This is a genomic window from Janthinobacterium sp. NFX145 (genome assembly GCF_049810325.1).
Taxonomy (GTDB): Bacteria; Pseudomonadota; Gammaproteobacteria; order Burkholderiales; family Burkholderiaceae_D; genus Janthinobacterium; species Janthinobacterium rivuli.
Window position 1 is genome coordinate 1,478,344 of the sequence record NZ_CP187360.1, and the last position, 115,343, is coordinate 1,593,686.

A 115,343-nucleotide genomic window follows, 5' to 3' on the forward strand; every position below is an offset into this window, starting at 1 on the left:
GCGCCGAACCATACGGACGTATTCGCTTCCAGGGTCACCTTGCCGATCACATTGGCCGTGTCGGCAACAAAAGCGGAAGCATCAATCTGCGGCGCATCGGCGCCCAATTGGTAGAGTGTCATCGTTAGCCTGTGGCGGTGGTGGAAGCGCCGGGCACGGCCGGACGCGGAAGTTTTGCGCTATTTTACGCTGTTGCAGGGCAAGTCCGAGCGCCGGGCGTCAATCCGGTATAATTATCGAACGGTCGTACTTTTATGTCCGCACTATCTACAGACACAGCATGTGGCGCCATTCGCGCCACTTTCAAGGCAGGCAATGAGATGAAAACCATGAAACTTTCCCGTTCCGAATTCATCAACATCCGCGGCGCCCGCACGCATGTGCGGCACTGGGGCCGAGAAGGCGCGCCCATCCTGTTCATGGTGCATGGCTGGATGGACGTGGCCGCCTCGTTCCAGTTCGTCGTCGACGAGTTGCAGGGCGACTGGCACGTGATCGCCCCCGACTGGCGCGGCTTCGGCCTCAGCGACTATACGCAATCGGACACTTACTGGTTCCCCGACTACCTGGCGGACCTGGACGCCATGCTGCTGCATTACTCGCCGGACGCGCCCGTCAACCTGCTGGGCCACAGCATGGGCGCCAACGTGGCCGGCCTGTACGCGGGCGTGCGGCCCGAGCGCATCAGCCGCTTCATCAACCTGGAAGGCTTCGGCATGATGGCAAGCAAGCCGGAGCAGGCGCCGGGCCGCTACGCCAAGTGGCTGGACGAATTGCGCGAGCCGCCCGCCATGCGTAGCTATCCCACGCAAAAGGCCGTGGCCGAGCGCCTGCAAAAGACCAATCCGCGCCTGCCGGACGAGCGCGCGGCTTTCCTGGCCGAGCACTGGTCGGCGCAGAACGAGGCGGGCGAGTGGGACATCATGGGCGACCCGCAGCACAAGCGGGTCAATCCCATCCTGTACCAGGTGGAAGAAGTGATGGCGTGCTGGCGCCGCATCACGGCGCCCGTGCTGTGGGTGGAAGCCGACGATACAAATATGTGGCAATGGATGGGGCCAAAGGAACAAGCGCGCATTGAAATCGACCGGCGTTTGGCCTGCATCAAGGATGTGCGCTGCGAGATGATGGCGGACGCGGGCCACATGCTGCATCATGACCAGCCGGCGGCACTGGCTCGCCTGGTGGAAGCCTTTTTGGCCTGATGTGTGACGGGAACGCCGCAGCGCTATTTGACAAGCAGCGTACAATGAAAACTTCTTCCATGCTGAGCCCGTGCAGGGTATTGTTTTCACATGCTTAAAGTCGACCTGCATTGTCATTCGAATATCTCCGACGGCGTGCTGTCTCCCGCCGCCGTGGCCGCGCACGCACGCAAGGCGGGCGTCGATGTCTGGGCGCTGACGGATCACGATGAAGTGTCGGGCGTTGCCGCCGCGCGCACGGCCGCGCTGGATCTGGGCATGCGCTTCGTGGCTGGCGTGGAAATTTCCATTACCTGGGCTGGCGAAACCGTGCACATCGTCGGTTTGCAAGTCGATGAAAACAATCCGGGTCTGGTGCAGGGCTTGCACCAGACGCGTTCCGGGCGCGATGCGCGTGGCCGCGAAATCGCCCGCCAGCTCGATCTGGCCGGCATCCCCGACGCCTATGAAGGGGCCTTGAAATTCGTTGGCAACCCGGACCTGATGTCGCGCACGCACTTTGCCCGCTACATCGTGGAAATGGGCAAATGCGCGAACATCCCCGACGTGTTCAAGAAATACCTGTCGGAAGGCAAGCCCGGCTACGTCGAACACCGCTGGGCCACCCTGGCCGAAGCGGTGGGCTGGATACGCGGCGCGGGCGGCGTGGCCATCATCGCCCATCCGGGCCGCTACCGCTTCAGCGACATGGCGCAAGGCGTGCTGTTCGATGAGTTCAAGCAGCTCGGCGGCGTGGCCATTGAAGTCGTCACGGGCAGCCACAGCCCGGACCAGTATCCGGAATACGCGCAACTGGCCAACGCCTACGGCTTCCTCGCTTCGCGCGGCACGGATTTCCATGCGCCAGGCGAGTCGCGCGTGGATTTTGCCATGCTGCCTCCGCTGCCTGCCAACGTGACCCCGATCTGGCACGACTGGTTCTAGGGCGCGGCTGGCCTGCGCCTGCGGCGCGGGCTTGAAAAGTCGCGGCCGCATACTTATCTTTTAGTCATTCTTGTTTTTCCGGAGCCATCGCCCATGAAACGTATCGTCCTGTTTATTGCAACCAATCTGGCCGTGATGCTGGTGCTGTCGCTCGTACTCAGTTTGCTGGGCGTGGGCAATCCGGCGCGCGGCAGCACCCTGAACCTGGGCAGCCTGCTGGTGTTTTCGCTGGTGGTCGGCTTCACGGGCTCGATCTTTTCCCTGTTGATCAGCAAACCGATGGCCAAGTGGAGCACGGGCGCGCGCGTGATCGACAACCCGACCTCGTCGACGGAATTGTGGCTGGTCAATACCGTGCGCGCGCTGTCCGAGCGGGCCGGCATCGGCATGCCGGAAGTGGCCGTGTACGAAGGCGACGCGAATGCGTTCGCCACGGGCGCCTTTAAAAATTCGGCGCTGGTGGCCGTCTCCACTGGCTTGCTGCAAAGCATGAACCGCGATGAAGTCGAAGCCGTGCTGGGCCATGAAATCGCCCACGTGGCCAATGGCGACATGGTCACCTTGACCCTGATCCAGGGCGTGGTGAATACCTTCGTCGTCTTCATGGCCCGCGTCGTGGGCTTCTTCGTCGACAATGTGCTGCTGAAAAATAACAACCGCGAAGGCGGCGGGCGCGGCATCGGCTACTTTGTGACCGTGATGGTGTGCGAAGTGATCTTCGGCTTGCTCGCTTCCATCATCGTGGCCTGGTTCTCGCGCCAGCGCGAATTTCGCGCCGACGCCGGTTCGGCCAAGCTGCTGGGCAGCCCGACGCCGATGATGCATGCGCTGGCTCGCCTGGGCGGCGTGCCGCCGGGCGAGCTGCCGCAATCGATGCAGGCGCTGGGCATCAGCGGCGGCAATGGCGGCTGGGGCGCACTGTTCGCCACCCATCCGCCACTCGAACAACGCATCGCCGCGCTGCGCGGCGTACAATAATGCTAACTTAACAAGCTGGTTCGCCAGAACGCTTACACATGAGTCAATTTTTTCATATTCACCCTGACAATCCGCAATTGCGCCTGATCAAGCAGGCGGCGCAAATCATCCAGTCCGGCGGCGTCGTGGCCCTGCCGACCGATTCCTGCTACGCGCTGGTATGCCAGCTCGACGACAAGGGCGCCGTCGAGCGCCTGCGCCGCATCCGTGGCGTGGATGAAAAGCACCATCTGACCTTGCTGTGCCGCGACTTGAGCGAGCTGGGCGTGTACGCCCGCGTGGACAATCGCCAGTTCCGCCTGCTCAAGGCGGCCACGCCGGGCGCCTATACCTTCATCCTGGAAGCGACGAAGGAAGTGCCGCGCCGCCTCAGCCATCCTTCGCGCAAGACCATCGGCCTGCGCGTGCCGCAACACCGTATTGTGCAATGCCTGCTGGAAGAGCTGGGCCAGCCCTTGCTGGGCGCCACCCTGACCCTGCCCGGCGACGAAGACAGCCTGACGGATGCCGACACCATCCGCGAGCGGCTGGAAAAACTGGTCGACCTGATCATCGATGGCGGTGTCTGCGCGCATGGCCCCAGTACCGTGATCGACCTGACGGGGCCGGAGCCGGAAGTGGTGCGTGTGGGACGCGGCGACCCGGCCGTGCTGGGTTTGTAGAGGGGCAGGGCGCGTCCTTTGCCGGGCTGGTCTTCACCTGTTCTTAATGACAACGTAAGAAAGGGCATAGTTCGCCTCTGGTAGAATCGCGGTCATGAGCGATTTCAATACGATAGTCCAGACCGTTGCGGTGTACCTGGTGCCGGTGCTGTTTGCCATTTCCCTGCATGAGGCGGCGCACGGCTACGCGGCCCGCTATTTCGGCGACCCCACGGCCTCGAACGAGGGCAGGCTGAGCCTCAATCCCATCCGGCATATCGATCCTTTCGGCACGATCCTGCTGCCCTTGATGCTGTATTTCACGATCCAGGTGCCGTTCGGCTATGCCAAGCCGGTGCCCGTCGATTTCAGCCGCCTGCGCAATCCGAAGAAGCAGATGGCCTGGGTGGCGTTTGCCGGTCCTGGCGCCAATTTCGTTATGGGCTTCGGCTGGATGATCGCCTTTGTCGTGCTCAGCGTTATGCCGCCGACGGAAATGGGCATGTTTTTCCGCAAGATGGCGGGCGCCGGCATCAGCGTGAATGCGGCCATGTTCGTGTTTAACCTGATCCCCGTGCCACCGCTCGATGGCGGACGCATCATGACGGGCTTGCTGCCGATGCAGCTGGCGCGCCCTTACGCCAGCATCGAGCGCTACAGCCTGTATGTGTTTGGCGCCCTGGTGCTGCTGATGTACACGGGCGTATTGAACCGCGCCTTGCTGGCGGCGATCGAATTTGTCATCGGCATTTTTGTCACCCTGGTCACGCCCCTGACGGCGCTATTGACTTGATGCCAACAACCGGATGCACGCAAATAATTGATGGAAGTACCGATGCAAGTAACTGAACCAACAATAGAAACCGAAGCGATTTCCGGCTGGCTGCGCCGCTGGGCGCCCCTGATCCCGGGCGGCGAAGTGCTGGACCTGGCCTGCGGCGCCGGCCGCCATGCGCGCCACCTGGTGAGCCTGGGCCACCCCGTGATCGCGCTCGACCATGATCCGGAAATGCTGGAAAAGGCGGCCGGCACGGGCATCACCACCTCGCTGGTGGACCTGGAAGCGCCAGGCGCCGTCTGGCCCTTCGCGCCCGGCCGTTTTGCCGGCATCGTCGTCACCAATTATCTGCACCGGCCGCTGCTGGAGGCCATGATTGCCAGCCTGGCGCCCGATGGCGTGCTGCTGTATGAAACGTTTGCCGAGGGTAATGAGCAGTTCGGCAAGCCGTCGAATCCGAAATTCCTGCTGAAGGAAGGCGAAATGCTGACCTGGGCGGTGCAGCAGGGCTTGCGTGTGGTAGCGTATGAGGATGGGCGCGTGGAACAGCCAAAAGCTGCTCTGGTGCAACGAATTTGCGCCGTCCGGCCGGATTTTCCACGGTTGGCAGCGCTGCTGCCGACGTTTTGAGCGGCCATACTATGTCAGAATGCACCACAGGCGCGGGCTATCCGCTACAATCGTTGTTTTATTTATCGGCGCTATAAACTTACTATGATCAAGGGCAGCATTGTAGCAATCGTCACCCCGATGCACGCTGACGGCAGTCTGGACTTTCCAGGTCTGCGCAAGCTGATCGACTGGCATATCGCCGAGGGTACGGACAGCATCGTCATCGTTGGCACGACGGGCGAATCGGCAACAGTCAGCGTGGAAGAACACTGCGAACTGATCAAGTTGACCGTCGAACATGCCAAGGGACGCATTCCTATCATCGCCGGCGCCGGTGGCAACTCCACGGCCGAGGCCATCAAACTGACGCGCTATGCGAAAGAAGCGGGCGCCGATGCTGTCTTGCAAGTGGTGCCGTACTACAACCGTCCTACCCAGGAAGGCATGTACCAGCACTTCAAGGCCATCGCCGAAGCCGTCGACATCCCCGTCATCCTGTACAACGTGCCGGGCCGCACGGTTGCCGACATGAGCAACGAAACCATCGTGCGCCTGTCCGCCATCCCGAATATCGTTGGCGTGAAAGATGCGACCGGCAATATCGGCCGCGGCATCGACCTGCTGCGTTTGGTTCCAGCGGACTTCGCCGTGTACTCGGGCGATGATCCGACGGCCATGGCGCTGATGTTCTGCGGCGGCCACGGCAACATTTCCGTGACGGCCAACGTCGCGCCGCGCGCCATGCACGAACTGTGCGTCGCAGCGATGGCGGGCGAGCGCGCCACGGCGATCGCCATCAATAACAAAGTTTTCCCCCTGCACCAGAAATTGTTTGTCGAGCCCAACCCGGTGCCCGTCAAATGGGCGCTGGCCGAAATGGGCCTGATGCCAGCCGGCATACGCTTGCCGCTGGTGCCGCTGGCTGAAAATTGCCATGCCACCGTGCGCGATGCCTTGCGCGATGCGGGCATCCTGTCTTAAGCCGAACTTCAAGCCCGGACTTGACCAGTCCGGACCTTCCCTGATTCCAGCTGCTACTTAGCTTCTTATCCAGTTACGACATGACTAATTGCAAGAAAACCCCATCGGCGCCTGCCACCATCGCCGTCCGCGGCATCGTCATCGGCGCCGTCGCAGCCAGCCTCGCGGGCTGTGGCATGATCAGTTCGGTAGTCGGCGGCGACAAGGTCGATTACAAATCGGTCAAGAAAGCCAGCACCCTGGACGTGCCGCCTGACCTGACGCAATTGCAGCAGGACAACCGTTACTCCTTGCCAGATTCGAAAAACGGCGTGGCCACGGCTTCCGGCTACAACGCGCAGCGCAACGCCACGGCCGGCACGCCCGTCATCATGGGTGCCGACGGCGTGGTCGGTGTCGTGCCCGTCACGGCCGGCGGCGTGAAGGTCGAGCGCGCGGGCAACCAGCGTTGGCTGGTCGTCAAGCAGTCGCCTGAAGTGCTGTGGCCGCAGCTCAAGCAATTCTGGGAAGATTCCGGCTTTACCGTCGCCATCGACCAGCCAACGGCTGGCATCATGGAAACCGAGTGGAACGAAAACCGCGCCAAGCTGCCGCAAGACTTTATCCGCAACACCATCGGCAAGGCTTTCGATTCGATGTACTCGACCGGTGAAAAAGACAAGTTCCGCACCCGCGTGGAACGCCTGGCCGATGGCTCGACCGAGATCTACATCAGCCACCGCGGCGTGGAAGAGGTTGTCACGGGCCGCGACAAGGAAACCACCACCTGGACCGCGCGTCCCAACGATCCGGGCCTGGAAGCGCAATTCCTGGCCAAGCTGATGACGCGCCTGGGCGCGGCCAGCGACGAAGCGCAAGCGAAGACAGCCGTCGACGGCGCCATCGTGCAGCCGCTGCACGCCAAGCTGGTGGGCGACGCCGCCACGCCGGCGCGCGCCATCGAAGTCGATGAAGGTTTCGACCGCGCCTGGCGCCGTGTCGGCCTGGCGCTGGACCGCGTTGGCTTCACCGTGGAAGACCGCGACCGCGCGCAAGGCACGTATTTCGTGCGTTACGTCGATCCGGACGCGGTCAAGAAAGATGGTTTCTTCTCGAAACTGTTCAGCTGGGGCTCGTCCTCCGACAAGGACAAGGAAGCGCAGCGCTACCGCGTCCTCGTCAAGGCCGGCAATGGCTCGACCAGCCTGGTCAGCATCCTCAGCAACGAAGGCCAGCCGGACGTCTCGCCAGTGGCCGAGAAGATCCTGGGTCTGCTGAACGACCAGTTGAAATAAGTGGTGTGACAGCGGCAGGTTTGAAAACCTGCCGCGCATTAAAAAGGCTGGCTCGGTGCAAACCGGGTCAGCCTTTTTAATTGCCTGCGTCCGGCGTCATATCCTGCGGACAAAACGCCAGACGCAAAAAAGCCGACCCGAGGGTCGGCTTTTCCTAGTGCAGGGTGCTAAATTACTTAGCAGCCGATGCAGCAGCCGAAGCAGCCGAAGCAGCGTCGGTAGCGGCCGAAGCGGCAGCCGAAGCAGCAGCAGCAGCGTCGGTAGCGGCCGAAGCAGCAGCGTCAGCAGCAGCAGCTGGAGCAGCTTCAACTGCTGGTGCTGGTGCTGGGGTTTCAACTACTGGTGCTGGTGCAGGAGCTTCTTCTTTTTTGCTGCAAGCAGCCAGAGCAACAACCATCAGGGAGGCGATCAGCAGGGATTTTTTCATTTGTTTTCCTTAATTATTTCAAAAAATAAATCAATATTGTTGCGATGAATAATTACCGGTAATTATCGCTCGTTAGGTCGTCTTCGAAGGCTTTTCGTACCAGGTGGTGCCTGCCAGACAACGGAAACTTCCTAACCGAATATTATAGCGATTTTTGGTGCGTCGCAATAGGAGCAAGAGGCAAATTCGCAACTATTTTGTGATATCGCAATATTTGCCGAAGCAAATTGCAAGCAAGTGTAAGCGATTTGCGAAAGCGCGACAAAACGATATAAAAATAATATGTTTTATTGCGCTAGCTCAGATGCTGATATTCCACCTGCTGTAATACCACTTTTGCTACACCGCACCCATTCAAGCCAGTTCGATCCAGCCATCCTGATACCACGTATATAAGGCATCCATCACGTCATCGGAAGCCTGGGCCACGGCGGCGCCATCGAGGGCGCGTTCGTTGGCCAGGGTTTCCAGGGCCGTTTTATCGGCCTTGCCAATGGCAAACGATTCGCCATTGATGAAGACATTCTTGCCACGATACAGCATCAGCGTCTTGCGCGACAACACGACACCCTTTTTCTGTGCGGCGTCCGCGAAGCGGCCCACCGTCAGCGGCTTGGACAGCGGCGTGAAAAACACATTGTGCTTGGGTTCCGACAGGTGTTCGCCGAGGAAAATGGTCACATCTTCTTCCGTGAAGCGCACCTTGTTCATTTCTTCCGCGATGGTGCTGAGCATTTCACGGGGGATTTCCGCCGGTTTGCCCGACGCTTTCAGGTCCGGATCGCTATAGATACCCGGCAAGTCGATCGAGTCGGCCATGAATTGCAGGAAAGCTTCGCCCAGTTCCTGGAACGTCGGCGAGCGGAAGCCGATCGAATACGTCTGGCAATCGCCGATGGCCACGCCGTCGTGCGCGTAGTGGGGCGGCAAATACAGCATGTCGCCCGGTTCCAGCGTGAATTCTTCGTCGGGCGTGAAGTTGCTGAGGATTTTCAGCGGCAAGCCGTCGATCAGGCTCAGGTCTTTCTGCGCGCCGATGCGCCAGTGGCGCTTGCCCTGGCCTTGCAGCAGGAACACGTCATAGGAATCGAAATGCGGACCCACGCCGCCGCCATCGGTGGCGAAGCTGACCATCAGGTCGTCCAGGCGCGCGTCCGGCAGGAAACGGAACTGGCGCAGCAGGGCGTCGGCCTTGGCGCTGTGCAGGTTGGCGCCCTGCACCAGCAGGGTCCATTCCTTCTGTTTCAGCGAGGGCAGGCTGGTCAGTGGACCTTGCTGCATGTTCCAGTGGCCATCCGCATGGCTGACCAGGCGCGATTCGACGTGGTCGAGGGTAGCCAGCTCGGCCAGGGCCTTGAAGTCGAACAGCGCCTTGAAGCCAGGCACGGCTTGACGGATCAACAGGGGCTTTTTATGCCAGTAGTCGCGCAGGAATTGCGCCGGCGTGATATCGCCGAGGAGAGTTAATGTTTTCATGCGCCCATTATAACAACCGGAAATGCAGGAATGCGCCTGCCGTTGGCGGCGTGAAGGTATAATTTGCCAGCTTATACAATGAAAGGAAGCATAATGAAGATTGCCAAAAATACGGTCGTGACTGTCAACTACAAACTGTCAGACGCGCAAGACAATCTGATCGAAGACGGCCGCCAGCCGATGGTCTACCTGCACGGTGATTATGAAAACACCCTGCCAAAGATCGAAGAAGAGCTCGACGGCAAGGAAGTTGGCTATTCCAACACGATCCAGATCGAACCGGATGATGCTTTCGGTGAATACGATCCAGCCCTGGTGAAGGTCGAGCCACGCAATCGCCTGCCTGAGCCGCTGGAAGTGGGCATGCAGTTCGAAGGCATGCCGGAAAGCGATTCGCCGGACGAAGAAGCGATGATCTTCACGGTCACCGACATCGCCGACGACAAGGTCGTGCTGGATGGTAACCATCCTCTGGCCGGCATCGCGCTGCGCTTCTCGCTGACCGTCGCTGACGTGCGCGAAGCCACCGAAGAAGAAATCGCCCATGGCCACGTGCATGGCGCACACGGCCATGACCATGGCGATGAAGATGATGAAGGCGAAGGCGAAGAGGGCGACCACTTCCGTACGCATCCGATTCATTAATACCGCTTGTTCCAGGCCGGCTATATGCCGGCCTGTTCGTTTGTGCCGCTGTTATTAGCGGCGCAGCGTCGACGCCTTGGCGCGCGCCTGCGCAGACGGGCGGGTGGCGCGTTGACGCACCTCAAAGAATGGCGTCTTGCCGGGCCGTACGGCGATGGCGGACCAGTCGTTGTTGATGCTGACGTGGCCCAGGTTGCCTTTCCAGCTGATCTTCGGCCCGCCGGCCTTGGCTGCGGCCTTTTTACTTTTGCCTTCCTTGCCATCCGCGTCGCCATCGCGCTGCGTATCGACCAATAACACCTTGCCGCTGAATTTTTTCGCCAGGGTGCGGATCTGCTTGCGCGGTCCGGCAAAGCCATCCTGTTTCGAGCTGAAGCTGGGCAGCAACGAATTGTCGTCTTCATCGAGCGCGCCCACGTCGCCATCGGAAAACAGCACGATGCCGTCGAGCTGCTTGCGTTGCGCCATGGCGAACAGGCGCTGCAGCCAGGAACGGTTGGCGACCAGGCGGTCTTCGAATTCGCTGTTGCGTCCCGCTTCCGGCAAGAAATGGTTGTTATTCGCGGGCAGGTTGACGGTGGCAAACAGCACGCCGCCGTATTCCCAGTGGGCGTTTTCCGCATAGCTGCGGAACTTCGCCGTCGATGACAGCCGTGACAGGGTCAGCTTGCGCTGGCCCAGGCTCTGGTCGTCGGCAAAATACACATCGCGCAGGCGGTTCAGGCGTTCGATGGCGTTGACCCTGCCGCGCGAATTGCGGCAGTTGGCCCAGTCGCTGGCCGACAGCGAGACGATCAGCGGCGGGCCGCTGGCGTCCAGCAAATCCTTGCGCTGGCCATACAGTTTGTCGCTGCACGATTCGCTGGCGGCCTTGATGCCGGTGGCCACGACGAACGAGGCATTGAAGGCGCTGGTGTCGGCGATGGCTTTTTTCAGGGGACCATCGTCCGGCCCCGCGTTGAAGGAATGGCCCAGCACGGCAAACTCGAAGCCGGCCTGATCGCTTTGGGCGGCCAACGCCGCTTGCCACGGCAGGCTGGCAGCCAACAAGCCGGCGGCCAGCAGGCGTATCGCGCTGCGCCGGCAGGTCATGCGGCGGCCAGCCGTTTCAACTGGTACAACTGCTCCAGCGCATCGCGCGGCGTCAGCGCATCGGGATCGAGGTCGGCGATGGCGTCGAGCAAGGATTGTTGCGCCGCGTTCAGCGCGGCCAGCGGCGCCGCCGCTTCCTCTTCTTCCTCTTGCGCATATGGATCGGTTGCCGGCGCGGCGAACAGGTCGCGTTGCGGCGTGGCGTCGAGCGCCTGCGCTTCCAGGCGCGCCAGGTGCTTGCGCGCGGCCTTGATCACCGGCTGCGGCACGCCAGCCAGTTGCGCCACCTGCAAACCATAGCTTTGCGAGGCGGGGCCCGCTTGCACGGCGTGCAGGAAGACGATGCTGTCCTTGTGCTCGACTGCCGACAGATGCACGTTGGCGGCGCTCGGATGGCTGTCCGGCAGTTGCGTCAGCTCAAAGTAATGCGTGGCGAACAGGGTGAAGCTGCGGCTGGTATCGATCAGATGGCGCGCGATGGCCCAGGCCAGGGCCAGGCCGTCGAAGGTCGAGGTGCCGCGGCCCACTTCATCCATCAGCACCAGCGAGTGCTCGGTGGCGCCGTTCAAAATCGCCGCCGACTCCGTCATTTCCACCATGAAGGTCGAGCGTCCGCCCGCCAGGTCGTCGGTGGCGCCGATGCGCGTGAAGATGCGGTCGATGGGGCCGATGGTGGCGGACGCGGCCGGCACGTAGCTGCCCACGTAGGCCAGCAGCGTAATGAGTGCCACCTGGCGCATGAAAGTCGATTTACCGCCCATGTTCGGACCGGTGATCAACAGCAGCCGGCGCTCGTTGACGAAGCGGCAATCGTTGGCGATGAAGCGTTCGATCTGTTTTTCCACCACGGGGTGGCGGCCTTCGACGATGTTGATGCAAGGCTCGTCGACCAGTTGCGGCGCGGCCCAGTTATGCTGCTGCGCGTGTTCCGTCAGCGCATTCAGGGTGTCAAGCTGGGCCAGGCCCTGCGAAATCGTCTGCAAGGTGCCGATGTGCGGCGCCAAGTCGGCCAGCAGCAGGTCGTACAGCATCTTTTCGCGCACCAGTGCCTTGTCCTGCGCCGACAGGGCCTTGTCTTCGAACACCTTCAATTCCGGCGTGATGTAGCGCTCGGCGTTTTTCAGGGTCTGGCGGCGGCGGTAGTCGTCCGGCACCTTGTCCGTCTGGCCGTGCGTGACTTCAATATAGAAGCCGTGCACCTTGTTGTATTCGACGCGCAGGTTGGCGATGCCCGTGCGTGCCCGTTCGCGTGTTTCCAGGTCGAGCAGGAACTGGCCCGCGTTTTCCGACAGTGCGCGCAATTCATCGAGTTCCGCATCGAAGCCGGTGGCAAACACGCCGCCGTCGCGCACCATCGCGGCCGGTTCCTGCGCCACGGCGCGCACCAGCAATTCCAGGCAGGCCGTTGGCGTGGCCAGGGCCGCGTGGATGGCGGCCAGCAAACCGGTTTCGCCGCCCTGGCCAGGTCCGTAGCAGCGCACGACGTCGCCGCGCAGGGCCGGCAGTTGCAGCAGGCCGTCACGCAGGGCGGCCAGGTCGCGCGGACGCGCCGACAGCAGCGCGATGCGCGTGGTGATGCGTTCGATATCGGGCACTTGCGCCAGGGTGGCGGCGAGCGGACCGGCCGCTTCGCTTTGCGCCAGCGCGGCGATGGCTTTATGACGCGCGCGCGCCACGTTCTGGTCGCGCCGCGCATGGTGCAGCCAGTGGCGCAGCATGCGCGAACCCATGGCCGTGCGGCAATGATCCAGCAGGGAAAATAAAGTCGGCGATTCCTGGCCGCGGATGGTTTCCGTCAGCTCCAGGTTGCGCCGCGTGGCCGCGTCCAGGCCGATGAATTCGCTTTCCGTTTCTGTCGTCAGGGAGCGCACATGCTGCAAGCCGCGGCCCTGCGTCGATTGCGCATAGCGCAGCAGCGCGCCGGCCGCGCCGAACGCGGCGCCGAGGCCATCGGCGCCAAAGCCCGTCAAGGTCGCCACGCCCAATTGATCCAGCAGGGCCTTGTGGCCGCCGACCACGTCGAAATGCCAGTCCGGCACGCGGTTGATGTGCGTGCCCGCGTAGTCGTCGAACAGGTTGCCATTGTCGCCGCTCAAGATTTCAGCCGGCACGATGCGCTCGAGCTCCTGCTGCAGGCGCACGGCCACGGTGCTGCTGTCGCCGGAAAACTCCATCAGCTTCAAGGCGCCGCTGGCCAGCGACAGCCAGGCCAGGCCCGTGGTGACCGTTTTGCGCTGCGTGATGCTGCACATGGCCAGCAGCGGGCGCTCAGCCTTCTCTGGCAGCAAGTCCGCATCCGTCAGGGTGCCGGGCGTGACGACGCGCATGACCTTGCGCTCGACGGGACCCTTGCTGGTGGCCGGGTCGCCGATCTGTTCGCAAATGGCCACCGATTCCCCCAGCTTGACCAGCTTGGCCAGATAGCCGTCGAGCGAATGAAACGGCACGCCGCACATCTTGATGGGATTGCCACTGGCCACGCCGCGCGCCGTCAGGGTAATGCCCAGCAGGCGCGACGCTTTCTCCGCGTCCTCGAAAAACAGCTCGTAGAAATCGCCCATGCGATAGAAGACCAACATCGTCGGGTGGTTTTCCTTGATGCCTAAATATTGCTGCATCATTGGCGTAAGCTTTTCAGCCGAATTTTTCTTTGCCGCGGCGGCGTTGATTTCTTTTGGGACGGTGGTCATGTGTTCTTTGTCGTTGGTCCGGCGGCAGGGAAATGCGTGCCTGCCGGGCTGTGTGTGGTGCTGTGTGCAGTCAAGGCCGCGCCAGGGGGCGGAGCTTGGGTTCAAGGCCGTCATTTTACCGCTTTCGGCGGGCGGGGCGGCGTATTGCGTGCGGATGTGAAAAAGCCAATCGCGCCATGGTGGCGATTTCGTTGACGGGCCAGGCGCGATGAATTGTCTCGGCCGATGCCAGCGAACTAGTGCAAGGGCCTATGCTTCAACGAGGGTTGTGCTTCGGATACAGGTCGCCGGTATGTCGGCAGCAGCAGGTGTAGGCGACGCCGTGATGGAAAATCTGTGGGTGAATCGATCACACCGTCCGTACGCGCATCAAATAGACGTCATATAAGCATCCCGGCCGCAGTCTGATTGCGGTGCTGTCCTGCCACACCGGGATGCCTGCGGAGATTACCAGCTGCTGCTGCCGCCCACCGAGCTTTCCGGGTCGAAGGAGAAAACGCGCAGTTCTGGCTGGACGTCTTCGCCGCGCATGATGCGTACGGTCATGACGAACGACAATTCCCAGCGGCCGCTTGCATAGCCCACGTCCAAATTGTGCTTCCATTCCTGGCGGATGCGGTGCAATGCCGGCGGTTCTGGTTCACCCAGTAGTTGTTGGATTTCGAAGTCCAGCGGCAGCTGATAGGTGGCACCCACTGCTTGTAAAAATGGTGATGGCGGTGAGTAAATTGTTGGTACTTTCGGACCAATCTGCGTCAGTTGCGGTACGCTGATGATGCAACAGTCGACGATCTGGAATGAGGTGAAGCCACTGTCCTTGGAGCCGCAGCAAGTAATGTCGAGATATACATGTTGGCCCTTCTGGAAGTGTACGCCACCCATGTAGGGGCCGTGGCGCGGATCGGCCGTGCCGTCGCACGAGGTGAAACTGTAATCAAGCTGGTTGGTAATTTGATCTGCATCAAAATGCACGGATAACTTCATCCAAGGGCTTACAGGCGTCATTTTTTACTGTCTCTTTCCAGGTTGATGAGAAATTGTTGGTAGCGGCCGTCGCGCCGCAGGTTCAATAGATCAGGTGTGGACTCGATCAGATTGAGGGGGTAGCCAAGCTTGCTGGCTTTAAATAACGCATCAAGGGCTTCGCTGCGGTTTCCGATGAGCTCGTGAGTGAGGGCGGCGCGAAACTGCACATCCGCTACTTGCGGCCCCAAGCTGAGAGCATGCATGACCCTGCTAAGTGCCTGCTTCTTTTGCTGCGCATAGGCTTGGTAGAGTGCCATGCGCGAATTGATGGTGGTATCGTTGGGCATGCGGTCGAGTAACGGTTGCAACAGGGCAATGGCTCGTTGATACGATTGTTTTGAAGCCTGAACCTGACTTGGTACCCAGCGCTGCGCGTCGGCTAGGTTTGCCCACAGTAAATAGATACCCGGGCCGCCTTTTTTCTCGGAGACAGCGTTTTCAAATGCCTTGACTGCACCCAAGTAATCACCCTTGGCAAAGAGGGATGTGCCCAAATTGGTGTACAGCTCCCAATGGGGGCTGATCTGTAATCCCTGCTGCAAGACTTGCAGAGCCTCGTCACTACGATTCTGTCGCAACAGGGCAGCGTTCAAATACGCATAAGTAATGGGTGACTGAGGGCGCATACGTATGCTTTTGCGGAATGCTTGCTCCGCACTGATGTAGTCATCTTTCTTGTAATACATGTATCCGAGGAGGGAGACGAGCACGTGTTCCTGTGGATAGACAGTCATGGCTTGGTCTAAGACGGACTTCGCCAGTTCGAACTTGTGGTCGACAATGTATAGCCTGGCTTTGCCATACATGGCCAGAAAATTTTTCGGTTCCAGATTCAGCGCAATGCTTGCCTCGCGCAGCGCCTCCTCCTTTTTTCCCTGGAATTCATAAGCCCAGCTCTGCGCGACATGGGCAAGCGCCAATTGGTCATCTGTTGCCAGCGCTTGTTTTGCGCTGACATTGGCGCGTTGTAGCCAGGTGTCGTCACGGCCCTCGCCAATATAGCGTAGGCTTGATGCCAGAGACAGGCCTGCTGCCGCGGCTGCATTGCTAGGATTATGTTGCAGCACGGCCGTAAATTGCGCTAAGGGAAGTTTTTGGCTGGTGTCAAGGTCGAATGTCCGCAGGGCATCCATGCCTGCTTTCATGGCAGCCATCTCGGAGAAGACCAACGTTGCTTGCCGCTCCCGTAGCTTGTCCAACATGTTCGGCCCTTGCCATGCTGCCAGCGCCAGTCCGACAAGCGCGCTGGCAAGCAGTACGGTGCGCTTTACGGGTAGCTGTAACCGGATGGCAATCGACACCGGTGGCTTGGCTGGCTCTACTTCAGCGGCTTGCATATCCGCCGGCGCTGAAGATGCCGGCTGCGCCCCGATCGCCTCGCGCACGTCGCGCATGGTGCGTGGCCGTTCGGCCGGGTCGTGCGCCGTCATCGCGCGCACGAGGGCGTTGATGGTGGGCGGGACGGTTTCCGGCAGGTCGGGCCAGGCTTCCGTCGCCTGCATGTGGGCGGCGGCCAGGGCCAGGCCGTTCAGGTGGGCGAAGTGGCGCTGGCCGGCCAGCATTTCGTACAGCATGGCGCCCAAGGCATACACGTCGCCGCGCGTGTCGGGCAGGCGGCCCATCAGGCGCTCGGGCGCCATGTAGGCAATCGTACCCTGCAAGTCGCACAGGGTGGTCGTTTGCGTGGCTTGCGGGTCGATGTGACGGGCCAGGCCGAAGTCGAGGATGCGCACCTTGCCATCCGCTTCCAGCATCAGGTTCGACGGTTTCAGGTCGCCGTGCACGAGATCCATGGCGTGCGCCTCGTCCATGGCGTCGGCGATCTGGTAGGCGATGTCGAGCGCGGCTTGCAGGTCAGCCTTGCCGCTGTGCATGAACTGGCCCAGGGTTTGGCCTTCGACCAGTTCCATGACGATGGACTGGCTCGTGCCCTGGCCTTCGATGGCAAAGATGCGCACGAAGGCCGCATGCTTGAGCGAGGCGGCCAGGCGCGCTTCATTGATGAGTTTTTCCGGATGCAGCACGTCGGCTTGCGGTTTCAGCCGTTTCAGCGCCACGCTACGGCACAGCTTGGCATCCCAGGCTTCGAATACATGGCCGAAACCGCCTTCGCCCAGCAAGCGGCGCACTTCATAGTGCCCGCTGATCGTATCGTCTTGCGGTGGGGTCTGACGCAGCGAGTCGAGCAGTTCCATATACCTTGGCTTCAGAGTGCATCAACGTGGGCGTCCAGCATCGAAAAAGGGTAATGCGATGTTTGAATGCTCAAGATGATTGATTTTGAGTAACTTCCTGATTTAAAACGATTGTTTCGAATAAGTCAATTAATATTGACAAGGAGTGAACAAAAGTTGCCAATGCAGGCGATTGCCATTTTGGCGGCGGGCAAGCCGTCAATGTGCTCGAACGCAATGACGACTGTGTCGTCGCGCCCGATAATGCAGATGGGAGCGGCACCGTATGGACCGGTGCCGCGGTATGCGCTGGACAGGAACAGGAGGCAGTATGCGTGGCGTGATCCGTTTGAATGACCCCACCAACCATGGCGGCAAGGTGGTGGGGGCGGCGCCGAACAGTACGGTGCTGGGCGTGGCCGTGGCGCGCAAGGGCGACCCTTGCGTGTGCCCGATCAAGGGTCACGTGCGCTGCGTGATCGCCGAGGGCGATCCGCAGGTGCTGATCGATGGCGTGCCCGTGGCCTTTGACGGTCACAAGACCAGCTGCGGCGCCAGTCTTATGTCCACCGTGGGCAACAGCGGGCGGGGCTAGACGACGCAAGCGTCGATGGCCGCGCCCAGCTTGCCGACGAGCTCATCGACGTGGCTGGCGGCTATGATGTAGGGCGGCGCCAGCAGGATGTGGTCGCCGTGCAGGCCGTCGATGGTGCCACCCATGGGGTAGCACATCAGTCCGTTTTGCATGGCGTGCGCCTTGATGCGCGCGTGCAGGCGGCGTGCCGGGTCGAACGGTTGCTTGGTATCGCGGTCCTGCACCAGTTCCAGGCCCAGGAACAGGCCGCGGCCGCGGATGTCGCCCACGTGCGCGTGGCTGTCGAAACGCTGGTGCAGCCGCTCTTGCAGCAAGCCGCCCATGGCGCGCACGTTGGCCAACAAATCGCGTTCCTCGATCTGCCGCTGCACGGCCAGGGCGGCGGCGCAGGCCGTGGCGTGGCCGATATACGTGTGGCCGTGCTGGAAGAAGCCCGTGCCAGCGCGGATGGTGTCGCGGATGTTGCTGGACACCATCACGGCGCCGATGGGTTGGTAGCCGGCGCCCAGGCCCTTGGCGATGCAGATCAGGTCGGCCGTGACGCCTTCCTGCTCGCAGGCGAACAGGCTGCCCGTGCGCCCCATGCCGCACATGACTTCGTCGAGGATCAAGAGGATGCCGTGGCGCTGGCAGACGTCGCGCATGCGCGCAAAATAGCCGGCGACGGCGGGCAGGGCGCCGGCCGTGGCGCCGACGACGGGTTCGGCGATGAAGGCCATGACGTTGTCCGCGCCCAGTGCGGCGATATGGTCTTCCAGCTCCTGGCCCAGGCGCGCCACGTAGTCGCCGTCCGTTTCATAGGCTGGCTGGTCGCGCCAGGCGTAGCAGGGAGAGACATGGGTCACGCCAATGAGCAGCGGCTCGAACTGCTGCCGGCGCCAGGCATTGCCGCCCGTGGCCAGCGCGCCCAAGGTGTTGCCGTGATAGCTCTGGCGGCGCGCGATGACGTGGCGGCGCTGCGGCTGGCCCCGTTCGACGAAGTACTGGCGCGCCATCTTGAGCGCGCTTTCCACGGCTTCCGAACCGCCCGAGACGAAATACACGCTGTCGATGCCGGCAGGCGCGCGGGCGACGAGGAAATCGGCCAGTTGCTCCATCGGCTCGCTGGTAAAAAACGCGCTGTGCGCGTAGGCCATGCTGGCGATCTGCCGCTGCACGGCGGCAATCACGGCCCCATCGGAATGGCCGAGGCAGGAGACGGCCGCGCCGCCGCAGGCGTCCAGGTAGCGCTTGCCATCTGCATCGATCAGGTAAGGGCCATCGCCGCCCGTGGCGACAGGATAGCTGGCGGTCAGGCTGCGGTGGAAGACGTGGCTCATGGCATCGCTTTCTTATCGGCAAGGTAGATGGCCGATTATAGGAGGCGCCGCGCCGCAATGCAACGTTCGATGTATTTGTTTTTAATTTACATCATTTGATGTTTTTGCATAGGCGCCCAGCGTCCGCAGCTGGCTTTCCGCCGCACCGATGGCGTGTACGCCGTCCGGCCCCGCGCGCGCCACCAGCAATTCCACCAGGCTCTCCACGGCCGCGACGCCGGCCACGATGGAGGGGAAGAACGACGGGCTGTCGACGGCGATGACGATGCTGGCGTCAGCCTGCAGGGCCAGCGGCGACATGGCGCTGTCGCTGATGGCGACCACCTGGCAGCCGGCCTGGCGCGCCGCCTGCGCCACCAGCAGCGCTTCGCTGGAATACGGCGCGAAACTGATGACGACGACGGCTTCGTCCGCCTGCAGGGCGCGCAAATCCATTTCCAGCGTGCCGCCCTGGCCGCTCAGCAGCTGCACGCTGGGGCGCAGCAAGCGGTACAGATAGTGCAGGGTGTAGGCGATCGGGTGGGCGGCGCGAAAGCCGGCCACGTGCACGCGGGGCGCCGCCTGCAGCAGGCCGGCGGCCGCATCCAGAGCGGCGTGGTTGGCGCTTTCCGTGGCGGCCAGGTTGCGCTGCTGCGCCGTGAAGACTTCGGTGACCAGATTGCCTTCCTTGCCAGCCAGCGCGCCGGCTTTTTCAGCATACCCGGCCGGCCCGACGCGCAGGCGTTCGACGAAGATGGCTTTGAGTTCCGGCCAGCCGGCAAAGCCCAGTTGCTGCGCCAGGCGCACGAGGGCGGCCGATTGCACTTGCGCGCGCGCGGCGATGCTGCGCATCGACGACACGGCCACTTCGTCAGGGTGGTCGGCCAGGTAGCGCGCGCCGGCCTGGAATTGCGGGCTCAGTGCCGCATGGCGCGCCTTGATCAGGTCCATCAGTGCCGCATAGGAATCGTGGGGTGTCGCTGCCTGCATCGCCGTGCCTCATTGAATAGGTTGCGGCGATGGTACAGGATTCGTCAGCGCGCCGGTAGCGGCGCGCCTTGCGCCAGGGCGGCCGTGCGCGGACGCAGGCGGGCAAACAGGTGCGGCCCGGCCGGCTGGCGGCGCGGTCCCGTCGTCAGCACGCGCAGGGCGGTGGGCAGCGGCACGTCGTGGCAATGCAAAAACAGGGCGGCGGCGCCCGTGCCGGCCATTTCCTGCAAGGCCAGCGCATGCTCGACCAGCGCCGCCGTGCGCATGTCGAGCCGCACCGGGATGTCGGGTTGAAATAGCTGTGTGTCGACGTGCCGTGCATCGCGCATGCTGTCCCCGCCGGGTTCGATGGTCAGACTGCCAGCATAAAAGCGCCCCGGAGCCGCCACTTTGCGTTAAATCAATTCCTGTGTCGGATAGATTCCACAAGGCAAAAAAACGCCAACCGTTGCCGGCTGGCGCTGAAAACCCTCGCAGGAAGAAAGGGGGGATATGAGTTAGTAGCTCCAGCGTACCGATACGCCGACGACCTTGTCATAGCGCCGCACGTCGCGCACATAGTCCGGCGTGTCGTGATAGTCGCGGTAGGTCGAGTCGAGCAGATTGTTGGCGTCCAGGGTCACCGTGGTGTTCGGATTGAGCTTGTACGACACCGACGCGTCCAGAGTTTTGGTGGGCGCCACGGTCAGGTGGATGCCCTTGCCGCGGTAGTTGTAGTCGTCGACGTACTTGTCGCGCCAGCTGTAGGCCAGGCGCGCCGACCACGCTCCCTGTTCGTACAGGCCGACGATGTTGGCCGACCACTTCGACATGCCCGTGAACGGATGCGCGCTGCCATTCAATTCTTCCAGCTCGCCCGTCATGTAGGTGGCGTTCGCCTGCAGGCCCAGGCCGCTCATCCAGCCGGGCAGCTTGTCGTAGAACTGCTGATAAGCCATTTCCACGCCTTGCAGATGGCCCTTCGAGGTGTTGCGCGGACGCGTGATGTCGTACTCGATGCCGCCATACGTTTCCTTGGCCGAACCGGACAGGATGTAATTCTTGAAGTTGTGGCGGAACACGGTGGCCGTGACGGAGCCCGTCTGCGCGAAATACCATTCCAGCGCCACGTCGAGATTCTTGCCTTCCACGGGTTTGAGGTCGGGATTGCCGCCGCCGCCCGTCGGGCGCACCATTTCCAGGCTCTGGCCCAGGCTCACGCCGGGGTTGAAATCGGCGAAGTTCGGGCGCTGCACGGCCTTGCCGGCCGTCAGGCGGGCGACCAGGTCCTGGCGCAGCATGGCTTTCAGGGTCATGCTGGGCAGCACGTCCGTATCCGAGGTTTTTACGCGCACGGGCGTGATGATGCCGTTTTGCGCGGAATTGCCCTGCAAGTCCTGCTTGGTCTGCACCACGCGCACACCCAGGGTGCCATCGACCGGCACTTGCGCCAGGTCAAAGCCGATGCGTGCCTTGCCGTAGACGGCATTGGTTTTTTCCACATCCTTGAAGTGGGTCATCGGATCGTCGGGACTGCGTTCGCTGCTGCCCGTAAACAGCTGGCGCAGCGCGGCCGTGTTGTTGAGCATGAAGTCGCGGCACGGCGTGAGCCAGCTTTGCAGGCCGAAGTTGCCCGTGTTGTCGTGCGAGGTGCAGGCCAGGCCGGGAATCGCGTCCGCAGTCATGATCGACGTCAGCCCGCCCTGGCCATTTTTTTCGCGGATCGATTCGGCCTTGCGCTTGGCCAGGCGCACGCCGCCCGAGAATTCGCGGAAGAAGCCCGTGCTGTCCATGTCGTAGGTAACGTCGCCGCGCCAGTCGGTCGAGCTGCCTTCGTCGTGGTTGTGATTGTCGTAGAAACCGAGCAAGGTGTAGTTCTTCGGGTCCGTCATGTTGTAGCCGGGGTAGCTGATCTGCGCGCCGCCGTTGACGTTCGTGCTGCCGATCACGCTGGTCGGATGGGCGAGGAAGTCGAGGATGGGGAATTCGCGCTCGAAGTTGCTGACCGTGCGCGCCAGTTCCGTCGTGGCGCGCAGCTGCGGCGTAATGTCCCAGCGCGCGCCGATGGCGCCTTGCGAACCGATCGAGCGGTCGCGCCGCGCCTGGGTCGAGCCCAGCGTGAACGGCGACCATGGGCCGTCGATCTTGCCCACCGTGGCCGCCTGATTGGTGCCGGGGATCAGGGTGATGTCCGGGTTCTGGCCCCAGGGCAGCGAACCGACGAAGAACTGGCTGTCGAACGCGTGCTTGATCAGGGTCGACATGCCTTCCGCATACACTTCCACCTGCGAGTTCGGGCGCCACTGGAAGGCGGCATTGGCCGCGTAGCGCTTGCGGTCGCCCACGGTGGGGATCATGCCGACGGAATCGGGGCCCGTGATGTTGCCCGCTTCGGGGCGCTTGACGGGTTCGGCGTTCCAGATCGTCTCGTCATAGTATCTGCCGCGCTGGTAGGACAGGCCGAGCAGGGCGCCGAATTCGCCGTATTGGGTCTTCCAGCGGTTCGAGACCATGCCGCCGACGTTCGGGTCCGTCGAGCCGGACTTGTCGCGGTGCTCGGCGCGCACGTTGCCCGATGCCGTAAAGCCCTTGAAGTCGAACGGTCGGTTGGTGCGCACGTCGATCACGCCGGCCGTGCCGCCTTCGACCATGTCGGCGCCCTGCGATTTGTACACGTCCACGCGCTGCAGCATGGCTGTCGGAATGTCGGCCAGGTACAGGCTGCGGCCCACGGAGGTGAACATTTCCCGGCCGTTGAGCAGGGTCACCACGCCGGGCAAGCCGCGGATGATGACGGTGCCCGCCTCGCCGCCCTCGCGGCGGATCTGCACGCCCGTCACGCGGCCGAGGATTTCGGCCACGTTCTTGTCGGGGAATTTGCCGATTTCATCGGCGACGATGGAGTCGACCACCTGGTCGTTGTTTTTCTTGATCGTCTGCGCGCTCTGTGCGGCTCTGCGCACGCCCGTGACGGCGACGACGGCGATGCCGCCATTGTCGGCTGCCGCCGGTGCTGCTGCCGGTGCCGTTTCTTCCACCGGTGTGTCCACGGCGGGCGCCTGTTGCGCCCAGACGGAAGCGCTGCTCAGCAAGCCGGCGCTGGCCAGCGCGGCCACCGTTGCCTTCAAGGCCAAGCGCGTGTTTTGTGCGGACGTGCGGGTGCCCGTTGCCATCAATTGCTTCATCTTGTCTCCACCTGTATTTTAGTTATGTTGAGAACGCTGCGGCAGTCGCCGCCAGAGCTGGAACCTGCTCAGAAACATGGTAGGTGGGAATGACTTTGCCCCACAAATGACTTCTTTTGCGATGTCAATACCGATTCCGGTATCCCTGCTGCATTCATGCGCCCTGGCGGTGCGCCGCGCATTGCCGAACCTGGCGCGTGCGCGTTGCTGACGCTCCACAGGCAGTGTCAGGCGGCGCAGGGCGCGGCGCTGTGCGCCAGCCAGGCCATGAAGTGCGCCTGCGGCATGGGACGGGCAAAGTAAAAGCCCTGCAATTCATCGCAGCCGGCGTGGCGCAGCACGTCGGCATCGGCCGCGCTTTCCACGCCCTCGGCGGTGACCGTCAAGCCCAGCGTATGGCCAAGGCCGATGATGGTTTTCGTCACCGCCAGATTCTGCGGCGAACCGTGGATGTCCTGCACGAAGCTCATGTCGATTTTCAGCTTGTCGAGCGGGAAGCGGCACAGGTAGTTCAGGCTCGAATAGCCGGTGCCGAAATCGTCGATCGACAGCGCAAAACCGAGCGCCTTGATGGCGTGCAGGGTGGCGATGGTGTCGTCCACGTTGTCCATCAGGATCGATTCGGTCAGTTCGAATTCGATCTGTCCCGGCGTGACGGGAAACTCGCGCAGCACCTCGCGCAAGGTGGCCACCAGGCCGCCGTTTTTCAGCTGGATGGCCGACAGGTTGATCGACACGGCGATGTCGCCCGCGCCCGCCTCGCGCCAGGCCAGTTGCTGGCGGCATGCTTCGCGGATGACCCACGCGCCGATGGAGACGATCAGGCCCGATTCCTCGGCGGCGGGAATGAAGCTGTCGGGCGCGATCAGGCCGTGCTGCGGATGCTGCCAGCGGATCAGGCTTTCCACGCCATTCAGGCGGCTGCTTTTCGCATCGATGCGCGGCTGGTAGTACAGCACCAGTTCCTGCCGCTCGATGGCGTGGCGCAGATCGCTTTCCAGGTGCAGCTGCTGCAACTGCTGCTCCTGCATCTGCGGCGTGAACATGCGCGCGTGATCGCGCCCGCCGCTCTTGGCCTGGTACATGGCCGCATCGGCGTGGCGCATCAGGGTATCCATGTCGTCGCCGTGGTCCGGGTAGACGGCGACGCCCACGCTGCACGAGACATACAGCGCGTTGCCTTCCACCTGGTGCGGCTCGCGCATGGCCGGTATCAGCCGCGTGTCGAGCAGGACGGCGATGGCTGCGGCGTCGCCGACGCCGTTGAGGATGACGACGAATTCATCGCCGCCTAGGCGGCTGACGGTGTCGCCTTCGCGCACCAGTTGCAACAGGCGCTTTGAGACCGATTGCAGCAGCGCGTCGCCCACATGGTGGCCCAGCGCGTCATTGACGTGCTTGAAGCGGTCCAGGTCGACGAACAGCACGCCCACCTTTTCGCCGCTGCGGCGCGCCTGCGCGATGGCGGCCGCCAGGCGCAGTTTCGACACGTGGCGGTTCGCCAGTCCCGTCAGCGCGTCGTGGTGGGCCATGTGCTCGATCTGCCGCTCGCTGGCCTTGCGTTCGCTGATGTCGAGCGAGCTGGCGATGAAATGCGTGGTGACGCCATCGAGGCCGCGCACGGCGTTCATCACCAGCCAGGCGGGATAGCTTTCCAGCGACTTGCGCTGCACCCGGATTTCGCCCTGCCAGTAGCCGCGCCGCGCCAGGGTCCGGCGCAGGCTGTCGAGCTGTTCGGGACTGTTGTCGGGCGCGAGCAAAAAGGCCGGGCGCTTGCCGATCAGCTCCACCATGTCGTACAGCGAATGGCGGCGGAAGGCCTGGTTGACGGTGATGATGCGCATGCCGGCGTCCATCACGATCAGGCTTTCGGCCGACGCCTCGAAGACCTTGGCCCACAGTTCCAGGCGCGACTCCATCAGCTTCATCTTGTTGATCGGCGTGAAGGTCGACAGCACGGCGCGCTGGCCCTGGTAGTCGATCAGGCGCGCGGAAATCAGGGCCCACGTGGGCGTGCCGCCGCCGCTCCAGCACACCTCGAATTCATCGACGGCGCCCAGGTCGCTCAAGCGCTGGAAGAAGCGCGAACGGGCTTGCGGACTCATGCCGCCCACCCATGGATCGAGTTCCAGGCCGCCCTGCCACGCGTGCGCGGCCTGGTTCGCGTGCAGCACCTGGTGATGCGGGATCGAGGTGACCATCAGCGGAATGGGAATGGAATCGACCAGCTGGCGCTGCGCATCGGCCGCGCTGGCGCGCGCCACCAGTTCCTGCTGCGCCATGCGCTGGAAGTCGAGCTGCTGCAGCATGGTATTGAAGGCGCGCACCAGGCGTCCCGTTTCATCTTCGCTGTCCCAGACGGCGCGCAGGCTATGGTCGCCCGTTTCGCGCACTTCCTGCGCCACGCGGGCCAGGCGGCGGATGGGCAGGGCGATCTGGCGCGCGACGAAAAACACCAGGCCCAGTATCATCACCAGCAGCAGCACGGCCGTGCCCAGGTGCAGCCACATGCGCGTAAAAAAGCCGTCCACGCGCCGCTGGATCAGGCGCTGCAATTCATTCGCCGTGTCGCGCCATGCCAGGCGCAGGGCGGCGAGCGCCACGTCGTCGTGCCGCCGCAGTGCCTGCGTGCCGGCGGGGGGGACTTGCGCGCCGGCCAGCGCCTGGGTGCTGGCGCGGAAGCGCGCCACGGCTTGCTGCAGGGCCGCGCGCGAGGCTTCCAGGTGCTGGCGCAGCAGCGGCGTGCTGGCCGCGAACGCTTCCGTATAGTCGCTGCCGATGCCGCCCATGGTGGCGTCCATGCGCCCTTCCAGGATCAGGAACTGGGTCTGCAGGCGCTGGCGCTGCGCGCCTTCGGCCGTCGCCAGTTGCAGGGCCAGGGCGCGCGTGCTGTTGATCACTTCCAGCAGCTCGGGAAAGCGCAGGATCACCAGCGACATCGTGTAATAACTATCCAGGTCCGGGTCGAGGATCAGGTTCGACTGGTTGCCCACGCGCGTGAGCAGTGCGCGTCCGGCGACAAAGGCGGGCGAGGGCGCGATGCCGTCGTCGGCTGGGGCGGTAGTGCTGCCGGCCTGGCGCAGCAGGGCGGCAAATTGCGCATTCAGTTCGGCGCTGCGCATGCCTGCGCCGAAGCGGCTTTCTGCCTGCTCCACGGCCGCGGCCTGCGCGCCCGCTTGCGCCGTGCCGCGTGCCAGGGGCAGCAGGGCATCGCGGATCGCGGCGATGTAGTCATTGCCCGCCATCTCCTTGCGCGAGAAATCGATGGCCAGGTATTTTTCGTTGATGAGGATGCCGGAAATGAAGATCACGGCGGACAGGTCGAGCAAATAGATCAGCGCCAGTTTGCGCCCCACCGTCAGTTTTCCGATCATGCGCGAGATTCTGCCCAGCATGCGTGCCCCACCTTCTTGTCAGCCCCTATATGTTTTCTTATGTGCAATTTTCATGCCTGAATTTACAAGCTTGCAAGGGGGCTTTTGCACCATGCGGGTGCGCGCAGAGAGGTGGCGGGCGCCAATAAAAAGGGCGGCCCGCAGGCCGCCCTTGTGTGCGATGCGACTACGCTCAGGCTTCGGCGACGCGCTTGGCGATGTGCGCCAGCGCTTCTTCCACCTGGTCGATCAGGATCAGGCACAGATCGCCTTCACCGAGGCGCGCCAGGGCCTTGTCGATGGCGACGAATTCACCGTTGATTTCATCGATATGCGTGGTGCGCTTGGCGCCGTTCAAGCCCTGGCGCAGCAAGGCCACCACTTCGCCATCGGCGCGGCCGCGCTGGCATTGATCCTGGTACAGCAGCACGTCGTCGAAGGCGGCGCCGAGGATTTCCGTCTGCTGGCGGATATCTTCGTCGCGGCGGTCGCCGGCGCCGCTGATGACCACCGAGCGGCGCTTGGCCGGCATGCTTTCCACGGCCTGCACCAGGGCCAGGATGGCGTCCGGATTGTGGCCATAGTCGGCGATCAGGGTGGCGCCCTTGTAGTCAAAGACGTTGAAGCGGCCCGGCGCATTGTCGGCTTCATTGGCGAAGGTTTTCAGGCCCAGCGCGATGGTTTTCCAGTCCAGGCCCACGGCCCAGGCGGCGGCCAGCGATGCCATGACGTTGTCGACCTGGAAGCCGATGGCGCCGTTGCGCGTGATCGGCACCTGCGACAGGGCGATTTCGTGGCGTTCCTTGCCCTGCGCCGCGACCAGCTTGCCGTCTTCCACGTATACGACGCGGTTGCCTTGCGCGCGGTGCGTGGCCATCACGGGATGCGTCTTGTCGGCGGCGAAGAAGGTCACCGTGCCGCTGCAATTTTTGGCCATGCGGGCCACGGCCGGGTCGGTGGCGTTCAGCACGGCCACGCCGCTGTCGGCCACGTTCTGCACGATCACGCGCTTCAGGACGGCCAGGTCTTCCACGGTGGTGATGTAGTTCAGGCCCAGGTGGTCGCCGGCGCCGATATTCGTCACCACGGCGACCTGGCAGCGATCAAAAGCCAGGCCTTCGCGCAGCATGCCGCCACGCGCCGTTTCAAATACGGCCGCATCCACGTCCGGGTGCAGCAGCACGTTGCGCGCGCTGCGCGGGCCGCTGCAGTCGCCGCTGTCGATCTGGCGTCCTTCGATGTACACGCCATCCGTGTTGGTCATGCCCGTGCGCAGGCCGGAGGTGGTGAGCAGGTGGGCGATCAGGCGCACGGTGGTGGTCTTGCCGTTGGTGCCCGTGACGGCGACGACGGGAATGCGGCCGTCGTCGCCCTCGGCGAACATGGCGGCGATGATGGCTTCACCGACGGGGCGCGGCTTGCCGAACGACGGCGCCAAATGCATGCGCAGGCCCGGCGCGGCGTTCACTTCGACGATGCCGGCGTTCTGTTCTTCCAGCGGTTTCAGAATGCTTTCGGAAACGACGTCCACGCCGCAGATGTCCAGGCCCACCATGTGCGCGGCCGCGACGGCGCGCGCCGCCACTTCCGGATGCACGTCGACGGTGACGTCGGTGGCCGAGCCGCCCGTCGACAGGTTGGCGTTATTGCGCAGGATCACGCGCTGGCCGACTGGCGGCACGGATTCGGCCACATAGCCCTGCTTGGCCAGGCTGGCCAGGGCGATGTCGTCGAAGCGGATCTTCGTCAGCGAGGTGGCGTGGCCGCTGCCGCGGCGCGGATCGAGGTTGACCTGGTCGACCAGTTCGCGCACCGTGTGCTGGCCGTCGCCCACCACCTGCGGCGGGTCGCGGCGGGCTGCGGCCACCATCTTGTTGCCGATGACGAGCAAGCGGAAATCGTGACCCGGCAGATAGCGTTCGACGAGGATATCGTCGCGGAATTCCTGCGCCGCGAGGAAGCCGGCCGTCAGCTGTTCGCGCGTGGTGACGTTGACGGTGACGCCCTTGCCCTGGTTGCCATCTTTTGGTTTCACGACGACGGGCAGGCCGATCTCGCAGGCGGCGGCCCAGGCGTCGTCCGCATCGATGGCGACGCGGCCATGCGGCACCGGCACGCCGGCCGAGTCCAGCAACTTCTTGGTCAGTTCCTTGTCTTGCGCGATGGCTTCGGCAATGGCGCTGGTGCCATCCATTTCGGCGGCCTGGATCTTGCGCTGCTTGCTGCCCCAGCCGAACGTCACCAGGCTGCCTTCGGTCAGGCGGCGGAACGGAATGTTGCGCGCCACGGCGGCGTTGACGATGGCGCCCGTCGATGGACCGAGGCGCACGTCTTCATCGAGTTCCTGCAACTGGTGCAGGGCGCCGGCCAGGTCGAACGGCGCATCGTCGAGCGCGGCCTGGCACAGCTTCTGCGCCAGGGCCAAAGCCAGGCGGCCGACGGCTTCTTCCGAGTATTCGACGACGACCTGGAAGATGCCCGTTTCCAGGGTCGGCGTGGTGCGGCTGAAGGTGACGGGGCAGCCGGCTTGCGCCTGCAGGCCCAGCGCCGCCAGTTCCAGCACCTGCGCCATCGGCGCGGCGTTGTAATTGCCCAGCGGTTGCAGCGGGCTCAGTTGCGGAAAGAGTGCGCGCAGGCGGGCTTCGAAGCCGGGCAGCTGGGCGATGTCGAGTTCCTGCGTGGTGCAGGAAACAATGGCTTCCACGGCGGTGTCGTGGCTCCAGAGGTTAGGGCCCCGCAAGGCCCGTACGCGAGATACTTCCATAATTAAACCGTAATCCTGTTGTGTTCTTGTGGGCCCGGCCATCCTGGCCGGGCTTGAGTGCTGCTTTGCCTGTTGCCGATTAGTTGCCGATGCAGCCAGGGGCCGCGTCAAACGTGCGCAAGCCTGCGCAGATCAAATCGACGGGCAGGTTCAGGGCCCAGGCGGCGGCCGCGACGGCCAGCACGCTGTCGACATTGCCGGCCGTGGCCGGTTTCAGCAGGTCCAGGCACAGCAAGACCGTTTCGATGCCGCCTTCGGCCAGCACGATATGGTTGCCGCGCACGAAGACGGCGCGCTGGCCGGCGGCCAGTTGCGCCGCGATGGCTGGCAAGCCGCCGTCCTGCGCATACAGGGTCACGGTGCCGTCGCACAGCTCGGCCAGTTCCAGCACGTGGGCGTTGGCGGCGTTGAGCACGGCCACACCCGTCGGCACCACCACGTCGACCTGGCTGCGCACGGCCTTGTACAGGCCCGCTTCGTCCAGTACGTCGAAATCCTTGACGCTGTCGAGGCTGCCCATGTCCGTGACGACGCCGATCTGGCATTTGTCGTAGGCCAGGCCTTCGGCCAGGATCATGCGCGGATTGCTCTCGAACAGGGCCGTCTGCACGGTGCGGTTGAGCAGCAAACGCTGGCCCGCGTCCCAGTTCACGCAATCGCTGCTGACGACGCGGCGCTGGTCCAGGTACATGCCTTCGCTGCAGACGGCGCCCGTGTGCAGGCCCGACAGGTTGAGCAGCTTGCACAGCATGCGCACGATCAGGCTGGCGCCGCGCGTGCCCGTCACGCCGATCAGCGGAATGCGGCCCGTTTCCTCGGGTGCGAACAGATGGTCGACGATGGCCGCACCGACAGGGCGGCTCTGGCCCACGCCCGGCTTGATGTGCGCCAGCAGGCCAGGGCTGGCATTGACTTCGATGATGGCGCCGCGCTGCTCTTCCAGCGGACGCGTGATGTCGGTGGTGACCAGGTCGATGCCGGCGATGTCCAGGCCCACCACGCGCGCGGCAAGCAAGGCCGCATGCACGACGGACGGGTGCACGTCGTCCGTGACGTCGATGGCCACGTTGCCGTTCGGCTGGATCAGCACTTTCTGGCCTGCCTGCGGCACGGACAGGGCGGTCATGCCCTGGCGCTGCAGTTCCAGCACGATTTCACCCGATTCGTGCGGCTTGACGGTACCCAATGGGAAATCTTCGCCTTCGCCGCGGCGCGGGTCGGTATTGATCTGCGTGTTGACCAGTTCCAGCACGGTCGAGACGCCGTCGCCGTCGACCCACAGCGATTCACCCTTGGCGGCCGCGATCAGCTTGTTGCCGACCACGAGCAGACGGTGTTCGTCGCCCGTGATGAAGCTTTCCACCAGCACGGCCGAGCTGTCGCCCTTGCGCGCGGCCAGTTCGTAGGCGGCCTTCACGTCCGCTTCCGTCATCAGGTTGAGCGACACGCCGCGGCCATGGTTGCCGTCATACGGCTTGACGACGACGGGCACGCCGATGTCCTGCGCTTCTTCCCAGGCCGCTTCGGCGCTGCGCACCAGGCTGCCTTCGGGCACGCGCACGCCGCACGATTTGAGCAGGAATTTGGTCAGATCCTTGTCGCTGGCGATGCCTTCGGCGATCGCGCTGGTGCGGTCCGTTTCGGCCGTCCAGATGCGGCGCTGCGCGGCGCCGTGGCCCAGTTGCACCAGGTTGCCGTCGTTCAGGCGCAGGGAAGGGATGCGGCGCTCGGTGGCGGCATCAACGATGCTGGCCGTGCTCGGGCCCAAGCAGCGCGCATCGACCATGTCGCGCAGGGGCGCCAGGGCCGCTTCCAGATCGTAGGCTTCATCGTTGATGGCGGCCATCAGCAGTGTGCGCGCGGCGGCCAGGGCGGCGCGGCCCACGTGCTCTTCACGCGTGCGGAAGGCCATCTTGTAGACGCCGCGCTGGCTGGTCGAGCGCGTCTGGCCGAAGCCGGTGCGCATGCCTGCCAGGTTTTGCAGTTCCAATACGACGTGTTCGAGGATGTGGGCCGACCACGTGCCTTCGCGCAGGCGCTCGAAAAAGCCGCCCCGTTCGCCCACGCCGCAGCGGTGCTCGATCATGCCGGGCAGCCACGCCACCAGGCGCTCGTACAGGCCGGGCAGGGTATTGGATGGATAGTCTTCCAGTTCGCCGATGTCGACCCAGGCTTCAATCACCGGGCGGTAAGTCCAGATGTTGGGGCCGCGCAAGTGGGTGACGCGGGCAAATTCGATGTTCTTCTTCTTGATCATGTAAGTGGTTTCTTGATAACAAGCCAGGCGTCTGGGCGCCAGATACTTTATGTTGGCTCTACAGAGACTTTTCAGGCTCGTGCTTGGTTCTTTATCCCGGGTATGCGCAGTGTGCCACTTTTAGCGGCCTCTTGTCGCGTTTGCTGCCCTTATTCTGCTGGTGTTGTCATTCTAATTGTTACTAATTGTTGCCATACTTGTTATAAAGATACCGACTCTGGGCTAAGCTGGAGCATTTGCGCAACAGCGGGCTGTTGTATACTTGCTCCCGTACGACGGACGCCCATTTTTTTGCGCCGTTTCGCCATCATTCCTTACCGGCAGGCATCCATTCGATACAATACAGGAAATTGCCACTGGTGCATCCACCTCGCCATCGCGCAGTACACAAACATTGATCGGGCGTCTGCCCCATCCCCCAAATCCCGCCCTGAAGGGCTTGGCCTCGAGCCGGAGTATGCTTTACGATGACAACTGAACTGAGTGTTCCTGCAACAACTATTCCCCTCACATCGCTGCCTGAACACTGGCTGGCGGAAGTGGAGAGCAACCTTTCTCCAGGGGAGAACGTTTTAAGTAGCGTTGAGGTTGACCTCGATGCGCGATTACGTTTCACAAAAGGCATAATAGTTGTCACTGAGAAGCGTTTGCTGGCCCGTTCGCCGGGCGATACCACCTGGAAAAGTTGGTCTTTCCGCCACGGATTGCGCCTGACGCACCACGATCACGCCGGTGTCGGCCACCTGGAATTGTTCGATGACCACGGCCGCCTGGCGTCGTGGCGCTTTACCCTGGGCCAGAACCTGCATGCGATCCGCGTGCTGGAACAGTTCGTCGAGCGCCTCGATAGCCACCTGACGGGCCAGCCCGTGCTGGAAGCGGAGCAGGAAGTCTGTCCTAGCTGCAAGGCGCCTTTGGAGCCGGAGCAGGAAGAGTGCCCGATCTGCGCCAAGGTGCTGCACACGCCGCCATCGACCTGGACTCTGTTCCGCCTGTGGCGCTTCGCCCATCCCTACCGTGGCCAGCTGGCCCTGGGCTTCATGCTGATGCTGCTGAGCACGGCCGCGCACATGATTCCGCCCTACCTGACGGCGCCGTTGATGGACAATGTGCTGATCCCGTATCAGAACGGCAAGCATATCGACCCATGGCTGGTGGTGTACTACATGAGTGGCTTGCTCGGTTCGGCCCTGCTGGCCTGGCTGCTGGGCTGGGGCAAGACGTATGTGCTGGCCCTGGTGTCCGAACGCATGGGCGCCGACTTGCGCTCGGCCACGTATGAACACCTGATGAAGCTGTCGCTGGAATTTTTCGGCGGCAAGCGCACGGGCGACCTGATGGCGCGCATCGGCAGCGGCAGCGACCGCATCTGCGTCTTCCTCTCGCTGCATTTGCTCGATTTCGCTTCCGACGTGCTGATGATCATCATGACGGGTGTGATCCTGTGGTCGATGAACCCGTGGCTGGCCATCATGACCCTGGCGCCATTGCCCTTCATCGCCTGGATGATTCACCTGGTGCGCGACCGCCTGCGCACGGGCTTTGAAAAGATCGACCGCGTGTGGAGTGAAGTGACCAACGTGCTGGCCGATACGATTCCCGGCATCCGCGTGGTGAAAGCGTTTGCGCAGGAAAAACGCGAAGCGGCCCGCTTCCGCGACGCCAACGCGCACAACCTGGCCGTCAACGACAAGCTCAATAAAGTCTGGTCGCTGTTCTCGCCCACCGTTTCCTTCCTGACGGAGATGGGTTTGCTGGTCATCTGGTGCTTCGGCATCTGGCAGCTGTCGCGCGGCGAGATCACCGTCGGCGTGCTGACCGCCTTCATCGCCTACAGCACGCGCTTCTATGGCCGCCTCGATTCGATGAGCCGCATCGTCTCCGTGACGCAAAAATCGGCCTCGGCCGCCAAGCGCATCTTCGACATCCTCGACCACGTGTCGAGCGTGCCGGAACCGGCGCAGCCGGTGAAGCTGGACAAGATCGAAGGCAGGATCGATTTGCGCGAAGTCGGATTCCGCTATGGCAACCGGGCCGTCAATCGGGGCATCACCCTGAACATCAAGGCGGGCGAGATGATCGGCCTGGTGGGCCACAGCGGTTCGGGCAAGAGCACCCTGGTCAACCTGATCTGCCGTTTCTATGACGTCTCGGAAGGCGCGATTCTGCTCGACGGCGTCGACATCCGCTCGTTCGCCGTGTCCGACTACCGCCGCAACATCGGCCTGGTGCTGCAGGAGCCGTTCCTGTTCTTCGGCACCATCGCGGAAAATATCGCCTACGGCAAGCCGCACGCGACGCGCCAGGACATCATCGCCGCCGCGCGCGCCGCGCATGCGCACGAATTCATCCTGCGTCTGCCGCAAGGCTACGATTCAATGGTAGGCGAGCGTGGCCAGGGCTTGTCCGGCGGCGAACGCCAGCGCATCTCGATTGCCCGCGCCCTGCTGATCGATCCGCGCATCCTGATCATGGACGAAGCGACATCGTCGGTCGACTCGGAAACAGAGAAGGAAATCCAGAAGGCGCTGGATAACCTGGTGCAGGGCCGCACGACGATCGCCATCGCGCACAGGCTGTCGACCCTGCACCGCGCCGACCGCCTGGTGGTGCTGGACCGCGGCCAGGTCGTCGAAGTGGGCAGTCACGATGAACTGATGGCGAAAGAGGGCGCCTATTTCCGCCTCTACGAAGCACAGGCGCGCAACAACGAACTCGCCCTGGATGACAAGGAATAAGCATGGCCAGTACAACTTTTACATTAAGCCGCGACACCTTCGGCAAGCTGGTGATGACGGACGCGGACGGCCAGGTCTTTGAAGGCGTGGCGCCCGTACGCGCCTTCCCCATCCAGTCGCCCGACGAAGGCATTTCGCTGGTGCTGGGCAATGGCAAGGAAGTGGCGTGGATCGACCACATCGACGCCTTGCCGGAACCGGCGCGCAGCCTGTTGCAGGAAGAGCTGGAAGGGCGCGAATTCATGCCCGAGATCGCGCGCGTGAAAAGCGTGAGCAGCTTCGCCACGCCATGCACCTGGCATGTCGACACGGACCGGGGCGAGACGCAATTCGTGCTGAAGGGCGAGGAAGACATCCGCCGCATCGGCGCCGCGTCGCTCTTGATCGCCGATAACCACGGCATCCACTTTTTGATACGCGACATGTTCAATATCGACAAGACGACGCGCAAGATTTTGGATCGCTTCCTGTAAAAAACCTCCTGGAATGTGGTGCGGCGCCGCCGCTCATGCCGTTCAGCTTGCGCTGAGCGGCATTTTTTTTGACCTTGTGCTTTCCTTGTGGGTTGCCTCATTTGAGCTATACTGCCGTCTTAAAGGAGGTGGCTATGGAACGACACATTGATGCTCCCGTCCCGGCTCAGCAAGCGAGGACGCTGTACGAAGGCATGACTCTGTACGGTTTTGATACTGATGCGCGCATTGCGCTGATACGGCGGGGTATTCCAGCCTCGACGATCAGCCGCCTGTCCGCGCGCATGGGCATGAGCAAGGAATTCCTGTTGTCCAGCCTGGGACTGTCGCGCGCCACCATCAGCCGCAAGGAAAAAGACGCCAGCTTGCTGTCGAAGGATGAATCGGAACGCGTGCTGGGGATTGAAACCCTGATTGGCATGGTGCAGGCGATGGTCGAACAATCGGGCGATCCCGCCGGTTTTGACGCGGCGCGCTGGGTCTCCGATTGGTTGAGCAAACCGCTGCCTGCGCTGGCGGGTGCCACGCCGGCCAGTTACATGGACACCTTCGAGGGGCAAAAACTGGTGGCGGAATTGCTGTCCATGACGCAGAGCGGGGCCTATGCATGAATGTGCTCTGGCGTATTGCCGTCGAGACGCCAGCTTATGCCGCCAGTGACCTGAGCGGCACCGGCGCCAGGATTACGGGTGGCCGCTGGAACAGCAAGGGCGCGCCTGTCGTGTATTGCTCGACGAGTATCGCCCTGGCCACCCTGGAAACCGTGCATTACCTGCGCGGCGGCGGCTTGCCATTCAACCGTTACCTGGTGCGTATCGCCATTCCCGATGGCGTATGGAATGCGCGCCAGGTACTCGACCCTTTTCCCGGCGGCTGGGACGCCATACCGGCCGGCCTGGCGGGCAAGCGGGCTGGCGATGGCTGGATTGCAGCGGGGAAATCCGCCTTGCTGCTGGTGCCTTCCGTGATCGTGCCCGACGAATACAATGTCCTGCTCAACCCCCGCCATGCCGATGCCGCGGCGGTCACCGCCAGCACCGTCCGGCGGTGGAGCTACGATCCCCGGTTTTTCCCCTGACGCACGCTTACTGAAACGCCACTTCCGCAAAGCTGCGCAATTTGCGGCTGTGCAGCCGGTCCACGCCCTGGCGGCGCAGCAGTTCCACGGCGCGGATGCCGATGCGCAGGTGCTGGTCGACGCGTTCGCGGTAGAAGTGGTTGGCCATGCCGGGCAGCTTGATTTCGCCGTGCAGCGGCTTGTCGCTCACGCACAGCAAGGTGCCGTACGGGACGCGGAAGCGGAAGCCATTGGCGGCGATGGTCGCACTTTCCATGTCCAGCGCGATGGCGCGGCTCTGGCTGAAGCGGCGCTCCGGCGTACGCTGCGGCAGCAGTTCCCAGTTGCGGTTGTCGGTGCTGGCCACGGTCCCCGTGCGCATGATGTGTTTCAGATCATGTCCCGTCAGCTGGGTGATTTCCGCCACGGCCGTTTGTAGCGCCTGCTGGATTTCCGCCAGCGGCGGGATCGGTACCCACAGCGGCAAATCTTCGTCGAGCACGTGGTCTTCGCGCACATACGCATGCGCCAGCACGTAGTCGCCCAGGCTTTGCGTGGTGCGCAGGCCGGCGCAATGACCGAGCATCAGCCAGGCGTGCGGGCGCAGCACGGCGATATGGTCGGTGATGGTCTTCGCATTGGCGGGACCGACGCCGATATTGACCATGGTGATGCCGCTGCCGTCCGCGCGCAGCAAATGGTAGGCAGGCATCTGCGGCAGGCGCGGCGGCGCGGCGCCCAGCGCATCCTCGCTCTCGACCGTCTGGCCGACCCGGCGCGTGACGACGTTGCCCGGTTCGACAAAGGCGATGTAGCCGTCGTCGTCCGAGGGCGCGGCCGCGTCGGGCGCGCGGTCCATCATGGCGTGGCCCAGGCGGATGAATTCGTCGATGTAGAACTGGTAGTTGGTGAACAGGACGAAGTTCTGGAAGTGCTGCGGCGAGGTGCCGCTGTAATGGCGCAGGCGCTGCAGCGAATAATCGACGCGCGGGCCCGTGAACAGCGACAGCGGCTGCGCTTCGCCATGCGCCGGTTCGTGCGTGCCGTTGGCGATGCCGTCGTCCATGGCCGACAGGTCGGGCAGGTCGAACAGGTCGCGCATGGCCAGGCGGCGGCCCGCATCCATATTGCCTTCGATATGGTCATGCTCGGCGAACGAGAAATGCACGGGAATGGGCTGGGCGCTGACGCCCACTTCCAGGTGCACCTTCTGGCCGCTGTTATGGTTTTTCAGCAGCAGGGTGAATTGATCGAGGTAATAGTCGCCGAACAGGTCGGGGCGCGTCAGGGTGGTTTCAAACACGCCGGGGCCGGCGACAAAACCGTAGGCCAGCGGCGAGTCGGCGCGCGCTACGGTGTCGGTCTGGATGCGCACGAAGGGGTAGCAGGCGCGCACGCGCTCGTGCATGTCTTCGCCGGCGACAAAGCGCTGCAGCGCATCGCGCAAGTGTTCGATGCTGCTGCGGTAAATGGCTTGCACTTGTTCCAACGCCAGGCGTGGATCGTCGAAGCGGGAGGAGGCGATGAAGGGGGGCGTAAGCAAGCGGATTCTCCTTGTAGCGGTTCGTGCATACCATTGTAAGGCAGCGGGGCAACTCTTGTCGGCGCATCTGGGGCCGCTTGACGGATTCAAATAGAATCTGTATTCTATTTGAATGGTCAGACTCGCAAAATTCAACGAAAACAACTTCATCGACAGCGCGATCGCCGTCGCCGCCCAGTGCGGCGTGGGCGCCGTCTCGATGGCCGCCATCGCCGTCAAGGCCGGTGCGCCCATCGGCTCCGTGTACCACCGCTTCGATTCGCGCAACGCCATCCTGGCGCGCGCCTGGCTGCGCGTGAAGAGCGACTTCCGCGAGGAAGTGGCCAGCCGCTGGCTCGGCGGCGACACCTGGGCCGGCGTGCATGGCTTGCTGGACTGGTGCCGGCGCAAGCCCGTGTATGCGCGCTTCCTGCTGCAATGCGCGGACAGCCCCGATTTCAGCAGTGGCCTTAGCGAGGAATTGCTGGCCGCCGTGGAAGAAGAGCAGGCCGCGCTCGACGCCTGCTTTGTGCGCTGCGCCGAAACCATGCCCGCCACCACGGAGCTGGACCTCGATCACATGCTGCTCAAATTCGTCCTGATCGACGCCCCCGTGGCCGTCGTCAAGCCTTACCTGACCCAGGAGCGGCCGATACCGGCCAGCGTCGACGCCATGCTGCGCGCCTCGCACGACGCCGTGCGCGGCTGGGCCGCCCACACCACACACACTAACCAAGAAGAAAACCATGCGCTATTCCACCCAGCTTGAACACGGCAAGAAAATCCCCCTGCACGACGAAGAAGGTTTCATCGGCATGCGCGCGGCCGGCCGCATCGCCGCCGACACGCTCGACTACATCGCGCCTTTCGTGAAACCGGGCGTGTCGACGGCCAAGCTCGACGCCCTGTGCGAAGAATTCATGCGCGCCGCCGGCGCCATTCCGGGCACCATCGACTACCACGGCTACAAGCACGCCAGCTGCATCTCCGTCAATCACGTGGTCACGCACGGCATCCCGTCCGAGACCAAGATCCTCAAGGTGGGCGACATCCTGAACATTGACGTGACACCGAAGTTCCAGGGCTGGTTCGGCGACACCAGCCGCACCTTCAAGGTGGGCGCCGTCTCCATCCTCGCCAACCGCCTCGTCAACACGGCGTATGAAGCCATGATGGCCGGCATCCACACCGTGCGTCCGGGTGCTACCCTGGGCGACGTGGGCGCCGCCATCGAAGCGGTGGCCAAGGCGCAGGGATTTTCTTCCGTGCGCGACTTCTGCGGCCATGGCGTGGGCCAGGTCTTCCACGATACGCCGCAAGTGCTGCATTACGGCCGCGCCGGCACGGGCATCGTGCTGGAACCGGGCATGATTTTTACCATCGAGCCGATGCTCAACGTGGGCAGCTACCAGGTCAAGGTCTTGCCCGACAAATGGACGACGGTGACGAAGGACCGTTCGCTGTCGGCGCAGTTCGAGCACTCGCTGGCCGTGACGGACACGGGTTTTGAAATCTTCACTCTGACCGGTTCGACCGAGCCGCTGGTGTAAGCATGGATGAGGCGCGCCGGCAGCAGCTCACCGATATCGTCGCCGCGAAAGCCGGCGTGGATGTCGCTTGCGCGGCGCGCCACCTGGCGCTGCATGACGACGACGTGGCGGCCGCCCTGCGCGGCATCGACGCCGAACGCTACACGCTGACGCAGCGCCTGCTGAACAAATACGGGCGCGATCCGGAAGACGCGCTGCAGCACGTGGCGCTGGCCGTGCTGCAGCAGGAAGACATCCGCAGCGACAGCGTATTGCGCCTTGATCGCATCGCGGCCCTGGCGCCGCCCGTCGCCGGCATGGTGCTGCTGGCTGAGTGGCTGGCCTATGTGGACTGGGAAGGTTTCGACAGCGCCCTGTACGCCAATATCGACGCGGTGGCGGCGATCATCGCCGGTGCATTGGACCTGCCCGAGGTGGCTGCCAACCTGCTGCAAACGCGCGATGAAGCCGTGTTTGAAACGCAGCGCCCCGCGCTGGCCGCTGCGGCCCTGCTGTTCATCGAGCGCCACACTACGCAGTTTCCCTGACGGCTGGCGCTTTGCCGCCGGCGGGCGCGCGTCTTACAATGGCGGCAAGCACTGTTGCCCCATTTTGAAGACTTCCGCATGAGCGATTTTCCCGAAGATATCTACACCGAGCCGTCCGCCGACGTGCACACCCTGAACAACCTGGGCCCCTTGACGGGCATGGCCGGCATCTGGACGGGCACGCGCGGCCTGGACGTCAAGCCGAAAGCGGACGGTCCGCGCAAGCAGGCCTTCGTCGAGCGCATCGAACTGCAGCCGATCGACCCCGTCACCAACGGCCCGCAACTGTTCTACGGCCTGCGCTACTACATCCACATCACCAAGCCGGATCAGGTCAAGACGTATCATGAGCAGGTCGGCTACTGGCTGTGGGAACCGGCCACGGGCGCCGTGATCCAGACCCTGGCCATCCCGCGCGGCCAGATCGCCATGGCGTCCGGCACGACGACGGCGGACGCCAGCAGTTTCGAACTGGTGGCCAAGCGCGATTCGACGGCCTACGGCATCTGCTCGAACCCCTTCCTCGAACACGCGTTCACCACCGTCGAATACCGGATCAAGGTCGATATCCACGCCGATGGCACCTGGGGCTACGATGAAGACACGGTCATGCTGATCCGCGGCAAGGACGAACCGTTCCACCACACGGACCGCAACCTGCTGACGAAAATCGCCGAGCCGACGCCGAATCCGATGGCGCTACAGGCGCTGGCGGCGGCCGCATAAGAGCACCTGTCAAAACCTACTGCGCGTCGTAATTTGTGGCCTGCGATGCTCACTGTACCTCCGTACAGTTGCGCTTCTCGACCACAACTTCCTTCCGCTCGCTACGGTTTTGTCAGGGCTCTAGGGTTTTTCTTGGGCGACGGCCTTGATCGCGCGCTCCTCGCCCATGGCGGCCGCGATTTTCCAGCGCTGCATGGCGCTGGCGCGGTCGGGGCGTTTCAGTCCCGCCCCTTCCCAGTCCATCAGTCCCAGGTTGTAGATGTCGCCCGCGCTGCCCTTGTCGGCGGCGAGGGTGAACCATTTGCGCGCTTCCTTGTGGTTGACGGGGATCTGGTAGCCGCGCACGTGGTACAGGCCCAATAAGTGCATGGCTTGCGCATTGCCCTTGCCGGCCGCCTGTTTCAGCAGGTCGAGGCCGCGCGCCATGTTGCGCGGTTCCTGCCAGCCTTCGGCCAGCATCACGCCTTTCGCCGTCAGCGCATAGCTGTCGTTCTTCACGAGTCCCTTGCCGATCAGCGGCTTGGCGGCTACCTGGCGCGCTGCGCGCTGCTGCGCCGTTGGCGCCGTGACGGGGCCGGGTTTGCCTTCGCCCATCAGCAGCATCCAGCCATACAGGCCATACGCACCGGCGTCGCCCTTGCCGACCAGGTTCTCCAGCATGGCCAGCGCCTGCACCTTGTCGCCATTTTCATACAGCTTGACGGCTTTGGCGCTGCTCGCATCTTGCGGCACGACGGCTGGCGCATGGGGCGCGACGGGCGCCGACGCGATGGCCGCTTGCGGCGGCGCGGACACCGGGCGCACGCGCACGGGCAAGCCATAACTGGCGGCCAGCACGGCCAGGCTGGCGGGCGCGAGGATCAGCACGTGCGCCAGCTGGTTGCGGCGGCCCTTGCCGGCGATGCCCATGGCCCGTTCGGCTTGCTGCTCGCCGCCCAGCGCTTCGCTCAGTACGGCTTTCACCTTGCGGTTGAACAGCCAGTAGCCAGCGCCCGTGACGAGCAGGCCGGCGACGGCGGCGGCACCGCGTCCCGCGAAAAACCAGGTGGCGATGGCGGCGGCCAGGGCGGCCAGCGCGCTTTTCCACCAGAACTGCTTGGCCAGCCGCGTGTAGACCTGGCGCAAGGCGCCCAGCACGCAGGTGCGCACATTTTGCGCATACTCGGCGGAGACGACGTCGACGTGCGCGTGGTCGGTTACTCCGCTGAGCACCGATTCAATCACGTCCGCATTCAGTTCCGAGGCGGCCACGTCACGCAGCGGCGTCAACAAACCCTGCACATGGGCCGAGAACAGGCCGTCGTCGGCGCTGCCGGCCAGCGCGTCGCTGAGCGCCTTGAGGTCGCCGCGCAGCAGCTTTTCCACGATGTCGTCCAGGGTCAGCCAGCGCAAGTCCGTGCCGTACGCCACCAGGTGGTGCTTTTCGGCGTTGCACGATGCGTCGAGGCGCACGATGCGCAGTTTGGCCGCATACAGGGCGTCGACTTCCTGCGGCTGGTCTTCATTGTAAATGCTCACTTTCGCCAGGCCCAGTCTGCTGGCAATGGCGGCCAGTGAGTGCACGCTCTCCTTGTCGCGGATGCGGCGCGCGTCGTCGGGGGCCTGCTTGGGCAGGCTGACGCTGTAGCCGGGCGCCACGTGCACGTCGACCCAGGCCGCCTTGCCCACCTTGCCGGAACCGTCGCACGGGTTGCAGCGCAAGTCGCCCACGCCGCTGCAGGTGCGGCAAGTCACCTTGCCGCTGGCGCGGCAGGTGCCGCAATTGATGCTGCCGGAACCGTGGCAGGTGTTGCAGCTGACCTTGCCGAAGCTGCAATGGTAGCAATTACGATATTCGGTGCGGTACTGGGGCCGCGTTTCGCTGTGGTAGCTGGTGTGCGAGCTGCCGTTGCTGTAGGTGGTAGTGGGCACTTGCACCGTGATGTAATCGGTGACTTGCTCGGACACCGTGCCGCTGCCGCTGCAATACGAGCAAGACACCTTGCCGCTGCCGTAGCAGCCATACGCGTCGCAGCTGACGGTGCGTCCGCCGTGGCAGCTCCAGCACGTTTCCGTCGTCGCGCCGTAGCAGGTGTGGCAGCCGATGCGGCCTTTGCCGGTGCAGTTGCTGCAGGTGTCCAGGTGCCAGTACTTGACGGCGTGCGGCAGGTAGACGCCCGCTTCGACGCCGTTGTAGGCCTGGCCTGCCTGGCGCAAGGCATTGTCGAGCTTGCCGGCCGCGCGGCGCAGTCTTTCCTTTTCCTGAGCGTGAGCGAGCGCTCCCACCTCGTGGGAGCCACAGCGGCAGTCATTGCCCGCTGGCGTGAAATAGCCATTGATGACGCGCTGTTCGAAGCGCGCTTCGAGCGCGTAGTTTGCCTGCAGCGAGAATTCCTGCAGCACGTCTTCCTCGGCCAGCGGCGTGATGTCGTGCGGCTCGAAACGCGTCTTGTCCTGCACCAGGGTGCGCAGCTTGCCCAGCACCGTGGGTATCTCTTCCTTGTCGAGCAGGAGGGGCGCTGGCGCCGTCACGACCGTCTCCGTCACCTGCGGCGCATCCTCGCTGCCTGGGGTTTCATGGGTCGTCTCGGTGCTGGGGTTCATGCGCGTCCTTTTGCTCTCTGGAAAGATGTTTGAATTTTAGCATCCCCATATGACAAACCATGACAAAGCGGATCCGCTTTTTCAGCGCAGGCCGCGGCGGAACTGGTCGGGCGTGCCGCCGCTCTGGCGGCGAAACATGGCGATGAAGGCCGAGGCCGTGCTGTAGCCCAGTTCCAGCGCGATGGCCTGCACGGTGTCTCCCCGTTCCAGCAGGGGCAGGGCGGCCAGGAAGCGCTGGCGCTGGCGCCATTCGCCGAACGGCATGCCCAGTTCGCGCTGGCAGCGGCGCGCCAGGGTGCGCTCGGTCACGTGCAGTTGCGCGGCCCACTCCGCCAGTGAGCGGTTACTGCCCGGCTCCGCCTGCAGGGCGGCCAGCAGCGCCGCGATGACGGGCTCGTCGCTGCCGGGCAGGTAGTTGCGGCTGCACGGCGCCAGTTGCAGCTGGTCGACCAGCACTTGCGCCAGGCGCTGGTCGGCTTCGGTGGCGGGCGTGGTGACGTTTCTTTCTGCAAAATCGCCGAGTATGGCTTTGAGCAAGGGACTCAATACCAGCGCACACGGCTGGGCCGGTAGTTGTGCGCACAAGCTGGTGTCGATGTAGGCCGAGTGAAACACGACATCCTGGCGGATATAGCCGTCATGCAAGGTCTCGGGCGGTATCCACACGGCGTACTGGGGCGGCGACAGATAGCGCTGGCCCGCCACCATGATTTCCATCACGCCCGTGGAACAATACGTGAGCTGGCCCCACGGATGGCTCTGGTAATCGAACTGCTGGTGCGCGCGGTAATCGTCGAGGCGAAAGTACACGGGATAGGGCAGGGCGTCGGAAACGGCGGGAAAATGCTGGTTGCTGGCCATGGTGTCTTTGTCCTGTTCTTCGCATCGTTTGTCCGGTATTCATTATATCCATGGAATCGGACCATGCGAAAATGGCGGTATTGAATAATGGAGTACGCCGCATGCAAGTGAAACACTATCTGTTACCCGTGATCGCCGTGCTGATCTGGGCCATCAATACCATCGTCAGCAAGATGGCCGTGGGCGTGATCGATCCGGCCGCCATCTCGTTCTACCGCTGGCTGCTGGCTGGCGTGCTGCTGGCGCTGGTGTTCGCCCGTCCCGTATGGAAGCAGCGGGCCGTGGTGAAGCCCTACCTTGGCAAACTGTTTGTGCTTGGCATGCTGGGCATGGTCATGTACCAGTGCCTGGCCTACATCGCCGCGCAAACGACGACGGCGACGAACATGGGCATCCTGGCGTCGATGATGCCCTTGCTGGCCGTGGGCCTGTCCGTGCTGCTGCTCGGTGAGGCGCCCACCGTGGGCGGCGTGTTTGGCGGTCTCGTGTCGCTGCTGGGACTGGCCTATCTGCTCAGCCATGGCGATCCTGCCGCCCTGCTGGCCCATGGCGCGGCCGTGGGCGACGCCCTGATGCTGCTGGCGTGCCTGTCATATGCGGGCTATGGCGTGCTGCTCAAGCGCTGGAAGATTCCCCTGAATAACTGGCATTCCTTGCTGATCCAGGTCTGGTGCGCCGTGCCCGTGCTGTTCGTGTATTACCTGAGCCAGTCCGCGCCGCCCGTCACCAGCGCCGGCCTGCCGCTGGTGCTGTTTGCCGGCATTCCCGCGTCCATCCTCGCGCCGTTCCTGTGGATGCATGGCCTGGCCAAGCTGGGGCCGAGCCGCGCGACGACCTTGATGAACTTGCTGCCCGTGTTCACGGTGATCATCGCCATGCTGTTCCTCGGTGAAACCTTGCACAGCTACGATGTGATCGGTGGCGGCGTGACCCTGCTGGGCGTGGTGATGGTGCAGTATCTGAAACGTCCGCTGCGCCGCGCACCGGCATAGTTTTTTTGCTATGCTGGTGTTTTGAGCAAGGAGGCGCCATGCCAAGCATCGATACTCTGTTGAGCGAACTGGAAGCATTTGGTAACAGCAACGATGCGGCGCATGCGGAGCGGGCCAGCCGCATGCTCAATATCACGCGTGACACGGGCGAACTGCTGGCCGTGATGGTGCACGCGCGCGGCGCCCGGCGGGTGCTGGAAATCGGCACGTCGAACGGCTATTCCACCCTGTGGCTGGCGCGCGCCGTGCAGGCGCTGGGCGGCAAGGTGGTGACGGTGGAAAAGGCGCAGGACAAGTTCGACATGGCGCATGCCAACTTTGTACGCGCGCAATTGCAAGGCGTGATCGGCCAGCTGCTGGCGGACGCGGGCGACGTGCTGCGCGATGCGGCCGACGGCGCCTACGATTTCATCTTCCTCGATTCCGCGCGCCAGCAATACGCGCAGTGGTGGCCGCAGCTGGACCGCGCGCTGGCGGCCGGCGGCGTGCTGGTGGTCGACAACGCCAGTTCGCACTACGCGGACATGGCCGGCTTTATCGAAGCCATCCGCGCCGACAGCCGCTACACGACGTGCCTGGCCACCGTCGGCAAGGGCGAATTCATCGCCGTCAAGGCCGGCAACTGATGTTCAGATGTTCTTGTGCCAGTTGGCGCAACAGGGGCAGGGACGCATGGCCGGTATCGGCCTGCCAGGCCAGGCCGATACCGGCCGCCAATTCCTCGCCCTCCACCAATTTTCGGTAGGCCACGCCGTCCAGGCGCAGCGCGCGGAAGGAGTCGGCCAGCAGGGCCATGCCCTTGCCGGCCGCCACGTCGCCGAGCAGCACATGGTGATCGGGCGCTTCACGCCGGAAATGCGGCGCGAAGCCATGGCGGCGAAACACTTGCTGGCAATGGTCGAAGAAGGCGGGCTGGCGCGCCCGTTCGAACCAGTAGACGGATTCCATCGAAATGTCGGCCAGGCTGAGCTTGCGCTTCTTTGCTAGCCGGTGGCCGGTGGGCAGGGCCAGCATCATGGGCTGGCGCGCCAGTGGCTGCACGGCCAGTTCGAACGTGGCGCTGGGTAGCGCGAGCAGGGCCGCATCGAGCTGGCCCTTGCGCACGCTAGCCACCAGGCGCGGCGACGGTGCCGCCGTCAGTTCCAGACGGACATTGCCCAGCAGCCCCTCCAGCGCCGCCAGCAGCGGACGGAACAGGCCGGCCGCCACGGAGCTCGTCAGACCCAAGCGCAGGCGCGCGGGCGCGCTGTCTTGCCGCAGCGACGCTTGCGCCGTGTCCAGCAAATCGAGGATGTGCAGCGCCTGCGGCAGCAGCGTGCGTCCCGCTTGCGTCAAGGCCACGCCCTGCGTGTCGCGCTCGAACAGGCGCGCGCCCAGCTTGTCTTCCAGCCCTTTGATGGCGCGCGACAAGGGCGGCTGGGTCATGTGCAATTGCTCCGCCGCCTGGCGAAAGTTCAGGCAGCGGGCGACGGCGCAAAACAGGGTCAGGGCATTGGTATCGAGGGCTCTCATACCATAAAGGTATCACGAAATCGGGCATTCCCTTGCCAGCCGGCGCGGTCCAGACTGGCCGCATTGACAATGAGGGAGATCAACATGCAACTGCAACAACGACGGATCGGCAATAGCGGCTTGACCAGCTCGGCATTGGGCCTGGGCTGCATGGGCATGTCGGAGTTCTATGGCGCCACGGACGAGGCACAATCCCTGGCGACACTGGAAGCGGCCCTGGTGGCCGGCGTGACCCTGTTCGACACGGCCGACGCCTACGGTTTCGGCCACAACGAGCAATTGCTGGGACGTTTCCTGGCGCGCGAGGCGGGCAGTTATGCGCGCCGCGTCGACAATTCCCCCGCCTACATTCGCCAGGCGTGCGAAGCGTCGCTGGCGCGCCTGGGCGTCGACGCCATCGACCTGTTCTACCTGCACCGCCTGAACCTCGACACGCCACTGGAAGAATCGATGGGGGCGCTGGCGCAACTGCGGCAAGAGGGCAAGATCCGCGCCGTGGGCCTGTGCGAAGTGAGCGCCGCCACCTTGCGGCGCGCGGTGGCCATCTGCCCCGTGGCGGCCGTGCAGAGCGAATACTCGCTGTGGACGCGCGAACCGGAGCAGGGCGTGCTGGCCGCCTGCCGCGACGTGGGCGCGAGTTTCTTTGCCTACAGTCCGCTGGGGCGCGGTTTCCTGACGGGCGCCATCGCCGATGCGGCCAGCCTGGACGCAGATGATTTCCGCCAGTTCAATCCCCGCTTCGCGGCCGATAACCTGGCGCGCAACCAGGCCATCGTCGCCCAGGTCAGGGACATGGCGCGCGCAAAAGGCTGCACGCCGGCCCAGCTGGCGCTGGCCTGGCTGCTGGCGCAAGGCGATGATGTCATTCCCATCCCCGGTACCAAGCGCATCGCGTATTTGCACGACAACCTCGGCGCGCTGGCCGTGCGGCTGGACGGCGCGGAACTGGCGGCGATGAACGCCGCCTTTCCCTTGGGCATGGCGGCCGGTGCGCGCTATACGGAGGAGGGCATGAAGGGCGTGGATGCCTGAAAAAAACGCGCGAGTGTACGCCAGCGTACCAAACTGATACTTTCTCTGCGGGATAATTGCCGGTGATCTGCTAGCATTTGCAGTGACTGCATGGTGTGCGTTGCACTGTGTTCAACGGTCCGGTATCCGATGAGGTGGATGTTGTTAGATGACGATATTTTCGATATAGAACTGAAGTTATTGCTTGAGGGAATACTGCTGCGCTATCAGCACGATTTCCGCGATTATTCCGTGGCGTCGCTGCGCCGGCGCATGCGCCAGGCCATGGAGCGCTTCGGCTGCGCCAGTCTGTCGCAATTGCAGGACCGCATCTTGCACGAGCCGGCCATGTTCGCGCAGATGCTGCAGTTTTTTACGGTGCAAGTGAGCGAGATGTTCCGCGATCCCGCCTACTTCCGCGCCTTGCGCGAAAAAGTTGTGCCCATTCTGCATACCTATCCTTCCATCAAGATCTGGGTGGCGGGCTGCAGCAGCGGCGAAGAGGTATGGTCGCTGGCCATCTTGCTGGAAGAGGAAGGCTTGCTTGAACGCAGCATGATTTACGCGACGGACATCAACGTGGAAGCGCTGGCCGCCGCGGAGGCAGGCATTTATCCGATCGAGCGCATCGCCCAGTTCAGCGAGAATTACCAGTTGGCCGGCGGCAAGCGCTCGCTGTCCGACTATTACACGGCGGCCTACAAGGGCGCCATCTTTGAGCGGCGCTTGCGGCGCCAGTTCGTTTTCGCCGATCACAGCCTGGCGACGGATAGCGTGTTTTCGGAGGTGCACATGGTTTCCTGCCGTAACGTCATGATTTACTTCAATAAAGACTTGCAAGACCGCAGCCTGGGCCTGTTCCACGAAGCACTGGTGAACCGGGGCTTCCTGGGGCTGGGCATGAAGGAAAGCCTGCATTTCAGCCGCCATGCGGCCAGCTTCAACGAGCTGAGCCCGGCTGAACGCATCTTCCAGCGTGCCTGACATGCTGCCAAGCTGCGACGTGGCGCCACCGCCCGCCGGCCTGCGCCTGATCGCCATCGGCGCCTCGGCCGGCGGCGTGGAAGCGCTGGGCATCGTGCTGCGCGCCTTGCCCGCTGCCTGCCGCGCCACCGTGGTGGTGGTGCTGCACCTGGCGCCGGGCCGTTCCAGCCAGTTGCCGCATCTGTATGCGGAACGTTGCCAGCTGCCCTTGCGCGAGGCGCAGGACAAGGAACCACTGCAAGCCGGCACCGTGTATTTCGCCCCGCCCGATTACCACCTGCAAGTGGAACCCGATGGCTGCTTTTCCCTGTCGCAGGAAGCGCCCGTGTATTTTTCGCGCCCCTCCATCGACGTCCTGCTGGAAACGGCGGCCCTGGCCTATCGGCGCGCCATGCTGGCCATCATCCTGACGGGCGCCTCGGCCGATGGCGCGGCGGGCCTGGCGCGCGTGCGGCAACTGGGTGGCAGTGCCTGGGTGCAAGACCCGCAGCGGGCCAGTTGTGGCATCATGCCGGCGGCCGCGCTCAAGCGGGCCGGCGCCGACCGCGTGCTCGATTTGCCGCAGATGGCTGCCAGCCTGGCATTGCTCGGCGATGGCGAACACAAGTGAATGGAAATAGTGCAGTGCGTGTAATATATGTGAGAATTGAAACAATGTTTATGTCCATATCGAAACACGATGGCATCTTGCCGTTGCGATGCCTGAAGATGACCCCGTGACCGCACCTATCCATATCCTCGTCGTTGACGACATCGCGCAAAACCTGGTCGCCGCCGAAGCCGTGCTGGCACGGCCCGGTATTGTCATCCTGAAGGCAAGCTCGGGCGCGCAAGCGCTGGAATTGCTGTTGACGCATGACGTGGCGCTGGCCCTGATCGACGTGCAAATGCCGCAGATGGATGGCTTTGAACTGGCCGAGCTGATACGCGGCAGCGAGCGCACGCGCAGCATTCCCCTGATTTTCCTCACGGCCGCGTCACGCGAACCGAGCTACAGCTTCCGTGGCTACGAGGCGGGCGCCGTCGATTTTCTGTACAAGCCCATCGACGTGAAAGCCTTGCAAAGCAAGGTGGCCGTGCTGGTCCAGTTGTACCAGCAAAAACGCGAATTGTCGGCCCAGCTCGACGAGCTCAAGCATGCATTGCACCTGAATGAACTGTTCACGGCCGTGCTGGGCCACGACTTGCGCACGCCCTTGTCGGTGGTGATGAATGGCGCCATGCTGTTGCCGATGATGAGCGACCACCCGAAGGTGGTCGTCACGGCGCAGCGCATCGAAAGCAGCGCCAAGCGCATGGCGCGCATGGTCGACCAGTTGCTGGACCTGGCGCGCATCCGTTCCGGCACGATGGAGTTGCGCAGCAGCACGCACGACTACCTGGCGCTGGCGCGCGCCATCGTCGACGAGTTCGAGACGGCCGGCCAGGCCGCCCTTGTCGAGGTCAGCAGCGTGGGCGAGCTGCACGGGCTCTGCGATGCGGGCCTGTTGTCGCAAGTCATCTCGAATCTGTTAAGCAATGCCCTCACGCATGGCGAGCAGGGCGCGCCGGTGCAACTGGCCCTGGACGGACGCGACGCGGACAGCATTCAATTGCGCATCGCCAATCGCGGCGTCATCCCCGCCGCCTTGCTGCCGACCCTGTTCGAACCGTTCCAGCAGGCGGGCGAGAAGCGCAAGACGGGGCAGGGCCTGGGGCTGGGCCTGTACACGGTCAACATGTTCGTCAAGGCCCACGGTGGCACGGTCGAGCTCACTTCGACGGCTGCGCAGGGCACGCTGGCGACCGTGCGCATCCCGCGCCAGTGCCAGGTGCGCGTGCAAGCGGGACTGGCCACATGAGCGCGCCAGCCTGGCCGCGCGGCGGCGGCAACATGGGCGAACTGGTGCGCCAGCGCGACTGGTCTTCCACCAGCCTGGGCCCGCTCGATGGCTGGCCCGCCCATTTGCGCACCAGCGTCGACATCGTGCTCCATTCGCCGATGGCGATGGTGCTGATGTGGGGCCCGCAGCACGTGATGATTTACAACGACGACTACATCCACATCGCCGGGGCGCGCCATCCGGCGGCGCTGGGCGATACGGTGCCGGCCGTCTGGCCCGAAATCTGGGACTGGAACGCGCGCATCCTCGACGCGGGGTTGCGCGGCGAGACGCAGGTGCACCGCGAATGCTGTTTGCCGCTGTTGCGCGACGGCCAGCGCGCGGACGTCTGTTTCGACCTGTATTACACGCCCGTGCATGGCGCTGACGGCCAGATCGATGGCGTGCTGTGCACGGCGCTGGAATTGACGGCGCGCATGGAAGAGGGGCGCCAGCTGAAGCTGGCCACGGCCGAGCTGGGCGAACTCAACACTACTTTGCAGGCCGAGGGCGAGGCCGTGCGCGCGGCCAACCGCCGCCTGGGCGAGGAGCGCGCGCTGCTGCGCGCCCTGTTCCAGCAGGCGCCCAGCTTCATGGCCCTGCTGCGCGGACCGCAGCACGTGTTCGAACTGGCGAATGAGCATTATCTGCGCCTGGTGGGGCACCGCGATTTGCTGGGCAAGACAGTCGAAGTGGCGTTGCCCGAAGTCAAGGCGCAAGGTTTCATCGAACTGCTCGACCAGGTCTACCGCACGGGCGAACCTTACGAGGGGCGCCAGGTCAAAGTGGATTTGCAGACGGCGGATGGGCAGACGGGGCAGCGCCAGATCGATTTCGTCTACCAGCCCATCAAGGATGACGAGGGCGCGGTCACGGGTATCCTCGTCGAAGGCATCGACGTCACCGAGCGCATGGAAGGCGAGGAACGCTTGCGCCTGGCCCAGCAGGCCGGTGGCATCGGGACCTTCGAATGGTTCCCCGAGACGGGCGCGATGCTCGTGTCGCCCACCTTCCGCCGCCTGTGGGGCATTGCCGACGAGGAAGAAGTGACGGAACGCCTGCTGGTGAGCCTGGTTGATGCGCGCGACCAGCAAAAGGTCGGGCCCAGCAAGCTTGCTGTGGCGCCCAATCCCCTTGAATACGTGGAATACCGCATCCGCCGCCCTGCCGATGGCGCGCTGCGCTGGATCGCGCGCCAGGGCGAGGTGGTGGCAGGTCGCGTGCCGGGCCAGCGCCGCTACGTGGGCGTGTCGTTCGACGTGACGGAGCGGCGCCAGATCGAGGATGAACTGAACGCCAGCCAGGAGCGCATGGCCGCCATTTTCGGCCAGGCGTCGGTGGGCTTGTCCGAGCTGGGCCTTGATGGCAGTTTTCAGCGGGTTAACGGCGCCCTGTGCTGCATGCTGGGCCGTTCCGCCGAAGAACTGCTGAGCCTGAACATGAATGACATCATGCATCCGGCGGACGTGCCTGGTAACAGCGTGCTGTTCCAGCGCCTGGTGGAAACGGGCGAGTCGTTCTCGCTGGAAAAGCGCTACCTGAAACCCGATGGTTCGCAAGTGTGGGTGTCGAGCAATGTCAGCCGCCTGGTCGATGAGCAAGGTCATACGCGTTCCTTGATCGCCGTCAAGACGGACATCACGGACCGGCGCCGCGTGGAAAAAGCGCTGCATGAATTGAACGAAACGCTCGAACACCGGGTCGAACAGGAAGTCAACGAGCGCACCAAGGCGGAAGACGCCTTGCGCCAGGCGCAAAAGATGGAAGCCGTGGGGCAGCTGACAGGGGGGATCGCGCACGATTTTAATAATGTGCTGCAAATCATTTCCGGTAATTTGCATTTGTTGCATCATTTGGCGGGCACGGATGGCTTGATGCGCCAGCGCCTGGACACGGCGATTGCCGCCGTCGAGCGGGGCGCCAAACTGTCGTCGCATTTGCTGGCGTTTGCGCGGCGCCAGCCCTTGAAACCCGTGGTGGCAGATCTGGCGCGCGTGGTGCGCAACATGGATGCCTTGTTGCGGCGCGCCCTGGGCGAAGCGATCGACATCGTGCTGGTGGGCGGCGGCGGACTGTGGAATACCCTGGTCGACCGCAGCCAGATCGAGAACGTCATCCTCAACCTGGCCATCAATGCGCGCGACGCCATGGATGGCGCGGGCAAGCTGACCATCGAGCTGGGCAATGTCGTGCTCGATGAACAGTATGTGCACAACCTGGTCGACGTGCCGGCCGGCCAGTACGTGATGCTGTCAGTGACGGACACGGGCCGCGGCATGAGCGGCGCCGTCCTGCAGCGCGCGTTCGAGCCGTTTTTCACGACGAAGCCGGAAGGCGCGGGCACGGGCCTGGGTTTGTCGATGGCGTACGGCTTCGTCACGCAAAGCCGCGGTCATATCCGCATTTACAGTGAACCTGGCGTGGGCACGGGAGTCAAAATCTATTTGCCCCGCTCCCTGATGGCGGAAGCGGATGAGGAACTGGAATTGAGCGGCGTCGTCACGGGTGGCACGGAAACGGTGCTGGTGGTGGAAGACGACGTCGGTGTGCGCACCACCGTGGTTGACATGCTCGGGGCGCTGGGCTACCAGGTGCTCAAGGCCGAGGATGGTGAAAGCGCGCTGGCCGTGCTGCACAGCGGCGCGCAGATCGATTTGCTGTTTACAGATGTGATCATGCCCGGTCCCGTCAGCAGCACGGAGATGGCGCTGCAGGCGCGCCAATTGCAGCCCGATATCGCCGTGCTGTTTACGTCGGGCTACGCGCAGGATGTCATCGTGCACGAGGGCAGGCTCGACGCGGGAGTGGAATTGCTCAGCAAACCCTACCGGCGCGAAGAGCTGGCGCGCAAGCTGCGCCATGTGCTGGCCAATCGCCAGCAGCAAATGCGTGCGCGCCAGTTTGAGCGGTCCGGCGCGCCGGTGGCCGGCATTCAGGCGGACGGCAGCACGGCGTCCAGCGTGCTGGGCGGCGGCACGCCGGGGCTGGACTTGACGGGCCATGCGCCAACACCGCAGGGTGACATGCCGACATCGATGAAAATACTCGTGGTGGAAGATAATCTCGATTCCCAGCTGATGGTGTGCGAACTGGTGGGCATGCTGGGCCACACGGTCAGCGGCGTGTCCGATGGCGAGGCGGCGTGGGAATTGCTCAACGAGCAAGACTTCGATATCCTGTTTACGGATGTCAGCCTGCCCGGCATGTCCGGCATCGCGCTGGCACGCATGGTGTTGCGCGACAAACCGGACATGCGCATCATCTTTTCCACTGGCTATGGCAAGGAATCGATGGATGAGCTGGGCTTTTCCGCCAGCGTCTTGCGCAAGCCTTATGATTTGATGGAGTTGCAAGCGGCACTCGACCAACCCTGACGGGCACGCGCCGGCATGGCTTGCCCGTCTCACCCGCAGAGGTAAGGCATGACCCCTGAACTGACGATGCTGGCCTGTACTTTGGTGCTGGCGCTGGTGCAAATCCTGCTGGCCGCGCTATTTCGCACGCGCGAAACGGGCACGGCCTATAACGTGAGCGCGCGCGACGGCGACGGCCCGCCCGTGGGCAAGGTCACGGCCCGCTTGCGGCGGGCCCAGGCAAACCTGTTCGAAACCTTGCCGCTGTTCGCCGCCGCCGTGCTGATCGCCCACGTGACGGCGCAGGAAAGCGCGCTCACCCTGTATGGCGCCGCCCTGTACCTGGCCGCGCGCGTGCTGTATTTACCCCTGTACGCGTTTGGCGTGCCCGTCGTGCGCACGCTCGTCTGGTGCGTGTCGATTGCCGGCTTGTTGATGCTGTTCTGGGCCATCCTGTTTACTTCTTGAAGTCCTACACGGGCTGTGGCAGCCGTCCTATGGCGGCGCGCCAGGCCCGGCCGTAAAGTAACTGCAGCCAGGCGCAAGGGCGCCGGCATGGCGCTTTTACTTTTGGGATGGCAATCATGCAGGCTACTGCGAACCAATCCGGCAAGTCCGGCAAGCACATACAGCGTCTGCTGCGCACGGTCTTTGGCGTGATGCGGCTGCGCGCGGGCCAGCAAGACGTCATCGACAGCGTGCTGGCCGGGCGCGACACTCTGGCCATCATGCCCACCGGCAGCGGCAAGTCGCTGTGCTACCAGTTGCCCGCCGCGCTATTGCCGGGCGCCACTTTGGTCGTGTCGCCGCTGATTTCGCTGATGAAAGATCAGCTGGAAAAGCTGCATGAACTGGGTATCACGGCCGTGCAGCTCAACAGCAGCCTGTCGCGCGCCGAAGAGGACGAGGCCATCGCCCGCATCAGCCAGGGTGGCAGGCTCATCATCTTTTGCACGCCGGAACGCCTGGCCAGCGCCGATTTTCTGTCCCTGCTGGCCAGTGCGCCGCCCAGCCTGGTCGTCATCGATGAAGCCCATTGCATTTCCCAGTGGGGCCACGACTTCCGTCCCGCCTACCTCGACATCGCGTCCGCCCTGCGCGCGCTGGGCCGTCCGCCCGTGCTGGCGCTGACGGCCACGGCCACCGCAGAAGTGATAGACGATATCGACGCGCAGCTGGAAGCGCGCAAGCTGCAGGTCATCAATACGGGCATCTACCGCGCCAATTTGCGCTACCGCGTGATCCAGGTCACGAATGCCGCAGAAAAACAGGACGAAGTCTTGCGCCTGCTGCGCGAGACGGCCGGCGTGGGCATCGTGTATGCGGCCACCGTGAAGGCCGTCGAGGATCTGGCGGCGCGGCTGGCGGAGCTGGGCGAGAGCGTCACGTGCTACCACGGCAAGCTGGCGGCGCGCGAGCGCAAGCACAACCAGGACTTGTTCATGAATGGCGAACGCCGCATCATGGTCGCCACCAACGCCTTCGGCATGGGCATCGACAAGCCCGACACGCGCTTCGTCATCCACTTGCAGGTGCCGGCCAACCTGGAAGCGTATTACCAGGAATCGGGCCGGGCAGGGCGCGACGGCTTGCCCGCCGACTGCACCTTGCTGTATTTCCAGGAAGACAAGCGGGTGCAGCAATTCTTTCTGGCCAAGCACTATCCCACGGCGGAAGAACTGGCGGCCATCGTGGCGGCCGCGCAAACATTGCCAGCCACGTTTGCGTTCGCTGCGCTGGCGTCCAGCTTGCCCGAGTTTTCCGACGGCCACTTGAAGGTCTGCCTGAAATTGTTAAAAGACGGCAAGCTGCTGCGCCAGGATCGCAAGCTGGGCTACCGCTTGACAGCGCCGTCGTCCGCCACGCCTTCGTATGCGCAACTGGCGCAGATCTACGTCGACAAGCAGGAGCGCGACAAACAGGCGCTCGAGCAGATGGTGGCATATGCGCAAAGCGGCCTGTGCCGCTGGAAACTGCTGCTCGATTACTTTGGCGATGCGGACGATTTTGAGCGCTGCTGCACCTGCGACAATTGCTTGTCGCCGCCCGCGCTGGCCGCGCCCATCTCCCTCGACGAGTTCCCTCCAGCGCCTGCTGAAGCGCCGCCGCCCGCGCCAGCGCCCCAGATCGCCGTCGGCAGCCGCGTGCGCGTACCGCGCTACCAGATCGGCACCGTGCTGTCGGTGGCGGGCGACCAGGTCACCATTGCCTTTCCGGAAAACACCACGCGCACCTTCATGGCGGAGTTCGTTGTGCCCGCATGAAACCATGGTGCGCTGCCGAACAGTGATTTGGCGCAAGCGCGCTAGAATCAGCCCATTCCAACGCGCTTTTTTTAACGCAGGGGGCAGGGCATGGCAGACATGGTGGTGGTACGCAAGGAGGGCTTGTACTGTGTGCCGGGTCAGTTTTACATTGACCCGTGGCGCCCCGTCGAGCGCGCCATCATCACGCATGCGCACGCCGACCATGCGAGAGTTGGCCACCGGCATTACCTGTGCGCCGCGCCCGGCGAGCAAGTGCTGCGCGCGCGTCTGGGCGCCGTGTCCATCCAGGGCCTCGCGTATGGCGAGACCATCGACCATCACGGCGTGCGCGTGTCGCTGCATCCGGCCGGCCACGTGCTGGGTTCGGCCCAGGTGCGCATGGAAGTGGGCGGCGAAGTGTGGGTGGCGTCGGGCGACTACAAGCTGCAGCCGGACCCCACGTGCGTACCGTTCGAGCCCGTGCGCTGCGATACTTTTATTACGGAATCGACCTTCGGCCTGCCCATCTACCGCTGGCAGGCGCCGCAGGAAATCAATGATGACATCAACCAGTGGTGGCGCAGGAATGCGGCCGAAGGGCGCACCAGTGTGCTGTTCTGCTATGCCTTCGGCAAGGCGCAGCGCATCCTGGCCGGGCTCGATCCTTCCATCGGCCCCATCATCTGCCATGGCGCGGCGCAGGCCTTGACGCAGGTCTACCGCGAATCGGGCGTGGCCTTGCCCGCCACCGTGATGGTGAGCGACGTGACGGACAAGGCGGCCCTGAAGACGGCGATGGTGATCGCGCCGCCGTCGGCCGCCGGCTCGCCGTGGATGAAGCGCTTCGGCGACTACAGCGATGCGTTCGCCAGCGGCTGGATGCTGCTGCGCGGCGCGCGACGGCGGCGTGGCGTGGACCGGGGTTTTGTTCTGTCCGACCATGCCGACTGGCCCGGCCTGATGCAAGCGATCACGGCCACGCAGGCTGAACGCATCATCGTCACGCATGGCTCGATTCCCGTGATGGTGCGCTGGCTGCAGCAGAACGGCTGGCAGGCGGGCGGCTTTGAGACGGAATATGGCGACGACGAGGCGGAAGACGGCGTAGTGGCACAGCAGGAGGCAGCGCCCCATGCGTGACTTTGCCCGGCTGTACGCGGAACTCGACGAGACCACGTCCACCAGCCGCAAGCTGGCGGCCCTGCAAGCCTATTTCCGCTGTGTTTCGCCCGAGAATGCGGCCTGGGCCGTGTACTTCCTGGCCGGCGGCAAGCCGCGCCAGGCCGTGCCCACCAAGTTGCTGCGCGAGTATGCGACCGAGCGCGCGGGCCTCGATGCCTGGCTGTTCGACGAGGCCTACCACGCCGTGGGCGACCTGGCCGAAACCATCGCCCTGATCCTGCCCGCGCCAGCCAAACGCAGCGACGTCGGCCTGGCCGAGTGGGTCGAGCAGCGCATCGCGCCGTTGCGCGGCGCGCCGCCCGACACCATCCGCGCCGACTTGCTGGCCTACTGGGACGAGCTGGAAACGCGCGAACGTTTTTTGTTGATCAAACTGATCGGCGGCGGCTTTCGCGTGGGCGTCTCCAAACTGCTGGTGACGCGCGCGCTGGCCTCCATTGCCGCCGTCGACAGCAAGCTGATCGCCCAGCGCCTGATGGGCTGGACTGATGGCAAGGTCAGCCCCACGGGCGCGGGTTTTCTCAAACTGATCGCCGCGCAGTCCGATGGCGAACATGCGCTGCGCGGCGGCCAGCCATATCCGTTTTTCCTCGCCCATCCCTTGCAGGCGGGGCCGGAGAACTTGGGCGACGTCGGCGGCTGGCTGGCCGAATGGAAATATGACGGCATGCGTGCCCAGCTGCTGCGCCGCGAAGGCGTGAACTGGCTGTGGTCGCGCGGCGAGGAATTGATCACGGAGCGCTTTCCCGAACTGGCGCAGCTGACTTTGCCCGAAGGCACCGTGCTCGATGGCGAAATCCTTGTCTGGCAGCCGGGCGACGTGCCGGCACCCTTTGCCGATTTGCAACAGCGCATGGGCCGCAAGAGCGTCTCGCCCAAGTTGCTGGCTGAATTGCCGGCCGTGCTCGTGGCCTACGATGTGCTGGAACTCGATGGCGTGGACGTGCGCCAGCTGCCCCAGATCGAGCGGCGCGCATTGCTGGAAACGGTGGTGGCCGGCGTGGCTTCTCCCGCGCTGCGTTTGTCGCCGCGCATAGCGGCGGCAAGCTGGGAGGCGCTGGCCGCCATCCGCAGCGAATCGCGGGCGCGCGGCGTGGAAGGCTTGATGCTCAAGGCTAGGTCGGCCGCGTATGGCGTGGGCCGCACGAAAGACGTGGGCACCTGGTGGAAGTGGAAGATCGACCCGTATGCCGTCGACGCCGTGCTGATCTACGCCCAGGCGGGCCACGGCCGGCGCGCGTCGCTGTACACGGATTACACGTTCGCCGTGTGGGATGACGTAGCGGAAGGCGAGCAGGGGGAACGTAAGCTGGTGCCGTTCGCCAAGGCGTATTCGGGCTTGACGGATGCGGAAATCGGGCAAGTCGATGCCGCCATCCGCAAGACGACGATAGAAAAATTCGGCCCCGTGCGTAGCGTCAAGCCGACGATGGTGTTCGAGATCGGCTTCGAAGGCATCGCCGCGTCCAGCCGCCACAAGGCGGGCATCGCCGTGCGCTTTCCCCGCATTCTGCGCCGGCGTGACGACAAGGCCATCGCCGATGCGGACACCCTGGCCACCCTGAAGGCCATGCTGGCGCAAAACACATGAGCAAGCGATGAGCAAAAGCGCGCTGGCGCAGCGCATCGACGCCTGGTTCGGCATGCGCGGCTGGTCCATATTCCCGTTCCAGCGCGCCGTCTGGCGTGCGGCTGCACAGGGGCAATCGGGTTTGCTGCATGCGAGCACGGGATCGGGCAAGACCTATGCCGTCTGGTTCGGCGCCTTGCTGCGCGCCGAGCGGCTGGCGCGCAAAAGCAGAAAGCAAGGCTTGCGCGTGCTGTGGATTACGCCCATGCGAGCGCTGGCGGCCGACACCGTGCGCGCCCTGCAAGGTTCTAGCGCAGAGCTTGCGCCCGGCTGGCGCATCGAGGCGCGCACGGGCGATACCAGTGCCGCGCAGCGCGCGCGGCAGGCGAAGGCCTGGCCCGACGTGCTCGTCACGACGCCGGAAAGCCTGTCATTGATGCTGAGCCAGGCGGATGCCCGCGAACGTTTTAGTTTGCTGGAAACCGTGATCGTCGACGAGTGGCATGAATTGATGGGAAGCAAGCGCGGTGTGCAGGTGCAGCTGGCGCTGGTCCGCTTGCGCCGCTGGAATGATACGTTGATGACGTGGGGCCTGTCTGCCACCCTGGGCAATTTGCGGCAGGCGCAGGACGTCTTGCTGGGCGAGGAAAACGCCGGCGTGCTGGTGGAAGGGAAAATTAAAAAACGCATCCTCGTCGACAGCCTGATTCCCACCAACCCCACGCGCTTTCCCTGGGGCGGCCACCTGGGCATTCAGATGCTGCAACCGCTGATCGCCGAGATCGAAGGCAGCGCCACCACCCTCGTGTTTACCAACACGCGTTCGCAGGCCGAGCTGTGGTACCAGCACCTGCTCGATGCGCGGCCCGACTGGGCCGGCTTGATCGCCCTGCACCACGGTTCGCTGGACCGCGAAGTGCGCGAGTGGGTCGAGCAGCACCTGAAAACGGGCGAACTGAAAGCCGTCGTGTGCACGTCCAGCCTGGACCTGGGCGTCGATTTCCTGCCCGTCGAGCGCGTGCTGCAAGTGGGTAGCGCGAAAGGCATCGCGCGCCTGGTGCAGCGGGCCGGGCGCAGCGGCCATGCGCCGGGGCGCATTTCGCGCGTCACCCTGGTGCCCACCAACAGCCTGGAATTGCTGGAAGCGGCTGCTGCCCGGGCCGCCCTGGCGCAAGGCCACCTGGAAGCGCGGCCCGTGCCGGACAAGCCGCTCGACGTGCTGGTGCAGCACCTGGTGACGATCGCGCTGGGTGGCGGTTTTGCGTCGCCCGAGTTGTACGCGGAAGTGCGCGCCGCCTGGTCGTACCGGGACCTGACCCTGGACGAGTGGCAATGGGCGCTCGATTTCGTCGCGCGCGGCGGGCAAAGCCTCACCGTGTATCCGGAATACCGGAGGGTGCTGCCCGATGAGGAGGGCGTGTACCGCGTGCCGGACGTGGCGCTGGCGCGGCGCCACCGCATGAGCATCGGCACCATCGTGTCGGAGGCGGCGATCCAGGTCAAGTTCCTCGGTGGCGGCCGCATCGGCAGCATCGAGGAATCGTTCATCGCGCGCCTGAAGTCGGGCGACCATTTTCTGTTTGGCGGGCGCATCCTGGAATTCGTGCGCGTGCACGAAATGACGGCCTACGTGCGGCGCGCCACAGGCAGCCGCGGCGCCGTGCCGCGCTGGCAGGGTGGCAAGATGCCGCTGTCGTCGGAACTCGCGCATGCCGTGCTCGACCAGTTGCAACTGGCGCAGGAAGGCAAGGCCAGCGGGCCGGAAATGCGCGCGCTGGCGCCGCTGCTGGCCATCCAGCAGGCATGGTCGAGCCTGCCCACGCGCGCGACCTTATTGCTGGAAACCTTGTCCAGCCGCGAAGGCCACCACCTGTTCATGTATCCGTTTGCGGGACGCTCCGTGCACCTGGGCCTGGCGTCCTTGCTGGCCTACCGCATCGCGCGCGTGCAGCCGGCGACCTTGTCGATCGCCGTCAACGATTACGGCTTTGAATTGCTGGGCACGCCCGAGATCGATTTTTCTCCGCTGTTGACGGGCGCCAGCGGCGCCGATCTTGCCCTGTTCAGCACGGACAATCTGCTCGAGGACGTGCTGGCCAGCCTGAACTCGACGGAATTGTCGCAGCGGCGCTTCCGCGAAATCGCCCGCATCGCGGGATTGGTGTTCCAGGGCTATCCGGGCCAGCCGAAAAGCGCGCGCCAGCTGCAGGCCTCGTCCTCGCTGTTTTTTGAAGTGTTCCGCAAGCACGACGCGGCCAATTTGCTGCTCACGCAGGCGCAGCGCGAAGTGCTGGAACAGGAGCTGGAACTGACGCGCCTGCGCGCCACCTTGCGCGAGCTGCATGGCAGGAGCATCAGCCTGCAAGCGCTGGAGCGGGCCTCGCCATTTGCCTTCGGCCTGATGGTCGAGCGCTTCCGCGAACAGCTGACGACGGAAAAGCTGTCGGACCGGGTGGCGCGGCTGGTCAGCGCGCTGGAAAAGGCGGCCGCATGAGTGAGTCGCGGCAGGCGCACTGCGTGGTGGAACTGGCCGGCGAGATTCTATGGCTGCTGGCGCACAAGGCCGTGTACTGGCCGGCGCGCAAGATGCTGATCATCGCCGACATCCATTTCGGCAAGGCGGCCGCGTTCCGCGCGCTGGGCGTGCCCGTGCCGCGCGGCACCACCACGCAAAACCTGCTGGCGCTCGACGCCTTGCTGGCCAGTTACGCTTGCGAGGAAATCGTCTTTCTCGGCGACTTTCTGCATGCGCGCGCCGCGCATGCGCCCACCACCGTGGCCGCCATGCTGGCCTGGCGCGCGCGCCATCCGGACGTGCGCCTGACGGTGGTGCGCGGCAACCACGATGCGCATGCGGGCGACCCGGCCGCCGCGCTGGGGATCTGCATGGTCGATGAACCGCACCAGGTGGGCAAGCTGTCGTTCTGCCATCACCCGGACACCGCCGCGCCCGGCTATGTGCTGGCCGGCCACGTGCATCCCGTGTTTCACTTGCGCGCTGAAAGAGGCGGCTTACGCCTGCCGTGTTTCCTGCTGGGCCAGCAGTGCGTCATCTTGCCCTCGTTTGGCGCATTTACGGGCGGCCATGCGGTGCTGCCAGCCGCTGGCGAACGTGTCTACGTGACGGCCGACGCGGCGATTTTCGCACTACCCGCTAACTGCTGAGTGTCTGGTACTTTTGGTGGAAAACTAAAAGTAACTACGCTACCGTAGGCGGGACTCATCCTACATGCGCTCTTGCCATCCTCCTATTTCTTGTGCCCCATGTGCGCACTAAGATGACGGTTCCCTTGCCATGCGAGGGGGAAGAATTGCATGGTTTGCATTGTTTTTTGCATTGTTTCTGATTCCATCGATCAAGGAGATCATCATGGCCACATCGAGCGACAATAAACAGCAAGGTAATAAAACCAGTAGCGGCAGCGGCGGCAACAAGCAAAGCGATACCAGCAAACGGGGTTTCGCTTCCATGGATCCCGCCCAGCAGCGTGAAATCGCCAGCGAAGGCGGACGTGCCGCGCATGAAAAAGGCACGGCGCATGAATTCACGTCGGAAGAGGCACGCCGTGCAGGCAGCCAAAGCCACAAGAACGATGCCAACCGGCAAAGCGCTTCCAGTTCCAGCGGGACGCGCGACAATGCCAGCATGAACCAGGATGGCAACCGTGACAGTGGCAACAAGCAAAGCGGTGGTTCGGGATCCAGTTCGGGGTCGCGCAACAAGCAGTAAGAAGCGGTAACAAGTAGTCACGAGCAGTAGCAAGCAGTAGCAAGCAGTAGCAAGTGAGCATGACCAGCGGCAGGCAGGTGCGCCGCTGGTCATGTCGCATCTGTCCGCTTGCCGCACAATTTTGATGCAATGCAGCAGCCATGGACTATGATGAATGAGCTGGGCTGGCAAGGTGCAATCACCGTGCCATCACCTCGCAGTCAACTTGCAGTCAACTTGCACTCAGGTACTCACTCACGATCAGGGAGAAGATAATGGGCAACTCGAATACGCCGCACGCGGGCAATAGCCAGGGCGGCACGCCATCCACGGCGGGCAGCAAGCAAAGCACGGCCGATTCGGCCGAAAACTTTGTGCTGGTCGATAGCGAGCAAGGCCTCGATATCGGCGACGATCTGTTTTCCATCGGCGAAGTACGGCGCGCCGACCGCTTGCCCCATCACCAGTCCGGCGTCGCCGGACAGAGCCGGCAGAGCGCCGACAATGCGCCGGACACCACGGGCAGTACGGGCGTCTGAACTTTCCTTCCTGACTGTTTGATCATCCCCACAGGGCCAGCCGCAAAGCGTGTTCGCGCACGCCGGCTGGCCATGCCTGCGTGCGCGCGGGTCAATCACGAAGGCTAGGCTACAGATCGACCCGGCCGTGTTCGCCCAGGTCCTTCGGCGGCTCGCCCGTGATGGCGGCCTTGGCCATCTCATAGAATTGCATCATCTTGCTGGCGCTGCTATCCCAGTATTCGGCCGACTGTATCGTCACTTTGATCAGCGACAGCTTCGGATCGTCGAGTCCGCCCGGGAACCAGGCTTTCACCAGCGGGCTCCACAACTCCTCCGCCTTGGCGCGGTCCTTCAGCAATTGCGCGTGGCCGCAGACGGAGACATACAGGCTGTCGCCCGTGTCGACGAAGCTGACATTGACTTGCGGATTGTTCAGCAAGTCGCGCGTGTAGGCGGCCTCGTCCGAGACAAAGAACCAGATGTGCCCTTCGCTATCGACCTGCTGCTGCGTCAGCGGCCGGCTGGTGAGCGTGCGCATGTCGTCGCTGGTGGTCAGCATGCCGAATTTGACGTCCTTGATCTTGGCCGCGATGCTGGCCAGTTGTTCGCTGGAATACTGTTGCATGTGCTTGCTCCTGTTTGATTGTCCTGAACAACAGCATAGGCGGGCGCGGCGCGCGGCTCTGTACGGCAGCTTACGTAGCAGGCCAGCTTTGTTTCAAAGCTGTTACAAAACGCTGGCCCGGCGGGGCGCCCCATGTATTGACTTAATAAATGATAATCATTATCATTTGTTTGAAAATATCAGCATGCACTTTGATTGAAGGATGGGAATGAAGCACACTGACTTGTCGCGCCACCTGGCCCGCTCCTTGCCGGGAGCAATTGATGGGTAATGCTGGCGCCGCGGACAAGGCCAAGAACAACGCCAGCCGCGCCGTCTGGCTGAAGAACTTGCATCAATGGCACTGGATCAGTTCGGCGCTTTGCCTGCTGGGCATGTTTTTGTTCGCCATTACCGGCATCACCCTGAACCACGCCGGCCAGATCGAAGCCAAGCCGTCCATCACGCGGCAGAAGGCGGAATTGCCGGCGCCCCTCGTCACGCAACTGGCCGCCTATGCCGCCAAGCACGATGGCGCCAACGCGCCGGTGCCGGCCGCCGCCGAAGCCTGGCTCAAGCAGCAGTGGTCGCTCAATGCGGGCGGGCGTCCCGCCGAATGGTCAAGCGACGAAGTGTATTTGCCGCTGCCCAAGGCGGGCGGCGACGCCTGGGTGCGCATCGGCCTCGAAGACGGGGCCGCTGAATATGAATTGACGGACCGGGGCTGGGTATCCTGGCTCAACGATGTCCACAAGGGCCGCAACACGGGCGTGGCCTGGAGCTGGTTCATCGACATTTTTGCCGGCGCCTGCATCGTGTTTTGCCTGACGGGTTTGCTGATTTTGAAGTTCCATGCGGCCAACCGGCCATTTACCTGGCCGATGGTTGGTCTCGGTATCTTGATACCTTGCGCGATCGCCTTGCTGTTTATTCACTGATCGTTTTTATTTTTCCTTTTTACAGGCACACCATGAAATTACGCTACTCCCTGGCGCTTGGCCTTCCCCTGATCGGTACGTCGGCGATGGCGGCCGACCTGGCCCTCAAGCTTGAAATTCCACAACTGAACGTGGCGGAATACCACCGTCCTTACGTGGCGGCGTGGCTGGAAACGGCCGATCAAAAGGTCGTCGGCAACTTGACGGTGCTGTATGACGTGAAAAAGAAGGACAAGGCAGGCGAAAAATGGCTGAAGGACATGCGCCAATGGTGGCGCAAGAGCGGCCGCGACCTGGCCATGCCGGTTGACGGCGTCAGCGGCGCCACGCGTGCGCCGGGCGAGCATACCCTGACTTTCCCTGGCGCCAAGGCCTTGCTCGACAAGCTGCCGGCCGGCGAATACCAGGTGGTGGTGGAAGCGGCGCGCGAAGCGGGTGGACGCGAACTGGTGCGCGTGCCGTTCCAGTGGCCGCTGAAGTCGGCCCAGTCCGTGCCTGCCAAAGGCAAGGAAGAACTCGGCAATGTCGTCGTCCAACTCAAACCATAAGGCGCACATCATGTTCAAGCAATTCAACAAATCCCTGATCGCCCTGGCCCTGGCCGGCCTGGCCATGAACGCCCACGCTCACCGCGGCTGGATGGTGCCATCGAGCACGATGGTGGAAAGCAAGGACGCCTGGGTGACGGTGGACGCCGCCGTCTCCGACGGCCTGTTCGAGATCGACCACCAGCCGCTGCGCCTGGACGCGCTGCAAGTCATCGGCCCGGACGGCGCCAAAGTCACGCCGGCGAACACGGTCACGGGCCGTTTGCGCAGTGTCTTCGACGTCAAAATGGAAAAGCCGGGCACGTACAAGGCGGCCATCGTGTCGCAAAACGTGATGGGCAGCTACAAGCTCAACGGCGAGCAGAAGCGTTTCCGCGGCAACGAAGAGACGTTCAAGAAGGAAGTGCCGGCCGATGCGCAAGAGCTGAAAATCACGCGCACGGCAGCGCGCCTGGAAACTTTCTTCAGCAATGGCGAAACCAGCACGGAAGTGTTCAAGCCGACCGGCGTGGGCCTGGAATTCGTGCCGGTGACGCACCCGAACGACTTGCGCGCGGGCGAAAAAGCCACGTGGCGCTTCCTCGTCGATGGCAAGCCGGCGGCGAACCAGGCCTTCAGCCTGGTGCCAGGTGGCGTGCGCTATCGTGGCGTGCTCGGTGAAATCCGCCAGAGCACGGATGCCAAGGGCGAAATCACGTTTACGGTGCCAGCGGCCGGCATGTATTACCTGAGCAGCACCTGGCCAGCGGCCGCCCCGGCCGTGGCCGGCCAGCCGCCAGCCATGCCCGAGCGCCGCATGACGTACGCGGCCACCGTGGAAGTGCTGCCGCAGTAAGCGGCGGCATCGTCACGAAAGCGCCGATGCGCCGGGTCCTGCTGCCGCAGCATATTTCCGATCAGGTCGCGCCGCCCGGCGCCGCGATCCGGGACTTGCGCGGCCTGACCATGGGCACCAGCTGGTCGGTGCGCCTGCTCGAATCCGCCATGCCGGGTCGCGCGGGCAGCGCCGACTTGCAGCAGGGCTTGCAGCAGCAACTGGACCTGGTCGTGGCGCAAATGAGCCACTGGAGCGACGAGTCCGACCTGGGCCGCTTTAACCGGGCCGAGGCGGGCAGCTGGCACAGCCTGCCCGCCGCCTTTTGCGAGGTGCTGGGTTTTGCCATGCACGTGTCGCAAGTGTCCGGCGGCGCGTACGACCCGTGCGCTGGCGCACTCGTCAACCTGTGGGGCTTCGGCCCCCGCCACCGTTACGATGAACCCGGTTTTCTGCCGCCGAAAGACGATAGCGTGGCCTTGCTGCTGGCGCAGCGCCAGCGCCGCCGCCTGGAACTCGATTTGCCGGCCCGCCGCGCGCGCCAGCCGGGCGGCTTGCAGCTCGATTTGTCCGCCATTGCCAAGGGCTATGGCGTGGACCGCCTGGCCCGCTACCTGGACAGCCAGGGCATCCACCATTACCTGGTGGAAGTGGGCGGCGAGCTGCGCGGCGCCGGCAGCAAGCCCGACGGCCAGCCGTGGTGGGTGATGCTGGAACAGGTCGATGGCGCCGATGGTGCCGATCATGCGCAGCATCCTGCGGAAATGCTGCTGGCGCTGCACGGCTTGTCCGTGGCGACGTCGGGCGACTACCGGCGTTTCTTCCAGGACGGCACCGTGCGTTTCTCACACACCATCGATCCGCGCAGCGGCATGCCGATCACCAATCAACTCGCTTCCGTCACCGTCGTGCACGAGCAATGCATGGCGGCCGACGCCTGGTCGACGGCCCTGACCGTGCTGGGTGTCGAGGCCGGCATGGCCCTGGCCGAAGAGCAGGGCCTGGCCGCGCGCTTCGTGCAGCGCGACGGCGATGGCTACCACGAAACGCTGAGCAGCCACATGCTGGCCATGCTCGACGAATGAACGATTAATTCCATGATTTTTACGCACGATACGACGCGGCTGGCCTTGCTGGCTGCCCTGTCCCTCAGTTATGCGGGCGTGTGCCTGGCGCCCTGGCTGCGCGCGCGCGCCAAGCGCCGCGCGTCCGATGCCGCCAGGGCGGCCCTCGCCAACAGTCCCGCCTGGCTGGTGGCGTATGCGAGCCAGACGGGCAATGCCGAGGAACTGGCCACGCAAACGGCACAGAGCCTGCAACTGGCCGGCATCCCCGTGCGCCTGTGCGCGCTGGCCGAACTCACGGCCCTTGATCTGCAACAAGCGGAACGGGCCCTATTTTTGGTCAGCACGTATGGCGAAGGCGACGCGCCCGACAATGCGGCCGCCTTCATGGGCCGCCTGATGACGGGCGAGCTGGCGCTACCGCAATTGCATTACGCCGTGCTGGCCCTGGGCGACCGCAGCTATGGCCAGTTCTGCGGCTTTGGCCGCGCGCTCGACGCCTGGCTGGCGGGACAGGGCGCGTCGCGCCTGTTCGAGCGCATCGAAGTCGATCGCAGCGCCAGCGCCGCCATCGAGCAATGGTTCCAGCACCTGAGCCACCTGGCCGGTACCAGCGATGCGCCCGACTGGAGCGCGCCCGCCTTTGGCGACTGGCGTTTGAGGCAGCGGCGTCACCTCAACCCTGGCAGCGCCGGCGGCGCCATTTATCACGTGGAACTGGCGCCCGTGGCGGGTGCTTTGCCTGACTGGCAGTCTGGCGACCTGGTGCAGGTGACGGCGCCTGCCGACCCGTCGCAGCCGCGCGAATATTCGATCGCCTCGATCCCGCGCGATGGCGGCGTGCACTTGCTGGTACGCCAGCATGCGCATCCCGATGGCAGTCTGGGCCTGGCCTCTGGCTGGCTGACGGAGCAAGCCAAGGTGGGCGATGTGGTGCAGCTGCGCTTGCGCCAGCACAAACGCTTCCGCCTGGAAGACAATGCCCAGCGGCCATTGATTTTGATCGGCAACGGCAGCGGCATCGCCGGCTTGCGCGGGCATTTGAAAAGCCGTGTGCTGGCAGGACAGCGGCGCAACTGGCTGATCTTTGGCGAACGCAATGCGGCCCACGATTTCCATTATCGCGAAGAAATTGAGGGCTGGCACGCCAGCGGCGACTTGCCGCGCCTGGACCTGGCGTTTTCACGCGACCAGGCCGAGCGGACCTATGTGCAAGACCGCCTGCGCGGCAATGCCGACGAGGTGAAACTGTGGCTGGAACAGGGCGCGGCCATTTATATTTGCGGCAGCCTGGCCGGCATGGCCGGCGGCGTCGACCAGGCCCTGCAGGAAATCCTGGGCCGGCCCGCGCTCGACGCGCTGGCGGCCGAAGGACGCTACCGGCGCGACGTGTATTGAGTTTTTGACGCCGCCAGCGCGTTCGCGCGCACACGGCTATCATGATTGTTTCATTCAAGGAGACACATCATGAGCGACAGCATTTACGACATTCCTTTGCGACGCATCAATGGCGAGCCCGCCAGCCTGGACGCGTACCGCGGCAAGGTCGTGCTGGTGGTCAATGTCGCCTCCGCCTGCGGCTTGACGCCGCAGTACGAAGGCCTGGAAAAACTTTACGCCGACAAGCAGGCCGAGGGCCTGGTGGTGGCCGGTTTTCCCGCCAATGAATTCGGCGCGCAGGAGCCGGGCAGCAATGCCGAGATCGCGGACTTTTGCCGTGGCACGTTTGGCGTGCAATTTCCCATGTTTGAAAAAATCGTCGTCAAGGGGCCTGGCCAGCATCCGCTGTACCAGCGCCTGGTGCAAGAGCAGCCCCGGGCGCAGGAAAAGCCGGGCAGCGATTTCCGCGCCAAGCTGGCCGGCTACGGCATCACGCAGGAGCAGCCCAGCGACGTGCTGTGGAATTTCGAGAAGTTTTTGATCAGCAAGGACGGCAAGGTGGTGGGGCGTTTCGCACCCGACACCACGGCCGATGATGCACTCTTGCGCGAGGCCATCGCGCGCGAGTTGCAGGCTTAGGCTCTAGTCGGCGGCGTCCAGCGCGGCCGGCTCCATTTCCCCGCTCACTTCCTGCAAGCCGCGCGCCAGGCTGGAAATGCTGGGGTTGTCGATGAAGACGCAGCGCTTGCCCGTGCGCTTGCAATAATCCTTCACGCGCCAGTAGGCGCTGTGGCTGATGCAGCCCGTCTGGCAAATCACCAGGTCGGCCGCCGCCAGGCTCGAATCGAGCAGGTTGGCATTGTCTTCCAGGCCGCCGTCGTGGTGGGCGAATTGCGCGCCGACCCGCTCGATCAGGGCGCGATAGGTGGCGACATTGCCGCTGCGTCCGCCCACGCACAAGACGCTTTGATCGACGAGGCGGATCGGCATTTTCAGCTTGCCGCCGGTCGGCACTTCCAGCTTCGGCGCCGGTGGCGGCGCGACAGCGGCTGGGCGTGGCTGGGCCTGCTTCAATTCCGCGATTTGCTGGCGCAATTCCTTCTCGCGCTCATCCATCTGCGCCAGGCGTTCGACCAGGCGGGTGCGCGATTCCAGCGCGGGAATCGCGGCCTGCAATTGCGCCAGTTCCGCGCGCAAGCCATCGATCACGCTATCCTTGCCGATGGATTCCGCCCGCGTGCGCAGCAGCACGGCTTCCTGGCGTTCCAGCTCGCCTGTTTTTTCCATCAGTGCGGCCTGGCTGCGTTGTTGCAGCTTGGCCAGTTCGTGCGCCATGCGCGCGTTTTCTTCCTGCAAGGCCGTAAATTTGCCCATGTCGGCACGCACGCAGGCGCCGGCCTGGTGCTGGATCATGTGCAAGTCGCGGCACATCTGCTCTTCCAGCTCTGCATCGCAGCGCGGGTGCGTCAGACCGGCCCAGAAAGCGCCCGACACGTCGCCGTTGGCGACGGCCGTGCGCCACAGTTCGGCCACTTGTTCCGTGGTCTTGGCGCCGCGAAAGCGCAGGATCACGGGTGCGTAGCGGCGTTCGAGTTCCTTTTGCAACGCTTCGGACAGGCGGTTGCGCGCGCCGCATTCCGTCACGGCGCCCACGTGCACTTCATAGTCGTCGGCCAGCACGCGTCCGCCCGTCATCTTGCCCACCAGCTTGCGCAGGTAGCCCAAGGGCAAGCCCACGCCGACCAGCGGGCAATGGCAGGTGTGCGACAGTTCCCACAGCCGGCGGCGGCGCGAAGCGAGCGCGGCCGTGTCGGCCCCGCCGCTGGAACAATTGCTGATGACGGGCAGGGACTGGTCTTTGTCACACATGGCGATATCCTGTTGGACGGTGGGGATGGAAAAGAAATTATTGCGGCAGGGGCGAGGCAGGGCGCTTGGCGCTCAGCATGCGTGCCAGGCGATCGAGCAAGGTGCTCCTGGGCGGTGCCGGCTTGTGCAGCGCCACCAGGGCGGCCCATTGCTGCGACACTTGCTGGCAAGTTGCTTGCAGCACGGGGCCCAGGCCGGGCGAACCCGACAGCACTTGCAGATGGCGTTCGATGACACCGGCCAGTTTCTCGCAGGGACTGCCCGCATGGTAGTGCGACATCAGGTGCAGCACGGCCGACAGCAGCAATTCAGGCTGCTGGCCTTGCGGAGAAGGAAACATCGGGGAAGGTCGGTCGTTCGCCATCAAACACTCCTGTGCGGTGGTTTGGCTGGCTGCGCGCGCGGGGCGCGACTGGCTGGCGAGTGTGGTGACTGGCTGCCGTGCTGCTTCAGGCAGTCAGGATCAGCTTGTTCAATTGGGTGACGCGCAGGCGATAGATCTTGCCGCTGTGCTCAATCTCCACTTCGCGTCCCTGCTGCAGCAGCGCTTCGCTGGTGATGCGGCGTGCCGGCTGGGCCATGCTGACGGGAGGACGGACGTGGGCGGTAGCGGCATCCTGGATCAAGGCTGGTTTTGAGCTTTGCATGTTGGGCTTTCTTTATCTCAGTTGAGAATGATTCGTATTTGCATTATTGTTGAATGTGGCCCGAAAAGCAAGGCTTATTTGTGCGGAATCCGTGCTTTTTTATGGTGACATGGCAGCGTGGACGATCGTGCTGCGCAAAGCAGGCCGCAGGAGCGGCGCGGGAGGCGGGGGCGGCAAAAAAGACCCGGCAAGGCGTCGTGCGCCTTGGCCGGGTCAAGCCTGTGCCAAGCTTGAGGAAATCGGGATGAAACTAGATGGTAGCCAGCAATTGCGCCGAGGCGCTGGCGGCGGCGGTGGTATCGGCCTTGAGCTTGGCGGCGGCCAGTTGCTTGGCGCGCGAGCGCGACGGCGGCAGGCGGCGCAGGGTTTTCAGGGCGTCCGGATCCTTGATGCCGATGGTGCGCTGGTCAACCGTGATCAGGCCGATTTCATTGAAGGCGGACAAGGTGCGGCTGACCGTTTCCAGGGTCAGGCCCAGGTAGCTGCCGATTTCATGGCGCGTCATGCGCAGGTTGAACAGCTTGCTCGAATAGCCCATCTGCGCGAAGCGGTCGGCCAGCGAGACGAGGAAGCGCGCCACGCGGGCTTCGGCGCTGAGGGCGCCCAGCATGCCGATCATGGCTTGCTCGCGCACCAGTTCGCGGCTCATCACGCCGTACATGACGTTTTCCAGTTCCAGGTGGACTCTGCCCAGCGCCGTCAGTTTCTTGAACGGCAGCAGGATCAGGTCGCAGTCGGACAGGGCCACCGCTTCCGAGGAGTAATGGCGCGAGTGGATGCCGTCGACGCCCAGCATGTCGCCCTTCATGGGGAAGCTGAGTACCTGTTCATTGCCGAATTCATCGATCAGCACGGTTTTCAGGAAGCCCGAATTGACGATGTACAGGGTGTCGAACGGTTGGCCGATCGTGTGCACGCGCTGGCCCGTCTTGAATTGCACGTGCTGGAACAGCAGTTCGTCGGCGGCGATGGTGCAGGCGCTGGAGATATGCAGCAGGTCGCACACCTCCTTCAGGTTCGACCAGAGCCGGCCCTGGCGCTGGCGCCCCGCTTCCATTGGAGAAGAGGGGGCCAGCGATGGTGAGGCAGCGCGGGTGTCGGGCGTTTGCGTGGACAGCATGTTCATCTCCTGGTGACAGGTAGTTCAGAGTTGAATGACGGGGTGCACGGGGCGGCGGGCAGGCAAGGGTCGGCGGCGCGCGTCCAGGCAGGTAATGCTCAATTCGCTGAAGACTTGCTGTGTGATGAAATAACTTTCCAGCAACTTGATTACTGGTTTCAGTATGCCAACAACCGTATGCAATTAATATCAGCAGTGGCTGAATATGGCAGTAGGAGCTGTGGTAGGCGAGGTAGGATTGTTCCTACAGTTGGCGCGCGGGCGCGCGCCAGGAGGATCACGTCTTGAAGGGCGATAGCAGGCGGTGCGCGACGGCATACTGGACCATTTCGGATAGCGAACTCATGCCCATCTTTTGCATGATGCGCGTCTTGTGCGTACTCACCGTTTTGACGCTCAGGTGCAGGTTGTTGGCAATTTCCGTGATCGACTTGCCTGCCACCAGCAGGGAAAAGACTTCGAATTCGCGGTCCGACAACTGTTTATGCAGCAAGCTTTCATTCGGCATCATGATGTTGAGCACGAGTTGCTCCGCCACCTCGGCGCTGATGTAGGGACGCCCGGACGCCACCTTGTGGATGGCGCCCACGAGCTGGGTACCCGCGCTTTCCTTGGTCAGATAGCCTTGCGCGCCGGCGCGGATGGCGCGCACCGCATATTGCTCTTCCTCGTGCATGGTGAGGATCAGGATCGACAGCTTGGGCGCCTCGCTGCGGATTTGCCGGATCAGGTCGACGCCGCTGCGGCCCGGCATCGACAGGTCGAGCAGCAACAGGTCGAAGCCGCCCTGGCGCACGTGGTTGAGGACTTCAAAGCCGTCGATGGCTTCACCCACGATGTCGATATCCGGCGCGCCGTCAAGGATGCGCTTTAATCCTTCACGCATGATGGTGTGGTCGTCGGCAATCACAATACGTATCATAGGCGGGCAATCTGGTGGCGTGTAATCTGCTCTGTCCGTCACCGGACAATCAAATGTTAAGAAACGAGAAACGTTGTCATTTTAACTGAAGCGGCCGTGCCTTTGCCTTTTTCTTGGTGTGCCGGCAATGGCGCTGGCCCCGTGGCCATGTGACCTTTTATTTTGCCGCGGGTTCCTTGATCAGCCTGTGCACGAGCACGGGCAATTTCGAGTGCGACAGCACCTTGTTGGTGACGCTGCCCAGCAGCAACTGACCCCAGCCGCTGCGGCCATGCGAGCCCATGAAGATCAGGTCGCATTGCTGCAGTTGCGCCACTTCCACGATTTTCAGGGCGGGGCTGTCGGAAAATGCCGTCAGGCCTGTCGCCTGCAGGCCCCGCTTGGCGGCCGCGTCGAGGATGGGCTGCCAGTGGTCGGCGCCCGCCTTGCGCATGGCGATGCGGTATTCCTCTTCGCTGGGATAGCTTGGTGGAATGATTTCGATGTACACAGGGTACTGGTATTCGGGCGCCACGTACACGGCAAGGATGTCGGCGTGCATCTGTTCGGCAAAGGCAACGCCGGCACAGGCCGTCAAGTTGGAGACGGTGGAGCCGTCCGTGGCGATCAGAATTTTCTTATACATGGCAGGTCCTTTGGCAGTGACTCAGCGCGCGCAACGCCTCTTATTGTAGACGCGGCGGCAGCATTGTATTCATGTAAAGACTTGATAATTATCAATACTACTGCACCTTCAGTATAGACAACATTGGCAGAAAGATCGTGTTTAGCTGCAACGATGGCCGTGCAGGGCTGTTGCGCAGGCGCCCGCAGGCAGGATTTCTTGTGTCGCGCGTGGTCTTGCACGCACGCCAATGGTAGTATTTCAAAATACAACAGCAGGAACACTTATTTCCTGGTGGAAAAGCTCTTGTGGACCCGCTTTGCACCAGGAAGCGCGTTTTGAGATTTACCAACAGGGCGGCGCCCTGCTACACTCGCACCATCGCAGCGGTATTGCCTCAAATCATCTTAATCGAGAAATTGTGGGTATCAGTCTGTAAAACGCACAGTTCAGGCGGAATTTTGACAAATTATGGAGAAGCAGGGATATGACCAACGCCGCTGATGATTTCGATGCATTATTCGATGAAGTATCCGCGCAAAGCGCGGCCGCAGCCACGCCGGCGCCTGCCGCCGCGCCTGCTCCCGCCGTGATCGCGGATGACGATTTTGACGCGCTCTTCGATTCCGTGTCGGCCAGCACCGCCGTGCCGGCGGCCGCCGAGCCGGTTGCGGCCCCCGTGGCCAGCGCCGACGCGCCTGGCGAAGCGGCCGATCCGGTCGACCAGTCCGACAAGCCGATGTTCGAGCGCCTGGGCGGCATCGTGCGCCTGCTGCACGATTCGCTGCGCGAACTGGGCTACGACAAGGCGTTGACGGAAGCGTCGTCGCAGATCGTCGACGCCCAGGACCGCCTGGAATATGTCGCCACCCTGACGGAACAGGCCGCCAACAAGGTACTCAACACGCTCGACGAAGGCATGCCGGCGCAGGACGTGCTGTCGAAAAAAGCCAAGGACATGGACGGCCGCTGGACGGCCCTGTTCGACGGCAAGCTGAGCCTGGAAGAATTCAAGGCCCTGGCCGGCGATTCGCGCCAGTTCGCGCAAGCCGTTGCCGAAGCGACGGAAGCGGAAAAAGCACGCTTGCTGGAAATCATGATGGCCCAGGACTTCCAGGACATCACGGGCCAGCTGATCAAAAAAGTGGTCAACATCACCAAGACGGTGGAAAACGAGCTGGCTCAGCTGCTGCGCGACAACGCGCCGGCCGAGGTGCGCGAAAAGCTGGCGCAAAAGCCGGTGCCGCTGATGCAGGGCCCGTCCGTGCCGTCGGTGGCGCTGGACCAGGATAATGTAGACGACCTTCTTGCGGATTTGGGATTCTAATGGACGATATGCTCAAGGATTTCGTCGTTGAGGCGATGGATCTTGCGGTTAATGTTGAAGAGCACTTATTGCGCCTCGAGCGTGATCCTGACAACAAGGAAACACTGAATGCCGTGTTTCGTTCCTTCCACACCATCAAGGGCGGCGCCGGCTTCATGGGCTTGCCCGCGCTGGTGGCGGCCTGCCATCTGACGGAAAACCTGTTTGACGCCTTGCGCACGGGCGCCGCGCCCGTGACGCCGATCGCCATCGAGGCGGCGCTGCAAGCGTCCGGTTTCGTCGCCGACCAGCTGACGGAACTGGCGAATGGCGCCGCGCCGGAAAGCTTGCCGGCCATGCCGGAAGAGCTGGAACACATCCTGACGAACGCCATCGAAGGCAAGGGCATGGATGCGCCTGCGCCTGCCGCCGCCGTGGTGGCGGAAGTGGCCGCGCCCGTTGCCCAGGTCGCTGAAGTCGTGGTGGCCGCACCTGCCGCCGCCGTGTCCACGGCCAGCGCCGATGGCCTGGACTGGGAAGCCATGTACAACGCCGTCGTGCCGGCCGCTAGCCAGATCGCTGCCGCACCGGTGTCCGCCGCCGCCGCGCCTGCCGCCGTGGCCGCCGCGCCTGCTGCCGCTGCCGCCGCCAAACCGGCTGGCAAGGCCTGGGATGGCGCGGAACGCCGCGAAGAGCGTCCGGAAGTGCGCCATGCCGCGCCCGTCAAGGAAGACAGCATCCGCGTCGATGCCGTCAAGCTCGACGCGCTGCTGGAAGTGGCCGGCGAATCCGTGCAGGCCGCCAACCAGGCTGCCGTGCTGCTCGAACGCTTGCTGCAATTCAAATTCGAAGGCCAGGCCGCCACCCTGATGGCGACTTTGGCGGAAACCCTGGAACGCGCTTCGCGCTACTCGACGGAACTGCAGCGGGCCACCCTGGCCACGCGCATGCAGCCCGTCGGCCGCCTGTTCCAGAAATTCCCGCGCCTGGTGCGCGAACTGGCGAAAGACCTGGGCAAGGATGTCGAACTGACCATCGAAGGCGCGGAGACGGAAGTCGACCGCGTGGTGGTCGACAGCCTGTACGATCCGCTCGTGCACATGCTGCGCAATTCGCTCGACCATGGCGTCGAATCGCCGGAAGCCCGTCTGGCCGCCGGCAAGCCCGCCAAGTCGTATATTTCACTGAAAGCATGGCAGGAAGCCAACAGCGTCATGATCGTGCTGCAGGATGACGGCAAGGGCATGGACCCGGTCTTCCTGCGCAGCAAGGCCCAGCAAAAGGGCTTGATCAGCGAAAACGCGCAGTTGAGCAACGACGAATGCTTCCAGCTGGTGTTCCTGCCGGGCTTCTCGACCAAGGAAGTCGCTTCCAGCGTTTCCGGACGCGGCGTGGGCATGGACGTGGTGAAAACGGCCGTGGAGAAAAACCGCGGCGCCATCCACATCGAATCCACGCTGGGCAAGGGCACGAAATTTGCCATCCGCCTGCCGATCGAACTGTCGATCGTGCCGACCATGCTCGTGTCGACCTCGGGCGCCGCGCTGGCGCTGCCGATGGCGGTGGTGCAGCGCGTCGTCGAATTGCCGGAAACCTTCATGGAAGTGGGCGGCGCGCCGGTGCTGAAAGACCAGGGCCGTCCATTGCCCGTGCGCTCGCTGGCCGGCTCGCTGGGCTACGAATCGTGCAGCGAACGCGTCGGTATTGTTGTCGCTGCGCCACAGCCGTACATTCTCGCCGTGGAAGCCGTCGATGGCACGGCCGACCTCGTGATCAAGCCGATGACGGCCATCACCGTGGAAGGTATTACCGGTACTGCCCGCTCGGCCGAAGGCGAGCTGGTGCTAGTCGTGGGCCTATCTTTCCTGATGGATGGTTGCAGGGGAAGTGTGCGCATGGCTGCCTAACAACACAGGCCAGTTCACATCCAGCCCGCTGCAGACCTCTGCAGCGGGCTTTTTTTTCGGCTTCTTTCGATTTTTATTCGCCCCGCCGGCATTTTGGCGGATTTTCGTATCAGCAATTTTTTGGCCATATCCGCAAAGCGCACCAAATTTTGTATCGCCCATCCCACGCTGGGGCGGCTTTTGGTTCTGCATTGCACAATATATGGCATAATCATTGCCGATCCCTTCGATCAGTACGACAGATCACTTAAACAGGCTGTGGCAACGCTGCATATATCATGATGAAGACGCTTTACGACAAACTCTGGGAATCCCACGTTGTTCGGGCCGAAGATGATGGCACGACAATTTTGTACATCGACCGGCACCTGCTGCACGAAGTTACCAGCCCGCAAGCCTTCGATGGCCTCAGCGTGGCGGGCCGCCAGCCGTGGCGCATTTCCGCCAACCTGGCCGTGGCCGACCATAATGTGCCGACCACCAGCCGGGTCGACGGCATTGCCGACCCCGTTTCGCGCCTGCAGGTGGAAACGCTGGACAAGAACGCCAAGCACTACGGCTTGACCTACTTCAACATGAACGACAAACGCCAGGGCATCGTGCACGTGATCGGCCCGGAACAGGGCGCGACCTTGCCCGGCATGACGGTCGTCTGCGGCGACTCGCACACGTCCACGCATGGCGCGTTCGGCGCGCTGGCGCACGGCATCGGCACGTCCGAAGTGGAACACGTGCTGGCCACGCAAACCTTGCTGCAAAAGAAATCCAAATCCATGCTGGTGCAAGTCGACGGCGCCTTGCCGACCGGCGTGACGGCGAAAGATATCGTGCTGGCCATCATCGGCAAGATCGGCACGGCCGGCGGCACGGGCTACTGTATCGAGTTCGGCGGCTCGGCCATCCGCGCGCTGTCGATGGAAGGTCGCATGACGGTGTGCAACATGGCCATCGAGGCGGGCGCGCGCGCCGGCATCATCGGCGTGGACGACACCACCATCAATTATGTCAAGGGCCGCCCGTTTTCGCCGGCCGGCCCGCACTGGGAACGGGCCGTGGCCTACTGGCGCACCCTGCATTCGGACCCGGGCGCCCGCTTCGACCTCGTCGTCACGCTCAACGCGCAAGAAATTCAACCGCAAGTGACGTGGGGTACGTCGCCGGAAATGGTCATCGGCATCGATGGCCGGGTGCCAGACCCGGACAATGAAAAAGACAGCGTCAAGCGCGACGCCATCGAAAAAGCCCTCGTCTACATGGCCCTCAAACCGAACACGCCGATCACCGATGTGCGTATCGACAAGGTCTTCATCGGCTCCTGCACCAATTCGCGCATCGAGGATTTGCGTGCGGCCGCCGCCGTGGTGCGCGGCAAGTACCGCGCCTCGAACGTGACCCTGGCGCTGGTCGTGCCCGGTTCCGGCCTCGTCAAGGACCAGGCCGAACGCGAAGGCCTGGACCGCATCTTCAAGGATGCCGGCTTCGAATGGCGCGAGCCCGGTTGCTCCATGTGCCTGGCCATGAATGCGGACCGCCTGGAGCCGGGCGAACGCTGTGCGTCCACCTCGAACCGCAACTTCGAAGGCCGGCAAGGCCAGGGCGGCCGTACCCACCTGGTGTCGCCCGCGATGGCGGCCGCGGCGGGTATCGCCGGCCACTTTGTCGACGTGCGGGGATTGCGATGACGGCAGGGACTGGCGCCGCTGGTTTACACTAGCGGTATCAGTCCCATCTTTCTTATCGAGAACTCATCATGAAAAAACTCTTCGCCCTCCTCATCGCCACCGTGATCCTGTCTGGCTGCAACACCGTCTCCGGCATCGGCCGCGATGTGCAGAAAGTCGGCCAGGTCGTCACTGGCGCCGGCGGAAAATAAACCGCGACGTGCCGGCGCCCAGCGCCGCGCGTCCTACCGAGTAGAAACAGCATGGATAAATTTACGATTTACGAAGGCCTGGTCGCCCCGCTGGACCGCGCCAACGTCGACACCGACGCGATTATCCCGAAGCAATTCCTGAAATCGATCCACCGCAGCGGCTTCGGCCCCAACCTGTTCGACGAATGGCGCTATCTCGACCATGGCGAGCCGGGCCAGGACAACAGCCGCCGCCCGCTGAACCCGGAGTTCGTGCTCAACGAGCCGCGCTACCAGGGCGCGTCGATCTTGCTGACGCGCAAGAACTTCGGCTGCGGTTCCTCGCGCGAACACGCGCCGTGGGCACTCGATCAATATGGCTTCCGCGCCATCATCGCGCCTTCCTTCGCCGACATCTTCTTCAATAATTGCTACAAGAACGGCTTGCTGCCCATCGTGCTGTCGGAAAGCCAGGTCGAGCACCTGTTCAATGAAGTCAAGGCGTTCCCCGGCTTCAAGCTGGTGGTGGACCTGGAACAGCAATGCGTGCGCACCAGCAACGGTTCTGTGTCGTATCCGTTCGAGATCGACGCCTTCCGCAAATATTGCCTGATGAATGGGCTTGACGATATCGGCCTGACCCTGCGCCACGCCGACGATATCCGCGCCTTCGAAGAACGGCATCTGACCAATCAGCCCTGGCTGGCCAACGTTATCTAAAGATCATTCCATGAAAATTGCAATCTTACCCGGCGACGGGATCGGTCCTGAAATCGTCGCGCAAGCCGTCAAGGTCTTGAATGTGCTGGGCGAATCGTTCGAGCTGGAAACGGCGCCCGTGGGCGGCGCCGGCTATGCGGCCCATGGCCACCCGCTGCCCGAAGGTACTCTTGCCCTGGCGAAAGCGGCCGATGCCGTGCTGTTCGGCGCCGTGGGCGACTACCAATATGACAACCTCGAGCGCCAGTTCCGTCCGGAACAGGCGATTTTGGGCTTGCGCAAGAACCTGGGCCTGTTCGCCAACCTGCGTCCCGCGATTCTGTATCCGGAACTGGCGGGCGCCTCGACCCTGAAGCCGGAAGTGGTGTCGGGCCTCGATATTTTGATCATCCGCGAATTGACGGGCGACATTTATTTTGGCCAGCCGCGCGGCGTGCGCGAGTGCCCGGACGGTCCGTTCAAGGGCCAGCGCGAAGGTTTTGACACCATGCGCTATGCGGAAGGCGAGATCCGCCGCATCGCCCATGTGGCTTTCCAGGCTGCGCAAAAGCGCGACAAGCGCCTCACCAGCGTGGACAAGGCCAACGTGCTGGAAACCTTCCAGTTCTGGAAAGACATCGTCATCGACGTGCACAAGGAATACCCGGATGTTGCACTCGATCATATGTATGTCGACAACGCGGCCATGCAACTGGTGCGGGCGCCGAAGAAATTCGACGTCATGGTGACCGGTAACATGTTCGGCGACATCCTGTCGGATGCGGCCGCCATGCTGACGGGTTCGATCGGCATGCTGCCGTCGGCCTCGCTGGACGCCAACAACAAGGGTCTGTACGAGCCATCGCACGGCTCGGCGCCCGATATCGCCGGCAAGGGCATCGCCAATCCGCTGGCGACGATTCTTTCTGCCGCCATGATGCTGCGCTATTCGCTGAACCGCGAAGAGCAGGCAAACCGCATCGAGGCAGCCGTCAAGCACGTGCTGGCGCAGGGCTTGCGCACGGCCGACATCCATGAAGCGGGCACGACTTTGGTCGGTACCGAGGCCATGGGTGATGCAGTTGTAAAAGCTCTGGGATAAAATAGTCTAATGACGGCAGTCGCCGTCTCATCTTGAGGAATGGTAATGAAATTAGTTGGCTTGGTAGGTTGGCGCGGTATGGTCGGTTCGGTCCTGATGCAACGCATGCAGGAAGAGGGCGATTTCGCCCACATCGAACCGGTGTTTTTCACGACGTCGAACACGGGCGGCTCGGCGCCTGCCATGGCGAAGAATGAAACCATCCTCAAGGATGCCAACAACATCGCCGAACTGTCCAAGTGCGACATTATTATTTCCTGTCAGGGTGGCGACTATACGAGCGCTGTCTTCCCGCAGCTGCGTGCAGCGGGCTGGAATGGCTACTGGATCGATGCGGCCTCGACCTTGCGCATGGAAAAAGACGCCGTCATCGTGCTCGACCCCGTCAACCTGCACGTCATCAAGGATGCGCTGGGCAATGGCGTCAAGAATTACATCGGCGGCAATTGCACCGTGTCGTGCATGATGATGGGCCTGGGCGGCCTGTTCCAGCACGACCTGATCGACTGGATGACGTCGATGACCTACCAGGCGGCATCGGGCGGCGGCGCGCAGCACATGCGCGAACTGCTGACGCAATTTGGCACCATCAACGGTTCCGTCAAGGCGCTGCTGGACAACCCCGCTTCCGCCATTCTGGAAATCGACCGCCAGGTGTTGGCCACCCAGCACGGCTATTCCCCGGATGAAATCAAGCAGTTCGGCGCGCCGCTGGCCGGCAATCTGATCCCGTGGATCGACAAGGACCTGGGCAATGGCCAGTCGAAGGAAGAGTGGAAAGCGGGCGCGGAAACCAACAAGATTCTCGGTCGCGGCATCGACTTTGGCACCAAGGAAATTCCTGTCGACGGCCTGTGTGTGCGCATCGGCGCCATGCGCTGCCATTCGCAAGCCTTGACCATCAAGCTGAAAAAAGACGTGCCGCTCGATGAAATCAACGACATCATCGCCAGCAACAACGAGTGGGTGAAATTCGTGCCGAACACGCGCGAAGCGTCCGTGCGCGACCTGTCGCCGGCAGCCGTCACGGGCAGCCTGACGATTCCTGTCGGCCGCGTGCGCAAGATGAGCATGGGTGGCGAATACCTGTCCGCGTTCACCGTGGGCGACCAATTGCTGTGGGGCGCGGCCGAGCCGCTGCGCCGTATGTTGCGTATTTTGCTCGACGCGTAAGCGCCACAAATTGCTGATCAAGATCAAGCCGGGGCTGTTTTCCCGGCTTTTTTTTCGCCCTGAGCCCGTCAAGGCTCAACCATGCGGAGCTTGCATAGCTCTGGGCATGATGATATGTTGATACCTCTGGAAAAGTAACAGTTTTCCCATGTCAACTAAGATGCCGCCAACTATGCCTGTACACACTCGTCCCCGGGTCGCCTCCCTTGCCATTCAAACACTCAGCAGCGCTGTCGCCTGCGCGGTGTTATTGTCACCGGCGGTATCCGCAGCCGAGCTGGGCAAGATCACGGTGCTGTCCGCCGCCGGCCAGCCGCTGCGCGCCGAGGTCGAATTATCGGCCGTCAAGCCAGGCGAGGCGACCAGCCTGCTGGCCAAGCTGGCGCCGCCTGACGCCTACCGCCAAGCCAACGTGGAATTCAATCCCGCCCTGAATGCGCTGACGTTTGCCGTGGAAAACCGCAACGGCAAGTCCTTCATCCGCATCAGTTCGGCGCAACCGGTGGCCGAGCCGATGGTCGACCTGCTGCTGGAACTGAGCAGCAAGAGCGGCCGCCAGGTGCGCGAATATGCATTCGTGCTCGACACGCCCGAAGCGCGCCAGACGCGCGGCGCGCAAGTGACGGCGCCGGTCGAGCCGGGCAAGGCCAAGCCGGCCGCTGCCGCCGCCGCCGAGACTGCGCCGCCCGCCGCGAAAAAGGCGGCAGGAGAGTACAAGGTCAAGGCGGGCGACACCCTGAGCCGCATCGCCAGCGAACTGAAGCCATCTGGCGTTTCGCTCGACATGATGCTCGTCGCCCTGTACCGCGCCAATCCCGACGCCTTCAAGGGCGAGAACATGAACCGCATGCAGGCCGGGCGCATCCTGGCCGTTCCGGGCGCGGACACCGTGCGCGCCACCGGCGCGGCCGAAGCGAAGGGCATCGTGACGGCGCACGCCATCGATTTCGACGCCTACCGCAACAAGCTGGCGGGCCAGGTGTCGCAAAGCAAGCCGGCCAAGGCCGCGCAAGCGACGCAAAGCACGGCCGGCAAGATCGGCGCGACGAAGGTGCAGGAAAAGCCGACGGCCGTGAGCGAGTCGCAAGACAAGCTGAAATTGTCGAAGGCGGAGCCGGCGGCCAAGTCGGCCGGCAAGAGCGCCGTCGCCAGCGAGGAAGACAAGATCGCCAAGGCGAAACAGGTCGATGAAGCGGCTGCCCGCGTCAAGGAGCTGGAAAAGAACGTCAGCGACCTGGAAAAGCTGATGGCGGTCAAGAGCAAGGCCATGGCGGACAAGAGCGCGCCCGCGCCCGCCAAGCCGGCCGAGGCCGCTGCCAGTGCATCGGTCAGCGCGCCTGCCAGCGCCGTTGCCAGCGCACCGGCCGAAGCCCAGCCGCCCGTGCCAAAGGCGAAACCCGTGCCGCTGGTGAAAAAACCATCGCCGCTGGAACCGACCTTCGCCGACAAGGTCAACGACCACTTGGGCGCCATCGGCATCGGCCTGGCCGCGCTGCTGGCCGCCGTGGCCGCGCTGGTGATTGCGCGCCGCCGCAAGGACGCGCCGCCGCCCGCTGAAGCTATCGCCCCCGTGCTGGAGCCGGAAGCGCCCGTGGCGCCGCCGACGACCGGCCTGGCGCCGGAAGACCAGCAGTCCGAAGCGAGCAACCACCTGTTCGGCACGGGCGCGGCCGCAGCCGGCGTGGCCGCCGCAGCGGGCGCCAGCATGCTCGATGCGAATGAAACGGACCCGGTCGCCGAAGCGGACGTGTATATCGCCTACGGCCGTGACGGCCAGGCGGAAGATATCCTCAAGGAAGCCTTGCGCATCCACCCCGAGCGCCATGCTGCCCGCCTGAAGTTGCTGGAAATCTATTCGGCCCGCAACGACGTGCGCGCATTTGAAGACCAGGCTAGCGAGCTGTACAGCCTGACGCGCGGCCAGGGCGAAGAGTGGCCGCAGGCGGCCGCGCTGGGCCTGGCGCTCGATCCCACCAATCCCCTGTATGGCGATACGGAAGACGACGCCGTCGTCAGCCTGAGCAAGGGTGTTGGCGACGATTTGCACGGCCAGAGCATGGATTTGTCCGACGACTTGTCGACTCCTGCGCCCGCGCCGCTGGCCGACCTGGCGCCGGCCGAGCCGGTGTCGTCCGTGGCGGCCCGCGATGCGCGCGATCCCCTCGATTTTGACCTCGACAGCCTCGATTTCGAGCCCGTCTCCACGAGCGATCCGATCGTCATGCCGGGGCCGGACAGCAAGCCCGTCTCCGCCGCGCACGATGCGCAGTATGACGCCAGCATGGATTTCGGCCTGGACCTGGAACCGCCAGCCGGCCCCGTGAATGGCGTGGGCGCCGGCTTGACGCCGTTGCCTGATCCCTTGAAGGATGTCGATCTGGCCCATTTTGACCTCGACGAGCCGGTGGCGCCCGCTGCCGCGCCGGTCGCGGCGGCCGAGCCTTCCATCGACAGCCTGTTCGACGATGCGCAAACGCCCGCCACCTTGCCGGAAGCCATACCGCCGGCACAGGAGTTCGACCTGTCCGGCATCGACCTGGACCTCAACGATGGCAAGGCTGCCAGCGTGGGCGTGGACGACCCGCTGTCGGCCATCCACATGGAAATGGATACCAAGCTGGACCTGGCGATCGCTTACCAGGAAATCGGCGACAAGGAAGGCGCGCGCGAGCTGATCGATGAGGTCATCAAGGGCGGCAGCGAAGAGCAAGTGAAAAAGGCGAATACCATGCGCGCTTTGCTGAGCTAGCAATACCCGCCGGCGCGGCAGGCTGCCGCGCCGGTATAATGCTTCGATGCAAAATATTACGACAGCAACGCCACTCAAGCGTATCGTCCTCGGCCTGCAGTACGACGGCACGGCCTGGCACGGATACCAGAAGCAGGAAGACGGGCAAACGGTGCAGGACCAGCTGGAAAACGCGCTGGAGCAGTTCGCCCGCGTGCGCCTGGCCACTACCTGCGCCGGCCGCACGGATACGGGCGTGCATGCGCTCGAGCAAGTCGTGCACTTCGATACGGACCTGAACCGCGACGTGCACTCGTGGGTGCGCGGCGTCAACGCCTTCCTGCCGAAATCCATCGCCGTGCGCTGGGCCAAGGAACTCGAAGGTGATCCGACGGTCAATGACTTCTTCCACGCCCGTTTCAGCGCCCGCGCGCGTACCTATCATTATGTGTTGTACAACAACGCTACCCGTTCGCCGCTGGTGGAAGGGCGTGCCGGCTTCTTTTTCCGGCCGCTGGACGTGGAACTGATGCGCCAGGCCGTGCAGCCGCTCTTGGGCTGGCACGATTTCACGGCCTTCCGCGCCGCGCAATGCCAGGCCAAGTCGCCTGTCAAGCTCATGCATGACATCCGCATCGAGCGGCGCGGCGATTGCGTGATTTTTACGATTACGGCCAATGCCTTCCTGCACCACATGGTGCGCAACCTGGTCGGATCGCTCGTCTACATCGGTACGGGACGGGAAAAGCCGGAATGGCTGGGGCATCTGCTGGAAAGCAAGGACCGCCACGCGGCCGCGCCCACCTTCATGCCGGACGGCCTGTACCTGGCGCAGATCGATTACGATCCGAAATGGGCATTGCCGCAGGACAGCAGCAGCGCTTTGCCCTGGTTTTGATCTGCATCAAATCAAGTAAAGGATTGCCATGCCTCGCACACGCATCAAGATTTGCGGCCTGACCCGCGTTGAAGACATCCAGGCCGTCGTGGCGGCCGGCGCCGACGCCATCGGCTTCGTGTTCTATCCGAAAAGTCCCCGTTACGTCACGCCCGAACAGGCAGCTGCCCTGATCGCCGCCGTGCCGCCCTACGTGACGACGGTGGGCCTGTTCGTCAACGCCACGGTGGAAGAAGTGCGGGCAACGAAGGCCGTGGCGCCTTTGTCACTGCTGCAATTTCATGGCGACGAGACGCCAGAACACAGCGCCGCGCTGGCTGGCGCCGTGAATACGCCGTTTACGCAAGTGTTCCGCGTCAAACCCGACACCTCCTTTGAAGATTTGCTAGAATACGAACAGCGCTATCGCGCCGCCAGTCCCTTGTTCTCCAGCCTCTTGCTCGATACCTATGTGGATGCCTATGGTGGTGCAGGAAAGGTATTTGATTGGTCCCTCATTCCAAAAGAACTCGCGCCTCGGGTCGTTTTAAGTGGTGGCTTGAGCGTACAAAACGCGACTGACGCAGTGGTGCGCGTGCGCCCTTACGCCGTCGACATCAGCAGTGGTGTCGAAGCGTTCAAGGGCATCAAGGACGCATCCCGAGTCCGCGCGTTTATCGCCGCGGTGCAGGATGCCGATGCCATCATTGCCAGAGGAAACAACCATGAATGACCACACCACCGCGCCCGGCGCAGCCGCCGCATTGTTCCACGCCACCGATTACCCGTTTCCCGACCTGCGCGGCCACTTCGGCCCGTACGGCGGCTCCTTCGTTGCCGAAACGCTCACGCATGCGCTGGCCGAGCTGAAGGATGCCTACGCCCGCTACAGCGTCGATCCGGAGTTCCTCGAAGAATTCCGCTACGAGCTGAAACACTTCGTCGGCCGTCCATCGCCGATCTACCACGCCAAGCGCTGGTCCGAGCTGGCCGGCGGCGCGCAGATCTATTTCAAACGCGAAGACTTGAACCACACGGGCGCGCACAAGATCAATAACGTCATCGGCCAGGCCCTGCTTGCCAAGCGCATGGGCAAGCCGCGCATCATCGCCGAGACGGGCGCCGGCCAGCATGGCGTGGCCACGGCCACCATCTGCGCCCGCTTCGGCCTTGAATGCGTGGTCTACATGGGCAGCGAAGACGTGAAGCGCCAGGCGCAGAACGTGTACCGCATGAAATTGCTGGGCGCGACCGTCGTGCCCGTCGAATCTGGTTCCAAGACCCTCAAGGATGCGCTGAACGAAGCCATGCGCGACTGGGTCACGAACATCGAAAACACGTTTTACATCATCGGCACCGTGGCAGGCCCCCATCCGTATCCGATGATGGTGCGCGACTTCCAGTCCGTGATCGGCGAGGAATGCCTGGTGCAGATGCCGGAAATGACGGGCCGCCAGCCCGACTACGTGCTGGCCTGCATCGGTGGCGGCTCGAACGCCATGGGCATCTTTTACCCGTATATCGACCAGAAAGATGTAAAACTGATCGGCGTGGAAGCGGCTGGCGAAGGACTGGACACGGGCAAGCACTCGGCGTCGCTGACGGCCGGCTTCCCGGGCGTGCTGCACGGCAACCGCACCTATCTGCTGCAAGATGACAATGGCCAGATCATCGAGACGCATTCCGTCTCGGCCGGCCTCGACTATCCGGGCGTGGGTCCGGAACACGCGTGGCTGAAAGACTCGGGCCGCGCGCAATACGTGTCCATCACGGATGACGAGGCGCTGCAGGCTTTCCACGACTGCTGCCATATCGAAGGCATCATCCCGGCCCTGGAATCGTCGCACGCACTGGCCTACGCGGCCAAGCTGGCGGCCACCTTGCCGAAAGACCAGATCGTGCTGGCCAACCTGTCGGGCCGTGGCGACAAGGACATGCATACCGTGGCGGAGCGCATGGGATTGAATTTCAGTTAAATAACTGACAACCCCAGTATTGCGTAGGTCGGATTAGCGCGAGAGCGCGTAATCCGACATCTCTCACCGATAAAGAAAGCTATCCATGTCCCGTATCGCCACCACCTTTGCCAATTTAAAATCCAACAACAAGACCGGCCTGGTCACCTTCATCACCGCCGGCGACCCCGGCCCTGACGCCACCGTGCCGCTGATGCATGCGCTCGTCGAGGGCGGCGCCGATGTGCTGGAACTGGGCGTGCCGTTTTCCGACCCCATGGCCGAAGGCCCCGTCATCCAGCGGGCCTGCGAGCGGGCATTGAAATTCAATGTCGGCATCCACGACGTGTTCGGCTACGTGCGCCAGTTCCGTGAAACGAACCAGACGACGCCCGTGGTGCTGATGGGCTATGCCAACCCGATCGAGCGCATCGGTAGCGCCGCCTTCATTGCAGCGGCGCAAGCGGCCGGCGCCGACGGCGCCATCGTCGTCGACTATCCGCCGGAAGAGTGCGAGGAATTCGCGGCCGCCATGCGCGCAGCGGGCCTCGACCTGATCTTCCTGCTGGCGCCCACCTCGACGGAAGAGCGCATCGCGCAAGTGGCCAAGGTTGGCGGCGGCTTCAGCTACTATGTGTCGCTCAAGGGCGTCACGGGCGCCGGCAACATTGATACGGAACAGGTGGCGGAGCGCCTCGCTGCCATCCGCCAGCATGTAAAATTGCCTATCGGCGTGGGCTTCGGCATCCGCGATGGCGCCACGGCCAAGGCCGTGGCCAAGGTGGCCGATGCCGTCGTGATCGGCAGCCGCATCATCCAGGAGATAGAAAATGCCCCAGAAGGCGGCGCCGTCGACGCCGTGCGTAGCTTTACGGCAGGCATCCGCGCCGCACTGGACGCCTGAGCAAGCTTGTTGTTTACGCAAGCTCGGGTGGCGGCAAAGTTCGACAGCCCGGCGATAAACGGCTACACTTCGGCCACTGATTTGCCTGTTATTGTGCAATAGATAAAATTTTTGGTGGCGCCCTGCGGGGCGTCGCCGTTTACCGTCTGCCGGGGGCGTCCACCGACGCTACCCCTACAAGGGCCCAAGGAGAAAATATGAGTTGGTTGGAAAAACTGCTGCCACCGCGCATCCAGCGTTCGGACGCCGCCGCGCGCAAGACCATGCCGGAAGGCCTGTGGGTCAAGTGCCCGTCGTGCGAAGCCGTGCTGTACCGTACGGACCTGGAATCGAATCTGCACGTGTGCCCGAAATGCGACCACCACATGCGCATCCGCGCGCGTGAACGCCTCGACAGCCTGCTCGACGCGGGCGGCCGCTATGAAATCGGCCAGGAAATCCTGCCCGTCGATACCTTGAAATTCAAGGACAGCAAGAAATACCCGGATCGCCTGAAATCCGCCATGGAAGCGACGGGCGAGACGGATGCGATGGTCGTCATGGGCGGCGCCATCATGAGCCTGCCGGTGGTCGTGGCGTGCTTCGAATTCGAATTCATGGGCGGCTCCATGGGCTCCGTCGTGGGCGAGCGCTTCGTGCGCGGCGCGCAAATCGCGTTGGAACAGAAAGTGCCGTTCATTTGCATCACCGCCACCGGCGGCGCGCGCATGCAGGAAGGCTTGCTTTCCCTGATGCAGATGGCGAAAACCACGGCCATGCTGACCAAGCTGTCCGAAAAGAAATTGCCATTCATCAGCGTGCTGACCGACCCGACCATGGGCGGCGTGTCCGCCTCGTTCGCCTTCATGGGCGACGTCGTCATCGCCGAACCAAAAGCGCTGATCGGCTTTGCCGGCCCGCGCGTGATTGAAAACACCGTGCGCGAAAAACTGCCGGAAGGCTTCCAGCGCGCCGAGTTCCTCGTCACCAAGGGCGCCGTCGACATGATCGTCGACCGCCGTAAGATGCGCGAAGAAATCGCCCGCTTGCTGGCCTTGTTGCAAAACCAGGCTGTGGAAGTACTGGCGTAATTTGATTTACCCCAAAACCTGAACTGCCGGGGTCGGACCCGATGGGGAGATTCACTCCAGTGGAGTGAATCTCGATCCCGCAGGGACCGACCCCAGTCTTCGGTTCGGGTCTCATGTCTTTCCCGCCTCGCGCACTCTTTTCAATAAGTCTCCCATGCAAAACCTCCCCACCACCTTGCCGGACTGGCTCGCCATGCTGGAAACCCGCCATTCGGAAACCCAGATCAACATGGGCCTGGACCGCGTGCAAGCCGTCAAGGCGCGCATGCAGCTGGCTTTTACCTGCCCCGTGATCATGGTGGCGGGCACGAATGGCAAGGGCTCCACCTGCGCCATGCTGGAATCCGTGCTGTTGCGTGCCGGCTACAAAGTGGGGCTGTACATCAAGCCGCATTTTCTCGACTTTAACGAGCGCGCGCGCGTGCTGGGCGAGATGGCCAGCGATGAACAGATTGTTGCCAGCTTCCATGCCGTCGAAGCCGTGCGCGGCGACACGCCGCTGACGTATTTCGAATTCACCACCCTGGCGATTCTGCATTTGCTGTCGCAGGCCAAGCTGGATGTGGCCATCCTGGAAGTGGGCCTGGGCGGGCGCCTGGACGCCGTCAACGTGATCGACGCCGATGTGGCCATCGTCACCAGCGTCGACATCGACCACACGGATTACCTGGGCGACACGCGCGAAGCGATCGGCTTTGAAAAGGCCGGCATTTTCCGTCCGGGCAAGGCGGCCATCTGCAGCGACCCCGTGCCGCCGCAGTCGCTGATCGACCATGCCGAAGCCATCGGCGCCGACCTGTGGCTGATGGGCCGCGATTTCAATTATTCGGGCGACAAGCAGCAGTGGAACTACGGCGGACGCGAGCAGCGCCGCAATTCGCTCGCTTACCCGAGCTTGCGCGGCGCCAACCAGATCCTGAACGCGACGGCCGTGCTGGCCGCCCTGGAAGTGCTGAAGCTGAAACTGCCCGTGGGCGCGCAGGAAGTGCGCACGGGGCTGGTGACGGTGGAGCTGCCGGGCCGCTTCCAGGTCTTGCCTGGCCGCCCCAGCGTGATCCTCGACGTGGCGCATAACCCCCATGCGGCCTCGGCGCTGAACCAGAACCTGGGCAATATGGGTTTCCACCCGTATACCTATGCCGTGTTCGGCTCCATGCAGGACAAGGATATCGATGGCGTATTGGCTGCGATGAGCGAACATGTCGACCACTGGTGCCTGACGGGCCTGCCTTCGCCGCGCGCGGCCACGGCTTCCGAGCTGGCCGCCAAGGTGCAGATCATGCTCGAAGACAAGCCTGACAGCAGCGAACATACTGTGTCTATTTTCGATGATCCGGCACAAGCTTTTGCAAATGCAATGAGCCGGGCCGGTGAGAATGATAGAATTGTGGTCTTTGGTTCTTTCCTCACCGTTGCCGGCGTGATGAAGGCCCGAAAATCCTCACTTCACTGAAACGCACTCGACTGAAAATCACGCATGGGCTTGTTCTCGAAACTGTTTAAAAACAAGCAAGAATCCTCTGGCGAAGACAGCGGCTTTTATGTCCCTGGCGAAGCACAGTCGCCGACCCGCAAGCGCGCAGCCAACACCTCCGGTGGCGGCGGATCGCGCCGTGGCGGCAAGGAGGCGCCGGATCCGGTCTTGCCTGAAAAAAAGCGCGCACGCCGTCGCCTGGTCGGGGCCATTGCCCTGGCCCTGGGCGTGGCTGTCGGCTTGCCGATGCTGCTCGATTCCGAGCCGAAGGCACCGTTCAACGATATCGCCATCGACATTCCGTCGAAGGAAAAGGCTGTTGCGCCTGCACCGGCGCCCGTGCCGGCCGTCCCGGCGCAAGCTGCAGCGAATGGCCTGGACCAGTCCGAGGAAATCGTCGATACGCCGCTGCCGCCTGCGGCCAAGCCGACGCCCACACCGGCACCCGTGCTGGCCGCCGCCCAGCCTGCACCTGTCAAGCCAACTTATGTGGAACCGAAACCCGAGCCCAAGCCTGAGCCCAAGCCGGTCAAGGTGGAGCCAAAGCACGAAAGCAAGCCGGAGCCGAAACACGAATCCAAGCCCGAGTCCAAGCCAGAGCCCAAGCATGAAGTAAAACCGGAAGCCAAGCCCGAACCGAAGCCTGCCAAGCCGGCGCAATCGGCCGACGATGCCGCGCGCGCGCTGGCGATTCTGGAAGGCAAGCCACAAGACAAACCGCAAGAGAAGTTGCAGGACAAGGCGCACGACGCCGGCAGCGGCAAGTTCGTGGTGCAGGTGGCGGCCCTGGCGACGCAGGACAAGGTCGACGAATTGCAGGACAAGCTGCGCGAAGCGGGCATCAAGTCGTACACGCAGAAAGTCTCCAGCCCGGCGGGCGAGCGCATCCGCGTGCGCGTGGGCCCGTTCGGCAGCCGCGAAGACGCGGAAAAGACCCGCGCCAAGCTGCAAAAGCTGGGCCTGGGCGGCAGTCTGGTGCCGGCGTGATGTTGCAAGGCTGAACGCGCGTGACGATCTTCGATTACCTGGTGCTGTTCGTGCTGGTGACGTCCGTGCTGATCAGCATGATGCGTGGCTTGGTCAAGGAAATACTGTCATTGGTCAGCTGGATCGTGGCGTTCGTCATCGCCAACGCGTATGGCGCCACCCTGGCGAAATTCCTGCCGGAAGCCGTGCCGGGCGAAGCCATCCGTTTGTTGCTGGCTTTCGTGGTGCTGTTCATCGGCGTGCGCATTTTGATGGGATTGCTGTCCATGACGGTCGACGCGCTCGTCAAGGTGACGGGCTTGAGCCTGGCCGACCGCACCCTGGGCACCCTGTTCGGCGTGGCGCGGGGCCTTGTGATCGTGCTGACCGCCGTCATCTTGTGTGGCATGACTTCCATACCGCAGCAGCCATTCTGGAAAAACGCGCAGCTCAGCCCGCTCGCGGAGCAGGGCGCGCGCGCCATCAAGCCTTATCTGCCTGCCGCTTACGCGCAGCATGTGAAATTTTGAATTTTTTTAAAATCAGTAGCACAGTTTAGGAGCACACCATGTGTGGCATCGTCGGCGTCGTTTCCCATCAACCTGTCAATCAATTGCTCTATGATGCATTGTTGCTCCTGCAACATCGCGGTCAGGACGCGGCAGGGATTGCGACCAATCACAGCAGTATGTTTTCCATGCACAAGGCCAACGGCCTCGTGCGTGACGTCTTCCGTACGCGCAACATGCGTTCGCTGCAAGGCACGACGGGCATCGGCCATTGCCGTTACCCGACGGCCGGTTCGTCGAGCGAAGAGGAAGCACAACCGTTCTATGTGAATGCGCCGTTCGGCATCACGCTGGCGCACAATGGCAACCTGACCAACTGGGAACAGTTGAAGCTGGAAATGTTCAAGAACGACCGCCGTCACATCAATACCGATTCCGATTCGGAAGTGCTGCTCAACGTGCTGGCGCATGAAATCCAGGAAGCGACGACGGGCCTGAACTTGGATCCGGAAGCCATCTTCAAGGCCGTGACCGTGCTGAACCGCCGCGTCAAGGGCGGTTATGCGGCCGTGGCGCAAATCGCCGGCGTGGGCTTGCTGGCCTTCCGCGACCCGCACGGCATCCGTCCGCTGTGCCTGGGCATCAATGAAACGGAGCAAGGTCCCGAATACCTGATCGCTTCCGAATCCGTGGCCCTGGAAGGCATGGGCTTCCGCTTCGTGCGTGACATCGGTCCCGGCGAAGCCGTCTTTATCGATGCCGACAAGAAATTGCACAGCGCCCAGTGCGCCGACAATGCCAGTCTGAACCCTTGTGTGTTCGAATTCGTCTACCTGGCTCGTCCCGACTCCGTCATCGACGGCGCCTCCGTGTACGCCACGCGCCTGAAAATGGGTGAATACCTGGCCGAAAAGATCCGCGCCGAGTTGCCAGGCGTGCATATCGACGTGGTCATGCCGATTCCCGATTCCTCGCGTCCGGCCGCCATCCAGCTGGCCATGGCGCTCAACATCGAGTACCGCGAAGGCTTCATCAAGAATCGCTACATCGGCCGCACCTTCATCATGCCGGGCCAGGCGGCGCGCAAGAAATCCGTGCGCCAGAAGCTCAACGCGATCCCGTCCGAATTCAAGGACAAGGTCGTGCTGCTGGTCGACGATTCCATCGTGCGCGGCACCACCAGCCGTGAAATCGTGCAGATGGCGCGCGAAGCGGGCGCGACGAAAGTCATCTTCGCCTCGGCTGCGCCACCGGTGATCTACCCGAACGTGTACGGCATCGACATGCCGACGCGCGACGAGCTGATCGCCTACGGCCGCACGACGGAAGAAGTGTGCCGCGAAATCACGGCCGACTACCTGGTCTACCAGGATATCGGCGCGCTGAAGCAGGCGATCGCCGACGTCAATCCGGCGCTCACCAACTTCGAGGCGTCGTGCTTCGATGGCGTGTACGTGACGGGCGACGTGTCGCAGGAATACCTGGACCGCCTGGAATATGCGCGCCACCATCCGAAGGCGGCAGCGCCCGAAGATACGCCACGTTCCCAGCTGAACCTGAACCTGGCGACAACAGAAGCATAAGTACCTGCCCGGCCGATGCCGGGCTTTTTTTCCGGGGTCAGACCCGTCGGGGGAATGCGCGCCAGTGGTGCGCATTCCGATCCCGGAGGGACTGACCCCAGCATTTGCCTTGGGGTTGCGCGGCAAATCGAATATTCGGAATTCTCACCATGACCACCAAAAAAACCTACGGCTTTACCACCACCATCCTGCATAACGACCGCCGCAAGGGCATTGAGCACGGTTCCCTGCACAAGCCCGTGCACACTTCCGTTGCCTTCGGTTACGCCGATGCGCGCCAGCTCGCTTCCGTGTTCCAGGGCAAGGAGCCAGGCTTCCGCTACGGCCGCCAGGGCAATCCGACTGTCTCCGCGCTGGAAGACAAGGTCAACAAGATGGAAGACGGCGTGGCGACCTTGTGCTTCGCCACCGGCATGGGCGCCATCGGCGCCGTGGTGCAATCGTTGCTGCGCGCGGGCGACCATGTCGTGTCGTCGGCCTTTTTGTTTGGCAACACCAACAGCCTGTGGCAAACGGTGACGGGGCAGGGCATCGCTGTGGCGTTTGTCGACGCCACCGATGTCGCCAATGTCGCGGCCGCCATCACGCCGGCCACGCGCATCGTCTTTGTGGAAACCATCGCCAATCCGCGCACGCAGATCGCCGACCTGAAAAAAATCGGTGACTTGTGCCGCGAGAAGGGCATTTTGTACATCGTCGACAACACGATGACGACGCCTTACCTGTTCCGCCCGAAAGCCGTGGGCGCGGGCCTGGTGGTCAATGCACTGACGAAATCGATTGGCGGCCACGGCAACGCCCTGGGCGGCAGCTTGACGGACACGGGCGTGTTCGACTGGACGCGGTATCCGAACATTTTCGAGAACTACAAGAAGGCGGCGCCCGCGCAGTGGGGCATCGCGCAAATCCGTGCCAAGGCTTTGCGCGACTTCGGCGCCTCGCTGGGGCCGGAAGCGGCGCACCATATCGCCGTCGGCGCGGAAACCATGGCCTTGCGCATGGACCGCACCTGCTCGAACGCCCTGGCGCTGGCCACCATGCTGCAGGCCGATCCGAGAGTGGCTGCCGTGCATTATCCTGGCCTGGCGTCGCACCCGCAGCACGCGCTGGCAACGGACTTGTTCCGCAGCTATGGTTCGCTGTTCAGCTTTGAGCTGAAAGATGGTATCGACTGCTTCGATTTCCTCAACCGTTTGAATTTGGCTATTCCAGCGAGCAATCTGGGCGACACGCGCACCCTGGTGATTCCCGTCGCCCACACGATTTTCTACGAGATGGGTGCCGAGCGCCGCGCCAGCATGGGCATTGCCGAATCGCTGATCCGCGTGTCGGTGGGTATCGAGGATGAGGCTGACCTGCTGGAAGATTTTAGTTCGGCATTGAGCGCATAATAATTATTCACTTTTTCCTGAAAAGGGCTTACATTTGTGTCTTATTTGATAAATATAAGTCTTTTACAAGAGGGTGATCATGCAGAAACTTACATTTTTTGTTGCGATGCTGTTTTCTTGCGGCGCGTATGCCGATGATTTATCGGATGCCAATCGCTTGCTCGAAGCGCAATCCTATACCCAGGCGTTGAGTTTGTATAACAAGCTCGCTTCAGCCGGTAATGCCGAGGCGCAGTTTCATCTTGGTGAAATGTATTTGTATGGTGAGGGCGTGATCAGTGACGTCAGCGCGGCCAGGGAATGGTTTCAGAAGTCCTCCGCCAGCGGCAACAAGCAAGCGGATGCTGCGCTCGATCTGATCCGGCAGCGCGCCGCGCGCCGCGCGGATATCGATTTCTATGCGCGCGATTACAAGGGCGCTGACATTTCCCTGAGCAAGTTTAACTGTGTGGAGCCGGTGGTGCCGGAGATGTCGCAGACCAAGCGGCAGATCATTGCAGTACAGGAAGGACTCGATGCCTGGAGCGCCTGCTACAACGGTTTTGTCAAAAATCTCAACGCATCATTGCCGCCTGGCAAAAACATTCCGTCAGACATCGAACGTTTGATGAATGAGCAGGAATTTACGCAAGCAAAAGCGTTGATGGAGAAGGCTTATACCGCAGTCAGTGCAGAAGCCAATCAAAAGGCGACTCGGGTCGAAGCCAATAGAGTGGCGTGGCAAGCCAAGACGGAAGCGTATGTGCTTGCCGAATCCGCCAAGAAAGCGGTGGATACCGCCGCCTTTGATAGTGATAGCCGGCGCCCTTCGTCCAAGATGCCTGCGGAGCGCCGCCCACCGGTGGTTGTCGCGGCTCCCGGTGGCAGCCGGTAATTCTCGCGCCGTCTGCACGAAGTGCCGGCACCAACAGCGCGCCCGGCAAAGGCGCGCTTGTCAATGCCAGCTGCGCATCAGTCCGACCGCCAAGCCTTCCAAAGCAAACTCGTCTTCCGGCGAAACGGTAATCACCTTGAAGTCCGGGTTTTCCGGCAGCAGTTCGATGACGGAGCCCGTCTTCTTGTAGCGCTTGACGGTGACTTCGTCGCCGATGCGGGCCACGACGATCTGGCCGTTCTTGGCGCTGTCGACCTTTTTCACGGCCAGTAAATCGCCATCCATGATGCCGGCGTCGCGCATGGACCAGCCGCGCACCTTCAGCAGGAAGTCGGGCTTGGCCGAGAACAGGGCCGGGTCGACGTTGTAGCTCGCTTCCAGGTTTTCCTGTGCCAGGATGGGCGAGCCGGCGGCCACCCGGCCGATCAGGGGCAGCGACATCAGCAGCGCTGCCGGCACTTTCGATGGCGCCGCTTCGGCGGCCGCACCGATCAGGCGGATGCCGCGCGAGGTGCCGGGCGAAATCTCGATCGCGCCCTTGCGGGCCAGGGCCTGCAAATGCTCTTCGGCTGCATTGGCCGATTTGAAACCCAGTTCATTGGCGATTTCGGCACGGGTAGGGGGAAAGCCCGTGTTTTCAATCGCGTCTTTGATCAGGTTCAGGATTTGTTCTTGTCGTGCTGTCAGCTTGATCATGAGCGGTGGGTGCATACTAAAATGCTGTCTATATGAACAGTCTGTATTTTTGTACAGTATCGCCCACTATGCAAGGGGATTTCCGTGTTTTCGGCGAATTTCGCAAGAAATAGTCGGCCATGGGCGGAAAGCACGCTGGCGCACGGTCTTTTCGGACGCTGATGGAAGGAATGATTGAAACGTTTGCAAAAGGCGGTTATAATCTTCGGCTGACCTTCCCACACCCGTCTTGACGCCGGGGTGGGCGATTATCAATCCGACCTGAAGGAGTTTGCATGCGTCATTATGAAATAGTCTTTATCGTCCATCCGGACCAAAGCGAGCAAGTGCCCGCGATGATCGAACGCTACAAAGCCAGCGTAACCACCCGCGGCGGTTCGGTTCACCGCGTGGAAGATTGGGGCCGCCGTCAAATGGCTTACTCGATCCAAAAGCTGCCTAAAGCACACTACATCTGCCTGAACATCGAATGCGACAACGAGACCCTGGTCGAGTTGGAAACAGCATTCAAATTCAATGATGCCGTGTTGCGTCACCTGACCGTTAAAATGAAGAAAGCTGAAACAGCTCCTTCGCCGATGATGAAATCGGTACAACGCGAAGACGCGGCCAAAAGCCACCGCACCGAAGCACCAGCAGCCGCTCCAGCCGCAGCAGCAGCTTAATTCTTGACCAGGATCGTGCGCTGAACCAGCTGCAAGTAACCGCCATCATTGCCGAGCGCGAAATATTGCGCTATACCCCGGCAGGGCTGCCGATTGTGAATGCAGTATTGCAACACAGTTCGCAGCAGATGGAAGCAGGGATTGCCCGTTTGACCGAGTTTGATGTTGCCGCGCTAGCCGCTGGCGAAATCTCAGGCCGGTTCAGTCAGGCAAGCTTGGGCGGGGTGTATCAGTTCACGGGTTTCCTGGCCAGGAAGAGCCGCAACAGCAAGAGTTTGGTGTTTCACATCATTGATTTTAGTGCAGTCAATTCTGACTAGCGCATTTTAGATACAGGAGCCTGACATGGCATTCGGTAAAAAGTTCGACAAAAATAAGCTCAAGCTTAAAGAAAAACGCAAACAGCAAAACCCGTTGTTCAAACGCAAGAAGTTCTGCCGCTTCACCGCAGCTCACGTTGAGCAAGTCGACTACAAAGACGTCGACACGCTGAAAGACTTCGTCCAAGAAAACGGCAAGATCATGCCAGCACGCCTGACCGGTACCAAAGCGCACTACCAGCGCCAAGTTGACACCGCAATCAAGCGCGCTCGCTTCCTCGCGCTGCTGCCATACACCGATCTGCACCACGCTTAATCGGTCAGATATTCCTGGAGAAGAACTATGCAAATCATTCTGTTAGAAAAAGTTGTTAACGTCGGTAACCTCGGCGAAGTCGTCAAAGTCAAAGACGGTTACGCACGTAACTTCCTGATCCCGCAACGCCTGGCACGTCGTGCTACGGCAACCGCTGTGGCTGAATTTGAAGTCAAGCGCGCCGAACTGGAAAAAGCTGCTGCCGCCAAACTGGCCGCATCGCAAGCCCAGGGCGAAAAACTGAGCGGCCTGACCGTTCAAGTTGCTCAAAAAGCTGGTGTTGATGGCCGTCTGTTCGGTTCCGTCACCAACTTCGACATCGCTGAAGCGCTGACCAAGCAAGGTTTTGCTGTTGAAAAAGCACAAATCCGCATGCCTACCGGCCCGCTGAAGATCGTTGGCGAGCACAACGTTTCGGTTGCTCTGCACACCGACGTGGTCGTGGAAGTTGTTATCGCTGTCGTTCCAGACGCGAACGCGTAATTGTCTGCGGGCCTGGCCCGCAAGCATTGCCGCACTATGAAAAGCCGGGTTCGCCCGGCTTTTTTGTGGCCTTTTTTTCGCTCAATTTCAGCCCTTTATTTTTGCCAGCACGCCGAAGCGGGTATAATTCGCGCCATGAACGCCCCCTCTGATCCGCAACTGGATTCCCTCCGTATTCCGCCGCATTCGATCGAAGCAGAACAATCCGTTATCGGTGGTCTGCTGCGCGACAATGCCGCGTATGACCGCATCGCCGACTTCATGCATGCGGAGGATTTCTATCGCTATGACCATCGCATCATCTTCGAGCAAATCGTCAAGATGGTTAACGCTTCCAAGCCAGCCGATGTCATTACTGTTTTTGAAACCCTGACCCAGCTCGGCAAGGCCGATGATGTGGGCGGACTCGCTTACCTGAACGCCATGGCGCAAAACACGCCATCGGCCGCGAACATCCGGCGTTACGCCGAGATCGTGCGCGACCGCGGCGTGCTGCGCAAACTCATCACCGTCGCCGACGATATCTCCGGCACGGCCTTCAGCCCGCAAGGCAAGGAAGTCAAGCAGATGCTTGACGAGGCCGAATCGAAGATTTTCGCCATCGCGGAAGAAGGCGCGCGCGGCGCCCAGGGCTGGACCGCCATCCAGCCCCTGCTGACGCAGGTGGTCGAGCGCATCGATGAGCTGTACAGCCGCGACAACCAGAGTGAAATCACGGGCGTGCCCACCGGTTTCATCGACCTCGACCGCATGACCTCCGGTCTGCAGCCGGGCGATCTGGTGATCGTGGCGGGCCGTCCGTCGATGGGCAAGACGGCGTTTTCCGTCAACATCGGCGAAAACGTGGCCATCGACAGCGGCTTGCCCGTGGCCGTGTTCTCGATGGAGATGGGCGGCGCCCAGCTGGCCATGCGTATGCTCGGCTCCGTCGGACAGCTCGACCAGCACCGTTTGCGTACTGGCCGCCTGAACGACGAAGACTGGCCGCGCCTGACGAATGCGATCCAGAAGATGAACGACGCGCAGTTGTACATCGATGAAACGCCGGCGCTCAATTCCATCGAATTGCGCGCCCGTTCGCGCCGTTTGTCGCGTCAATGCGGCAAGCTGGGCCTGATCATCGTCGATTACTTGCAGCTGATGTCGGCCAATACGCCGGGCGACAACCGCGCCACGGAGATTTCCGAGATTTCACGGGGCTTGAAAGGCCTGGCGAAAGAACTCGGTTGCCCCGTGATCGCGCTGTCCCAGCTGAACCGCTCGCTGGAACAACGCCCGAACAAACGTCCCGTCATGTCCGACTTGCGCGAATCGGGCGCTATTGAGCAGGATGCCGACGTGATCCTGTTCATTTACCGCGACGAGGTGTATAACCCCGACTCGCCAGACAAGGGAACGGCCGAAATCATCATCGGTAAACAACGTAACGGTCCAATCGGCAGCATCCGCCTCACCTTCATGGGGCAGTACACCAAATTTGGCAATTACAGTGGTGGCCTGGCGCTTTACCAAGGCGACTAACACAGCAGCACTGATATTCCATTGGCCGCCCCCTCATACGGGGCGGCTTTCTGTAGTAAATAACACGACTCAATGCTTAACGGAGAATGACATGTTTGGACGCTTGATGCCCACTGAGGGCAAGTTTTTTGAATTGTTTAACCAGCACGCGGAACTGTGCGTCAAGGGCGCGAAAGAGATGCTCGGCCTGATGACCAATTTCGACGACCTGGAAAACCGCGTACATGCGATCGAAAGCATCGAGAAACAGGCGGACAAAGTCACCTACGCCACCGTGGAAATGCTGCACAAGACCTTCATCACGCCGATCGACCGCGATGACATCCATCAGCTGATCACGCGCCAGGACGATATCCTCGACCTGCTGGAAGATGCGGCGCAAACCGTCTCGCTGTACGACCTGAAAGCCGTCACGCCGGAAGCCAAGCGCCTGGCCGAACTGGTGCTGGCCTGTACCGAAAAAGTGCGCGACGCCGTCGCCATGCTGCACAACATGGACAACTCGCGCAAGATCGTCGCCATCTGCGAAGAGATCGACCGCCTGGAGTCGGACGCCGACCACGTGATGCGCGCCGCCATGTCCAAGCTGTTCCGCGACGAGCCGGACGTGCGCAATCTGATCAAGCTGAAAGCGATCTACGAAATTCTGGAAACCGTGACCGACCGTTGCGAAGATGTGTCCAATATTATCGAAGGCATCATCGTCGAAAACGCGTAAGCGTTGGGCCTGTCCTGAACCAGAATCAGAAAAGAAACTACAATGACCATACAAATCAGCATCTACGTGCTAGGCCTGTTGATCGTCCTCGCGCTGCTGTTTGACTTCATGAACGGCTTCCACGATGCCGCCAACGCGATCGCCACGGTGGTCTCGACGGGCGTATTGAAACCGCAGACCGCGGTTGCCATGGCCGCCACGTTCAACTTCGTCGCCATCTTCGTGTTCCACCAGCTGACCGTGGCCGCCACGGTGGGCAAAGGAACCATCGACCCGGCCGTGATCGACCAGTACGTGATCTTCGGCGCGCTGATGGGCGCCATCTTCTGGAATTTGTTTACCTGGTACTACGGCATTCCCTCGTCGTCCTCGCACGCGCTGATCGGCGGCCTGGTGGGCGCCGCTGTCGCCAAGTCCGGCACGGGCGCGCTGGTCGCCGCCGGCCTGTGGAAAACCGTCGCCTTCATCGTCATCGCACCGGTACTGGGCTTCGTCTTCGGCTCGATCATGATGCTGCTCGTGTCGTGGATTTTTGTCCGTTCGACGCCGCGCAAGGTCGACAAGTGGTTCCGCCGTTTGCAACTGGTATCGGCCGCCGCCTACAGCCTGGGCCACGGCGGCAACGATGCGCAAAAAACCATCGGCATCATCTGGATGCTGCTGATCGCTGCCGGTTATTCCAGCGCGGCCGATGCCATGCCGCCGATGTGGGTCATCATCTCGTGCTACACGGCCATCAGCTTCGGCACCCTGTTCGGCGGCTGGCGCATCGTCAAGACCATGGGCCAGAAGATCACCAAGCTCAAACCGGTCGGCGGCTTCTGCGCCGAAACGGGCGGCGCGATCACCCTGTTCGTCTCGACGGCGCTGGGCATTCCCGTGTCGACCACGCACACCATCACGGGCGCCATCGTCGGCGTCGGCTCGTCGCAAAAAATGTCGGCCGTGCGCTGGGGCGTGGCGGGCAATATCGTCTGGGCCTGGATCTTCACGATTCCTGCCTCCGCGTTTGTTGCCGCAGTCGCTTGGTGGATTGGCCACCACATCATGTGATGGATAGCCAACGCCAGTAAAAAGGGAGCCTTGCGGCTCCCTTTTTTTATGCGCCGGCCAATTCCACCGTCAGCCCCTCGCAGGCGAGGAACACCTGCAAGCCGGCCAGGCGGCTCGCATAGCGGCCCATCACGTCGGCAAACACGGCTTCGAGCTGTTCGTCGCTGCGGGTCGGTTCGTGGTGGGTGCAGTACAGGCGCCGCGCGCCGCAGCGCAGGGCCAGGTCGAAGGCGGCGTCGAAGGTGCCGTGGCCCCAGCCCTGCTTGCCCGGGTATTCCTCGCGCGTGTACGAACAATCCATGATCAGCGCGTCGACGCCGGCGACCAGCGCGTCGATGCCGGCCTGGCGCTGCGCATTGCGCGCCGCGCAGGCCGCATGCTCGGCATGGCCGGGCGGATGCAGGTTGTAGAACGGTTCATGGTCGCCGCTGAAAAACAGCGCGGCGCCGCCGCAGTCGATGCGGTAGCCGAGGTTGACGACGGGGTGGTTCATTTCCGCGCCACGCACGTGCGCGCCGCCCACTTCGACCGCTTCGCCGGGTGCCAGGGTGCGGTACTCGATGCAGGCCGCCATGGCCGCTTCGCTGACGGGAAAATAGCTGTTTTGCAGCTGCACCGCCATCACGTGCTCGATGCCGCGTCCGGCGGCCGCATCGTGGGCACCGTGCAGGCGCATGCGGTTGCCGGCCACGAACAGGGGCGAAAACATGGGCAGGCCGTGGATGTGGTCCCAGTGGCTGTGCGTAATGAAGACGTGCGCGTCGACGGGTTCGCCTGGCGGCAGGTGCTGCGCCAGCGAGAAGATGCCGCTGCCCGCATCGAGAATGATCAGGCTATCGTTGTCGGTGCGCACTTCGATGCACGTGGTGTTGCCGCCGTAGCGCGCCGTGCGCGGGCCGGGGGAGGGGATGGAGCCGCGCACGCCCCTGAACGTGAATTTCATTCAGTACCTTGTTACGGTGTAATTATTGTTGATTCTATTCTAATTAATAAGATTGGCGGCAACATTTATGCGTGTTGCGATACGGAAAGTTATTTCATTTTGTTGTAACTAAGTAATGTACAGTGCGCGGGACGGCCGTTACACTGGCGCTTGCCGGTTTCCCTTTTCTTTACCTGATTGCCACCAACATGCCTCAGTTGCACCCTGAGAAAATCGCCCACAGACTGGAGCAATTGACTGAACTCAGTGTCGCGCTCGGCCACGGCCTGGGCGGCGAGGGGCACGATATCGGCGCGCTGTTGCAGCGCATCGTGCTGCTGGCAAAAAGCATGAGCGGCGCCGATGGCGCGACCCTGTACCGGCCCGTGGCCGAGGGCCGCCAGCTGGCGTTCGACATCAGCGTCAACGACAGCCTGGGCATCGCGCAGGGCGCGGACATGGGCTTGCCGGGCGTGGCCCTGTACGACGCCGCCGGCCAGCCCAATTTGGCGTCGGTGGCCGCGTATGCGGCGAACCTGCGCCGCAGCGTGAATATCGCCGATGTCTACCGCGACGAGGGCTTCAATTTTTCCGGCATGCGCGAGTTCGACCGCCACCACGGCTACCACACGCAATCGATTTTGACGGTGCCCATGAGCGACCACGAGGGCGACCTGATCGGCGTGCTGCAGCTGGTCAATGCCAAGGATGGCGAGACGGGCCAGGTGCGCGCCTTTTCCTCGACCGACCAGCGCTTCATCGAGGCGCTGGCCGCGCAGGCGGGCGTCGCGCTGACGAATCAATTGCTCATTTCGCAGCTGGAAGAGCTGCTCGAGTCCCTGGTCACCCTGATCAATATCGGCATCGATGAAAAGTCGCCGTACACGGGCCGCCACTGCCAGTTCGTGCCCGAGCTGACGATGCTGCTGGCCGACGCCGCGCATGCGACGGACAGCGGACCGCTGGCCGATTTCCGGCTCAGCGACAACGAGCGCAAGCAGCTGTGGCTGGCCGGGCTGCTGCACGATTGCGGCAAGATCACCACACCGGTGCACGTGGTCGACAAGGCCACCAAGCTGGAAACGATCTTCGACCGCATCGCCCTGATCGACACGCGCTACGAAGTGCTGCTGCGCGACGCCGAGATCGCGGCCCTGCGCCAGCAGGCGGCGCAGCCGCAGCAAACAGACGCCATCGCCCGCGCGCTGGAACTGGAGCAAACGGCGCTGCGCGAAGAGCGCGATTTCATCCGCACGGTGAACGTCGGCGGCGAAAGCATGGCGCAGGCCGATCAGGAGCGCGTGCGGCAGATCGCCAGGCGCCGCTGGCGCGCGGCCGATGGCGAATTGCGCGATTTTCTCGACGCCGACGAGACGGAAAACCTGACCATCCGCGCCGGCACCCTGACGGCGGCCGAGCGGGCCATCGTCAACAACCATATCAGCGTGTCGATCCGCATGCTTGAAGCGCTGCCGTGGCCCAAGCACCTGCAAAAAGTGCCGGAATACGCGGGCGGCCACCACGAGCGCATGGATGGCAAGGGCTATCCGCGCGGGCTGACGAAAGAGCAGATGTCGGTGCCGGCGCGGCTGATGGCCATCGCCGACATTTTCGAGGCGCTGACGGCGCGCGACCGCCCCTACAAGAAGGGCAAGTCGCTGTCCGAATCGCTGCGCATCCTGGGTAACTTTAGCCTGAACGGACATATCGACCCGGAGCTGTTTGACGTTTTCATCCGCAGCAAAGTCTATCTGACCTTCGCTGAAAAGCACATGCATCCGAGCCAGATCGATGCCGTCGACGAGGCGGCCATTCCGGGCTACACCCCTTGAAGCTGTCGCTGGCCTGGCGCAAGCATGGGGCGCGAACGCTGCTGGGCATATTCCTGAGCGTGGCGGCGGCCGTGCTGTGCCTGGCCGGCAATGACACGATTGCGCGGCTGGACGCCATGCTGGGCGACTGGCGCATGCGGGCCGAGACGCCGCAGCTCGACCGCCGCATCGTCATCGTCGACATCGACGAGCAAAGCCTGGCGCGCGTGGGCCGTTTTCCCTGGAGCCGCGACGTCCAGGCGCGCCTGGTGCGCCAGCTTACGGGCCATTACGGCGTGGCCGCGCTGGGCTTTGACATTGCATTCCCCGAAGCGGACACCAGTTCCGGCTACGCCGTGCTGCAAGGCCTGGCGCAGGGCGAACTGGCTGGCGTGGCCGGCTTGACGGCGCAGCTGGAAAAACTGCGCCCGGCCATGGATTACGATGGCCTGTTCGCCGAAGCCATGCGCGGCCAGCCCGTGGTGCTCGGCTACAGCGTCTCGGAGCAGCAAAGGAAGGGCGTGCTGCCCAAGCCGGCCTTCACCGTCGCCGACCTGAATGGCCGCACGGTGACGGCTTACGTGGCGCGCGGCTACGAAGCCAATATCGCGCCCCTGCAGGCGGCCGCGCAGGGCGCCGGCATCTTCACGGCGCTGACCGATGCCGATGGCGTCGTGCGTTCCTCGACCCTGTTGCAGCGCATCGGCGACGGCTATTACCCGTCGCTGTCGCTCGCCACCGTCGCCGTCTACCTGCAGGCGCGCGCCATCGCTCCCCGTTTCACGGGTACGGCCGATACCCTGTCGGCGCGCGAACTGGCCAATGGCGGCCTCGAACACATCATGCTGTTTACGCCGCGCGGCGCGCTGGCGATCCCCGTCGGCGAAGCCTTGACCACCACGGTGCAGTACCGCGGCGCGGGCGGCCCAGATGGCGGCGCTTTCCGCTATGTCTCGGCGTCCGACGTGCTGGCCGGCACGGTGCCTGCCGCACTGCTGAAGGGCGCCATCGTGCTGGTGGGCACCACGGCGCCCGGCTTGAACGATATCCGCGCCACGCCCGTGAATGCCGAATATCCGGGGGTGGAAGTGCACGCCAACCTGATCAAGTCCATGCTCGACGGGCGTTTCAAGGCGCGGCCCGACTATGCGCTGGCATTGGAACTGGTGCAGATACTGCTGTTTGGCCTGCTGCTGGCGGGCGCCCTGGCCGTGCTGCCGCCGGCCGGCGTGATGCTGGCGACGCTGGGCGCGCTGGCGGCCGCCATCGGCATCAATCTGTACCTGTACGCCGCGCACGACCTGGTGCTGGGCGGCGCCGTGCTGCTGTTGCTGATCGCGGCGCTGTTCATCGCCAACCTGGCGTGGGGTTACTTTTTCGAGGTGCGCAAGGGACGCGCGCTGGTGGCACGTTTCGGCGAATACGTGGCGCCCGAGCTGGTGGCCGAGATGGCCGACGATCCGCAGCGCTACACCATGGAGGGCGAGAACCGCGAACTGACGGTGCTGTTTGCCGACGTGCGTGGTTTCACGGCCATTTCCGAGCAGCTGGCGCCGGCCGCGCTGCGCGAATACATCAACGCCTACCTGACGGCCATGTCGGAAGATATCCGCGACAGCCACGGCGGCACCCTGGACAAATACATCGGTGACGCCGTGATGGCGTTCTGGGGCGCACCCGTCGCCTTTGACGATCACGCCAGCCGGGCCGTGGCCAGCGCCCTGCTGATGCAGGCCAGCGCGGCGCGGCTGCACCAGCAGTTTTGCGCGCGCGGCTGGCCGGCGCTGCGCATCGGCATCGGCCTCAATACGGGACCCATGCATGTGGGCGACATGGGCTCGCGCATCCGCCGCGCCTATACGGTCATGGGCGACAGCGTCAACCTGGCCGCCCGCCTGGAAGGCGCCAGCAAGCTGTATGGCGTGGGCATCGTGGTGGGCCAGGCCACGCGCGCCGCCGCGCCGGATTTCCTGTACCGCGAACTCGATCGCATACGCGTGCTGGGCAAGCAGGAAGCGGTGGCCATCTTCGAGCCGCGCTGCCTGCTGGCCGATGCCCCTGCCGCCGAGCTGGCGCAGCTGGAACGCTGGCACGCGGTGCTGGCCCGGCTGCGCGCGCGCGACTGGGCACCGGCCGGCGCGCAGCTGGCCCGTTTGCAGGCGGACTCTCCCGACGACGATCTGTACCGGCTGTACGCGGCGCGCCTGGAGCAGTACCGCGACGCGCCACCGCCGGCCGACTGGGATGGCGTGACGGAATTGCACAGCAAGTAAGGCTGTGAGCGCGCCGGAAAATGCTAGCGATTGCGGCATTTTTATCCTGCTGCGCGCATGGTTTGTTGCGCTGCGATGAAAATCGCGGAGAAATGTTAGAAATTTCTGACTGGAAACTAAAAGCCGTCTAAAATTTGTCTTCAATCCATTGCCGGACAGGCAGGCGCCTGCGGGCCGCGCGCTTGTCCGGTTACACAAGAAATCCTTCACATGACATATCGTTTGGTGCACCTGCTTGCGGGTTCCGCGCTGCTGTTCGCCGTCGGCGCCGCCGGCGCTGCCGTTTCCGTGGATGAGGCCGTTCCTGCCACGCAGGAAGACGGCGTGCCGCGCTTCGAGATCCGCCGCTTCGACGTCCAGGGTAATACCTTGCTCACCTCCGCGCAGGTGGACGCCCTGCTGGCGCCCTTTACAGGAGCGCAGCGCGATTTTTCCGACATCGCCCGCGCCGTCGAGGCGCTGGAAGCGGCTTACCGCGAGCGTGGTTACAGCGCCGTGCAGGTGCAATTGCCCGAACAGGAACTGGAACGGGGCGTGGTGCGCCTGAGCGTGCTGCAAACGCCGCTGGGCAAGCTCGCCATCAGCGGCAATGCCTGGGTCGACGAGGCCAACGTGCGGCGCGCCTTGCCGTCCCTGCGCGAAGGCGAGACGCCGAACGTGCCGGCCCTGTCGCAAAGCCTGAAGCTGGCCAATGAAAATCCCGCGCGCAAGATCGAAGTGCGCCTGCAGGCCGACGAGCCGGCCGGCGCCATCGACGCCATCGTCACGGTGGCCGATGAAAAGCCGTGGAAAGCCATGCTCAACGTGGACAATACGGGCAATGCGCAAACGGGCAAGACGCACGTGGGTGTGGTGCTGCAGCATGCCAACCTATTTGGCCGCGACCATGTGGCCAGCCTGCAATACACGAGCAGCCTGGAAAAGCCGGACAAGGTGGGCGTGTATGGCGCCGGCTACCACTTGCCGCTGTATGCGCTGGGCGACTCGATGGATTTTTTCGCCAGCTATTCGAACGTCGATTCGGGCAGCGTCTCGGCCGGCATTGTCGACCTGGCCGTCAGCGGCCAGGGCAGCATGGCCGGCATCCGCTACAACCAGAACTTTGCCCGCAGCGGCGATTTCGAACCCAAGCTCGTGTACGGCGTCGATTACAAGGCTTACCGCAACAGCGTGCAATTGTTCGGCATGGAACTGGGCGCCGACGTTACCGTGCACCCGCTCAGCGTCAGCTACATCGGCAACTGGACCTTGCCGACGGGCGAGACCAGTGTGGCGGTCACGTTCGCGCACAATATCCCTGGTGGCAAGCACGGCGCGCAAGCCGATTTCGACCGGGTGCGCGCGCACGCCAAGGCCGCCTACAACACCTTGCGCCTGAGCGCCAGCACGGGGCGCGTGCTGGCCGGCGACTGGCAATGGCGCGCGCTCGTCAACGCGCAAGTCACGCCGGATGCGCTGGTGCCTGGCGAACAGTTCGGCGCCGGCGGCGCTTCGTCCGTGCGCGGTTTTACCGAGCGCGAGGTATCGAACGATTCGGGCGCCAACCTGAACCTGGAATGGTACACGCCGAACTGGTGCGGCCAGGCGCTCGGCTACCAATGCCGCGCGCTGGCTTTCTATGACACGGCATGGCTGCGCCGCAACCACGCGCTGCCCGGTGAAAGCGCCTCGCAGGCCATCGCCAGCGCCGGACTCGGCCTGCGTTTGCTGCTGAGCCGTTACGCCAATCTGCAACTCGATTACGCCCACGTCGTCAATGGCGGCGACACGGGACAGCGCGATGCCAACCGCCTGCATTTCCGCCTCGCCTTGGCCTACTAGCATCAGGATGAACACCATGCACAACCATGTCCAGCACGCCTCCGTTTTCATCCTGACGCCACCGTTTGCACCACCCTTGCGCCGCACGGCGCTGGCGCTGCTGCTGGCCGGTTGCTTCGGCGCGGCGCAGGCCAACCCCGCCTTGCCGCAGGTGGTCAACGGACAGGCGACGTTCAACCAGCAGGGCAACATCTTCTCGATCACGAACACGCCCAACACCATCATCAACTGGCAAAGCTTTTCCATCCATGCGGGCGAAATCACGCGCTTCATCCAGCAAAACGGCAATAGCGCCGTACTCAACCGCATCACGGGACAAGACCCCAGCAAGATCCTGGGCAGCCTGGAATCGAACGGCAAGGTCTTCCTGATCAACCCGAACGGCATCGTCTTCGGCCAGGGCGCGAAGGTGGACGTGAACGGGCTGGTGGCGTCCAGCCTGGGCATGACGAACGAGGATTTCCTGGCCGGCAAGCGCCAGTTCACGGCCGGCGGCGTGGCCGGCGGCGTCGGCAATGCGGGCACCATCAACGCGGGCAAGGGCGGGCAAGTGCTCCTGATCGCGCCGAACGTGGAAAACACTGGCATTATTACAGCGCCGAACGGCGAAGTGATCCTGGCGGCCGGGCGCAGCGTGCAGCTGGCCGACCCCGGCAATCCGCAATTGCGCGTGCTCGTTTCGGCGCCGGGCGACCAGGTCCTGAACCTGGGCCAGATCATCGCCCAGGGCGGCAGCATCGGCATGGCCGGTGCGTTGCTCAGCCAGCGCGGCGTGCTCAACGCCAACAGCGCCGTCGTCGGCGACAATGGCCGGATCGTCCTCAAGGCCAGCGGCAAGGCGCTGCTCGAAGCGGGCAGCGTCACCAGCGCCACGGGCGCGGCCGGCACGGGCGGCCAGATTCACGTGCTGGGCGAGCAGGTGGGTTTGCTGGGCAATGCGAAGGTCGACGCCAGCGGCGCGGCGGGCGGCGGCACGGTCTTGCTGGGCGGCGACTACCAGGGCAAGAACGCGGCCGTGCAGAATGCGCGCCAGGTACTCGTCGGCAAGGACGCCAGCGTCAATGCCGATGCGATCGTCAGCGGCAACGGCGGCAAGGTCATCGCCTGGGGTGATGACTCGGCCCAGGTGCGCGGCAGCATTTCCGCGCGCGGTGGCGCCCAGGGCGGCGACGGCGGCTTCGTGGAAACCTCGGGCCATTACCTGGCCGTCGACGGCATCCGGGTCAATACCAGCGCGGCGCATGGCAAGCGCGGCAACTGGCTGCTCGATCCTTACGATATCACCGTGATCGCCGGTTCGGACGGCCAACTGGGCGACGTCGACCAGTTCGCCGATGCTCCATCGACTGGCAACGCCAGCATCGGCGCCGACCTCATTTCTGGCGCCAGCAGCAACGTCACCTTGCAGGCAACGCATCGCATCAATTTCAACAGCGCCATCAATATCATGCAGCAAGGCGTGGGCCTGACGGCGCAGGCGGGCGAAACGATCAATGTCAACGCATCCATCAGCACCAATGGCGGAGCCGTCAGATTGTTGGCCAATGATGCCAGCAGCGGCAGCGTTGGCGCTGTTGGCTCGCATGTGAATCTGGCCGCGCCGATCACCAGCAATGGCGGTAGCGTTTATCTGTCGGGCGCTGGCGTGAGTGGCGCCGGCGTGGTCAATGTCGGCAGCGGCCATCTGAGCCTGATCAACAATTTCCAGGGCGGTGCTATCGACCTGACCGGTAGCGGAGATCAGTTGCAGGGCAGCGGCATTGCCGGCCAGACGGTGATCCTGCAGGCAGACAATATCGGCATTAACGGCACGCTCAACTTCGGCGGCACGGCCGGCGGCGCGAACGTGATCATCAAACCTTTGAGCAGTGCGCGCAGCATCGACCTGGGCACCAAATCGGGCTCGGCCCTCAGCTTGGACGCGATTGAACTGGCTGGCATCTCGGCCGCATCGCTGACCATCGGCGACGGCACGAACACGGGCGGCATGCGGATATCGGATGCGCTCGCGAGAACCGGCGATCTGCACCTCAATTCAGGTTCCGCCATCACGGCCACGGGCGCCGTGACGGTGGACGGCAGCTTTGTGCTCGACGGCGGCAACTGGGTGCAAAACGGGGCCGTCCTGCCAGGGTTCAGCGCCAGAAGCTTTGCCATCGGCAGCGGCGCCAGCTTCCTGCGTGCGGTCGGCGGCGATGGCGGCGCGTCCTCGCCCTATCTGATCGCCGATATCCATGGCTTGCAAGGCATCGGCAGCCTTGGCTTCGGCAACAGCTATCGCCTGGCCGGCAACATCGACGCCAGCGGCACCGCGAACTGGAACGATGGCCAGGGTTTTGTGCCGATCGCCGGCAGCGGCGGCGGTTTTTCCGGCGTGTTCGATGGCGGCGGATTTACTCTCAGCAATTTGAAAATCGACCGCAGCGGACGGTCCGGTTCGGCGGCGGGCCTGTTTGGCACCGTCCAGGGCGGCACCTTGCGCAACCTGACCCTGAGCGGCGGCAGCGTCACCGGCACGGCCAACGTGGGTGCGCTGGCGGGCGAGGTCGTCAGCGGCATCATCGACGGCGTGAACAGCAGCACGACCGTCAGCGGCCAGCGCAATGTCGGCGGCCTGGTGGGCAGCAACGGCGGCGCCATCACCTTGTCCAGCAGCAGCGGCGCCGTCACCGGCGTCAATGCCGATGGCGGCGGCGCCATCGGCGGCCTGGCGGGATGGAATGCATCCAGCGCCAGCATCACGACCTCGTACGCCACCGGCGTGGTGACGGGCGCGCGCGAGATGATCGGCGGCCTGGTCGGCAACAACCAGGGCGCGCTGAGCCAGTCTTATGCCACCGGCAATGTCACTGGCGCGCGCAGCATCGGCGGCCTGGTGGGCCTGAACGGCGGCAGCATCGACGACGCGTATGCCAGCGGCGCCGTGGGCCGGGCCGGCGTTGCCGATCCCATCCTGGCCTGGGAAAACATGGGTGGACTGGTCGGCGAAAGCACGGGCAGCGTCAGCCATGTCTTCAGCAGCGGCGCCGTGACTGGCAACGGCTATGCGGCCGTGGGCGCGGTAGCCGGCCGCGTGGCCTCCGGTTCCCCGTTCAGCTATGGTTTTTTCAATTATGAAACGTCGCTGGTGCAGATGGATGGCGGTGGTTCCAGCGGACGCAGCACGGCGCAGATGCAGCAGCAGGGCAGTTTCAACGACTACAATTTCGGCAGCACCTGGCGTATCTACGAAGGCTACACGACGCCGATGCTGAAGGCTTTCCTGAAGCCGCTGCAAGTGAATCTTTCTGGCAATGCCGCGGGCAAGGTCTACGATGGCCAGCTGGCCGCCTTCCTCGGCGCGATCGGCTATGTGGGATTGCTCGACGGCGACACTGGCGTGAATGGCAGCCTCGGCTACGGCAACGCGCGCAACGTGGGCAGCTATGCGGCGACGGGCCTGTGGTCGACCAAGTACGACATCACGATGGGCGGCACGACGACCTTCGCCATCACGCCGCGCGCGCTGACGGTGAGTATCGGCGGCAATGGCAAGATCTATGACGGTAACCTGGGCTACGACGGCGTCAATTTCGTGCTGGGCAATGTGGTGGCGGGCGACAACATCAGCATCAGCGGCAGCGCCGCCTTCCTCGACAAGAATGCAGGCGGCAGCAAGGCCGTGCACGCCAGCGGCCTGGCCCTGGGCGGCAATGAGCTGGGCAACTACAGCCTGGCCGCGACGACGGCGGACGGCACGGCCGCCATCACGGCGCGCGTGCTGAACTATAGCGTCACCGGCGCGCAAAGCCGCGTGTACGACGGCACCGTGCAAGCTGGCCTGAATGGCTACTTCGAAGGCATGGTTTCGGGCGACCAGGTCGGCATGGCCGGCTTGCAGGGCAGCTTCCGCGACAAGCATGTCGGCACTGGCAAAACGGTTGATTACCAGGTGGCGGCAGGCCAGCTGACGGGCGCCGATGCGGGTAACTACGTTCTCAATGGAAATGCGGGCAGCACCACGGCCGACATCACGGCGCGCACCCTGACCGTGAGTTTTAATGGCGTCAACAAGACCTACGACGGCACGACGGGCGCGCAAGTGAACTTTGGCGACGACCGCATCCAGGGCGACGCCTTGACGGTGGCGGGCAATGCCGCGTTTGGCAACAAGAACGCGGGTAGTGGCAAGGCGGTCACGGTGACGAACGTGGCGCTGGGTGGCGACGATGCAGGTAACTATGTGCTGGGCACCAACGCGGGCAGCACCACGGCCGACATCGTGGCGCGCACCCTGACCGTGAGTTTTAACGGCGTCAACAAGACCTACGACGGCACGACGGGCGCGCAAGTGAACTTTGGCGACGACCGCATCCAGGGCGACGCCTTGACGGTGGCGGGCAATGCGGCGTTTGGTAACAAAAAAGCGGGTGTGGGCAAGGCGGTCACGGTGACGAACGTGGCGCTGAGCGGTGGCGATGCGGACAATTATGTGTTGAATGCCAATGCCGGCACTACCACGGCCGACATCGCGGCGCGCACCCTGAACGTGAGTTTCAATGGCGTTAACAAGACGTATGACGGCACGACGGGCGCGCAAGTGAACTTTGGCGACGACCGCATCCAGGGCGACGCCTTGAGCGTGGCGGGTAATGCCGCGTTTGGCAACAAAAAAGCGGGCGTGGGCAAGGCAGTACATGTGACGAACGTGGCGCTGAGCGGCGACGACGCGGGCAACTACGTGCTCAATAGAAATGCGGGCAATACCACGGCCGATATCGGCGCGCGTGCGCTGAACCTGTCCGGCGTGGTCGGCAACAAGGTCTACGATGGCACGACGGGCGCGCAGCTGAGCCTGGGCGATGACCGTGTCGCCGGCGACAGTTTGGTGGCCTCGGCAGTTGCCAACTTTGCGGACAAGAACGTGGGCCCGGCCAAGGCCGTGCAGCTCAGCGGCGTGGCGCTGGCGGGCGCCGATGCGGGCAATTACTTTATCGTCTTGCCGACGGGCTTGCTGGCCAGCATTACACCGGCCAGCCTGACCCTGGCTGGCCTGAGCGCCGCCGGTAAGGTGTATGACGGCAGCACGAACGCGGCCGTCAGCGCCACGGCGAACGGCGTGCTGGGTCAGGATGTGGTCAGCGTGGTGGGCGGCAGCGGCAGCTTTGCCGACAAGAATGCGGGTGCCGCAAAACTGGTGACGGCCAGCGGCTTCCGCCTGGCGGGCGCCGATGCGGGTAACTACACCCTGGAAACGACGGGCGGCACGGCGCAGGCATCGATTGCGCAAAAGCAATTGTCGACCTGGGTCGGCAGCGGCAGCGGCTTGTGGAGCGATGCGGCCAACTGGGACGGCGGCGTGGTGCCGGAAGGCGCGAACGTGCTGGCCGTCGACTTTAGCAACAGCAAGGGCATCGTCACGTACAGCGCGGCGGCTGGCAACACCATCCTGAAAAACCTGAATTTGGCGACGGGCTTGCTGTTGACGGGCGGCAGCCTGACCCTCGGCGAGAATGTGCCGGACCGTTCCTTGCTGGGCAGCCTGGAAGTCAATGGCGGCAGCTTGCTGCTGAACGGCAGCCTGTCGGCGGACCGTTACGCGCAAGGCGGCGGCGTGCTGAGCGGCAACGGCAACTTGCTCGTCGCCAATAGCTTCAATCAGGCGGCCGGCGCCATCCGCCTGGCGGGCCAGCTGGCCATCACGCAAGCGGCTGGCGATCTGCGCTTCGCCAGTCTGGCGGCGAATGATGTGACATTGAGCACCCTGAACGGCGCCATCGGCCAGGATGGCGCCTTGCTCGCCGGCAGCGTCACTGCGCAGGCGCGCGACGGCATTGTGCTGGGCCATGCGGGCAACCAGCTAAGCAGTTTTACCGCAAGCAATAGCGCAGGGGGCGGCATTACGCTGAACAATACTTCGGCGCCGGGCACCCTGACCCTGGGAACCCTCGTCACTGGCGCGGGCAATATCGCCATCGACAATACGGGCGGCGTCGCGGTTGGCAATATCAATGCGAATGGCGGCAACGTCAGCGTGACGGCGCACAGCCCCGTCACCGTCAACGGCAGGATCGCGGGCAACGATATTGCGCTCGATGCCAGCACGGATGTGGTGCTGGGTGATGGCGCGCAACTGGCGGCGGTGCGCAATGTCAGCATGACGGCGGGCCGCGACATCAATGTCGGCGGCAATGCGCAGATCGCTGGCGGCGGCAATGTCAGCGCCAGCGCGGGCGCGAATGTGCGTTTTGCTGACACTGCCAGCGTCACCTTGCCGGCAGCGGCCAGCATGAGCGTGCTGGCGAAAACGGGCAGCATCACGGGAGGCTCGGGCGTGCGCATCAACCGCCAGCGTGCCAACGTCAGCTTGCTGGCGCCGAATGGCACGGTGAGCATGGCGGACACCATCTTCCTGCCAGCGACCACCATCGACAAGCCCGCGATCGACGCCGCCACGAGCGCGGCCATTGATGATGCCTTGCGCATCATCAAGCAAGCCGATCGTGCCAACGATACGCTCGTGTCCGCGCCGCAAGCCAAGCCGGACGACAAGAAGAAAGACAGCAAGGATGTTGCCGAAGCCAAAGATAAACCCACAGGATACAAACTCGATGATGCCGCTAAAAAAATGTACTGCAATTAAGGCCTTGCTGTGGCTGGCCCTGACGTGCGTGGGTGCGCACGCCTGGGCCGGACAGGTGGCCGGTACCGTCATGCAACTGAGTGGTCCGCTGATGGCCAAGAAGATGGACGGCAAGGTGAAAATCCTGGCCATCAAGTCCGAGGTCGAGCAGGGCGATACCTTGCTGACGGAAAAGGACACCTATGCCTTGATCAAGCTGATCGACAATAGCGAAATCACGCTGAAGCCGAATACCAGTTTCGTGATCGAGCAATTCAGCTACACGGCCGAGCAGCCCGATGGCGACCATGCCATCTTCAGCTTGCTCAAGGGAGGCTTGCGCTCCGTCACGGGCCTGCTGGGCAAGCGCAACAAGGAGCGCTTCGAAATGAAGACGCCGGCCGCCACCATTGGCATCCGCGGCACGACGTTTATTGCCAGCTATGTCGCTCCTTCCGCAATACCGTTGCCAACGGCGGCGCCATCGGCAGGACCAGGCCTGGCTCCCGGCCTGTATGTGCACGTGCTTGAGGGCCTGATTCAGGTGAGCAATCCGGCTGGCGCGCAAAGCTTTGCCCCTGGCCAGTTTGGCTTTACACCCAACTTCAGGCAGCCGCCTGTGTTGTTGCCCGTCAATCCAGGCCTGCCGTTCACGCTGCCGCCGGCCTTTTTGCCATCGCCCTCAAGCGGCGGCGCTCCGGCCGGCGGCACCAAGGCGGCCGCCATCGACTGCGTGGTGCGCTAAGTCTTCAAGCAAGCTCTGCACACCGTGCAAATAGGGCTTGACCTTCCCATCATGGGATAGCAGATCCTGACCCTATTCGTTAATCTTTCGTACAGGATCTGCCATGAACCAGAGTACACTCGCTCCCGCCAATTCCAGTCCGCCCCCTCCCGCCGCCGCGCATGCGCAGGCGCT

The 115,343-nt window shown here is 63.2% G+C and carries 98 protein-coding genes (2 of these 98 only partly in view); 71 read left to right on the forward strand and 27 right to left on the reverse strand.

The annotated features are described in order from the left end of the window. Positions 1–122, reverse strand: the 5' end (the start) of a protein-coding gene (locus tag ACPJXG_RS06640) for a gamma carbonic anhydrase family protein (RefSeq protein ID WP_035821175.1). Its footprint begins 403 nt before the window's first position; only the first 122 of its 525 coding nucleotides appear in the window; the start codon lies at positions 120–122; the stop codon falls past the left edge of the window. Between the two features lie 207 nt (positions 123–329). Here ACPJXG_RS06640 and ACPJXG_RS06645 point away from each other — a divergent pair, with 207 nt between their 5' ends. The 8 genes from ACPJXG_RS06645 to bamC all read left to right on the forward strand — a co-directional run bounded on the left by ACPJXG_RS06645 (position 330) and on the right by bamC (position 7,393). Then, the gene (locus ACPJXG_RS06645; protein ID WP_176389016.1) at positions 330–1,205 is read left to right on the forward strand and encodes an alpha/beta fold hydrolase; all 876 of its coding nucleotides are present in this window, start codon (positions 330–332) and stop codon (positions 1,203–1,205) included. Between the two features lie 90 nt (positions 1,206–1,295). Next, positions 1,296–2,129: a 3',5'-nucleoside bisphosphate phosphatase gene (locus tag ACPJXG_RS06650; protein ID WP_425253753.1), complete on the forward strand. Its 834-nt coding sequence runs from the start codon at positions 1,296–1,298 to the stop codon at positions 2,127–2,129. A 93-nt stretch (positions 2,130–2,222) separates the two neighbouring features. Next, a complete protein-coding gene (gene htpX / locus ACPJXG_RS06655; protein WP_035821167.1) occupies positions 2,223–3,107 on the forward strand; it encodes a protease HtpX in 885 nt (294 codons plus the stop codon). Positions 3,108–3,145: 38 nt separating this feature from the next. Further along, complete coding sequence (locus ACPJXG_RS06660; protein WP_035821164.1) at positions 3,146–3,769, forward strand: L-threonylcarbamoyladenylate synthase; 624 nt, start codon at positions 3,146–3,148, stop codon at positions 3,767–3,769. Positions 3,770–3,863: 94 nt separating this feature from the next. Beyond that, complete coding sequence (locus ACPJXG_RS06665; protein WP_425253754.1) at positions 3,864–4,541, forward strand: site-2 protease family protein; 678 nt, start codon at positions 3,864–3,866, stop codon at positions 4,539–4,541. A 42-nt stretch (positions 4,542–4,583) separates the two neighbouring features. After that, on the forward strand, positions 4,584–5,156 hold the full coding sequence (locus ACPJXG_RS06670; RefSeq protein WP_425253755.1) for a class I SAM-dependent methyltransferase: 573 nt from the start codon (positions 4,584–4,586) through the stop codon (positions 5,154–5,156). A gap of 84 nt (positions 5,157–5,240) precedes the next feature. Then, positions 5,241–6,119 (forward strand): 4-hydroxy-tetrahydrodipicolinate synthase, encoded by an 879-nt coding sequence (dapA, locus tag ACPJXG_RS06675; protein ID WP_035821156.1) that lies wholly within the window; start codon positions 5,241–5,243, stop codon positions 6,117–6,119. An 80-nt stretch (positions 6,120–6,199) separates the two neighbouring features. After that, positions 6,200–7,393 (forward strand): outer membrane protein assembly factor BamC, encoded by a 1,194-nt coding sequence (gene bamC / locus ACPJXG_RS06680; protein ID WP_425253756.1) that lies wholly within the window; start codon positions 6,200–6,202, stop codon positions 7,391–7,393. Between the two features lie 172 nt (positions 7,394–7,565). On the opposite strand, the gene ACPJXG_RS06685 is transcribed toward bamC, so the two are convergent. After that, on the reverse strand, positions 7,566–7,820 hold the full coding sequence (locus tag ACPJXG_RS06685; RefSeq protein ID WP_034783358.1) for a hypothetical protein: 255 nt from the start codon (positions 7,818–7,820) through the stop codon (positions 7,566–7,568). A 354-nt stretch (positions 7,821–8,174) separates the two neighbouring features. Further along, positions 8,175–9,296 carry a cupin domain-containing protein gene (locus ACPJXG_RS06690; RefSeq protein WP_035821152.1) on the reverse strand — a complete coding sequence of 374 codons (1,122 nt, stop codon included), beginning with the start codon at positions 9,294–9,296 and terminating at the stop codon, positions 8,175–8,177. A gap of 93 nt (positions 9,297–9,389) precedes the next feature. Between ACPJXG_RS06690 and ACPJXG_RS06695 the strand changes: the two genes are divergently transcribed. Continuing rightward, complete coding sequence (locus tag ACPJXG_RS06695; protein ID WP_099666953.1) at positions 9,390–9,941, forward strand: FKBP-type peptidyl-prolyl cis-trans isomerase; 552 nt, start codon at positions 9,390–9,392, stop codon at positions 9,939–9,941. A 54-nt stretch (positions 9,942–9,995) separates the two neighbouring features. Here the strand turns inward: ACPJXG_RS06695 and ACPJXG_RS06700 are convergent, their stop codons facing one another. From ACPJXG_RS06700 to ACPJXG_RS06715, 4 genes are all read right to left on the reverse strand, one after another. Beyond that, positions 9,996–11,033: a hypothetical protein gene (locus ACPJXG_RS06700; protein WP_425253757.1), complete on the reverse strand. Its 1,038-nt coding sequence runs from the start codon at positions 11,031–11,033 to the stop codon at positions 9,996–9,998. After that, positions 11,030–13,723 (reverse strand): DNA mismatch repair protein MutS, encoded by a 2,694-nt coding sequence (mutS, locus tag ACPJXG_RS06705; RefSeq protein ID WP_425253758.1) that lies wholly within the window; start codon positions 13,721–13,723, stop codon positions 11,030–11,032. The genes ACPJXG_RS06700 and mutS overlap by 4 nt, the downstream gene beginning before the upstream one ends. A gap of 447 nt (positions 13,724–14,170) precedes the next feature. Further along, a complete protein-coding gene (locus ACPJXG_RS06710; RefSeq protein WP_152598755.1) occupies positions 14,171–14,728 on the reverse strand; it encodes a hypothetical protein in 558 nt (185 codons plus the stop codon). Beyond that, complete coding sequence (locus tag ACPJXG_RS06715) at positions 14,725–16,944, reverse strand: protein kinase domain-containing protein (protein WP_425253759.1); 2,220 nt, start codon at positions 16,942–16,944, stop codon at positions 14,725–14,727. The genes ACPJXG_RS06710 and ACPJXG_RS06715 overlap by 4 nt, the downstream gene beginning before the upstream one ends. Positions 16,945–17,254: 310 nt before the next feature. Between ACPJXG_RS06715 and ACPJXG_RS06720 the strand changes: the two genes are divergently transcribed. Further along, the gene (locus ACPJXG_RS06720; RefSeq protein WP_099403619.1) at positions 17,255–17,518 is read left to right on the forward strand and encodes a PAAR domain-containing protein; all 264 of its coding nucleotides are present in this window, start codon (positions 17,255–17,257) and stop codon (positions 17,516–17,518) included. On the opposite strand, the gene ACPJXG_RS06725 is transcribed toward ACPJXG_RS06720, so the two are convergent. The 7 genes from ACPJXG_RS06725 to cphA (ACPJXG_RS06755) form a co-directional block, all read right to left on the reverse strand. After that, entirely contained in the window at positions 17,515–18,837 is a 1,323-nt protein-coding gene (locus ACPJXG_RS06725; protein ID WP_099403620.1) for an aspartate aminotransferase family protein, read from the reverse strand. The two genes, ACPJXG_RS06720 and ACPJXG_RS06725, sit on opposite strands and share 4 nt — an antisense overlap. An 81-nt stretch (positions 18,838–18,918) precedes the next feature. Further along, complete coding sequence (locus ACPJXG_RS06730) at positions 18,919–19,806, reverse strand: MurR/RpiR family transcriptional regulator (protein ID WP_233516223.1); 888 nt, start codon at positions 19,804–19,806, stop codon at positions 18,919–18,921. A gap of 44 nt (positions 19,807–19,850) precedes the next feature. Further along, positions 19,851–20,135 carry a hypothetical protein gene (locus ACPJXG_RS06735; RefSeq protein ID WP_158301275.1) on the reverse strand — a complete coding sequence of 95 codons (285 nt, stop codon included), beginning with the start codon at positions 20,133–20,135 and terminating at the stop codon, positions 19,851–19,853. Between the two features lie 168 nt (positions 20,136–20,303). Next, on the reverse strand, positions 20,304–22,970 hold the full coding sequence (locus ACPJXG_RS06740) for a TonB-dependent receptor (RefSeq protein WP_425253760.1): 2,667 nt from the start codon (positions 22,968–22,970) through the stop codon (positions 20,304–20,306). A gap of 227 nt (positions 22,971–23,197) precedes the next feature. Beyond that, positions 23,198–26,365: an EAL domain-containing protein gene (locus ACPJXG_RS06745; RefSeq protein WP_425253761.1), complete on the reverse strand. Its 3,168-nt coding sequence runs from the start codon at positions 26,363–26,365 to the stop codon at positions 23,198–23,200. A 172-nt stretch (positions 26,366–26,537) separates the two neighbouring features. Next, complete coding sequence (gene cphA / locus ACPJXG_RS06750; RefSeq protein WP_035821128.1) at positions 26,538–29,108, reverse strand: cyanophycin synthetase; 2,571 nt, start codon at positions 29,106–29,108, stop codon at positions 26,538–26,540. A 79-nt stretch (positions 29,109–29,187) separates the two neighbouring features. Next, on the reverse strand, positions 29,188–31,365 hold the full coding sequence (gene cphA / locus ACPJXG_RS06755; protein WP_035821126.1) for a cyanophycin synthetase: 2,178 nt from the start codon (positions 31,363–31,365) through the stop codon (positions 29,188–29,190). 467 nt (positions 31,366–31,832) lie between these two features. Between cphA (ACPJXG_RS06755) and ACPJXG_RS06760 the strand changes: the two genes are divergently transcribed. The 4 genes from ACPJXG_RS06760 to ACPJXG_RS06775 all read left to right on the forward strand — a co-directional run bounded on the left by ACPJXG_RS06760 (position 31,833) and on the right by ACPJXG_RS06775 (position 35,654). Further along, entirely contained in the window at positions 31,833–34,103 is a 2,271-nt protein-coding gene (locus ACPJXG_RS06760) for an ABC transporter ATP-binding protein (protein WP_080698525.1), read from the forward strand. 2 nt (positions 34,104–34,105) lie between these two features. After that, positions 34,106–34,576, forward strand: coding sequence for a DUF1854 domain-containing protein (locus tag ACPJXG_RS06765; protein WP_099379111.1), 471 nt, complete (start codon positions 34,106–34,108; stop codon positions 34,574–34,576). A gap of 134 nt (positions 34,577–34,710) precedes the next feature. Continuing rightward, entirely contained in the window at positions 34,711–35,187 is a 477-nt protein-coding gene (locus ACPJXG_RS06770) for an antitoxin Xre-like helix-turn-helix domain-containing protein (protein WP_425253762.1), read from the forward strand. Next, positions 35,184–35,654 (forward strand): RES family NAD+ phosphorylase, encoded by a 471-nt coding sequence (locus ACPJXG_RS06775; protein WP_176389002.1) that lies wholly within the window; start codon positions 35,184–35,186, stop codon positions 35,652–35,654. The genes ACPJXG_RS06770 and ACPJXG_RS06775 overlap by 4 nt, the downstream gene beginning before the upstream one ends. Before the next feature lie 7 nt (positions 35,655–35,661). Here the strand turns inward: ACPJXG_RS06775 and ACPJXG_RS06780 are convergent, their stop codons facing one another. After that, positions 35,662–37,176: an AMP nucleosidase gene (locus tag ACPJXG_RS06780; protein WP_034750639.1), complete on the reverse strand. Its 1,515-nt coding sequence runs from the start codon at positions 37,174–37,176 to the stop codon at positions 35,662–35,664. A gap of 112 nt (positions 37,177–37,288) precedes the next feature. Between ACPJXG_RS06780 and ACPJXG_RS06785 the strand changes: the two genes are divergently transcribed. The 4 genes from ACPJXG_RS06785 (at position 37,289) to ACPJXG_RS06800 (ending at position 39,958) form a co-directional block, all read left to right on the forward strand. Beyond that, positions 37,289–37,924 carry a TetR/AcrR family transcriptional regulator gene (locus ACPJXG_RS06785; RefSeq protein WP_425253763.1) on the forward strand — a complete coding sequence of 212 codons (636 nt, stop codon included), beginning with the start codon at positions 37,289–37,291 and terminating at the stop codon, positions 37,922–37,924. Beyond that, the gene (gene map, locus ACPJXG_RS06790; RefSeq protein ID WP_425253764.1) at positions 37,902–38,705 is read left to right on the forward strand and encodes a type I methionyl aminopeptidase; all 804 of its coding nucleotides are present in this window, start codon (positions 37,902–37,904) and stop codon (positions 38,703–38,705) included. Before ACPJXG_RS06785 ends, map begins: the two co-directional genes overlap by 23 nt. A gap of 2 nt (positions 38,706–38,707) precedes the next feature. Then, complete coding sequence (locus ACPJXG_RS06795; RefSeq protein WP_051958960.1) at positions 38,708–39,232, forward strand: hypothetical protein; 525 nt, start codon at positions 38,708–38,710, stop codon at positions 39,230–39,232. A gap of 78 nt (positions 39,233–39,310) precedes the next feature. Then, positions 39,311–39,958: an FABP family protein gene (locus ACPJXG_RS06800; protein ID WP_176388999.1), complete on the forward strand. Its 648-nt coding sequence runs from the start codon at positions 39,311–39,313 to the stop codon at positions 39,956–39,958. A 120-nt stretch (positions 39,959–40,078) separates the two neighbouring features. Here the strand turns inward: ACPJXG_RS06800 and ACPJXG_RS06805 are convergent, their stop codons facing one another. Both ACPJXG_RS06805 and ACPJXG_RS06810 read right to left on the reverse strand, forming a co-directional pair. After that, positions 40,079–42,541: a hypothetical protein gene (locus ACPJXG_RS06805; protein WP_425253765.1), complete on the reverse strand. Its 2,463-nt coding sequence runs from the start codon at positions 42,539–42,541 to the stop codon at positions 40,079–40,081. Between the two features lie 81 nt (positions 42,542–42,622). Next, positions 42,623–43,402: an AraC family transcriptional regulator gene (locus tag ACPJXG_RS06810; protein WP_425253766.1), complete on the reverse strand. Its 780-nt coding sequence runs from the start codon at positions 43,400–43,402 to the stop codon at positions 42,623–42,625. Between the two features lie 101 nt (positions 43,403–43,503). Here ACPJXG_RS06810 and ACPJXG_RS06815 point away from each other — a divergent pair, with 101 nt between their 5' ends. After that, entirely contained in the window at positions 43,504–44,394 is an 891-nt protein-coding gene (locus ACPJXG_RS06815) for a DMT family transporter (RefSeq protein WP_425253767.1), read from the forward strand. 38 nt (positions 44,395–44,432) lie between these two features. After that, positions 44,433–45,020: an O-methyltransferase gene (locus tag ACPJXG_RS06820; RefSeq protein WP_425253768.1), complete on the forward strand. Its 588-nt coding sequence runs from the start codon at positions 44,433–44,435 to the stop codon at positions 45,018–45,020. Here ACPJXG_RS06820 and ACPJXG_RS06825 read toward each other — a convergent pair. Further along, a complete protein-coding gene (locus tag ACPJXG_RS06825; RefSeq protein WP_425253769.1) occupies positions 45,004–45,906 on the reverse strand; it encodes a LysR family transcriptional regulator in 903 nt (300 codons plus the stop codon). The genes ACPJXG_RS06820 and ACPJXG_RS06825 overlap by 17 nt on opposite strands. 84 nt (positions 45,907–45,990) lie before the next feature. On the opposite strand from ACPJXG_RS06825, the gene ACPJXG_RS06830 reads away from it, so the two are divergent. From ACPJXG_RS06830 to ACPJXG_RS06890, 13 genes are all read left to right on the forward strand, one after another. Further along, the gene (locus tag ACPJXG_RS06830) at positions 45,991–46,938 is read left to right on the forward strand and encodes an aldo/keto reductase (RefSeq protein ID WP_425253770.1); all 948 of its coding nucleotides are present in this window, start codon (positions 45,991–45,993) and stop codon (positions 46,936–46,938) included. Positions 46,939–47,076: 138 nt separating this feature from the next. Beyond that, positions 47,077–47,901, forward strand: coding sequence for a CheR family methyltransferase (locus ACPJXG_RS06835; protein WP_200880276.1), 825 nt, complete (start codon positions 47,077–47,079; stop codon positions 47,899–47,901). Position 47,902: 1 nt separating this feature from the next. Further along, positions 47,903–48,511: a chemotaxis protein CheB gene (locus ACPJXG_RS06840; protein WP_176388993.1), complete on the forward strand. Its 609-nt coding sequence runs from the start codon at positions 47,903–47,905 to the stop codon at positions 48,509–48,511. Between the two features lie 106 nt (positions 48,512–48,617). Beyond that, the gene (locus tag ACPJXG_RS06845; protein WP_425253771.1) at positions 48,618–49,742 is read left to right on the forward strand and encodes a hybrid sensor histidine kinase/response regulator; all 1,125 of its coding nucleotides are present in this window, start codon (positions 48,618–48,620) and stop codon (positions 49,740–49,742) included. After that, positions 49,739–53,137, forward strand: a complete 3,399-nt coding sequence (locus ACPJXG_RS06850; RefSeq protein WP_425253772.1) for a PAS domain S-box protein — start codon at positions 49,739–49,741, stop codon at positions 53,135–53,137. The genes ACPJXG_RS06845 and ACPJXG_RS06850 overlap by 4 nt, the downstream gene beginning before the upstream one ends. Positions 53,138–53,185: 48 nt before the next feature. Beyond that, complete coding sequence (locus tag ACPJXG_RS06855) at positions 53,186–53,584, forward strand: MAPEG family protein (RefSeq protein ID WP_425253773.1); 399 nt, start codon at positions 53,186–53,188, stop codon at positions 53,582–53,584. 116 nt (positions 53,585–53,700) lie between these two features. Then, a complete protein-coding gene (locus ACPJXG_RS06860) occupies positions 53,701–55,380 on the forward strand; it encodes a RecQ family ATP-dependent DNA helicase (RefSeq protein WP_425253774.1) in 1,680 nt (559 codons plus the stop codon). Positions 55,381–55,470: 90 nt separating this feature from the next. Then, a complete protein-coding gene (locus tag ACPJXG_RS06865) occupies positions 55,471–56,502 on the forward strand; it encodes a ligase-associated DNA damage response exonuclease (protein ID WP_035821091.1) in 1,032 nt (343 codons plus the stop codon). Next, entirely contained in the window at positions 56,495–58,135 is a 1,641-nt protein-coding gene (locus ACPJXG_RS06870; RefSeq protein WP_425253775.1) for an ATP-dependent DNA ligase, read from the forward strand. The genes ACPJXG_RS06865 and ACPJXG_RS06870 overlap by 8 nt, the downstream gene beginning before the upstream one ends. Positions 58,136–58,142: 7 nt before the next feature. Further along, positions 58,143–60,608, forward strand: a complete 2,466-nt coding sequence (locus tag ACPJXG_RS06875) for a ligase-associated DNA damage response DEXH box helicase (RefSeq protein ID WP_425253776.1) — start codon at positions 58,143–58,145, stop codon at positions 60,606–60,608. Next, entirely contained in the window at positions 60,605–61,279 is a 675-nt protein-coding gene (gene pdeM, locus ACPJXG_RS06880) for a ligase-associated DNA damage response endonuclease PdeM (RefSeq protein WP_425253777.1), read from the forward strand. Before ACPJXG_RS06875 ends, pdeM begins: the two co-directional genes overlap by 4 nt. A 205-nt stretch (positions 61,280–61,484) precedes the next feature. Then, positions 61,485–61,844, forward strand: coding sequence for a KGG domain-containing protein (locus tag ACPJXG_RS06885; protein ID WP_176388985.1), 360 nt, complete (start codon positions 61,485–61,487; stop codon positions 61,842–61,844). A gap of 254 nt (positions 61,845–62,098) precedes the next feature. Continuing rightward, a complete protein-coding gene (locus tag ACPJXG_RS06890) occupies positions 62,099–62,362 on the forward strand; it encodes a hypothetical protein (protein ID WP_425253778.1) in 264 nt (87 codons plus the stop codon). A gap of 109 nt (positions 62,363–62,471) precedes the next feature. Here ACPJXG_RS06890 and ACPJXG_RS06895 read toward each other — a convergent pair whose 3' ends face one another. Beyond that, positions 62,472–62,969: a pyridoxamine 5'-phosphate oxidase family protein gene (locus ACPJXG_RS06895; RefSeq protein ID WP_035821078.1), complete on the reverse strand. Its 498-nt coding sequence runs from the start codon at positions 62,967–62,969 to the stop codon at positions 62,472–62,474. Between the two features lie 263 nt (positions 62,970–63,232). On the opposite strand from ACPJXG_RS06895, the gene ACPJXG_RS06900 reads away from it, so the two are divergent. The 6 genes from ACPJXG_RS06900 (at position 63,233) to ACPJXG_RS06925 (ending at position 68,331) form a co-directional block, all read left to right on the forward strand. Then, positions 63,233–63,886, forward strand: coding sequence for a PepSY-associated TM helix domain-containing protein (locus ACPJXG_RS06900; RefSeq protein WP_425253779.1), 654 nt, complete (start codon positions 63,233–63,235; stop codon positions 63,884–63,886). Between the two features lie 32 nt (positions 63,887–63,918). After that, entirely contained in the window at positions 63,919–64,434 is a 516-nt protein-coding gene (locus ACPJXG_RS06905; protein WP_099403641.1) for a DUF2271 domain-containing protein, read from the forward strand. A gap of 10 nt (positions 64,435–64,444) precedes the next feature. After that, positions 64,445–65,269 (forward strand): DUF4198 domain-containing protein, encoded by an 825-nt coding sequence (locus ACPJXG_RS06910; protein ID WP_425253780.1) that lies wholly within the window; start codon positions 64,445–64,447, stop codon positions 65,267–65,269. A 26-nt stretch (positions 65,270–65,295) separates the two neighbouring features. Further along, positions 65,296–66,333: an FAD:protein FMN transferase gene (locus ACPJXG_RS06915; protein ID WP_425253781.1), complete on the forward strand. Its 1,038-nt coding sequence runs from the start codon at positions 65,296–65,298 to the stop codon at positions 66,331–66,333. Positions 66,334–66,345: 12 nt separating this feature from the next. Next, positions 66,346–67,710: a sulfite reductase subunit alpha gene (locus ACPJXG_RS06920; RefSeq protein ID WP_425253782.1), complete on the forward strand. Its 1,365-nt coding sequence runs from the start codon at positions 66,346–66,348 to the stop codon at positions 67,708–67,710. 69 nt (positions 67,711–67,779) lie between these two features. Then, positions 67,780–68,331, forward strand: coding sequence for a glutathione peroxidase (locus tag ACPJXG_RS06925; RefSeq protein WP_425253783.1), 552 nt, complete (start codon positions 67,780–67,782; stop codon positions 68,329–68,331). Positions 68,332–68,334: 3 nt separating this feature from the next. Here the strand turns inward: ACPJXG_RS06925 and ACPJXG_RS06930 are convergent, their stop codons facing one another. The 6 genes from ACPJXG_RS06930 to ACPJXG_RS06955 all read right to left on the reverse strand — a co-directional run bounded on the left by ACPJXG_RS06930 (position 68,335) and on the right by ACPJXG_RS06955 (position 72,875). Continuing rightward, entirely contained in the window at positions 68,335–69,561 is a 1,227-nt protein-coding gene (locus ACPJXG_RS06930; protein ID WP_425253784.1) for a DUF2325 domain-containing protein, read from the reverse strand. Positions 69,562–69,598: 37 nt separating this feature from the next. Next, complete coding sequence (locus ACPJXG_RS06935) at positions 69,599–69,925, reverse strand: hypothetical protein (RefSeq protein ID WP_425253785.1); 327 nt, start codon at positions 69,923–69,925, stop codon at positions 69,599–69,601. 85 nt (positions 69,926–70,010) lie between these two features. Next, a complete protein-coding gene (hemP, locus tag ACPJXG_RS06940; RefSeq protein ID WP_034750559.1) occupies positions 70,011–70,208 on the reverse strand; it encodes a hemin uptake protein HemP in 198 nt (65 codons plus the stop codon). A gap of 250 nt (positions 70,209–70,458) precedes the next feature. Beyond that, complete coding sequence (locus tag ACPJXG_RS06945) at positions 70,459–71,265, reverse strand: Crp/Fnr family transcriptional regulator (protein WP_035821063.1); 807 nt, start codon at positions 71,263–71,265, stop codon at positions 70,459–70,461. 340 nt (positions 71,266–71,605) lie between these two features. Beyond that, complete coding sequence (locus ACPJXG_RS06950; RefSeq protein WP_034783426.1) at positions 71,606–72,250, reverse strand: response regulator; 645 nt, start codon at positions 72,248–72,250, stop codon at positions 71,606–71,608. Positions 72,251–72,407: 157 nt separating this feature from the next. Next, complete coding sequence (locus tag ACPJXG_RS06955; RefSeq protein WP_035821061.1) at positions 72,408–72,875, reverse strand: universal stress protein; 468 nt, start codon at positions 72,873–72,875, stop codon at positions 72,408–72,410. Between the two features lie 466 nt (positions 72,876–73,341). Here ACPJXG_RS06955 and ACPJXG_RS06960 point away from each other — a divergent pair, with 466 nt between their 5' ends. The 19 genes from ACPJXG_RS06960 (at position 73,342) to ACPJXG_RS07050 (ending at position 95,224) form a co-directional block, all read left to right on the forward strand. Continuing rightward, entirely contained in the window at positions 73,342–74,181 is an 840-nt protein-coding gene (locus tag ACPJXG_RS06960) for a protein phosphatase CheZ (protein ID WP_035821059.1), read from the forward strand. Then, on the forward strand, positions 74,181–76,067 hold the full coding sequence (locus ACPJXG_RS06965; RefSeq protein WP_425253786.1) for a chemotaxis protein CheA: 1,887 nt from the start codon (positions 74,181–74,183) through the stop codon (positions 76,065–76,067). The genes ACPJXG_RS06960 and ACPJXG_RS06965 overlap by 1 nt, the downstream gene beginning before the upstream one ends. Before the next feature lie 278 nt (positions 76,068–76,345). Then, positions 76,346–77,749: a 3-isopropylmalate dehydratase large subunit gene (gene leuC / locus ACPJXG_RS06970; protein ID WP_425253787.1), complete on the forward strand. Its 1,404-nt coding sequence runs from the start codon at positions 76,346–76,348 to the stop codon at positions 77,747–77,749. 68 nt (positions 77,750–77,817) lie between these two features. Continuing rightward, positions 77,818–77,940 carry a lipoprotein gene (locus ACPJXG_RS06975; protein ID WP_010400408.1) on the forward strand — a complete coding sequence of 41 codons (123 nt, stop codon included), beginning with the start codon at positions 77,818–77,820 and terminating at the stop codon, positions 77,938–77,940. 51 nt (positions 77,941–77,991) lie between these two features. After that, entirely contained in the window at positions 77,992–78,639 is a 648-nt protein-coding gene (leuD, locus tag ACPJXG_RS06980) for a 3-isopropylmalate dehydratase small subunit (protein WP_035821053.1), read from the forward strand. Positions 78,640–78,649: 10 nt separating this feature from the next. Beyond that, positions 78,650–79,720 (forward strand): 3-isopropylmalate dehydrogenase, encoded by a 1,071-nt coding sequence (gene leuB / locus ACPJXG_RS06985; protein WP_035821051.1) that lies wholly within the window; start codon positions 78,650–78,652, stop codon positions 79,718–79,720. A gap of 45 nt (positions 79,721–79,765) precedes the next feature. Further along, positions 79,766–80,893 (forward strand): aspartate-semialdehyde dehydrogenase, encoded by a 1,128-nt coding sequence (asd, locus tag ACPJXG_RS06990; RefSeq protein WP_425253788.1) that lies wholly within the window; start codon positions 79,766–79,768, stop codon positions 80,891–80,893. Positions 80,894–81,143: 250 nt separating this feature from the next. Further along, positions 81,144–83,642, forward strand: coding sequence for a FimV/HubP family polar landmark protein (locus ACPJXG_RS06995; RefSeq protein ID WP_425253789.1), 2,499 nt, complete (start codon positions 81,144–81,146; stop codon positions 83,640–83,642). Positions 83,643–83,688: 46 nt separating this feature from the next. Then, entirely contained in the window at positions 83,689–84,519 is an 831-nt protein-coding gene (truA, locus tag ACPJXG_RS07000) for a tRNA pseudouridine(38-40) synthase TruA (protein WP_035821044.1), read from the forward strand. A gap of 28 nt (positions 84,520–84,547) precedes the next feature. After that, on the forward strand, positions 84,548–85,231 hold the full coding sequence (locus ACPJXG_RS07005) for a phosphoribosylanthranilate isomerase (protein WP_425253790.1): 684 nt from the start codon (positions 84,548–84,550) through the stop codon (positions 85,229–85,231). Then, on the forward strand, positions 85,224–86,474 hold the full coding sequence (gene trpB / locus ACPJXG_RS07010) for a tryptophan synthase subunit beta (protein WP_035821039.1): 1,251 nt from the start codon (positions 85,224–85,226) through the stop codon (positions 86,472–86,474). The genes ACPJXG_RS07005 and trpB overlap by 8 nt, the downstream gene beginning before the upstream one ends. A gap of 85 nt (positions 86,475–86,559) precedes the next feature. Further along, positions 86,560–87,357: a tryptophan synthase subunit alpha gene (trpA, locus tag ACPJXG_RS07015; RefSeq protein WP_035821037.1), complete on the forward strand. Its 798-nt coding sequence runs from the start codon at positions 86,560–86,562 to the stop codon at positions 87,355–87,357. A 197-nt stretch (positions 87,358–87,554) separates the two neighbouring features. Continuing rightward, complete coding sequence (accD, locus tag ACPJXG_RS07020) at positions 87,555–88,427, forward strand: acetyl-CoA carboxylase, carboxyltransferase subunit beta (protein ID WP_010400390.1); 873 nt, start codon at positions 87,555–87,557, stop codon at positions 88,425–88,427. A 154-nt stretch (positions 88,428–88,581) separates the two neighbouring features. After that, entirely contained in the window at positions 88,582–89,880 is a 1,299-nt protein-coding gene (folC, locus tag ACPJXG_RS07025; protein ID WP_425253791.1) for a bifunctional tetrahydrofolate synthase/dihydrofolate synthase, read from the forward strand. Positions 89,881–89,904: 24 nt separating this feature from the next. Continuing rightward, positions 89,905–90,888: an SPOR domain-containing protein gene (locus ACPJXG_RS07030; protein WP_425253792.1), complete on the forward strand. Its 984-nt coding sequence runs from the start codon at positions 89,905–89,907 to the stop codon at positions 90,886–90,888. Between the two features lie 20 nt (positions 90,889–90,908). Further along, positions 90,909–91,397, forward strand: a complete 489-nt coding sequence (locus ACPJXG_RS07035; RefSeq protein ID WP_046685790.1) for a CvpA family protein — start codon at positions 90,909–90,911, stop codon at positions 91,395–91,397. 38 nt (positions 91,398–91,435) lie between these two features. After that, positions 91,436–92,959: an amidophosphoribosyltransferase gene (gene purF / locus ACPJXG_RS07040; protein ID WP_034750508.1), complete on the forward strand. Its 1,524-nt coding sequence runs from the start codon at positions 91,436–91,438 to the stop codon at positions 92,957–92,959. Between the two features lie 149 nt (positions 92,960–93,108). Further along, positions 93,109–94,350, forward strand: coding sequence for a cystathionine gamma-synthase family protein (locus ACPJXG_RS07045; protein WP_425253793.1), 1,242 nt, complete (start codon positions 93,109–93,111; stop codon positions 94,348–94,350). A gap of 79 nt (positions 94,351–94,429) precedes the next feature. Then, positions 94,430–95,224, forward strand: coding sequence for a sel1 repeat family protein (locus ACPJXG_RS07050; RefSeq protein ID WP_425253794.1), 795 nt, complete (start codon positions 94,430–94,432; stop codon positions 95,222–95,224). 60 nt (positions 95,225–95,284) lie between these two features. Here ACPJXG_RS07050 and lexA read toward each other — a convergent pair whose 3' ends face one another. Next, positions 95,285–95,920, reverse strand: coding sequence for a transcriptional repressor LexA (gene lexA / locus ACPJXG_RS07055; protein ID WP_035821024.1), 636 nt, complete (start codon positions 95,918–95,920; stop codon positions 95,285–95,287). 275 nt (positions 95,921–96,195) lie between these two features. On the opposite strand from lexA, the gene rpsF reads away from it, so the two are divergent. The 7 genes from rpsF (at position 96,196) to ACPJXG_RS07090 (ending at position 100,996) form a co-directional block, all read left to right on the forward strand. After that, entirely contained in the window at positions 96,196–96,585 is a 390-nt protein-coding gene (gene rpsF / locus ACPJXG_RS07060) for a 30S ribosomal protein S6 (protein ID WP_034750499.1), read from the forward strand. 20 nt (positions 96,586–96,605) lie between these two features. Then, entirely contained in the window at positions 96,606–96,905 is a 300-nt protein-coding gene (gene priB, locus ACPJXG_RS07065) for a primosomal replication protein N (RefSeq protein WP_034783455.1), read from the forward strand. A gap of 25 nt (positions 96,906–96,930) precedes the next feature. Continuing rightward, the gene (gene rpsR, locus ACPJXG_RS07070; protein ID WP_010400024.1) at positions 96,931–97,221 is read left to right on the forward strand and encodes a 30S ribosomal protein S18; all 291 of its coding nucleotides are present in this window, start codon (positions 96,931–96,933) and stop codon (positions 97,219–97,221) included. 27 nt (positions 97,222–97,248) lie between these two features. Next, positions 97,249–97,704: a 50S ribosomal protein L9 gene (gene rplI, locus ACPJXG_RS07075; protein ID WP_034783456.1), complete on the forward strand. Its 456-nt coding sequence runs from the start codon at positions 97,249–97,251 to the stop codon at positions 97,702–97,704. Between the two features lie 135 nt (positions 97,705–97,839). After that, a complete protein-coding gene (locus tag ACPJXG_RS07080; RefSeq protein ID WP_034750488.1) occupies positions 97,840–99,225 on the forward strand; it encodes a replicative DNA helicase in 1,386 nt (461 codons plus the stop codon). 91 nt (positions 99,226–99,316) lie between these two features. Beyond that, on the forward strand, positions 99,317–99,943 hold the full coding sequence (locus tag ACPJXG_RS07085) for a DUF47 domain-containing protein (RefSeq protein WP_010400015.1): 627 nt from the start codon (positions 99,317–99,319) through the stop codon (positions 99,941–99,943). Positions 99,944–99,985: 42 nt separating this feature from the next. Beyond that, positions 99,986–100,996 (forward strand): inorganic phosphate transporter, encoded by a 1,011-nt coding sequence (locus ACPJXG_RS07090; RefSeq protein WP_034783457.1) that lies wholly within the window; start codon positions 99,986–99,988, stop codon positions 100,994–100,996. Between the two features lie 46 nt (positions 100,997–101,042). On the opposite strand, the gene ACPJXG_RS07095 is transcribed toward ACPJXG_RS07090, so the two are convergent. Continuing rightward, positions 101,043–101,939: an MBL fold metallo-hydrolase gene (locus ACPJXG_RS07095; protein WP_278316671.1), complete on the reverse strand. Its 897-nt coding sequence runs from the start codon at positions 101,937–101,939 to the stop codon at positions 101,043–101,045. 188 nt (positions 101,940–102,127) lie between these two features. Here ACPJXG_RS07095 and ACPJXG_RS07100 point away from each other — a divergent pair, with 188 nt between their 5' ends. From ACPJXG_RS07100 to ACPJXG_RS07125, 6 genes are all read left to right on the forward strand, one after another. Next, a complete protein-coding gene (locus ACPJXG_RS07100; RefSeq protein ID WP_176389564.1) occupies positions 102,128–103,750 on the forward strand; it encodes a GAF and HD-GYP domain-containing protein in 1,623 nt (540 codons plus the stop codon). Continuing rightward, positions 103,747–106,002, forward strand: a complete 2,256-nt coding sequence (locus ACPJXG_RS07105; protein ID WP_425253795.1) for a CHASE2 domain-containing protein — start codon at positions 103,747–103,749, stop codon at positions 106,000–106,002. The genes ACPJXG_RS07100 and ACPJXG_RS07105 overlap by 4 nt, the downstream gene beginning before the upstream one ends. A gap of 210 nt (positions 106,003–106,212) precedes the next feature. Further along, on the forward strand, positions 106,213–107,823 hold the full coding sequence (locus ACPJXG_RS07110) for a ShlB/FhaC/HecB family hemolysin secretion/activation protein (protein WP_425253796.1): 1,611 nt from the start codon (positions 106,213–106,215) through the stop codon (positions 107,821–107,823). Between the two features lie 16 nt (positions 107,824–107,839). After that, positions 107,840–114,445: a YDG domain-containing protein gene (locus ACPJXG_RS07115; RefSeq protein ID WP_425253797.1), complete on the forward strand. Its 6,606-nt coding sequence runs from the start codon at positions 107,840–107,842 to the stop codon at positions 114,443–114,445. Then, a complete protein-coding gene (locus tag ACPJXG_RS07120; RefSeq protein WP_257626092.1) occupies positions 114,414–115,169 on the forward strand; it encodes a FecR family protein in 756 nt (251 codons plus the stop codon). The genes ACPJXG_RS07115 and ACPJXG_RS07120 overlap by 32 nt, the downstream gene beginning before the upstream one ends. A gap of 103 nt (positions 115,170–115,272) precedes the next feature. Next, on the forward strand, positions 115,273–115,343 hold the start of the coding sequence (locus tag ACPJXG_RS07125) for a heavy metal translocating P-type ATPase (RefSeq protein WP_425253798.1). Its footprint extends 2,371 nt past the window's final position; 71 of the gene's 2,442 nt are visible here — the first part of the coding sequence; it begins with the start codon at positions 115,273–115,275; its stop codon lies off the right edge, out of view.

Excerpts from the sequence above, each read along its gene's own strand:
- ACPJXG_RS06645 (WP_176389016.1), top strand. The coding sequence starts at position 330 with ATGAAACTTTCCCGTTCCGAATTCATCAACATCCGCGGCGCCCGCACG.
- ACPJXG_RS06650 (WP_425253753.1), top strand. The coding sequence starts at position 1,296 with ATGCTTAAAGTCGACCTGCATTGTCATTCGAATATCTCCGACGGCGTG.
- htpX (WP_035821167.1), top strand. The coding sequence starts at position 2,223 with ATGAAACGTATCGTCCTGTTTATTGCAACCAATCTGGCCGTGATGCTG.
- ACPJXG_RS06660 (WP_035821164.1), top strand. The coding sequence starts at position 3,146 with ATGAGTCAATTTTTTCATATTCACCCTGACAATCCGCAATTGCGCCTG.
- ACPJXG_RS06665 (WP_425253754.1), top strand. The coding sequence starts at position 3,864 with ATGAGCGATTTCAATACGATAGTCCAGACCGTTGCGGTGTACCTGGTG.
- ACPJXG_RS06670 (WP_425253755.1), top strand. The coding sequence starts at position 4,584 with ATGCAAGTAACTGAACCAACAATAGAAACCGAAGCGATTTCCGGCTGG.
- dapA (WP_035821156.1), top strand. The coding sequence starts at position 5,241 with ATGATCAAGGGCAGCATTGTAGCAATCGTCACCCCGATGCACGCTGAC.
- bamC (WP_425253756.1), top strand. The coding sequence starts at position 6,200 with ATGACTAATTGCAAGAAAACCCCATCGGCGCCTGCCACCATCGCCGTC.
- ACPJXG_RS06685 (WP_034783358.1), bottom strand. The coding sequence starts at position 7,820 with ATGAAAAAATCCCTGCTGATCGCCTCCCTGATGGTTGTTGCTCTGGCT.
- ACPJXG_RS06690 (WP_035821152.1), bottom strand. The coding sequence starts at position 9,296 with ATGAAAACATTAACTCTCCTCGGCGATATCACGCCGGCGCAATTCCTG.
- ACPJXG_RS06695 (WP_099666953.1), top strand. The coding sequence starts at position 9,390 with ATGAAGATTGCCAAAAATACGGTCGTGACTGTCAACTACAAACTGTCA.
- ACPJXG_RS06700 (WP_425253757.1), bottom strand. The coding sequence starts at position 11,033 with ATGACCTGCCGGCGCAGCGCGATACGCCTGCTGGCCGCCGGCTTGTTG.
- mutS (WP_425253758.1), bottom strand. The coding sequence starts at position 13,723 with ATGACCACCGTCCCAAAAGAAATCAACGCCGCCGCGGCAAAGAAAAAT.
- ACPJXG_RS06710 (WP_152598755.1), bottom strand. The coding sequence starts at position 14,728 with ATGACGCCTGTAAGCCCTTGGATGAAGTTATCCGTGCATTTTGATGCA.
- ACPJXG_RS06715 (WP_425253759.1), bottom strand. The coding sequence starts at position 16,944 with ATGGAACTGCTCGACTCGCTGCGTCAGACCCCACCGCAAGACGATACG.
- ACPJXG_RS06720 (WP_099403619.1), top strand. The coding sequence starts at position 17,255 with ATGCGTGGCGTGATCCGTTTGAATGACCCCACCAACCATGGCGGCAAG.
- ACPJXG_RS06725 (WP_099403620.1), bottom strand. The coding sequence starts at position 18,837 with ATGAGCCACGTCTTCCACCGCAGCCTGACCGCCAGCTATCCTGTCGCC.
- ACPJXG_RS06730 (WP_233516223.1), bottom strand. The coding sequence starts at position 19,806 with ATGCAGGCAGCGACACCCCACGATTCCTATGCGGCACTGATGGACCTG.
- ACPJXG_RS06735 (WP_158301275.1), bottom strand. The coding sequence starts at position 20,135 with ATGCGCGATGCACGGCACGTCGACACACAGCTATTTCAACCCGACATC.
- ACPJXG_RS06740 (WP_425253760.1), bottom strand. The coding sequence starts at position 22,970 with ATGAAGCAATTGATGGCAACGGGCACCCGCACGTCCGCACAAAACACG.
- ACPJXG_RS06745 (WP_425253761.1), bottom strand. The coding sequence starts at position 26,365 with ATGCTGGGCAGAATCTCGCGCATGATCGGAAAACTGACGGTGGGGCGC.
- cphA (WP_035821128.1), bottom strand. The coding sequence starts at position 29,108 with ATGGAAGTATCTCGCGTACGGGCCTTGCGGGGCCCTAACCTCTGGAGC.
- cphA (WP_035821126.1), bottom strand. The coding sequence starts at position 31,365 with ATGATCAAGAAGAAGAACATCGAATTTGCCCGCGTCACCCACTTGCGC.
- ACPJXG_RS06760 (WP_080698525.1), top strand. The coding sequence starts at position 31,833 with ATGACAACTGAACTGAGTGTTCCTGCAACAACTATTCCCCTCACATCG.
- ACPJXG_RS06765 (WP_099379111.1), top strand. The coding sequence starts at position 34,106 with ATGGCCAGTACAACTTTTACATTAAGCCGCGACACCTTCGGCAAGCTG.
- ACPJXG_RS06770 (WP_425253762.1), top strand. The coding sequence starts at position 34,711 with ATGGAACGACACATTGATGCTCCCGTCCCGGCTCAGCAAGCGAGGACG.
- ACPJXG_RS06775 (WP_176389002.1), top strand. The coding sequence starts at position 35,184 with ATGAATGTGCTCTGGCGTATTGCCGTCGAGACGCCAGCTTATGCCGCC.
- ACPJXG_RS06785 (WP_425253763.1), top strand. The coding sequence starts at position 37,289 with ATGGTCAGACTCGCAAAATTCAACGAAAACAACTTCATCGACAGCGCG.
- map (WP_425253764.1), top strand. The coding sequence starts at position 37,902 with ATGCGCTATTCCACCCAGCTTGAACACGGCAAGAAAATCCCCCTGCAC.
- ACPJXG_RS06795 (WP_051958960.1), top strand. The coding sequence starts at position 38,708 with ATGGATGAGGCGCGCCGGCAGCAGCTCACCGATATCGTCGCCGCGAAA.
- ACPJXG_RS06800 (WP_176388999.1), top strand. The coding sequence starts at position 39,311 with ATGAGCGATTTTCCCGAAGATATCTACACCGAGCCGTCCGCCGACGTG.
- ACPJXG_RS06805 (WP_425253765.1), bottom strand. The coding sequence starts at position 42,541 with ATGAACCCCAGCACCGAGACGACCCATGAAACCCCAGGCAGCGAGGAT.
- ACPJXG_RS06810 (WP_425253766.1), bottom strand. The coding sequence starts at position 43,402 with ATGGCCAGCAACCAGCATTTTCCCGCCGTTTCCGACGCCCTGCCCTAT.
- ACPJXG_RS06815 (WP_425253767.1), top strand. The coding sequence starts at position 43,504 with ATGCAAGTGAAACACTATCTGTTACCCGTGATCGCCGTGCTGATCTGG.
- ACPJXG_RS06820 (WP_425253768.1), top strand. The coding sequence starts at position 44,433 with ATGCCAAGCATCGATACTCTGTTGAGCGAACTGGAAGCATTTGGTAAC.
- ACPJXG_RS06825 (WP_425253769.1), bottom strand. The coding sequence starts at position 45,906 with ATGAGAGCCCTCGATACCAATGCCCTGACCCTGTTTTGCGCCGTCGCC.
- ACPJXG_RS06830 (WP_425253770.1), top strand. The coding sequence starts at position 45,991 with ATGCAACTGCAACAACGACGGATCGGCAATAGCGGCTTGACCAGCTCG.
- ACPJXG_RS06835 (WP_200880276.1), top strand. The coding sequence starts at position 47,077 with ATGTTGTTAGATGACGATATTTTCGATATAGAACTGAAGTTATTGCTT.
- ACPJXG_RS06840 (WP_176388993.1), top strand. The coding sequence starts at position 47,903 with ATGCTGCCAAGCTGCGACGTGGCGCCACCGCCCGCCGGCCTGCGCCTG.
- ACPJXG_RS06850 (WP_425253772.1), top strand. The coding sequence starts at position 49,739 with ATGAGCGCGCCAGCCTGGCCGCGCGGCGGCGGCAACATGGGCGAACTG.
- ACPJXG_RS06855 (WP_425253773.1), top strand. The coding sequence starts at position 53,186 with ATGACCCCTGAACTGACGATGCTGGCCTGTACTTTGGTGCTGGCGCTG.
- ACPJXG_RS06860 (WP_425253774.1), top strand. The coding sequence starts at position 53,701 with ATGCAGGCTACTGCGAACCAATCCGGCAAGTCCGGCAAGCACATACAG.
- ACPJXG_RS06865 (WP_035821091.1), top strand. The coding sequence starts at position 55,471 with ATGGCAGACATGGTGGTGGTACGCAAGGAGGGCTTGTACTGTGTGCCG.
- ACPJXG_RS06870 (WP_425253775.1), top strand. The coding sequence starts at position 56,495 with ATGCGTGACTTTGCCCGGCTGTACGCGGAACTCGACGAGACCACGTCC.
- ACPJXG_RS06875 (WP_425253776.1), top strand. The coding sequence starts at position 58,143 with ATGAGCAAAAGCGCGCTGGCGCAGCGCATCGACGCCTGGTTCGGCATG.
- pdeM (WP_425253777.1), top strand. The coding sequence starts at position 60,605 with ATGAGTGAGTCGCGGCAGGCGCACTGCGTGGTGGAACTGGCCGGCGAG.
- ACPJXG_RS06885 (WP_176388985.1), top strand. The coding sequence starts at position 61,485 with ATGGCCACATCGAGCGACAATAAACAGCAAGGTAATAAAACCAGTAGC.
- ACPJXG_RS06890 (WP_425253778.1), top strand. The coding sequence starts at position 62,099 with ATGGGCAACTCGAATACGCCGCACGCGGGCAATAGCCAGGGCGGCACG.
- ACPJXG_RS06895 (WP_035821078.1), bottom strand. The coding sequence starts at position 62,969 with ATGCAACAGTATTCCAGCGAACAACTGGCCAGCATCGCGGCCAAGATC.
- ACPJXG_RS06900 (WP_425253779.1), top strand. The coding sequence starts at position 63,233 with ATGGGTAATGCTGGCGCCGCGGACAAGGCCAAGAACAACGCCAGCCGC.
- ACPJXG_RS06905 (WP_099403641.1), top strand. The coding sequence starts at position 63,919 with ATGAAATTACGCTACTCCCTGGCGCTTGGCCTTCCCCTGATCGGTACG.
- ACPJXG_RS06910 (WP_425253780.1), top strand. The coding sequence starts at position 64,445 with ATGTTCAAGCAATTCAACAAATCCCTGATCGCCCTGGCCCTGGCCGGC.
- ACPJXG_RS06915 (WP_425253781.1), top strand. The coding sequence starts at position 65,296 with ATGCGCCGGGTCCTGCTGCCGCAGCATATTTCCGATCAGGTCGCGCCG.
- ACPJXG_RS06920 (WP_425253782.1), top strand. The coding sequence starts at position 66,346 with ATGATTTTTACGCACGATACGACGCGGCTGGCCTTGCTGGCTGCCCTG.
- ACPJXG_RS06925 (WP_425253783.1), top strand. The coding sequence starts at position 67,780 with ATGAGCGACAGCATTTACGACATTCCTTTGCGACGCATCAATGGCGAG.
- ACPJXG_RS06930 (WP_425253784.1), bottom strand. The coding sequence starts at position 69,561 with ATGTGTGACAAAGACCAGTCCCTGCCCGTCATCAGCAATTGTTCCAGC.
- ACPJXG_RS06935 (WP_425253785.1), bottom strand. The coding sequence starts at position 69,925 with ATGGCGAACGACCGACCTTCCCCGATGTTTCCTTCTCCGCAAGGCCAG.
- hemP (WP_034750559.1), bottom strand. The coding sequence starts at position 70,208 with ATGCAAAGCTCAAAACCAGCCTTGATCCAGGATGCCGCTACCGCCCAC.
- ACPJXG_RS06945 (WP_035821063.1), bottom strand. The coding sequence starts at position 71,265 with ATGGAAGCGGGGCGCCAGCGCCAGGGCCGGCTCTGGTCGAACCTGAAG.
- ACPJXG_RS06950 (WP_034783426.1), bottom strand. The coding sequence starts at position 72,250 with ATGATACGTATTGTGATTGCCGACGACCACACCATCATGCGTGAAGGA.
- ACPJXG_RS06955 (WP_035821061.1), bottom strand. The coding sequence starts at position 72,875 with ATGTATAAGAAAATTCTGATCGCCACGGACGGCTCCACCGTCTCCAAC.
- ACPJXG_RS06960 (WP_035821059.1), top strand. The coding sequence starts at position 73,342 with ATGACCAACGCCGCTGATGATTTCGATGCATTATTCGATGAAGTATCC.
- ACPJXG_RS06965 (WP_425253786.1), top strand. The coding sequence starts at position 74,181 with ATGGACGATATGCTCAAGGATTTCGTCGTTGAGGCGATGGATCTTGCG.
- leuC (WP_425253787.1), top strand. The coding sequence starts at position 76,346 with ATGATGAAGACGCTTTACGACAAACTCTGGGAATCCCACGTTGTTCGG.
- ACPJXG_RS06975 (WP_010400408.1), top strand. The coding sequence starts at position 77,818 with ATGAAAAAACTCTTCGCCCTCCTCATCGCCACCGTGATCCTGTCTGGC.
- leuD (WP_035821053.1), top strand. The coding sequence starts at position 77,992 with ATGGATAAATTTACGATTTACGAAGGCCTGGTCGCCCCGCTGGACCGC.
- leuB (WP_035821051.1), top strand. The coding sequence starts at position 78,650 with ATGAAAATTGCAATCTTACCCGGCGACGGGATCGGTCCTGAAATCGTC.
- asd (WP_425253788.1), top strand. The coding sequence starts at position 79,766 with ATGAAATTAGTTGGCTTGGTAGGTTGGCGCGGTATGGTCGGTTCGGTC.
- truA (WP_035821044.1), top strand. The coding sequence starts at position 83,689 with ATGCAAAATATTACGACAGCAACGCCACTCAAGCGTATCGTCCTCGGC.
- ACPJXG_RS07005 (WP_425253790.1), top strand. The coding sequence starts at position 84,548 with ATGCCTCGCACACGCATCAAGATTTGCGGCCTGACCCGCGTTGAAGAC.
- trpB (WP_035821039.1), top strand. The coding sequence starts at position 85,224 with ATGAATGACCACACCACCGCGCCCGGCGCAGCCGCCGCATTGTTCCAC.
- trpA (WP_035821037.1), top strand. The coding sequence starts at position 86,560 with ATGTCCCGTATCGCCACCACCTTTGCCAATTTAAAATCCAACAACAAG.
- accD (WP_010400390.1), top strand. The coding sequence starts at position 87,555 with ATGAGTTGGTTGGAAAAACTGCTGCCACCGCGCATCCAGCGTTCGGAC.
- folC (WP_425253791.1), top strand. The coding sequence starts at position 88,582 with ATGCAAAACCTCCCCACCACCTTGCCGGACTGGCTCGCCATGCTGGAA.
- ACPJXG_RS07030 (WP_425253792.1), top strand. The coding sequence starts at position 89,905 with ATGGGCTTGTTCTCGAAACTGTTTAAAAACAAGCAAGAATCCTCTGGC.
- purF (WP_034750508.1), top strand. The coding sequence starts at position 91,436 with ATGTGTGGCATCGTCGGCGTCGTTTCCCATCAACCTGTCAATCAATTG.
- ACPJXG_RS07045 (WP_425253793.1), top strand. The coding sequence starts at position 93,109 with ATGACCACCAAAAAAACCTACGGCTTTACCACCACCATCCTGCATAAC.
- ACPJXG_RS07050 (WP_425253794.1), top strand. The coding sequence starts at position 94,430 with ATGCAGAAACTTACATTTTTTGTTGCGATGCTGTTTTCTTGCGGCGCG.
- lexA (WP_035821024.1), bottom strand. The coding sequence starts at position 95,920 with ATGATCAAGCTGACAGCACGACAAGAACAAATCCTGAACCTGATCAAA.
- rpsF (WP_034750499.1), top strand. The coding sequence starts at position 96,196 with ATGCGTCATTATGAAATAGTCTTTATCGTCCATCCGGACCAAAGCGAG.
- rpsR (WP_010400024.1), top strand. The coding sequence starts at position 96,931 with ATGGCATTCGGTAAAAAGTTCGACAAAAATAAGCTCAAGCTTAAAGAA.
- rplI (WP_034783456.1), top strand. The coding sequence starts at position 97,249 with ATGCAAATCATTCTGTTAGAAAAAGTTGTTAACGTCGGTAACCTCGGC.
- ACPJXG_RS07080 (WP_034750488.1), top strand. The coding sequence starts at position 97,840 with ATGAACGCCCCCTCTGATCCGCAACTGGATTCCCTCCGTATTCCGCCG.
- ACPJXG_RS07085 (WP_010400015.1), top strand. The coding sequence starts at position 99,317 with ATGTTTGGACGCTTGATGCCCACTGAGGGCAAGTTTTTTGAATTGTTT.
- ACPJXG_RS07090 (WP_034783457.1), top strand. The coding sequence starts at position 99,986 with ATGACCATACAAATCAGCATCTACGTGCTAGGCCTGTTGATCGTCCTC.
- ACPJXG_RS07095 (WP_278316671.1), bottom strand. The coding sequence starts at position 101,939 with ATGAAATTCACGTTCAGGGGCGTGCGCGGCTCCATCCCCTCCCCCGGC.
- ACPJXG_RS07100 (WP_176389564.1), top strand. The coding sequence starts at position 102,128 with ATGCCTCAGTTGCACCCTGAGAAAATCGCCCACAGACTGGAGCAATTG.
- ACPJXG_RS07110 (WP_425253796.1), top strand. The coding sequence starts at position 106,213 with ATGACATATCGTTTGGTGCACCTGCTTGCGGGTTCCGCGCTGCTGTTC.
- ACPJXG_RS07115 (WP_425253797.1), top strand. The coding sequence starts at position 107,840 with ATGCACAACCATGTCCAGCACGCCTCCGTTTTCATCCTGACGCCACCG.
- ACPJXG_RS07120 (WP_257626092.1), top strand. The coding sequence starts at position 114,414 with ATGATGCCGCTAAAAAAATGTACTGCAATTAAGGCCTTGCTGTGGCTG.